Below are 96,061 nucleotides of genomic sequence, written 5' to 3'. Positions count from 1 at the left end.
GTCCGGTGATGCTTTCATAGCCGTTGGTTACCGTACTGCCTCCTTTTGTGAGCTGGATGCTTTCAATCCACCTTCTGGGAATGAAATTGAGCCCGTAAGCCGAAGCCAATCCCCGGATTTCAGGCAGAAGTTCCTTTGTCAGGCTGGTGTATTTCTGATCCAGGCCCAGCATTTTCAGCTGTTTGGTTCCCGTTACGGCATTGCTGAAGGAGACGTCTACCGTGGCGTTGGTTTCAAAGCTTTCGGATAAGTTGCAGCAGGCGGCTTTCAACAATTCTTTTTTATCGATGTTAAAAACCAGTCCGGCCTCTTTTTTCTGTAATGAGGTAGCCGCTTTGGATCCTGTTACCGTAACGCCTTCAATAGCTTTACCGTTATGGTCTTCATTATCTGAAACCTGATGTCCTGAATGCTCCTGAGATTCCCCTTCTTCTGAGTGTACTTTCGGATTGGCTTCCCCGAAAGGAACCGTTCTGTCATACAGACAACAGGAAGGAAGGTTCTTATACGTAGTATCGCTGGATTTGTACTTTTCATTATCGTGGCCTACCTCCGCTATTTTCTTTAAGATCTTATCGGATGAGGTTTTAGCCGAATCAAAATGTAAAGTGACGGTCTGGGTTTCCGCGTTCCATTCTGCTGCATCGGCACCGGCCTCTTTAGCGGCTTTTTCAATCCGGGTTTTGCAGGATTCGCAATTGCCTTTTACATAGAATTCATTTTCCTTTTTTAAAGGGTGATCATGATTTTCTGTAGTGGCCGTCTGCAGATTCCGCTCGTAATGGCAGCAATCGGGTAGGGCCTGATAGCTGCTTTCAGGAGCTTTGAACTTTTCATTGTCATGGCCGGCATCGGCCACTTTTTTCAGGATTTCGTCTGTTGAAACGGTATTATCTGTTTCTAGAGTCAGTGTTTGAAGGTCTACGGAATAGACTGCCGTTTTTGCGCCTGCCTTTCTGGCGGTAGTTTCAATTCTTTCTTTGCACATATTGCAGTTCCCTTTTACGGTAAAACTGTGTTTGGAAAGATTTTGAGCGGTTATCAACGGAGCATATACTAAGAATATACCAAGAATAATCCTGGAAATATATAATTTCATGGGTTTAAAAATTTAGATTAATTAAATACAGCAAAGTAATCATCTGATAATCACTGATGAATTGCTAAACTGATACATTGTTAAGTTTATTTAATTAACCTATTTTAGGCGGTTGCCAGATTTCCTTCAAACGGTCTGAAAGATAAGGATCCGAGTATTGGAACTGTAAGTTTTTATTGGATTGGTAGTAGGATAATTCCAGTCCCGGGTTTCCGGAAAAAGGGGTTTCGATAAAGGTGTAGCACAGCACGCAGGAAGAACAGCAGCTGTCATCACAGGAAGAAGATTTTTTTTCTTTATTCTGATGAGAGGAATGTTTGATAGGATTGTCTTTTTTACAGCAATCCATTCCCTCCATTGAAGAATCCTGACGGCAACAGGTTTCCTGCCTGTTTTCCAGATACAGGCTGTCTTTGGGGATAAGAAAAATCCCCAGGCAGAAAACAACAGCTATGATCTGAAACAGTTTCACTTCTGCAAAAATACAAAAATTATGGCAAAGCTTCACCTACCTTCACGGCACAATTATGCCATGGTTTGCCATGCGGAGGATTAAGTGCCGGTTTTTCTCCGATCTGAGGTGCAGGCCGGTTTGCTGAAGGATCACTCTGAAGATTCATCTGGGCAGGCTGTGCAGCAGGAGTTGCAGCAGAGGCTACAGGCTTACTGTTCAACGGCTGTCCTACAGGAATGTCACACCGGTGCCCCGGTTCACCATGCGGCGGATTCATCCCTTTGGCGGTAACTGTGGTTTTCGCTTTTCCGTTGGCGTCCACGGTAAATTTTCCGGGCTGTACAGAATTGGGGTCAATCTGTATGGTCTGTGCCTGATTGGTATTCACTGCGACATTCTGTGTTCCCTGTGCCGGTGCGGAGTTCAATGGCTGTCCCACAGGAATATCACACCGGTGCCCCGGCTGTCCGTGCGGCGGATTCATGCCTGCTGAGGTAACGGTAGACATTCCGGATCCGGAAGTGGACCGGATGCCCGCCTGGTCCAGAATAGAAGTTTTGGGAGCCGGTTTCATAGCCATCGCCGATGGCTGAACGGATGCTTCTTCTTTCAGGTAAGTGGGGCTTTCGTCTTTTTTACAGGAAACGGTAACTATAGATAGGGCTAATGTACCCAGTATAATATTCTTCATATCTTCTGATGAAAAACAAAATTAGCAAAACATTTTGGATTGTTTTGCTAATTTAACAGTATTATTAAAAACAGGCTTCATTTATTCAAAAAAACAAAAACCTGCCCGGTTTTAATTTTTCACCAGTAACCTGAAGCCTTCCCCGTGAACATTGATGATTTCCAGGCCTTCGTCATCTTTCAGCAGCTTCCGCAGTTTGGCAATATAAACGTCCATACTTCTTGCCGTAAAATAGTTTTCCTTTTTCCAGATTTTTCTCAGGGCAAGATCCCGCGGCATGAAGTCGTTCCTGTGGATGCAGAGCAGCTTCAGCAATTCGTTTTCTTTTGGTGAAAGCTTATATTCATTATCGCCCACCCGTAGCTGCCGCAGCATTGAATCAAAAAAGATATTGCTGATTTTAAACTGTTCCTGTTCTTCATTTTCCAAAGTGGAGCTTCTCTGCAGGATCGCTTTGATTTTGTATAAAAGCAATTCCGTGTCAAAAGGTTTGGTGATATAATCGTCAGCTCCCAGCTGGTATCCCTTCAGGATGTCCTCACGCATATTTCTTGCAGTAAGGAAAATGATCGGGGTGTTTTTATCTATTTTTTTTACGTCTTCGGCCAATGAAAATCCGTCTTTTTTAGGCATCATGACATCGAAGATACAGATGTCGAATTCGTTTTCCGTAAATTCTTTCAGTCCCATTTCTCCATCCGTAGCCAGCGTTACTTCAAAATTATTGATGGATAGGTAATCCTTCAGTACTGCGCCGAAACTCTGGTCGTCTTCTACTAATAATATTCTGTTGCTCATAATGGTAATCATTAAACATTAATACTAAGAATGAACAAGTCACTCTTCCTCGTCTTTATTTATTATTTGGTTTGCTTATATTGTATTGTCAGCTCATCGGCAGCTTGATGGTAAAGGTGCTGCCTTTCCCTTTGTGTGAGTCTACAATGATGAGGCCTTTATGCAGTTCCACGATCTTCTTAACGTAAGACAGTCCAAGTCCCTGACCTTTCACATTATGGATATTTCCGGTTTCTTCCCTGAAAAACTTTTCAAAGATTTTGGTTTTGTTCTGGGTTTCCATCCCCATTCCTTTATCGGAAACCTCAATCACGTACCAATTACCTTCATTACTGGTCTTGATGCTGATTTCCGGTGCTTCCGGCGAGTACTTGTTTGCATTATCCAGCAGATTGACCAGCATATTGCTGATGTGGAACTCGTCAATCCTGAAATTATAATCCGTTGCAGTGAATTCCTGTTTAAGGCTCCCGTTTCTCTGCTGTATAATCAGATTGAAAGACTCGGTGGTTCTTCTGATCAGCTCACGCACGTTGGTTTCCTTCAGGAAAAGATTGACCTCATTTCTTTCCAGTTTGGACATGTTCAGTACATTTTCCACCTGTTTTTTCATTCTCAGGTTTTCCTGTTTGATGAGTTCGGAATAATATTTTACTTTATCCGGATTGGTGGCAATTTTATCATTGGCCAGGGAGTCCGTAGCTACAGAGATGGTCGCCAGCGGCGTTTTGAACTCATGGGACATGTTATTGATGAAGTCGGTCTTTACTTCAGCCAGCTTTTTCTGCCGCATCATATAATTGATGGAAATAATATAGATTCCCAGGATGGTAAGCAGGGAGAGAAAAGTCCCCAACAGCATGGGCCAGTTGTTCATGGCCAGGGAATATTCCTTTTTAGGGAATACCAGTGCGAGTGTATACAAGGTCCTTTCCTTGGAATCTGTAAAAAGAGGATAGCTATAGGTGTTGTTATCTTTTTTCTCTTTGTACAGTTTGTTGGCCACGCTGGTAAGTACATTGGCCTTATCGATAACGCCATAGCCGAAAGCGGCAGAAATTCCCCGGATTCTCAGTTCTTTGGTGATAACGGAATCCAGTACCTTATCATTCACCCGCTTGGTAATCGGAAGGTTGTTGCCGTTTACCTTTACAAATTCCTTCATGGCATAATCGCCGTTCTCAATATCCCTGTTGAGATCTGCTGTGAGGAGTTCGCGGCTGGTGGTATCCCGTTTTATCTTATACGCTGCCTCATCGGAATACAGCGTCGTCAGTTTCAGGGAATCGCCTTTCTTGGAAATGGGAAGCTGGTTCTTTTCGATAATGTTCTTGGAATAAATAATCTGCCGCTGCGTTCCGGAATCCTTGATCTGCTGAATGGCCGTAAGCGAAGGCTGGCTGCTGTTGGCAAGAATATTGTTCCTGAAATTTTTGGCATCTACGTTCAGGTATTTATCCACTTCCGCTTCACCCACGATTTTTGAGGTATTCTCCAGCGCGGAATATACCTTAGAAGAAAAATCCTGATCCAGGGCGCCATAATAACGTTTCAGCCAATAAAACTGGAGCGTCACAAAGACAATCAGTGAGATCGTCATGAACACTGAGATTATCGGAATGAATTTATTATTCATGAGTTTATTTTATAATTTTTTAACAATGATAATGTTAAAATTAATCATTTTATAAGTCAATGAACAAAAAACAAACCATAAAATTGTGTAATTTTTCTTAAAAGGAGCTTTTTTAACAATTTTTTATTAAATTTTTAGTTATCTTTAATAGAAAGCAAAGACTAAAGGGGCAGTCCTGCAATCATCAAATACATTGCATATATGAAAACGGATATTATTTTTAACGAAGATGCTGACGCAAGCCATGTGTATGTAATGGCTGTTTACAAAACAGATGTTTCCAGTGTCTGGAACCATTTTACGCAGTCAGCGCTGCTGGATCTGTGGTGGGCACCTAAGCCCTGGATCTGTGAAACCGTAAGCCAGGATTTCCGGGAGGAAGGCATCTGGCGATATGCCATGTTGGGACCCGGAGGGGAAAGACATGATGCGCAGGTAAAATATGGCGAAATTACAGACCACAGAAGCTTTGACGCTACTGATGCGTTCTGTGACGAAAACGGAAATGTCAACATTGATTTTCCGCAGGTAAAATGGCTTTTCGGATTTACCGGAGTGGAAGAAGGGACCAAAGTCACGATCAATATTCATTTTAAAACGCAGGAAGAGATGCGTAAGATCCTTGAAATGGGCTTTAAAGAAGGCTTCATGGCAGGTCTTACACAATTGGATGGAATTCTCAGCAATTTGAAAATGATATAATTTGAAAATTAAAAAAGGATCTGACTCGTGACTCGATGACGTTGTCGGGAATCGAAAATATAAACATTATACTTTGACAGAAGACCGGGAAAAATCATAAAAAAGTCCGTTTTCACTGGTTGCGAGACGGACTCTTTTCATGTAAATAATCTGAAATCTAATTTTCAAACTGGCCAATTCTCCTGTTTTTAAATTAATTCTTCATCCTGAAAATACTGGATGATGGCTTTTTTCATCAGAAGCTGCTGCTCGTTCGGCTTCAGTTCCGGAAGTTCCTCCACTATTTCGAAATGAGGATAACCATCGTCGTCATAGTGTGAAAATTTATAGTATCCGAAAGGTTCCAGTAACCTGCATACGGCAATATGGATCAGGTTTACTTTGTCGTCCTTCGTATATTTCTGCTGGCCGCTCCCTAATTCCTGAAGGCCAATCAGAAACAGGTAAGTTTCAATCGGTGCATTCTTTTCTGTATCAAAAGTTTCAATGAAAAACTGTTCTACTTTCTGCCAGTATTCTGCTTCATTCATGAGTGGTAAATTGATAGGTTAGGTTTATTTTGTTGGTTCATGGGGTTTTTGATCCACCATCAGAAGAAATGCAAATTCCAGCGCGTCCTCTTTCAGGGATTCGAATCTTCCGCTGGCTCCGCCATGTCCTGCGCTCATATCCGTTTTGAACACCAAAATGTTTTGATCGGTTTTCAGTTCCCTCAGCCTGGCAGTCCATTTGGCAGGTTCCCAGTACTGGACCTGGGAATCGTGCAGCCCGGTGGTGATGAGGACATTCGGGTAATCCTTGGCTTCCACGTTATCATACGGTGAATATTCTTTCATATAATGATAATATTCTTCATCGTTCGGATTTCCCCATTCGTCGTATTCTCCGGTAGTCAGGGGAATGGTTTCGTCCAGCATGGTCGTCACCACATCTACAAAAGGCACCTGTGCCACGATCCCGTTGAATAAAGCCGGTTCATAATTCATCACGGCTCCTACCAGCAGGCCGCCGGCGCTTCCGCCCATAGCGTACAGATGTTTCGGAGAGGTGTAGTTTTCCTGAACCAGGTATTTCCCGGCATCAATAAAATCGAAGAACGTGTTTTTCTTATACAGCATCTTGCCGTCTTCGTACCATTCCCGTCCCAGGTATTCACCGCCGCGGATGTGGGCAATGGCGTAGATAAAGCCTCTGTCCAGAATGGAAAGCCTTACATTGGAAAAGCTTGCATCCACAGTGTGTCCGTAGCTTCCGTAACCGTATAAGAGCAGGGGCGTATCCGCAGACTTTTGCGTGTCTTTATGATAGACCAGGGAAACGGGGATTTTGGTTTCTCCGTCTCTGGAATCTGCCCAAATCCTTTCGGAAATATAGTTTTCAGGGAAAAATTTTCCGCCCAGGACTTCCTGCTGTTTCAGGAGGACGGTGGTTTTTTCCTTCATATTGTATTCGTAGGTAGAACTTGGCTGGGTCAGCGAGGTATAGCCGTACCGTACAATTTCCGTATCAAACTCCAGGTTTACCCCGATGTACGCAGTGTAAGTGGGATCTGAGAAAGGCAGATAATGCGATTCCTGTGTTTTTTCATCAATAATCCTGATCTGGAGGAGTCCTTCCTCACGCTCTTCAAGCACAAGGTAATTTCTGAAGATTTCAAAACCTTCGAGCAGGATTTCCGGGCGGTGAGGAATAACATCGGTCCAGTTCTCCATGCCGCAGTTACTGATCTTCGTTTTTACGATCTTGAAATTAAAAGCGTCATCTGCATTGGTGATGATATAGAATTCGTCTTCGTAATGTTCTACGGAATACTCAAGGTCATCAATTCTCGGCTGAATAACCGTCCAGTCCGCGAAAACGTTATCCGAAGGGATAAACCGGTGTTCGTCCGAGATGGTGCTTGAGCTGGCAATGAAAATATATTCCAGTGATTTTGTTTTGAACACATTCACATCAAAGGTGTCATCCTTCTCGTGGAAAATCAGAAGGTCTTCGGAAGTATCGGTTCCCAGCTTGTGCCTGTATACCTGGAAGGCACGCAGGCTTTCGTCTTTACGGATGTAGAAGACATGTTCATTATCATTGGCCCATACGGCCTTACCGGTTGTATTTTCGATCTTGTCCGGAAGGATTTCTCCCGTTTTGAGGTTTTTGAAATTGATGGTGTAGATCCTGCGGCTCACATTATCCGAAGAAAATGAGACCAGCTTGTTATCAGGGGATACGGCCACGCTTCCGACTTCAAAATAGCTTTCGCCTTCAGCCAGTATATTGACATCAATGAGGATTTCTTCCTCATGATCCAGGCTTTGGTATTTGCGGCAGAAAATAGGATATTCCTTTCCTTCTTCATATCTTACGATATACCAGTAGCCATTGAAGAAATAGGGCAGCGATTCGTCGTCTTTCTTGTAGCGGGCCTTCATTTCTTCAAAGAGTTCTTCCTGTAGAGATTCCGTCTCTTTCATGATGAAATCGGCATAGGCGTTTTCTTCTTCAAGGTAACGGATCACTTCAGGATTTTCCCTTTCATTGAGCCAGAAATAAGGGTCTGTTCTTCTGTCGCCGTGTATTTCCAGTATCTTTTCTATTTTTTTTGCCTTTGGAGCTTCCATTCAATAGTAATTGTTTTTTCAAATGTAATTAAAAAAAAACCATCTTTCCGGTAGAAAAGACGGTTAAGGTATATTTTACGGTAAAACCTTACTTATGCAGGGCTTTAATATATTTTTCCAGGGCCATTGTCATGGATGGTGTTTCTTTGGTAGGGGCCATAAGGTCTACTTTCAGCCCTGCTTCTTCGGCAGCGGCCAGTGTGGTGGATCCGAAAACCCCGATTCTGGTTTCTTCCTGTTTAAAATCCGGGAAGTTCTGCTGCAATGATTTGATTCCCTGCGGACTGAAGAAAATCAGCATATCGTAATCCTTGATGGTAATGTCGGTAAGGTCGCTGCATACCGTTCTGTACATAATGGCTCTCTTCCAGTCTACGTTAGAAGCTTCCATGGTCCTTACGATATCCGGGCTCAGGACATCGGAAGAAGGCAGAAGGTATTTCTCCGTGGGAAACTTCTTGAAAAGCGGCGCGAGGTCCGAGAAATTCTTTTCCCCGAAGCTGATTTTCCTTTTTCTGTAGACAATGTGTTTCTGCAGATAATTGGCAATGGCTTCGGACTGGCAGATGTAACGCATGGTATCCGGTACCGAAAAGCGCATTTCTTCAGCGAGCCTGAAGTAATGGTCTATTGCATTCTTACTCGTGAAAATAATCCCGGTATACTGCGTAAGATCGATCTTTTGTGTTCTCAGTTCTTTATTGTCAACTCCTTCGACATGGATAAAAGGACGGAAATCTATCTTTATCTTTTCCTTTTTCGCAATATCCAGGTACGGAGACGACTCGCTAGGGGCTGGCTGTGATACCAATATAGACTTTATTCTCATCATTGACTTTTATTAAAAAAATAATAATCTCCAAAGCAGCAGAAGAGGTGCTATTTGGAGGGTGCAAATATACAAAAATTTATAATACCATTTCGCGGGTAAAACCCTGTTCTTGTGAAATAAATAGAAAAAAACCTTGAAAATGAAGACAAAAGAAAAGAACAGCAGGTAATAAAGAAATAATTTATTTCTGTCTACCGGGAAGTAATATTGCATGATGCATAAAATAATCAGCAGAAAAGAAAGGATGAAATAGAATTTCGTAGCCGTAAAATAAAAGACGGTCCATCTTTTTCCGTCCCCGATACTCTGGAAAAATAAATAGCCCAGGCTGGTCTTTACCAGGTAAAACAGCACCACGCAAAGCAGGCAGAACCCGAATTTGTTCATCTGGTACCCTAAAACCTGAAGGTTGGCAGCGTATTCCGGAACGGTAGGAACGTACTGGGAAACAAGCGCGGATAAGGTAAGTGCCGTAACAGCTGAAGTCATCACCCAGCTCGGCAGGTTGTTACTGGCATCAAAATATTTCTGAAGCAGGAAATCTTTCAGGCTGGCTTCCCTTTCCACGATGTTCATCATAAAAAGATATAAAAAAATGCAGCCCAGCAATATAAAGAGTACCCAATCGTTGTTTTCAGGTATTCTTGTTTGGTTTATAAAATGTTGTGATAACGGCAACGGAACTATTTTTTTGCAAAATTATAGATTATTTTGTATAAAATAAAAAGGTTAAATAAACTATCTTTGCAAACTGAAATGAAAAAACTGGTTATCATTCCTACGTACAACGAAAAGGAAAATATTGAAAATATTATTTCCGCGGTTTTTGCATTGGAAGATGACTTTCATATTTTGGTGGTGGACGATTCATCTCCCGATGGAACGGCAGAACGGGTAAAGGAGATGCAGAAGGAATTCCCGCATCATCTGCATCTTTCGGTACGGAAAATAAAAGACGGACTCGGGAAAGCTTACATCCACGGATTCAGATGGGCCATTGAAAACAAATATGATTACATTTTTGAGATGGATGCCGATTTTTCCCACAACCCGCAGGATCTTCCGAAACTTTACAAGGCCTGCCTTCAGGCGGATATGGCCGTAGGATCAAGGTATTCCAAAGGCGTAAATGTAGTGAACTGGCCGATGGGAAGGGTGCTGCTGTCTTATTTTGCATCAAAATACGTACGGTTCGTACTGGGTATCCCGGTACATGATACCACTGCCGGTTTCGTTTGCTTTTCCAGAAAAGTGCTGGAGGACATCGGACTGGATAATGTAAGGCTGAAGGGTTATGGCTTTCAGATCGAAATGAAATTCCGGGCCTTCAAAAAAGGGTTCAGGATTGTGGAAGTTCCCATCATCTTTACCAATAGGATCCTCGGAGAGAGCAAAATGAACGGCGGGATCATTCATGAAGCGGTATTCGGGGTACTGAATTTAAAATGGAAATCAATCATCAACAGGTTATGAAAAAACTGACCGGCATATTTATCCTTTTTCTCCTGGTTTCCTGTGGCGGAGACTATATCGATAAGCCTGAACATCTGATCTCCCGGGACCAGATGGCGGAAATCCTTGCCGATCTTTCCATTAATGACCAGGCGACTTTCATGTATCCGAGTTCCAACCTCGAAGCCGGAACGCGTTATGTGCTGAAGGCCCATAAGGTAAGCTCAGCAGATTTCGTGGAAAGCTACCGGTATTATGTAGTAAAGGAAAAAATGGGCGGGATTGCTGAAGATGCCCAGAAAATCCTTCTGGAGAAAGATCCGAAGGCAGAGAAATATGTAAAAGACAAAACAGGTACGGCAGGGAATCTTCAGAACATTCCGGGACTGTCGAGATAAATATAAAAAGCAGGCTCCCGGCAGGCTGCAGAACAGAAGCTGCCGCAGGCAGCAAAAGAAATAAACAGAATGAAATTTTTTACCATTAATAAAACCACAGAAGGAAAAGCGAGAGCCGGAGAAATAGTGACCGCTCACGGGACGGTACAGACTCCGATTTTCATGCCGGTAGGAACTGTGGCCAGCGTAAAAACAGTTCATCAGAGAGAACTGAAAGAAGACATCAAAGCCCAGATTATTCTGGGGAATACCTATCACCTGTATCTTCGTCCCGGAATGGATACGATGGAAAAAGCCGGCGGGCTGCACCGGTTCATGAACTGGGATCTTCCCATCCTTACCGATTCAGGAGGTTTCCAGGTATTCTCGCTTTCGGGTACAAGAAAGATGTCTGAAGAAGGGGTGAAATTCAAATCTCATATAGACGGAAGCGTTCATTTGTTTACGCCGGAAAAATCAATGGAAATCCAGCGGCAGATCGGGGCTGATATTTTCATGGCTTTTGATGAATGTGTGGCGTATCCCTGTGATTACAATCAGGTAAAATCCTCTATGGAAATGACCCACCGGTGGCTGAAGCGATGTATGGATTGGAACGAAAAGAATCCCGAACTGTATGGTCATAAGCAGACCTTCTTCCCGATCGTACAGGGATCCACCTATTCAGATTTAAGAAAAATTTCTGCAGAAGTAATTGCCGAAGCAGGAGCGGAAGGAAATGCCATCGGCGGCCTTTCGGTAGGAGAGCCGGAAGAAGAAATGTACAGGATTACCGATGAGGTTACGGATATTCTGCCAAAAGAAAAACCGAGATACCTGATGGGAGTGGGGACGCCATGGAATATCCTGGAATCCATCGGCCTGGGAATTGATATGATGGACTGTGTCATGCCGACCCGGAATGCAAGAAATGCCATGCTTTTCACCTGGAAAGGCGTCATGAATATGAAAAACGAAAAATGGAAACAGGATTTCTCACCGCTGGACGAGATGGGAACCAGTTTTGTTGACCGGGAGTATTCCAAAGCATACCTGAGGCACCTTTTCGTATCCAAGGAATACCTGGCCAAGCAGATTGCTTCCATTCATAACCTGGCATTTTACCTGGATCTGGTAAGGACGGCAAGGGAACATATCCTGGCAGGCGACTTTTACCAATGGAAAAATTCAGTGGTGCCGGTGCTGAGGCAAAGGCTATAAAAAAGATCAGAAAACAACCTAAAGATCAGAAACAGCGATGTTAAAAATTGTAGACAGGTATATTGTCAGAAAGTATCTCGGGACCTTCAGCTTCATGCTGGTCCTGCTGTCTATTGTGGTGCTGGTAATTGATGTCCAGCAAAAGATTCCGAGGATTGAAAATGCCATGGCACTTGATCAGAAACTGAACCTTACCTATTTCCTGATCCACTTTTATCCTTTCTGGATCATCAACCTGGTGATGACCTTTCTGTCCATTCTCGTATTTATTTCCGTGATTTATTTTACGTCCCGGATGGCCAATAATACCGAGATCGTTGCTATCATCAGCAGCGGGGCGAGTTTCCACCGTTTTGCACGGCCTTACCTGCTCACTTCACTTTTCATTGCGTTGCTGTCTCTGGGGATCAACCATTTTATCCTGCCATGGGCAAATATCCAGAAAAACCAGCTGGAAGCTTATACCTACAATGCAACAAAAAAGGAAAAAGTAATGGGAATCGCTCCCGTTTCAGCACAGCTGAGCAAAACGGAGTATATCTTTATCAACTCATGGAACAAAAGGGAGTACCGCGGATCCGGTTTCGTTTATCAGAAATTCGATAAGAACCGTAAGCTGGCCTATGAGCTGAAGGCTGCCGATGTATCATGGGATAAAGAGAAAAAAATATTCGTGCTGAACTCATACACGGAAAAGACCGTTAATCCGGACGATACTGAAAGACTGGCCAATGGCTTTGACCTTAAAAAGAAATTCGGGCAGGGTCCTGATGAACTTTTCCCGAATAACCTTCTGGGACAGAATAAGACAACACCCGAACTGCTAAAATTTATCGCCCGGGAATCGGAAAAAGGGAACAGTAACCTGAATGCCCACCTGAATGAGCTTCACCAGCGGACCTCCATGCCGGTTTCTATTGTCATTCTTACCTTTCTGGCACTTTCCCTTTCTTCACAGAAAAAAAGGGGCGGCCTGGGAATCAATCTTGCCTTGGGAATCTCGCTGGCCTTCGTCTTTGTATTCTCCTTTGAAGCCCTTAAAATCGTTTCCGAAAATAAGGTGTTGCCTCCGGCCGTTGCCATGTGGCTTCCGAATATGGTCTTTATGCCGCTGGCCCTGGTGCTGTATCTCAGAAGGGCAAATCAGTAAAGAAGCTTCACTTCTTTATGGTAGAAGGATTTCAAGCCGTCATTTTCAAGGTCAATCCAGAGTTCTCCTTTTTCGTCAGCATGCCGGATGATGCCATTTTGTCTCTTTCCGTCAACCTCAAAAACGGAAATTTTATCCCTGCGGAACAGGCAATTGTTGAAACGGGTGATGATATCGGCCGGGGAAGGGGTTTGTTTCAATCCGTCAACAATAAGGTTATGTAGTTTTAGTGTAAGTTCTTCAAGGTCAAAGGTTTTACTGGTCTGGGAAAAAAGGGAGCCCGCATTGGGGATCTGATCAAATACTTCCTGAAGCACATTGATCCCGGCTCCGATGATGTAATAGTTGATGTCACGGATCTTTTTCTTTTCAATCAGCATTCCTGCAATCTTCTTTTTCCTGAGAATGATATCATTGGGCCATTTGATTTCTGCAGGGCAGTCAGCCACATTGGCAAGAAAATCGCTGATGAGAATTGCGGTATAATAATTGAACAGACTATCGGGAATGATAAAGTTCTCAGTTTTCACCGCAAGCGTATACGCTATATTTTTTTCAGCATTTGACATCCACGTATTCCCGTACTGACCCCGGCCTCTGGTCTGGCAGAAAGTATGGAGGGCAATAAAATCTGAATCCCCGTAAGGTAAAAACCCGGCAATTTCGTCATTAGTAGAAGAACATGCTTTTATATAAAACAGTTGGCTCATTTAAGAAAACTTTAAGACTTTCGGGAGCTAAAAGTAAGGCTAAAGTAAAAGAAAAACAATAAATTTGCAGATTATAGATATTTTAATGAACAAAACAGCAGAAAAGCAGGCGCTAATAGATAAAATTGTAGAAGCTATCCAGGATGTGAAAGGTGAAGATATCATGATTTTCGATCTTTCAAAAATTGAAAATTCCGTGGCAGAAACCTTCGTTATCTGTAGTGGTAACTCCAATACACAGGTATCTGCATTGGCAGGAAGCGTAGAAAAGAAAGTAAGAAACGATTTAAAAGACAGGCCTTGGCATGTGGAAGGTACCGAAAATTCAATGTGGGTACTGGTAGATTATGTGTCGGTAGTGGTTCATATCTTCCAGAAGGAAGTGAGGGCATACTATGATATAGAAGAACTTTGGGGGGATGCAGACATCACCAGAATTGAAAATGAAATATAAATTTTAAAAAGTATAAATGAACAATAAAGGATTTAACTGGTTTTTTCCGATTGCCATTATCGCCCTTATTTTACTTTTTGTTCCCAATCTTATGGGAGAAAGTAATGCAAAGACGATTGATGAAGACGGTTTCTTCAAAGAAATGCAGGCAGGAAAAGTCCAGAGAGTTGTCATTGACAAACAGGCCCAGAAGGCCGACGTGTTTTTAACACAGGCTGCCAAGTCAGCTACCGTAAAAAAAGAGGACAAGTCCAGCCCTTTTTCAGGCCTTTCCATGGCTCCGAAAGCTGATTTTACCCTGAAATACGGGGATCTCAGGCTTTTCCTGGAGAAGTTTGATGCCTTAAAACAGCAGAATCCTGCGCTGCAGACGTCAAAAGACTATGCAGAAGGGGAAAGTCCTTTAATGGGCTTCCTGCTTCAGGCTATTGTGTGGATTGCCATCTTGGGATTATTTTATTTCTTCCTTTTCCGGAAAATGGGAAGCGGCGGAGGTCCTGGAGGACAGATTTTCTCTATTGGGAAATCCAAAGCGAAACTGTTTGACGAAAAAGAGAGAATTCAGGTAACCTTTAAAGATGTTGCCGGACTTGAAGGTGCTAAGGAAGAAGTACAGGAAGTTGTTGACTTTCTGAAAAATTCAGAAAAATATACCAAACTGGGAGGGAAAATCCCGAAAGGAGTCCTTTTGGTAGGGCCTCCGGGAACCGGTAAAACCTTATTGGCAAAAGCCGTAGCAGGAGAGGCCAAAGTACCTTTCTTCTCTCTTTCCGGTTCAGATTTCGTAGAAATGTTTGTCGGCGTGGGAGCGTCAAGGGTACGTGACCTTTTTGCACAGGCGAAAGCCAAATCACCTGCCATTATCTTTATTGATGAGATTGATGCCATCGGGCGTGCCAGGGGAAAAAACAACTTCTCCGGCGGAAATGACGAAAGAGAGAACACGCTGAACCAGTTGCTGACGGAAATGGATGGTTTCGGAACGGATACCAACGTTATTGTAATGGCGGCTACCAACAGGGCAGATATCCTGGATAAAGCGTTGATGAGAGCCGGACGGTTTGACCGTTCGATCTATGTGGACCTTCCGGAACTTCATGAAAGAAGACAGATCTTTGATGTCCACCTGAAGAAAATCAAACTGGATGATAATGTAGACCGGGAATTCCTGGCCAAGCAGACCCCGGGATTCAGCGGAGCAGATATTGCCAATGTATGTAATGAAGCGGCACTGATTGCTGCAAGAAACGACCACTCTTCCGTAAGCAAACAGGATTTCCTTGACGCTGTTGACAGGATCATCGGTGGTCTTGAAAAGAAAAACAAAGCCATCAAACCTTCCGAAAAGAAAAGAGTGGCTTACCATGAAGCCGGTCATGCTACCATCTCATGGCTGGTGGAACATGCTTCACCACTCTTAAAAGTAACCATCGTACCGAGAGGGCGTTCCCTGGGAGCTGCCTGGTACCTGCCTGAAGAAAGACAGCTGACCACCACAGAACAGATGCTGGACGAAATGTGTGCGACGCTGGGCGGAAGAGCGGCTGAGCAGGTGATTTTCAACAATATTTCTACAGGAGCCCTATCGGATCTGGAGAGTGTGACGAAAAGAGCACAGGCAATGGTAACCATTTACGGTCTGAGCCCGAACATCGGAAATATTTCCTATTATGACAGCTCAGGACAGTCTGAATATAATTTCGGGAAACCGTACTCTGAGGAAACCGCCAAGAAAATTGATGTGGAAATCAGAGGGCTTATTGAAACCCAGTATGACCGTGCGGTACAGATCCTGACCGATAACAAGGACAAGCTGGATGCACTGGCCACGAAACTTCTTGAAAAAGAAGTAATTTTCAGAGAAGATCTGGAGGAAGTATTCGGGAAAAGGGCATGGGATCCGGAATTGACCGAGAAGCCGGTAACCAACACCATTCCTGTTACGAAAGAACCTCAGGAAGAAATTCTTATCAAAGATAAAGAAGGGGAAAGTGAGATCCAGGCGCCGGACAGCCCGACGCAGATTTAATCACCTACGATAAATTATTCAGGCCTGACAATGATTAATTGTCAGGCTTTTTTATACATATCAGGGGATTTTGGATTTCTATTGAATTAATTTTTATATTTTTGTATAAAGTGACTAAAAAATAAACTACGTTGAACTTATTCAAAAGGATTGTAAGCAAACTTACCAACCAGCCTGAAGAAGAAGAAAAACAGAGCCTGGAAAAACTCGGGGACTCGCTTAAAAATGCGGATCTCGACTATAAGTTTGCGCAGTTATTTACCCACTCGGGCGGATTTTTTAATTACTGTGCAGACGAGGCAGAAGCGCTCCAGACCCTGAACCAGATTCTTAAAATAGAAGGTATCAGCAATCTGTTCTGCTGGGACAAAGACCTGCAGAACTTTCTGGATGTGGTGAAGGCTTCCTACACGCCTGAGCTGCAGAGCGGCAATGATGCCAGTTTTATTACCTGTGAGTATCTTATTGCCTATGATGGAAGGATCATGTTGTCCCATAATAATATTCTCCATTACCATTCTTCGCGGCTGCCGGATAAAATAATTATCATGGCCAATGTTTCCCAGATTGTCAGCAACCTGAATGATGCCATGGGGAAAATAAAACGCAACGGAAACATCAAAAACCTTACTTCCATCAGCGGCGGGCAATCCAAGCTGGATACCTCCATGCATACCAATACCAAACTCTTTCTACTGCTGCTTGAAGATTAGGCATCAACTTATAAATTGATTATCTTGGACAAAAACCTTATTCAGAGAACCCTTTCAGGACTTGTTTACGTAGCCGTTATCGTTTTCTGTACCACACCGCTGGGCGCCCAGCTGATAAACGGGATTTCTCCGGGGCTTGTAAAACAGGAATACCTGTACTACGGCCTGATTACTTTTCTGCTGGGAGCAGGCTCCTGGGAGTGTTTTAAAATAATGAAATTTGAGAACGGATATGAAAGATGGGTGGTGCTACCGCTGGTTGTTTTCATCTTTTATATTTTCTCCAAACGCTATTTCCATTTTGATTTTTTCTTCGATTTCAGGATCAGCGAGATTCTTGCCATGCTGCTTATTGTCATTGCAGTGGTTACCCTGTTCAAATATCCGAATGAGCTTTATTATGACAGCGGGAAACTGATCTTCACGGTGATCTATGTAGCGCTTCCTTTCAGCTTTGCTTTAGGACTGCCTAAGTTTTCAAGTTTTGATGACCGTTTTTCCCTGGAGGTACTTTTCCTCTTCATCCTGATCTGGAGCAGCGATACATTTGCCTATCTCACCGGGAAATTTTTCGGTAAACACAAGATGGCTCCTAAAATATCACCTAAAAAGACCTGGGAAGGCTATATCGGCGGAGTGGTTCTTACACTGGTGCTGTCTTATTTTATCGAACAATATCAGCCGGATCTCCGGGGCAACTGGATGGTTGTAGGTTTTCTGGTGGCAGCCTTTGCTCCTGCCGGTGATCTCGTGGAGAGCCAGCTGAAAAGAAATTTCGGGGTAAAAGACAGCGGGAACATCATTCCGGGGCACGGAGGAGTTTTAGACCGGCTGGATAGTTTTTTAATCTGCGTTCCTGTCGTATATTTGTACTTTATTTTAGAAAAATTTATTTAATCTCATGAAATTACACAGAGAATCAAAAGGAACGATTACCGTTGCTACCGTTTTGTTCATCATTCTGGGAGCTTTGGCTATTTATTTTCTTGAAATGTGGTCATTGGTAGTTATTCTGCCACTGCTGATAGTATACAGCCTGGTATTCTGGTTCTTCAGGGTTCCTGACCGTGATATCCTGGAGCACCGGGAAAATGTGATTGCCCCGGTAGACGGAAAAGTGGTGATGATTAAAGAAGTGGAAGAGAACGAATTCCTGAAGGAAAAAGCTATTCAGGTTTCGATCTTTATGTCTCCGCTTAACGTCCACATCTGCCGGTTTCCGGTTTCCGGGAAAGTATTGTACAAAAAGTACCATCCCGGTAAATACCTCGTGGCATGGCACGAGAAATCGTCTACCGATAATGAGAGGACAACCGTAGCAGTGGAAAGCCTCACCGGCCATAAGGTTGTTTTCCGGCAGATCGCAGGCTATGTTGCGAGAAGAATTGTCTTTTATTGCAATGAAGGCGATGAATCCAAAGCAGGACACGAATTCGGATTTATCAAATTCGGTTCCAGAATGGATGTTTTCCTGCCGATGGATACCGAGATCGTTTGTAAGATAGGCGACATTACCAAAGGCGGACTGGACGTGATTGCAAGAATGAAGGAATAAAACAACATAACATACAAATCGAAAAAGCAGACGGTGTCTGCTTTTTTTGTCTCATGATGATTAATTAAGAATAATTATAATAATCTGCTTTTTTTAATTTAATTTATAATGTGAGGGGTTTATTTAATTAATAATTTATATATTTATCTGTTTTTTAATAAAATTGATAAATATATTCTATGAAAAAAATTCTACTTCCTTTATTAATTGCTTCTTCATTACTTAAGTCACAGACCAGCATCAATGTTTTTTCACAGATCGTATTCTATGACGGATATGCTGCCAACGTGTCCCAGCCCGTTCCGGCCAATACCTTACGTCTTGCCAATTCCAGGTATGCCCGGAAACTCACGGATACCGAACTCAACAGCTTTCAGAATAAGATCCAGATGAACGTAACCATCGGCGCGCTTTGTGATAATTATGACAGGATAGGAGGGGTTCATATCGCATTGGTCCCGAAAGGGCAGGCTTCCTACACCATGAACGATCCTCAGGTGAAGAGAATTGAAGTAGGAAGGTATATTACTCCTTTTATGAACAAAAATATTTCCCCTACGGAAGTTCCCTATACGTATGAGGTGAATAACCTTTATGCCGTTTTCAGCAATACTGCTTTGAGGGCTGTTTACGATATCTGGGTGGAACTGGATGTATTCGGGGTTCCGTATGCCGCCAATACGCAGGTAGCAGGCTGCGCAAACAGGAATGACGTATTTGCCGGTACTTTGACTTTCGTTACCTCTAATGATCCGGCAGTGACCAATACTTTCAATTCCCTTCTTCCGCTGCTGGATTCCAATACCCTGAATAACTATAACAATACCGATGTGGCCGGGCAGACTGTACGCCTTGTTAATTTCAGTCTTACGCAGACGGCCTCCAATGCTTCCTTTTTCATTGTCACCACCCCGCATGGGGCCGGTACAAACGGCGAAGAATATGTTAGAAGACAAAATTTTGTATCCCTGGACAATACCCAGATGCTTAACTTTTTTCCGGGAGGAAAATCCTGCGAGCCTTACCGCATGTACAATACCCAGGGAAATGGAATCTACGGATCTACCCCTAAAACCACACTCTGGTGGACCAGCTGGAACAACTGGTGTCCGGGAGACGCCGTGCCGATAAGATCTTTCTCCGTACCTTCTCTTTCTGCAGGAAGCCATACCCTGAAATATGAAGTGCCGGATGCCGGGTTTTACAATCAGGACGGACAGGTGGTATTGTCCATATATATGCAGGGCCATAGCCAGAATCTCTCAGTGAAGGACATCTCAACGGTGGATGTCTCCATTTTCCCGAATCCTACCGCAGACTATGTAATGATAAGAGGCCAGAAGAAAGTAAAACAGATCAGTGTGTTTACAATGGACGGCAGGAAGCTTTCGGAAACAAACGGTCCCAAGGCAGACCTTACAGCTTATCCTGCCGGAACTTACCTGTTGGATATCCTTCTGGAAGGAAACACCCGGTTTACCCATAAAGTAATGAAGAAGTAAAAATATATGGATCAATCAATCCATAAAAAAAGAGAAAGTCCATTGCGGCTTTCTCTTTTTTCTTACAAAGTTTATACTATACGAAATTAATCAAAATTCTGCAGTTCTACCAGCCGGTTGTACATTCCTTTGCTGGCAATAAGCTCATGGTGGGTTCCCTGTTCCACGATTTTACCTTTTTCCATCACGATGATCCAGTCTGCTTTCTGAATGGTGGAAAGGCGGTGGGCAATCACCAGGGAAGTCCGGTTTTCCATCATTTTTTCCAATGCATCCTGAACGAACCTTTCCGATTCCGTATCCAGTGAAGAGGTGGCTTCGTCCAGAATCATGATCGGCGGATTTTTCAGCACGGCACGGGCAATGGAAATCCGCTGTTTCTGACCGCCGGAGAGCTTCCCGCCGGCTTCGCCGATATTGGTGTCGTACTGATGGGGCAGGTCCATAATGAAATCGTGGGCATTTGCTACTTTGGCAGCCGCCTGGATCTCTTCCAGCGAAGCATCCGGTTTACCCAGCGATATGTTATTTCTGATGGAGTCGTTGAACAGGATGTTGTCCTGTGTTACCAGGCCGAACAGTTTCCTGTAACTGGAAAGTTTGATATTCTTAATGTTTTCCCCGTCCACCAGGATTTCTCCGCCGGTAACATCATAAAAGCGGGTGATAAGATTGGTTACCGTACTTTTTCCGCTCCCGCTCTGGCCTACAAGGGCAATGGTTTTACCTTTCGGAATGGAGATGGAAAAGTTTTTAAGGATCTCTTTTTCTTCATATCCGAAGGTAATATTCCTGAATTCAACCCCTTTACTGAAATTTTTTATTTCATGCGCATCTTCCACTTCTCTGATATGGAAATCGGCATCGAGTATTTCAAAGATTCTTTTTGCCGACACTTCTCCTTTCTGAAGATTGGAAACGGCGGATGATAAAGCTTTCAGCGGCTGCAGGATCGTGTAGAACAGCGCGATGTAAGTAATGAACTCACTTCCTGACAATCCCTTTCCCTGGATGGCAAGACGGCCTCCGAAATAAACGATCATCCCGATGGTAATGGCTCCCAGCAGTTCGCTTACCGGTGAGGCAAGTGCTTTTTTCTTGAAAAGGCGCAGGGAAAGGTGCCTGATTCTGTTCAATACTTCGTCAAACCTCTTTTTGATCTGAGGAGAAGCATCGAAGATTTTGATAATTTTTAATCCGACCAGTGTTTCATCCACAAAAGAATACATTTTTCCCAATTCGTTCTGGGCTTCCCCGGTGTCTTTCTTCAGGCTTTTCCCGATAATGGAAATCAGGGTACCCATGACCGGAAAGACAACTAACGTAAATACGGTCAGCTGAAAGTTGGAATATAAAAGATAACCCATGGTGATGATAATCACGATCGGTGAACGGATGATATCAATCAGGCTGTTGAGGATATTGGCTTCCACTTCGCCTACGTCCGAGGTAATTCTTGCAAAGACATCGCCTTTCCTGGAATTGGTAAAAAAGGACACCGGCAACTCCAGGATTTTATCATGCAGCCTGATCCTGAAGTCCCGTGAAACCCCGGTTCTTGAAAAAGTAAGGTAAAATTCAGATAAATAACTGAAAATATTCCTCAGGAAAAACATAGAGATGAACAGGATACAGGTGATCAGCAGAATGTATTCAGGTCCTTTCTCCATCTGCAGCTGCTGGATATAATAGTTGAAACTGTCTTTAAGAAAGCTTCCGGCACCTGAAATCCCGGTATAAACGGGTTCAGCATCAATTTTTTTGTTTTCTTTATCAAACAGGATATTCAATACCGGCATAAAAAAAAGCATGGCAATGATATTGAATAAGGCATAAAGAATGTTGAAGAAAATACCGGCTGCAATAGATTTTTTATAAGGAAGTATCTGGTCTATCGCTCGTTTATAATAACTCATTAAATTTTTGATTAATCAGACAAAAGTAAGCAAAATTAATAGATCAGACGTTTCCGATCCTGTTTTACTTTATTTCAGAAGACTGATCCTGCTGATCAGATAAAAGCAGGACCACCGGATCGGTGGCCCCGTTCGTTAAAATTTCACTTTATCGTTATACTTCGGGCTGAAGTTCGCCGGCGTCAGTGTTTCGAGGGTTTTTCCTACATTATTAATGATGCTGGTCATGTTGGGAACATTGACAATGTGCATATCGTCATCCTCGTGGTGATAATGGGTTGCCTTTGTCATGTCCACCGTGGAGAACGAGTGGGCGATGATTTTCTTTTTCACGAAGCTTACGTTGTCCGAACGGTAAAACAGCTGCTGGGCGGCATAAGGATCCGGGTGGATCTTCAGTCCGTTGGCTGCATTTTTGTTGAACAGTTCATCCAGGTCTGAAAATTCATCACCGGTCATAAACAGGGCATTTTTCCCGAAAGCAGACTCGGTAGCGACCATTTCGAAATTGAACAGGGCCGTCAGATTAGTATAGATGGGGTCAAGCTTCGGGTCTTTTGCAATGGCTCTGGAACCCAGCATTCCTTTTTCTTCACCGTTGAAAGCCATGAATACCATTGAAAATTCAGGCTTTTTGTTTTTAAAGTAATCGGCAATTCCTACAAGGGTGGCGATTCCGCTGGCATCGTCATCGGCACCATTGTAAATAGGATCCTGAGGGTTTTTGCTCATCCCGATATGGTCAAAATGCCCGGAAAATCCCAGATATCTGTCCGTTTTCCCTTTTTTGATCCCGCAGACATTGTAAACAGTTTTCCCTTTGTACTCAAAAGGGACGAGGTAAGAATTTCCGGTGCAGTACTCAAGGTTGTTTTCTTTAAACAGGGCAGCAATATAAGTTGCAGCATTATCGTTTTCCGGAGTCCCGATTTCCCGGCCTTTCATTTCGTCGGAAGCCAATGTTGAAATCAGGGTACGTACCCTTTCTTCAGGTACATTCTGTGAAAAAACACAGATGGAGAACAGTGAAAAGGCGAGGTAAGTGAGTTTTTTCATGTTGAATTGATTGTATAGATAATCTGTCGGTGTATTGAGGGAAATGTTGCAACGGAACGTAAATATTTATTGATGGCCGGAAGAAAAAGGAAAATCAACGGTGAATGGTGAATTCTGCTTTGCAGGTGAATTTTTCCGTCTGAGATTAACAATTGACCATTGACCAGCGCAGCGGATTGACTATTGACACCAGACAAATGGTGAATTCTGCTCTGCAGGTCAATTCTGCTTCACAGTTGAATTTTCCAGCTGAGATTAAAATTGACCATTGACCGGCGCATCGGATTGACTATTGACAATACGTGAATAGCGAATTCTGCTCTGCAGGTCAATTCTGCTTCACAGTTGAATTTTCCGGCTGAGATTAACAATTGACCATTGATCAATGCAGCGGATTGACTATTGACACCAGACGAATGGTGAATTCTGCTCTGCAGGTAAATTTTGCTCTGCAGGTAAATTTTCCGGCTGAGATTAAATTGACTATTGATCAATGCAGCAGATTGACCATTGACCACAGGTGGATGGTGAATTCTGCTCTGCAGGTCAATTCTGCTTTGCAGGTGAATTTTCCGGCTGAGATTAAAATTGACCATTGACCAGCGCAGCGGATTGACTATTGACACCAGACGAATGGTGAATTCTGCTCTGCAGGTCAATTCTGCTTCACAGTTGAATTTTCCAGCTGAGATTAAAATTGACCATTGACCGGCGCATCGGATTGACTATTGACAACACGTGAATGGTGAATTCCAGTATAGCCGCAAAAAAAACAGCCTCCTTCCGGAAGCTGTTCTCACTCAAAAAATCGTTGTACGGTTACCGCAGCCGGTCTACTGATTTTACGAGCCTCTCATCTTTTTTGATATACCGGTTTGCAATGAGCAAACAGATTATCGCCATCAATGGGAAAAACGGCTCAATACCCTTCTCAGGAAATTGGATTCCTCCGGATAAGTTAAGCAGCCAGTACAGCAGTACACCAATCAACAAAGCGTTTATGATCATGCTGATGGTGTTCAGCAGAATCTGTCTTTTTCTGTTGTTAAAACTGAATATGCTCAGTACGCCAATAAGGACAAGGACCACGCAGGCCGCATCAATCGCCGGAAAACTGCCGGTAAGATCAACATCCTGGCCGGTGATAAACAGGAACACGGCAGCCAGTACCGCTAGAAAAGTCCATATGGTCTGTATTCTTTGTAGCATGAAATATAAATTCCACGCAAAAGTAGCATAAATTTTGCACAATTCAAAAATAAGTGTAGATTTGCATTATACAAATGTACTTGAAAACAAAAGTCACCGGACTTACTTTTCTTACTCACAATTAATTACATTTTTTTACATAAATATGTTTAACATCGAAACGTTAAGGTCAAAATCCGTAACGGAGCTGACTAAAATCTTAAAGGATTTGGGCGTTAAAGTTGCAAGAAACAGCACGGAGAATGATAAAATCTTCGCTGTCCTTGACTTCCAGGCTTCCAATCCTAAAGTTGCCAAAGAATATTTCAATGCAACGGAAATCAGTCCCGCTACTGACGAAAAACCTGCAGAGAAGCCTGCCAAGGCCCCTGCTAAAAAAGCGGCTCCGAGAAAGACTGCCACCAGAACAAAAACGGAAACGAAAGCTCCGGCAGCAACAAAAGCGGAAACAGAAAATAAAGAAGAAGAAGCAAAGCCTTCTGCTGAAGAGCCGCAACAGCCAACCGCACCGCAACAGGAGCAGACCCCGCAGGAATCCGCATCAGAGCCTGCCGCAGCCACAGAAGAACAGCCTGCTGCCGCCAAGAAAAAAAGAAAAAGGGTTTCCACTGCCGTTACAGAAGGGCCACAGGAAAAAACGGAAACTACCGATACTCCGGATACCAAGGAACCCACTACGGCTGAAGAAAAGCCAAACAATACCCATCCTCAGGTTCAGGCACGTTCCCAGAAAGGACAGCACAATAATCCGCAACACAACAACGGAAACCAGAACCGGAATCAGAACCAAAATCCTAATCAGCACAACAGACAGCAACAGCAGCATGCTGAAAGGAACGAGGAAACCTACCATAATCAGCACCAGAACAGGCAACAACATGCCGAGCGGAACGAGGAGCATCATCACAATCAAAACCAGAATCAGCACCAGCAGGAACAGAAGAAAGAGTTCAGTTTCGACGGTATGGTAAGCATCGAAGGCGTTCTGGAAATCCTTCCTGATAATTACGGATTCCTGCGTTCATCGGATTTCAGCTATATCTCATCTCCGGATGACGTGTATGTTTCCACAGCCCAGATCAGAAATTACAGCCTTAAGACCGGAGATACGGTAAGAGGAATTGTAAGGCTTCCCAAAGAAGGGGAAAAATACTTCTCTTTGCTCAAACCTACGGAAGTAAACGGCAGAGACCTTGCCTTTATTAAAGACCGTGTGGCTTTTGAATACCTGACTCCGCTTTTCCCTGAGGAAAAGTTTAACCTGGCAGGAAACAATTCCACCATGTCTACAAGGATTGTTGATCTGATCGCACCGATCGGGAAAGGACAGCGCGCCATGATCGTGGCACAGCCGAAAACCGGGAAAACCATGCTCCTGAAAGATATTGCCAATTCCATTGCCGCCAATCACCCTGAAGTCTATATGATGGTTCTCCTCATAGACGAGCGTCCGGAAGAGGTAACCGACATGGAAAGAAGCGTAAATGCGGAAGTGATTGCTTCCACCTTCGATGAAGCTGCAGACAAACACGTAAAGGTAGCCAATCTGGTCCTGGCAAAAGCCCAGCGTATGGTAGAATGCGGGCATGATGTGGTGATCCTTCTGGATTCTATTACAAGACTCGCCAGAGCCTATAATACCGTAACGCCTGCTTCCGGAAAAGTATTGTCCGGAGGGGTGGACGCCAATGCACTGCACAAACCGAAACGGTTCTTCGGAGCCGCCAGGAAAATTGAAGGCGGAGGATCTTTAACCATTATTGCCACGGCACTGATCGATACCGGATCCAAAATGGATGAGGTGATCTTTGAAGAATTCAAAGGAACCGGTAACATGGAGCTTCAGCTTGACAGGAAAATCGCCAACAGAAGAATCTATCCGGCCATTGACCTGATTGCCTCCAGCACCCGTAGGGACGATCTGCTTCTGGATGAAGTAACCTCACAGAGAATGTGGATCCTGAGGAAATACCTTTCCGAAATGAATCCTATCGAAGCTATGGAATTTGTGAACAAGAATATCAGAGGAACCCTGAATAACGAAGAGTTCCTGATGTCAATGAATAAATAATTGATTTAATTTTGTTAAAATGAAAAGCACGGACGCTCCTGTCCGTGCTTTTTTGTAGCTATTTACAGAGACCGGATAAAAATCACGTGCGAAACCCTGAAGCCGGGACGATACGGAAAGCGCTGGTCTTGCGGACAACCTTGTCTCTTACTCTATACGCTGAAGTACGGTTAACACCAGTTTTTTTCTGAGGAGCTGATTCCTGCTATCCGCTAATACTCCTCGCACCGGGCTCTCCAATGCACGCCAACACCAAACCCCTGCACGCTTAACCCTCCGGCCGCGCTGTGGGGTAGCCGCTTCTATCAGGGCTATGGCACAAGCCATTCTCAGTAACGCAGATCTGCTAAAAGCTATCCTACAAGGAAATACGGACAGGCAGCCGCTCATATTCAGGTGTTACTAAATGCCTTTTAGTTTTAGAAGTGTGATATATTTTATCAGGACTTACTTTCCGATAGCATTTTCAGGCTTTCGGGACCTTGTATTGGTATGCCTCCTTCTCTGTCATTAGGCAATGTTAAAGATTTATTAAAATAATCCCTATTTTTTGAATCTCATGTATTTATGGTTAAATTTGATTAATAACATTAAAAAACAACATTATGTCATTTGAACTACCTACATTAGGATATGCTTATGATGCATTAGAACCTACCATTGATGCCAAAACAATGGAAATCCACCATACAAAACACCACCAGGCCTATGTTGATAATTTGAACAATGCCATCAAAGGAACAGACCTGGAAGGAAAATCCATTGAGGAAGTTTGCCAGACCGGAACTGACAAACCGGCCGTAAGAAATAACGGTGGCGGGCATTTCAACCATACTTTATTCTGGGAAATCCTGACGCCGGGCGGAAGCAGCGAGCCGGTAGGAAATGTAAAATCAGCGATCGAAAACTACGGCGGACTTGAGAAATTCAAAACCGATTTTTCCGATGCTGCCAAAACAAGGTTCGGTTCAGGATGGGCATGGCTGGTAAAGAATGCTGACGGTTCCGTATCCGTAACTTCCACTCCGAACCAGGACAATCCGCTGATGCCTGTAGCAGACGTTAAAGGTACTCCGGTATTGGGACTTGACGTTTGGGAACATGCCTATTACCTGAATTACCAGAACAGAAGACCTGATTATGTATCAGCATTCTTCGACGTGGTAAACTGGGATAAAGTGGAGGAATTATTCAACAAATAATTTTTTAACTGTTTTATAAAAGAAAAGGTTCAGCATTATGCTGAACCTTTTTAATATCTGGTGGTATCACTTCCGCTGAGCCCATTCATCCGCAGGCCGTACTTCCAGTTCACATACGCAAATACCTGGTAGAGTTTGTATTCGAATTTAAGTCCGTAATTTTCCCTCGGATCATAATCGATCGATGATTCAATAATGTTCCGGTATCTGCCGGAAGTATAATACGAATTCCATTCGCTTACCAGCAGCGTATTCCTGTTTCTCAGATTGGATTCCGAATACTGGTTCACCGGTTTTGCTATAGCGTTTAAGAAATAATCAAATTGGGTATCAATTACCGTAAGATCCCATTCTCCGTCTTCGTTCTTTGACGGTTTCATTTCAGAATTCTCTTTATCATTTTTGTTCTCGGTTTGTGCTGTATAACTGACAGGCAGGAAAGAAATCAGCAGCATTAGGATTATATTTTTCATATCTGTAAATGTAGGTATAAAGTATTCAAATACAGTACCTTTATGACTATGGTTCCCGCTGGAGGATGACAAATGCCGGAAAATGATCGCTGTAACCGCCGGTAAACCGGTCTCCGTCCCAGGACCGGAATGGGTAACCTTTATAATTTCCCTCCCTGCTGATCAGATAAGCTGGCGCAAAAATTTCAGCTTTATAGACGGAATAGGCTTTGGTAACCTGGTCTGCAATCAGGTTCTTGGAAACGATGATCTGGTCAAACAGGTTCGGGGTATCCTGGTAAGCGAGCGAAGCCACGCCCTTCTTATACAGCGGATACATCAGGTTCAGGTAGGGTGTCTTTTCACTCAGATCATTGCGGCTGCCTTTGGCCTGCAGGTAATCTTTCAGGCTTGCATCCACCGGATCATCATTGAAGTCGCCCATGGCAATGAGTTTTACAGAAGGATCAGTACTTCTTAGGCTATCCATCTGCTGCTTCAGCAAAACGGCAGCGGCATTTCTTTTAGATTGTGATAAAGCTTCACCGCCTCTTCTTGATGGCCAGTGGTTCATAAAAAAAGCTACTTTTTCATGATCCAGGAAACCGCTGACGACCAGGATATCCCGTGTGTATTCCCTTCTTCCGTTGTTATCGAAAACCGTGAGTTCTTTTTTCAGCGAACTGACAGGCGTAAATCTTTTTTTCTGATAGATCAGAGCCACATCAATTCCCCTGTGATCATACGAGTTATAATGGATAATTCCATAATCATACTTCTTCAGAGCCGGCTCGCAGATGAGGTCTTCCACAACCTTCCGGTTTTCCACTTCAATCAGCCCGACCACTGCCGGAGCAGTCCTGGTATATTGTGCTCCCAGTTCGGAAATCACCCTGGCCTCATTGGCAAGTTTGATTTTATAGATCTTGGAACCGTAGTTTTTAGCGCTTGAAGGTGTAAAATCACCCGAACCGCTCTGGTACCGGATGGCTTTTTTACCGATCAGCGCATTATCGTTCCAGGGACCGTCATATTTCTCTGCTTCCAGGAATGTAATGGAATCCACAGGGATGCTTCTGTGAAAAGCAGGATTTTCTACCTCCTTTGTACCGTCTATATAATCTGCCGAACGGATGGTGTCCCAGAGGTTTTCCACATTCAGAAAGCCTACAGCAGCCACTTTCCTGAGTTTCCCTTCCTGAGAGAAAGCAAATACGGAAAGCAGTACGGCTGATAAAATCGAAAATTTTTTCATTTTATTATTGTTGTTTTTTTAATCATAACTCTCTCCTTGTTGTATTATATGTAATTTTAATTATTTACGGATATTAGTTATTTATTTTGTTATTTATTTTAATTTTTACGATGATTATTATTTTTATTCAAAAATAACATTTATTATTTTGTGAATTTGAAAAAATATTTAAATTTACATTCTGCTTCAGTTGTTGATCAACAGCAGCAGGATAAAAACCAAATAGTCATGATTAAAAAATTATCTTTAGTGTCTTTGTTCACGCTGCTTCCTGTAGCGTATTATGATGCACAGACTACAGTGTTCGCTTATGTAAAAGACCAGAAAAGCAATCCTGTGGAAAATGCAGTGATAGGCCTTGATGGGTCCGGAAAGGATATCATTGCTGATAAAACCGGTTACTTTCAGTTTACAGACCTGAAACCAGGCCGCTACCGGATCACCGTTGTCAAGAACGATTACGAGCCGAAAGTCCTTGAATTTGATATACCTGCATTTGCAAAAGAAAAAGACCTGGGCACCATATTGCTTATTTACAATCCGGAAAGTGATACAGACCTCGTTATGCTTGACGAGTCTGCCGGTACTGCGGACGATGAAAGTGCCGGTATGCAGCCCACAGTCGGGCTGTTAAGTTCAGGAAGAGATGCGTTTCAGAGGGCTTCTGCATTTGAATTGGGCGCTTACTGGTTCCGGCCGAGAGGTACCGACACCCGGTTTGGCGAAGTGCTATTCAATGGGATTAATATGTCTAAAAGTGATGACGGCAAAGCAGATTTCAGCAACTGGGGCGGCCTCAATGATGTTATCCGATATCCTTATGAAGCCGTTTACAATAACGCACCGTCTGAGTATACTTTCGGAAACCTGGGCGGGGTAGTATACTACAATACCAGAGCATCTTCTTACCGGAAACAGACTTCGCTGGCTTATTCGTTTACCAACAGGAGCTATCTGCACCGCATCCTGGCTACCTATTCCTCCGGATTGTCCGGGAAGGGATGGGCATTCACGTTTTCCGGAAGCAGGAGATGGGGAGACCATGCGGTTATAGACGGTGTCTACCAGGATGCCTATGCCTATTTCGGAACTGCAGAAAAACAGTTCGGCAACCGGCATTCAATGAACCTGACTGCTTTTGGTTCCCCTACATACCGGGCTTCCAATGCTCCCAACACACAGGAAGTCTATGACCTTATGGGTAAAAATTATAATCCGTACTGGGGATGGCAGGACGGAGAGAAAAGAAATTCCCGGATCAGGAATGTCTTTGAACCGGTTGTTATGCTCACGGATTACCTGAAAATAGGGAAAAACTCGAATTGGATCAACACCGTATCCTATCAGACGGGAAGTGATGCCCGGAGCCGCCTGGACTGGTTCCATGCAGCAGACCCGAATCCTACCTACTACAGAAATCTTCCGGGCTACGGTCTTTTAACAGCTGATGAATTCCGAGGCCGGTCCCAGATTGACTGGAATGATCTCTACAATACCAACCGTATTAACCTTACCCATATGGACGGAACCTCAAAAGGTGCTTCCTACACATTGGTTGAGGAGGTCAGCAGGGACAGAATCTTCAGCTTTGCTTCCCATTTTGATACAAGTCCGGCCAATAACTGGAAACTGAACATCAATTTCAATTATCACAACCTTTATTCTGATAACTTCAGAAGAATCAAAGATCTGCTGGGTGCCCGGTACGCTTATAACCTCAATCCTTTTAATAATGATACACCGTATGATGCCGATCATCCGGATGCTGAGGTCCGGAAAGGAGAACGCACCCAATATTCTTATCAGTTTCATAAAAACCAGTATTCGCTGAATATCTCTGCTGAGGTTGATTTCAAAAGATGGAATATTATGGCTTCCGTTTTTTCCTCCTATTCACGGGCTTACAGGAACGGGGACTATAAAAGCGGGATCGCTCTTTTTGCTGACCATTCCAAAGGAAAAAGTGCGGTTTTCAATGCTCTGGATGCAGGGTTGAAAGGAAAAATAACCTATAAGATCAACGGAAAGAATTTTTTGGTGTATAATGGTGCATTTTTCAGCCTGGCACCTACCCTTAATGAAATCTATATTAATCCGAGGGTCGTGGATTACCTCACACCGGGAGTTAAAAATCAGATGATCAGTTCGAATGACATAAGCTACATCCTGAGAGACCGGATTGTAAAACTCAGGGTATCGGCATACTACACAACCATCAGCAATGCCACTGAGGTTGCGAGATATTATGCCGCGGTGAATACGGATTCCGGATCTTACAACACCCTGATCAATGAAGCCATGAGTGGCGCCGGTAAACAGTATATAGGCGCAGAACTGGGATTTGATCTGAAAATTTCCTCTGTTTTAAATGCTGTAGGTATGGCAAGCACCGGCAAATATACCTTTACGAACCGGCCCCAGGTCTATGCATTCGACGATCAGAATGGTTTCAGGAGCTTTGGTGCGGCTAACATCAAAAATTACAGGGTGGCAGGAACCCCGCAGAAGGCTTTTTCTTTCGGATTAAAATACAGCTCGCCGGAATACTGGTGGATAGGAACCTCAGCCAATTACCTGATGGACCAATACCTTGATTTCTCTGCTCTGAATAAAACGGCCACTTTATATACGGTACCCGGTACTACGGATATGCTGTATGACGGAGTAACCCCGGATCTTATCCGGCAACTGACAGCACAGAAGAAATTTGATGACCAGCTGATGCTGAATGCGAATGCAGGAAAGTCATTCATGATCAGAAAATACAGATTGGGAATCAGTATTTCTGTAAACAACATCCTGGACAACAGGAATTATGTCACCGGCGGTTTCGAACAGGGAAGGCTGGCCAACTTTCCGGATGCGCTGGAGGATTATCAGAGAGCAGTCCCTTATTTCGGGCCTAAGCTATGGTACGACAGAGGAAGAACTTTCTTCACCAATATTTATGTTCGCTTTTAATGTATTCTGATCCTTATGAAAAAATACAATTTTATTCAACCCTGTTTCCGTATCCTGCTTGTTGTTTTTCTGGCTATAGGCTGCGTACACGATGATAAATATGAAAACCCTGATCTCAGTGGATACCAGTGCAGGAATGCCGCTTATTATGCAGATCCGGCGCAGGCATTCGTGAAATGGACAATTCATGATCTGAAGCTGAAAACTGCCGGTGAGGTCATTACAGAAAATGCTTATATCGAAGGGTACGTCTCATCTACAGATGAATCCGGGAATATCTATAAGACCCTTTATCTGCAGGATGCACCGGAAAACCCAACGGAAGGCCTCACGGTAAGTATTGATCTGGTCAGTTCATATACCCGGTTTCCGCAAGGCTCCAAAATTTATATCGAATTGAAAGGGCTTGCTGTTACAACCTATGGAAATGTAAAGCAACTGGGCCGGATCGCCTCTTCCGGCACGCGGATTCCGGAAAAGGAAATTCCGGATCATATCTTCAGGGATTGTAACATAAGGGTGAATGTGGTACCCAAAGTACTCACGATCGCGCAGTTCGCAGGTCATGATGAACTTATCGGATGTCTTATTCAGCTGGACAACGCAGAGTTTGATGAAAGGGCTTTATGTACAAATTTTGCTCCCGACGGAGAGACGGCTAATAAGGCCATAGGGCAGGGATGGAATATGCAGACCCAGTCCTACGAAAAAAAAGCCATTGTAAGAAACAGTGGCTATGCATCTTTTGCCAACCGCATTATTCCTGCGGGACGCGGAAAATTCATAGGGATTTTAAGCAAATACAATTCTGCTTACCAGTTGTATATCAATAAACTGTCAGATCTCGATATGGAAAACACCGGCCAAAGCAGTACCGACCCTCATTTTCCGAGGCTGGACGGTAAAACATCAGATCCCTGCCGTTTCAGTGCTGATGGATTGACCGCGAAATCCGTAGCAGAACTCAAGCAGCTGGCCGGCAATCTTTCTCAGGGAGGCCTTATACAGGTAACGGGCGCATTTTACCTGAAAGTCCGGGTTTCCGCGAATGACCAGACCGGAAACTTTTTCAAATGCCTGTATGCACAGGATGCTACCGGGGGAATCAGGATCAATATCAACAGGACCGGATTGTATACGGAAGAACGGTTCAAAGTGGGAAAAGAGCTGTATATCAAACTAAAAGACCTGTATATCAGAAATGTCGGCAATGAGCTTCAGCTGGGCTCCAATGACGCTTCGGGAGCAGTATTGTACCGTATCAAGGATGAAGAGGTTTTCAGGTATTTCTTTGACAGCCATACATTACCTGAACCTGTTGTTCCGGCAGAAAGGACGATTTCACAGCTTAGCATGGCAGATGTAGGCCGGTGGGTCAGGATCAGGGATCTTCAGTTTATCAGCAACGATCTGGGCAGAACCTATGCTAACGGGCCTTATCCTTCCAATACAACACTGGAGGATTGCCTGGGAAGCAGGGTTATATTGAGGACCAACGGGCGTGCCGTTTTTGGTCTGAAGGAAGCCAGTACCATTGAAGTTGCAGGGGGAAAAGGTGATATTCAGGCAATTGTAAGTATCTTCAATGACACTTATCAACTCTGGATCCCACAACTTTCCGATATTGTATTTACCAGTCCGAGATGTGACGGAACGTTTCCTGCCGTACTTCCCGTACTTTACAGCGACGCTTTTACAGCCGGAGGCTTCCCTGCAGGCTCAGACTGGACAGCTGTAAGTGTTTCCGGCGCTCAGGGCTGGACGACCTCCAATCAGGGAAACGGGACAGATTATTATGCCGTGATGAGCGGATTTACAGGGTCAGGCAATGCCAATGAAGACTGGCTTATTTCCAGATCGGTGAGCCTTGCCGGGAAAACCAAGGCGGCAGTCAGTTTTACATCGGATGTAAGATATTCAGGGAATGCCCTGCAGGTTTATGCAACCGAGCATTATACGGGAAACCCTGCAACAACGGTATGGATGCAGCTATATCCTGTACTGGATACCAATACGGGAGCATTCGGTGACTGGGTCAATTCCGGAAACGTAAGCCTGAATGCCTTTGCCGGAAAGAATGTAAGGGTTGCCTTCAGGTATACTTCCACAGATTCAGCCTCAGCTACATGGGAAATAGATCATTTTAAAATAAAAGCGCAATGAGGTAATGTATGCAGATTCCACCATTACTAAACATATCACATGCTTTTACTGCTGGCATGGAATCGGCAGGAAAGACCGATGGGTACTCTGCAGAAATACCATCTTATTAATCGCTGCAAAAGATTGAATACTTCCTGAGTCCGGTTACTTTTTCGTTCACCCTGCACAAAGACTGCTTCTATAGAGCAGATAAGGTAATCAGCAGGGAAGTCATTTAAGAGTAAGGCCGGCTACGATTATACAGCAATTATTGTTAGACTTTATCGCCTGGTTAGTCCATTAATAAGATCAGACGGTTTTATCTATATCCTGGCTTTATTAACGATCTGCTTTTTGGATGGTCCTCAACTTTTACGTATGATTCATACATACAGTCGGCATGGCGTTGTCATAAAAAAAACCACTGCGTCTGCAGTGGTTCTATACTTGTTAAATTTTTTTAGAAAGAGATTTCATTCACTTCTTTTCCACGTTGGAAATTCATGGTCTTCTGGCTTCCTTTATAGGCTATGTTTACCAGATTGATCTGTTTGGGAAAAGCTCCCAGGAGGATCGTGTTCTTAATCTTCAGGGTACTGATATCCGAAACGCCTCCGGTTTCAAAATATACCCATACCGTTTCTCCGCTTACCTGACTCCCGGTGAAAGTAATTGTTTTCGGTGAGCCATTGACGTATACATCAAAATTATTATTTACATATCTTTTCACTTCGGCTTCAAATCCTGCAGTATTCGGATTGATTTTGATAGCATCGGAAATATGGTTCGTATTCATTTTTGTAGTAAACTTCAATGTTTTACTTCCATCAATATAATCCACCTTTGTCATCGAGGAGAAAAAGTCTACATACGTAAAACTCAGCAATACAAAAAGTGCTGAAATTCCTGTTATCCATATACTTTTTTTCATCTCAGATAATAGATTTACAATCATGATTATATAGGTTAAGCGACAAATAACATGCCATTAAAAGTTAACATTCACAGAATATTTATCGTAGAATGCCTTGATATGCGCGACAGCTTCATCTGCTGTATCTACCACGCGGTAAAGATCAAGATCGTCTGCGTTGATCATGTGTTCCCTGAGCAGGGTATCCTTGAACCAGTCCAGCAGGCCGCCCCAGAATTCCGATCCTACCATAACGATCGGGAACTTCCCGATTTTATTGGTCTGGATCAGTGTTAAAGCCTCCGTCAGCTCATCCAGTGTTCCGAATCCTCCGGGCATCACGATGAATCCTTGGGAATATTTTACGAACATCACTTTCCTGACGAAGAAATAATCGAAATTCATCGAGTACGATTTGTTGATATAAGGATTGAAATGCTGTTCAAAGGGAAGGTCGATGTTCAGCCCGATGGATTTGCCTTTTGCATTGAAAGCCCCTTTGTTTCCGGCTTCCATAATACCGGGTCCGCCGCCGGTAATAATTCCGAAACCGATTTTTGTGATCTTCTCGGCAATTTCAACAGCCATATCATAGTATTTGCTTTCCGGCTTCAGCCTGGCAGATCCGAAGATAGAGACACATGGTCCGATTTTGGCCAGCTTTTCATAGCCGTCCACAAACTCAGCCATTACCTTAAATACCATCCAACTGTCCTTCATGATGGTTTCATCCCATGTTTTCCCTCTCAGGCTTTCATGCAGCCTGGTTTCATTCGTATCCAATTGGGGGTTCACCAGACTTTCGTCCCTGCTTCCTTCTTTTTCCATTTCCAGTTATTTAAAATATTTTTCGGCCTCCGTTACGGATTCCGGTCTTCCTACATCGATCAGGATGCTGTCATGTACAAATCCATGAATCTGTTCGGTATGCATAAGGTCAAGATATTCTTCCATCACGGAAAATTTACCCTTCCTTTTGATTTTTTCAAAAATGACCGGATTGATACAGTGAACTCCGCTGAACGCCAGTGCTCTGAATCCTTTGTTGAATTCCGCAAGCCGCTGCTCACCGGTCTGTACATTCAGCCATCCCCGTAACACCAGATCGTTGTTAAAAAGCAGTTTTCTTGAACTTTCACGGTCCGAAACTGCTAATGTAGCAAAATCTTTTATCTTTTTGTGGTAATTAACCAGGTCTGTGATATTGATATCCGTTAAAATATCGGCATTCATGATCAGGAAATCTTCTCCGTGATCCAACAGCCGTCTTGCAAAAACCAGTCCGCCACCGGTTTCCAGCAGCTCCTCCGATTCATCGGAAATCTCGATTGTGCATCCGAAATCGTCATGCTGCTTCAGGAATTCCGTGATCTGCTTCCCGAAATGATGAACGTTAATGACAAAATCAGTAATGCCGAAACCTTTCAGGTACCGGATATTCCTTTCCAAAAGCGGAACTCCGTTGACCTTAGCCAGTGCCTTGGGATGGTGGTCTGTAAAAGGTCTGAGCCTTGTTCCTTTTCCTGCTGCAAAAATAAGGGCCTTCATTTTTTATGGGTAATGAGTAATGGGTAATGGGTAATGGTGATAAGTAATATAACAATAGCCGTTAATCGTAATGAATAATTAATGAATTAAAATACTGCTCATTACCTATTGCTTATTACCTATGTTAAGCTGGTGCTGTTCGTCGTGATGAAGGCTGATTTCTACCTGGTCTCCGTATTTTTCTTCAATAAAATGAGAAATTTTAATGGCAGAATAGACCGATCTGTGCTGGCCGCCTGTGCATCCGAAATTGATCTGCAGGTTTTCGAAACCTCTTTCCAGATAATTATCGATATTGATGGACACGAGGCTTTTGATCAGTTCCAGGAACTTCGGCATATCCGTTTTGGTTTCCAGGTATTCCTGGACACCTGTATCGTTTCCGGTCTGGATTTTATATTCTTCTACTCTTCCGGGATTCAGGATCCCGCGGCAATCGAAGGTGAAGCCGCCGCCGTTGCCGGTTTCGTCTTTCGGAATTCCTCCTTTTTTATATGAAAAACTGTGTATGTCGATGTGTAACATGAATCTTATATCTTTAATGGTTTAATGTAATGATGGATCACTTAAGCAGCCCTTTTTTGAAAGCCGTTACGCATTCAGTATCCTGTTTATTTTTTCTTTTGTGCCTTCGGAACCTAATTGGCGGATCAACTTTTCCAGTTCAGGGTATTCTTTCATCCCGTTCCAGCTTTCTGCCAGTTCGGAAATATTTTTAATCCCTTTCTCGAGGCTGCCTGTAAAATGAGGTTTCCTCTGGATCAGTCCCCTGAAGCCGTAGGCTCCAAGTACCTGAAGGAACCGCATCATCTGGAGCGGCTTTACCGAATTTTTTAGTTTAACTCTTGTTTCATGGCTTTCGAATTGTCCGGTATAAAAATCCAGCATTTCGTTTTTAAAATCTTCCGGGAAATCAGCTTTTGCCTGGAAAAGAAAAGATATCACATCATACATCAGCGGCCCTTCCATAGCCGACTGGTAATCGATGAAAGAAATCTTCCCTTTGGCGTCTACCATGATGTTCCTGGCCTGGAAATCGCGGATCATGATTCCTTTCGGAGCAAGGCTTTCAATCAGGGTAACGATCTTTTTAAACTCTTTCAGCAAAGCAGCCTTATGGTATTCCAGCTCCAGGACATCCGCTGTAAAATTTTTAAAGTAATAGAGGTCGTGGGTTACCGGAAGTTCATCGTATCTCTCATACTCAAAGGTTTTGCTGAAGTCTGTTTTTTCACGTGTGGATACCTGAAGCCGGTACAGTTCTTTCAGGGTCTGTCTTACCAGGGATTTTACGGTATCCGATAATCCGTCTGCAGCAATAACCTCTGAGAGGGTAGAGGTCCCTAGGAATTCCTGAATATAGCCTTTCCGGTCAGGGGAAACCTTGAAAATTGCGGGTGTGTTCAGGTCCAGTTCCTGAAAAAGCTTTGAGAAATACAGGAAGCTCTCATTTTCCTGAATGTTGCCATTGCAGGTAACGATATATTGTTTATCTCCGGCAGCTGCCAGAAAATTCACCCTGGCGGAACCGCTCCGGGCAAGCATCTTCCATTCCGAGGCCTCCTGACCGGTATATTCTTCAAAAAAGCGTTTTGCGTTTTCAGCATTCATAGATGAAACAAATATAGTAATTTACGCTCTAATTTCTATCTTTGCAATATGCTAAAGGATTTCAAACCGGTTTTGGGTATTTTGCTGCGGTTCATCATCATTTATGTGGTGATGCTTCTGGCATATCAGTATTACCTGAACCATTTTCAGCACCAGGGACTTGATCCTTTTTCCAGAGCTATCGCAGAGCAGGTCAGAAGCATCCAGAATGCAATGGGTTACCCTACTCAGCTTTATGATGATGTCAAAGGAGAACAGGTGTATTTCCAGGTGGGGAATGAATATCCCACCCGTATGGTGGAAGGCTGCAATGCCGTTTCCGTGATGATCCTGTTTGTAGCTTTCGTTTTTGCGTTTTACAAAGGGAAGAAAACGTTCCTTTTTGTTCCTGCCGGCCTGCTGCTGCTGTACGCCATGAATGTCCTCCGGATCGTGGGCCTTAATATCGTGGTCATGGAGTATAAGGCTTACAGCAAAACAGCTCATGACTATCTTTTCCCCGCGGTGATCTACGGTACGGTAGTGCTGCTATGGCTCATCTGGATTAAATTTTTTGCCCTGAAACATGAAAATTCTTAGTTGGCTTTTAGTAGCGGCCGGGATTTCCGGGCTGATCGGTGTAAGGGTACTGGAAAATGACCTTTTCTATGATCCCTTTCTCCATTATTTTCATGAAGCGGATAAACACATCCCTTTCCCTTCTTTTGAATGGGGGAGACTGATCGCCGGATATCTGTTCCGGTTCATCTTAAACCTTTTCTTTTCCTGTATCATCATTCATTTCTGGTTCAGGAACAAGGCCTGGACGATACAGGGGGCAGTACTTATCACCCTTATATTTGCCATCACATTCCCTATTTACCTGTACTGTATTTACGGAAGGTTCGAAACCGGTTATCTTTTCTCTTTCTACATGCGGCGGTTCGTCATACAGCCGCTCATCCTGCTGCTTATCATTCCGATGTTTTATTACCGGAGGCATGTGCGTTTGGGTGGCGGTAGGTAAAAGCTATATCACGGATTTTAAATCCGCGATATCATGTTTTAAACGCGATATCATGTTTTAAATTCGCGATATCATGCTGCACTATTTTTACTTTTATAAACAATAAATTCTCGAAAATAAAATTTATTACTCCACCGTATGTTTGTCCCCGCAGGTCACATTTTCCGGAGTCCAGGTGACTTTCTTTACAAAGTCCTGTTCCCGTACAGGGCAGTCGGCAATGCGGCAGACCGGGCAGGAGATGGGCTTGCAGTCATCCATATGAAAGTTGAACTCAATATTCCGCTGGATGCGGCCGGCCAGCAGGATGATCATTTTCTCCATTTCCTTGTGGGCATCCCGGAGGCTGTAGTACCAGGGCAGGGTAATGTGGGCATCTATGTGGAGCGAAGCTCCGAACTGCTGGATTTTAAGGTTGTGCACATCGATCCATTCCGTACGCCGGTTTTCTTCCAGTACTTTTATGATTTCTTCCAGCAGCTGAGGGTCCTGTTCGTCCATAATTCCGCTTAGTGATTTACGTACGATCTTATAGCCGATGTAAATGATATAGAATCCGAACAGCAATGCCACGACGGAATCCAGCCAGTAAAGCCTGGTGAAGTAAACCACAATAAGGCTGATAACGACACCAAGCGTAGTAACCGTATCGGATTGCAGGTGTTTCCCGGACGAGATCAGTACCAGGGAATTTTCCTGCTCTCCTTTTTTGATGGAAATATAGCCCAGCAAATAATTGACGACTGCGGTAGCGGCAATGATGGCAATTCCCCAATCGAGCTTGTTGAGGGTCTTGCCCACCACCAGGCTGTTGATGCCTTCATAGATGATCATGATACCGGCAATGGCAATCAGCGCGCCTTCAATGCCTGAAGTGACAAATTCTACCTTTCCGTGTCCGTAAGGATGGCCTTCATCTTTCGGCTTGGCGGCCAGGTACAGTGAATAAAGTCCCATAAAGGCACTGATAACATTCACGATGCTTTCCATGGCATCCGAAAATACGGCATCCGAGCCGGTAAGTTTCCAGGCAATGATCTTTCCGATGAAAAGGACAACGCCGAAAAAGGCAATCAGTTTCTGAAAGCCTATTTTATCTTTTGTATGAGTCTGCTGACTGTGCATAGGTTTGATAAAAAAAAGAATCTCACTGCTGAGACTCTTTTTATATTTGTTAGTTTAGACTAAGTTCTGTGCAATAAGATATTCTGCAATCTGTACAGCGTTGGTAGCGGCTCCTTTCCGGAGGTTGTCTGCCACAATCCAGAGATTGAGTGTTTTGGGTTGTGAAAGGTCCCGTCTGATCCTTCCTACAAACACCTCATCCTTGCCTTCCGAGTACAGCGGCATCGGGTATTCATTCTTTTTAACATTGTCTACCACCACAACACCCGGCGTTTCGGATAGAATCTTTCTAACCTCGTCAAGATCAAATTCATTTTCGAATTCAATATTCACACTTTCCGAATGTCCTCCCTGTACCGGAACCCTTACAGCTGTCGCGGTAAGGTTAAAGGTATCGTCACCCAGGATTTTCTTCGGCTCCTTCATCAGTTTGATTTCCTCTTTCGTGTAATCGTCATCCGCAAAAACATCGCAGTGCGGAAGGGCATTCTTGAAGATCTGGTGCGGATATACCTTGGTAACGGATGCATCACCGGAAATTTCCCCGTTCAGCTGGTCTACGGCAGCTTTTCCGGTTCCCGTTACCGACTGGTAGGTAGAAACGATTACCCTTTTCAGGTCGTATTTTTTATTCAGCGGGCCTAATACCATCACCAGCTGAATGGTGGAACAGTTTGGGTTGGCAATGATCTTGTCATCTTTGGTGAGTACACCGGCATTGATTTCCGGCACCACCAGCTTTTTATCCGGATCCATTCTCCAGGCAGAGGAATTGTCAATCACCGTCGTTCCTGCTTCGGCAAAAAGCGGGGCAAATTCCAGGGAAATGGAACCTCCGGCAGAGAAGATCGCGATATCAGGTTTGGCAGCTATAGCGTCTTTCATGCTGACAATGGTGAATTCTTCCTGTTTATACTTCACCTTCTTTCCTACGGATTTCTCGGAGGCTACCGGGATTAATTCAGTGACAGGGAAGTTTCTTTCTTCCAGAACTTTCAGCATAACCTGGCCAACCATTCCTGTTGAACCTACTACAGCTACTTTCATTGATGAATAAAAATTTATAAAGTTATTTATTATATTATGCCCCGAAGACTCTTGTCCATGGGAACGCTAATGCAAATAAACCTACGGCAATCAGTCCCATGATGACAATGCCTAAAGAAAGGGTAGGATTGGTTTTTACTTTTTTGTGAACCACGGTCATCAGGATGGCTGCAATCAGCATGGAAACCGGATGCTCTACATACTGGAACCTGGAGTACGCATCACTCATCAGGGTCCCTGAAGACATCGCTGCTTTCACGCCGGGAGAAACAAACAGCAGGGCAAGGCCGGCCAGGAACTGCACGTGGAAGAAAATCATGGTGAAGAGGGTGGTTTTCTTCAGGAAACCGTTTACCTTTCCACTGAAGCCAAACATGGTCCCCAGAAGGGCAATTACGAATAGGGTCACCAACAGAAGTTCCAGGTATCCGATTCCTTTGTGGGCATTGAGCAAAATGTTGTAAAATTCCATAATCTATTTTTTCTTTTTTCGAGTACACAAAGATAACAAAAATCCCGGCGAAAAGCCGGGATGGGTATTTATAAAATCTAATGTTGTTTATTAAAATCTATAAGAAAGTGCTGCTGACCATGTTCTACCAAATCCAAAATATACTTGGTTGGCTGTATCAATACCTTTCCAATTCTGATTGGTTGCATTTGAATCTCCATTACGGATACTTGATTTACCATCAGAAATATAAGTAGTATCAAATAAGTTATAAACATTTCCTGTCAATGTCAGACTTTGACCATTTTTGAAATCAAACTTATATGATGCTCCGAGATCAAAAAGGTGAAAATGAGGATATTTCAGTGCTCCATTCTTTGCCGCATCTTTCACAACACCATTTTCAATCAGATAATCTCTGTTAAAATTGATCAAACCAAAATAATTATTAGCATAATTCCATGTTCCAAAAATACTCAAAGGTTTAACAGGCTTTAAAGTAAATCCTAAAGATGCTGTAGTTTGTGCTGCATCAGAAACCTTCACTTTATCTAAAGCAAAAACAACATCTGTGCTGCCATTGAAGCTGATTGGAGTTCCGTTCTCGTCGAATAGGTTTCCTGTTGGATTACCTTTATAATGCCAGTCTCCTACAGAGAACATACCATTAAATGTTAAATAATCCGTAGCTTTCAAGCTTCCTTCAAATTCTATTCCCATATGAATTTCCTGAATACCAGTCATATTTGCATATGGTCTGTTATAAAGGTTAGTTCCGGTTGCTGGTAATGATGGGTTGATAGCAATACCTGGTAAATTCGAAAATCTTTGGTATCTATCTTTCCATGAAGTATAATAAAGGTTTACATTGGCATTAAAAATTCCACTTCTAAATCCATATCCAACTTCAGCAGAAGCAATTTTTTCATTAGTTAATAAAGGGTTTACAATCTGTTGGTTACCTGTTGCTCTACCGTCTCTTGTGTTAATAAGAGGATTTACACTGTTGTTGTCTGGTGCAAGCGGTGAATTGTAAACAGCAAAGAAGTTCGGTTGCTTAGAATAATATCCTAAGTTAACAAAGACATTATTCTGTCCATCGATGTTGTAATTTACACCTCCTTTTGCATTAAACCCAAAAAGGAATTTCATTGGAGTTTTTGTATTTACAACCTGACCTTGCTGAACTGTAACTCCATCAATAATCCAGTTATCAATTCTGCTATATCCTTGTTCTGAAGCAGATCCCTGAATGAATGCTGAAATTTTGTCATTGGTATATTCTAACTGTCCAAAAATACCACCCCATAAAACTTCACCGTTGTAATTTCTATAAACGATCTGAGACTCATCTTTAACAGCTTTTACAAACGGATTTGCAGAAGGTGTCGGGTCCTGTACTAGAGTAACATCATATCCGGCAGGAATGTTTTTATTGTCTTTTTCAATATATTTTGTATTACCCCAAAGTTCTGTTAATACTCCTGGGTGATATCCATAATAATATCTTCCATCAAATCCTGCTGAAAAATTCCAGTTCTCATTAATTTTATGCTGGAAGTTTGTAAGGATACCATACCAGTCATGAGAATTTATGCTTGCTCTTCTTGTTAATCCATTTGATCTTGTTGCAATACCTGGTGTAGCATTTATTTTGTTGATTCCTGTGTTGTTTCCTACGGTAGGATCCCAGATCACATTTTGTCCTTGGTTCCATCTAACAATATCATCAAATCGAATAAGGCCTTCTGAGCTTTTAGGTAAGTTATTGATATTGGATCCATTAATGCTTCCCATCACACCAGTTCCTCCACCTCTACCCCAAGATGCGTATCCTACTGTAGATAACTTTGATTTTTCAGAGATGTTCCAATCCCAGTTAATAGAAGCTACCGGTTTGCTATAGAAGTTTACAGATTGAGACATTACCTCACCATTCAGCATTCCCCAGTTAGAATTATATCTTCTGTTAGGTTCGTCAACACCATTTCCATATTGAATGAATTTATCAATTCTGCTCTGGAAATTTTGCATGTGCCATTGTGGTGCTCCAGTAAAAGTAAACTGAAAATCATGTTTTTTATTTGGTTGGAAACCTAATGCAAAATAATAGTTATATGCTTCAAATTCACTCGCATCAATATATGTACTACCTGCAGTTCTGCTCATTAAGAAAGATGTAGACCATCCTTTATCATTTTTACCCGTGTTGTAGGAAAATAAAGTTTTTAAATATCCATTATTACCTAATCCTACAGTTACATTACCTTCTCTCTTCTTATCAGCAGCTCTCGTAATGATATTAATAGTACCACCAACAGATGCGATAGCTAATTTCGAAGAACCCAAACCTCTCTGGATTTGCATTGCAGAAGTAACGTCAGACAGACCGGCCCAGTTTGACCAATATACGGTACCACCTTCCATATCATTAACGGGTACACCATTAATCATTACAGCAGTGTTATTTGTATCAAATCCTCTAATATTCAAACGGCCATCTCCAAATCCACCACCACCTTTAGCAGAGTAAATAGAAGGTGTTGTTTTTAGGATCTCAGGGAATTCCTGGTTTCCTAATCTTTCGACAATCTGAGCTTCCTTGATCGTTGAAACTGCTACAGGCGTCTTTCTGTCTTTGGCAATGTCAGCAACCCCTGTTAGTACAACCTGTTCAATGTCCTTGGATCTTGTATCATTTACAGTATCCTGAACCTGTTGTGCATAATAAACACTAGCCGTAGATAAGGTGATTATCGCAGTTAGCATTGATTTGTTGATTAATTTCATAATCGTTAGTAATAGTTGGATTTAAATTTTCTGCAAAATTGAGGAAATAAAATTTAACTAATATTAACTTTATGTTAATTTTTACTGAATCTTAATAAGATTTAAGAAATTGATTTACAATGTATTGAATAATAATTGAGAATTCATATGAAAAAAATCACATTATTGATTTTTTAACAAAATATAATTATTACTGTTGAAAATTCAACTTTATTTCACTGCTTTAAGGCTCAAATCCATATTAGCTGCAGAATGGGTGAGAGCGCCTGCAGAAATATAGGTAACGCCGGTAGACGCGATTTCCTTCAGCTGATCCCGGGTGATTCCGCCGGAAGCTTCTGTTTCGCAAGATCCGTTCACCATCTGTACGGCCTTTGCCATGGTAGGTATATCCATATTATCAAGCATGATCCTGTCAACTTTTGCCCTGATGGCTTCTTTCACTTCTTCAAGGTTGCGGGTTTCTACTTCGATCTTCAGCTTTTTCTTATTTTTTTTGATGTATTCCTTGGCCATTTTTACGGCATTGGTAATGCTTCCATTATAGTCGATATGGTTATCTTTCAGCATGATCATATCATAGAGCCCATAGCGGTGATTGGTTCCGCCGCCGATGGCCACGGCCCATTTTTCACAAATCCTGAAATTGGGCGTGGTTTTCCGGGTATCTAAGAGCTTGGTCCTGGTTCCGACCAATCTGGAATCCCAGTCGTGGGTAAGGGTAGCAATACCGCTCATTCGCTGCATACAGTTCAAGACCAGTCTTTCTGTAGAAAGAATCGACCTTGCGCTTCCTGTTACAATAAAAGCAATGTCCCCCTCTTTTACGGCATCCCCGTCTTTCACGAAGGTTTCTATCTTCAGATCCTTATCGAAGGTCTTAAAAATAATTTCAGCAAGCTCTACCCCTGCGAGGATGCAGTGCTGTTTTACCAGAAGTTTTGCGCTTTGTTCCAAATCCTTGGGTATGGTGGAAAGCGTAGAATGATCGCCTTCCTGAATATCTTCTTCCAGTGCATTTTTAATGAACTGCTTTAATGCTTTATCAGTAGCGTATGCCGGTCTTTTCATATCCTGTAATGCTTTTTAAGCTAAATCTTTATTGTAAAATGCGCCTTTATTCTCTTTCATCTCCATCGACTGGGTGATGATGAGGTGGGCTACGGTGGTTAGGTTTCTTAATTCGGAAAGCTGGGGCGAAAGAATGGAATAGTGGTAAATTTCATCTACGGCTGCTGCAATCTCCTGGTGTTTCTGCAGGGCCATGTTCAGACGGCGGTTGCTCCGTACAATTCCTACCAGATCGCTCATCATTTCCTGAAGCTGTTTCCTGAGGTATGAAACAATTACCATTTCATCCATGATCTTCATGCCTTCTTCATTCCATTCCGGAACCGCTTTCAGGTCATCAAAGTTAAAATGGTTTTCATTGAGCAGTTCGACGGTTTTCATAGCAGCATTGTGTCCGAATACCAAACCTTCCAACAAGGAATTCGAAGCCAGCCGGTTGGCGCCATGAAGGCCGGAATTCGTACATTCGCCAACGGCAAAAAGGTTTCTTATGGAAGACTGCCCGTCACGGTCTACTTCGATACCGCCCATCAGGTAATGGCAGGCCGGAACTACAGGAATGAGCTGGGTAAAAGGGTCAATCCCTTCTTTCCTGCACTTTTTATAAATGTTCGGAAAGTGTTCCAGGAATTTCTGCTGATTCATATCGCGGCAGTCGAGTCCTACATATTCATCACCGGTAATTTTCATTTCCGCATCAATGGCCCGTGCTACGATATCCCTGGAGGCCAGTTCCTCGCGCCCGTCATATTTATGCATGAATTTTTCACCTCTTTTGGTTCTCAGCTTCGCACCGTCTCCGCGTACGGCCTCCGAAATCAGGAACAGCATGCCGTCGATCTTACTGTAGAGCGCGGTGGGATGAAACTGGTAATACTGCATATTGGATACCTTACCCCTGGCGCGGGCCACAAATGCAATACCGTCTCCGGTAGCAATCGTTGGGTTGGTGGTGTTTTTATAGACATGTCCGGCCCCTCCGGTAGCGGCCAGCGTTATCTTAGAGGTGATTTTCTTGATTTTTTTTGATTTCTCATCCAGGATGTAGGCACCATAGCAGTGAATGTCCCCCTCATTAAGCTCTTTTCCCGGAACGTGGTGCTGGGTAATGATATCGATCACATAATGATGATCCAGAATTTCTATGTTTTCACTTTTATTGGCGGTTTCCAGCAAGGCTCGTTCAATTTCGAATCCGGTGATGTCTTTGTGGTGGACAATCCTGTTTTCGGTATGGCCGCCTTCCCTGCCTAAAGCAAATTCGCCGTTTTTCATATCGAAGTTGGCGCCCCATTCCACGATTTCGTTGAATCTGGCCGGCGCTTCCTTCACGACCATTTCCACCACATCCCTTTTGTTTTCGCCGTCTCCGGCACGCATGGTATCTTCTATATGTTTGTCGAAATTATCATTTTTGGAGTCGGTGACTACAGCAAGGCCGCCCTGGGCATATTTGGTATTGCTTTCGTCTTCGTCGGACTTGGTAACAATGATGATTTTTGCATCAGGAAGCTGTTCCGAAATTTTAATGGCATAGGAAAGTCCCGAAATTCCGGAACCGATTACTAATACATCCGCTTTTATCATTAGGCTTAGTTTAGGTACAATCTCAATATTTAAATAAATTTAAACAATTTTTCGTTTGGTTTTCTTACTTTTTTCAGATATTGGAAATGATCTTCTTCCGAACGGTATCCCAAAGCAAGGGTAACGGTGACTTTCTCGGTTTCGGGATCGGTTTCCAACAGTTCTTCGATGGTGTCCTGGCGAAACCCTTCCATAGGGCAGGTGTCTACATTTTCAAGAGCGGCAGCATACATCAGATTGGCCAGCACAATATAGGATTGTTTTTCTGCCCAGTGAAAAAGTTCATCCCGGCTTTTCTGATCGATATGCTGGCTGATGCTTTTCCGGAAAGGATCCAATGATTCAGCCGGCATACCCCTTACTTCGGAGATATGCCTGAAATATCCGTCGACATAGTTTTCTTCGAGCATCTTTTTTGAAACCAGTACAATCAAATGGGAGCAGGTGGAGATCTGAGACGGATTATAGAAAGCAGGAATCAGCTTCTGTTTCATCATTTCACTTTCTACCACCAGTATCTTATAGGGCTGGAGGCCCAGGGAACTTGCCGAGAGTTTTCCTGATTCCAGAATAGGGTAGAGGACCTCCTGAGGAATAATTTCCCCGTTAAATTTCTTTACAGAATATCTTCTGCCCAAAGCCTCCAAATAATTCATATCACAAATGTAAGAATAGAATACGAATTAACCGGGCCGAAAGGGACAAAATTAGGGCGGGATGATCATACTTCCTGTTGTCCGGTCCAAAAAAAGATCACTCCAAAATACATTGAAGTGATCCCTTTTAAAAATATGTGGAATGGTTATTTGCGTTAATCCCTGTTTTTTACCAGAATCCAGCCGGAATATTTTACCGGTGTGCTGTTTCTGTCATTTTCATTCCATGAAACGGAGAACCAGTAACTTCCGGTAGGAACTTTTCTTCCGCCTACCGTTCCGTCCCATTTGTAGCGGTTCAGTTTGCTGGCGCTGTGCATCTGTGTCCCATAACGATCGAATACACTGAATACCAGGTTTTGTTTTGAGGCCAGCGCAGAATAATCGATGCCGTCATTGACACCGTCGCCATTCGGTGTGATAACGTTGATGAGGTTAGGAACTACTACCGTAACGGTAATCGGCTCGCAGTTATAGGCATCTCTTACATACACTTTAACATCTCCTCTCGGTACATTTTTAAATTCACTGGAATCCTGCCAGTTGATCCCGTCAATAGAATATTTATAAGGCGCTGTTCCACCATTAACATTAACCGTAACGGTGGTGCTGGAAATATCTACACTGGAGATCACAGGCTGTTGGGCAGCATACACTTTAACAGATTGGGTAACCGTACACTGTCCGCTCTTCAGTTTCACCCAATAGGTTCCTACGCCTACATTGGTGATCGTCTGCGAGGTAGCACCGGTGCTCCATTCGTAGCTTGTAAATCCGGGACCTGCGTCCAGGGTAGCTTTGTTCTCCATACAGATGATCCTGTCTTCCAGCACCGTGGAAAAGACAGGAGGAATGACTTCCAGGGTAACCTTGGCAATACTGAAACATCCGGCACTGTTCGTTACCCTGATGTAAACAACACCGGTAGGAGCCGTATAGGTCCCGGGCATCATAATTTCGTTAGTCTGGTTCTGGGCATCCGTTAAAGAAGGGTAGTATTTTTTTGTAATTCCCGTGGAGGTACCTATTACCGGAGCCGTGGTCAGATCAAAAATACCTTTTGACGGGGTGGCCTCTAGGAAGCAGGTTCTCAGCAGTGCATCCGTTGTCGTAACGACAGGAGCAACTTTAAGGGCAATGGTAGCGTCATTATTATCGCATAATACCGAAGTAGGGTCTTTGATGACTACCGAGATATTGGTATCCGCACTATACTGGAAATTTGCAGGATTGGCAATCGGGGTACCGCTTCCGGTAATATAATAGGTGAAATTATAACTGGAAGGGCTTGCTGTGAGCTGTGAGTTGAGCTGGGTAAGGTCAATAGTCGCCATTCCGGTAGGCTCAGGACAGATGTTTTTTGTAATGGCAGTCGTCAGCAAAGGGACTTTGTCAACATAGACCTTAACATTTTTGATAGAATGCCTGGACCGGTTTCCTCCTGTAGAGGCCGAAAACCCAAAGTATCCTACGGTCATTGCAGCGGCAGCTCCTGCGGGTGCAAAAGACTGGTTGCAGATCAGGGTACCGTTGATGGTGATCCTGATGATCCAGTTGGCCGGAGCGGCGGGGTCTACCTGGGCATTTACTTCCACATGTTTATAGTTGGTTCCCTGAAAAGGAAGGGAAGTATTCATATCGGGGGAATGGAAAGAGCTTCCGGGCGTATTGAAAAATTCCACATTGTTGGTGTCGGTTGTATTTACTATCTGTCCGTAACCAACGTGTACCTTACTCATTACTGCGGTCGTCGTATTGTTGTATGTATCGAATCCTACCACAAGGCCAATGGCATTTTGTGAAACCCCAAGCCCTGAACCCAATACGCTGGCAACCGGTGGATTGGCCAGATACCAGAAAGCAAGGCCATCACCGTTGGCAGTCTGATTGGAATCCATTCTGAAGTCGAATTCCACCCTCCATTTATCGCAGTATTTCAGGTTGATGGGATCGTTCAGGCGTATTGATCCGGACTGGTTATTGGTATCCGGGGTAAGCTGGACAAAATCCGTATTTACAATGGTGGGTGAAACCATTGTCCATCCTGTAGTATTGACCGGGTTTCCGGCAAGCTGATAGGTTTGTGCTGAAACAGGATTGGAAATAACGCAAAGAAGAATGAAAAGTAATAATAGGTAGTTTTTTTTCATTTGATAACGTTTACAGGTTGTTTTCAAAATTTAACAGGTTTTACAGTTGATATAGTTTTAAAAAAGATGTCCGGTGTTATACATTGATTGTAAAAGGTAGCGGTTTTTGGGTAAAGACCATCTCCCGCGTATGAAATAAAAAGACCATCCGGAAGCCGGATGATCTTTTACTGTATTTATTGTATATTCTTAACCAGTATCCAGCCATTGTATTTTGTTGGAGTACCGTTCTTGTCATTTTCATTCCAGGTGATGGTGTACCAATACGTTCCGGTAGCTACTTTTTTCCCTCCGGTGGTAGCGTCCCACTTAAAGTTTCTGAGCTTATCCGCTTCATATAACTTATTTCCGTACCGGTCATATATGGTGAACACCAGATTCTTCTTATAGGCAAGAGCGGAATAATCGATAACATCATTCTTGTTGTCTCCGTTCGGAGTAATGACGTTGATTAAATTCGGCACGGTAACCTGTACATGAATTGCGGTACAGTTGTAAGCATCTTTTACGTATACCACTGCTTCTCCTCTCGGAAGCCCGGTAAATACATTGGAATTCTGCCAGTTTACGCCATCCAGTGAATACTGGTAAGGGGCTTTTCCTCCTGTAACGTTTATCGTTAATGTTGTATTATTGATATCAATGCTGGCGATAACAGGCTGAGGGGCAGGATTTACTTTTACGGTCTGTGTCGTAGTACAGGTTCCGGTTTTCAACTGTACCCAGTATAGACCTGGCGAAACATTGGTGATCGATTGGGTTGTCGCGCCCGTATTCCAAAGGTAAGCATTGAATCCCGGCCCTGCGTCAAGGGTGGTTTTCTCATCGATACAGATGGTTTTATCTTTAAGGACGGAAGAATAAACGGGAGGAAGCACTTTCAGCGTGATTTTAGCAATTACAAAACATCCTGCTGTGTTGGTAATCCTCACATAAACTGTTGAAGAAGTTGAAATATAAGCGGTGAAAAACTGAATTAAGTTATTGCCTGTCATGGCATCTGCCATGGTGGTGTGGTATGTTTTTACAATCCCTGTTGCAGTGGTTACGTTGGCTGATGAGAGGTTGAATGAAGCTGTGGTCGGAGCCGTATCTATAAAGCACGATTCGAGGGATGCATCAGTGGCCGGAATTGTAGGATAGAAGGCAAGCGTAATCGGAGCCGAGCCTACGCATCCCTGTGGCGTTGTTACTTTCACGTATACGGTGCCCGCAGCTGAAACATATGCATTTGGGTTGGTAATCGGATTGCTTCCTGCATTAAGCTGGGCCATTGTTGCATAATATACTTTGGTAGATCCTGCCGGCTCATTCACATTGGCAAGCGAGAGGTTATAGGTGGCAGTGCCTGCATTGTTGTTGTTGCAGGCTGTAAGGGTAGCAGGAGTAGCGGTAAAAGGTGAGAGCGACAGGATGATTTTCGCATCCGGGTTATCGCATAATACACCGGCATTGTCTTTCACCAGGACGGAAACGGTAGTGTTTCCGCTGAACTGGAAGTTTGCAGGATTGGTAACTGGGATTCCGCCAACGCTGTAAGTAAAGGTATAATTGGCCGGATTGGTTACAAACTGGCTCTGGTAAGACGTGAGGTTAACCGTACCCTGGCCTGTTCCCGGATTCGGACATACGCTTGCCGAAACGGAATTCTGGTTAATGGCTACTTTATCCGTATAGATTTTTGCATTCTTAATAGAGTGTCTCGCACTCGCTGCTCCGGTAGATGCTGAAAAGCCGAAATATCCTTGCGTCATTCCGGCAGCTGCTCCGGAAGGAGCAAAAGACTGGTTTACTACAGTAGTGCCGTCAATCTTGATGGTAATGATCCAGCTGGTAGGTGCTGCAGGATTCACCTGTCCAAGTACTTCAACGTGTTTGTAGGTAGCTCCCACAAAGGGCTGGGTAGGATTGAGATCTGCCGTGTGGAAGGTACTTCCGGGCGTATTGTTGTATTCAATATTGGAGCCGGCAGTATTGTTGGTTCCGTAGAGCACATGCACTTTACTCATCTGGCCTTCAGTGCTGTTGTTGAAAATATCAAAACCCACCATCAGACCGGTAGAATTGGCCGGGATCCCCAGGCCGCCGCCCTGGGTATAGGAAGCCGGAGGATTGGCGAGGTACCAGAAAGCGAAACCGTCACCCCGGCCATAGCTGGTCGTACCGTTTCCGTCAATCCTGAAATCAAATTCCACCCGCCATTTATCACAGAATTTAAGGTTGATAGGGGCATTCAGCTTAATCCCGCCTACCTGTGAAGTCTGATCTGCAGTCAATTGTATAAAGTCACCGTTAACTGCGGCTGAAGGTACAACGTCCCATCCTGCCGTATTTACCGGATTTCCCGTCAGCTGATAGGTCTGAGCTGAAATTTTTCCTGAAAAAAGGGATAATAGCAGAATAAAACAAGCAAGTAGTTTTTTATCCATGTATTGCGGTTTTAGAATTTAAACCCCAAAGATATTAATTCCTAATCAAAAAACAGGTATTCCATATTAATTTTACCGGATATGATGTTTATTTTATTATAAATGATAAATGAAAAGGGAAAATGCTGAAAGATTTTAATCGGGATGGTAGTGTACCGTACTGATCAATCAGAATAAGCTGTTGTTCTCCTGGTTTTCAAAGTAAGTGTCGGTTTCAAGGCTGGGTGAGGCAGCAGCGGTAACGGCCAGCTTATCACATAATTCATTCTCAAAATGTCCGGCATGGCCTTTGATCCAGTGCATTTTAGGCTGATGGACGACATACAGCTTTGCAAACCGCTGCCAGAGATCGGGATTTTTTACGTTTTTCCATCCTCTTCTGATCCAGCCGGCCAGCCAGTTCTGGTTGATGGCATCCGATACGTATTTGCTGTCGGTATAAATATGGATATCGTTATCCGGGGATTTCAGTTTTTCGAGTGCCGTAATTACAGCGAGGAGCTCCATTCTGTTGTTGGTTGTTTTGCGGAAACCTTTTGAAAATGTTTTCTGATAGTTTTTCTCAGGTACGCGCATCAGAATTCCGTACCCGCCTTTTCCGGGGTTTCCGCTGCAGGCTCCGTCTGTATATATTTCTATTCTCAACTTTCTTCTTATTAACCGGGGGCGGCCTGAATTATACGTTAAAAAGGAAAGTCGTCATCGTCATCGAAATCATTCATGGAAGATCCTGATACCTGGGAACTGCCCGGAAGATCAAAGGCAGCACCGGGTTGTATGGTTGTTTTGATTTTATCAAAGCCACTCGGCTCACCGGATCCGAAGCCGGAAGGGTAACCCCCCGAACCCCCGTCGAAAGCTGCTTCAATGTCTGCGAATTTGGCAAAATGTTTAAGGAATGAGAGGCGGACATCTGCCGTGGCGCCATTCCTGTGTTTTGCAATAATAAGTTCAGCCTGATTCTCAGTAGAGGTTTCCTGCCCTTCATCGTCATTATCCCACACCGTAATTTTATAATACTCGGGTCTGAAAATGAAAGATACAATATCCGCATCCTGCTCAATGGCCCCGGATTCCCTCAGGTCGGAAAGCTGCGGTCTTTTTCCGGGACGGGTTTCCACACTACGGGAAAGCTGGGAGAGGGCAATTACCGGAACGTTAAGTTCTTTGGCAATCGCTTTTAAGGACCGGGAAATCATCGAAATTTCCTGTTCCCTGTTTCCGCCGCCTTTCCCGCCGCTTCCGGCAGTCATCAGCTGAAGGTAATCCACCATGATGATTCTTACGCCATGCTGCATAACCAGCCTCCGGCATTTGGCCCGGAAATCAAAGATGGAAAGGGACGGTGTCTCGTCGATATACAATGGCGCATTTTCCAGTTCTGATACATTGGAGAACAGCCGTTGCCACTCTTCGTCATCCAGGGTTCCTTTTCTCAGTTTTTCAGAAGAAATCCTTGTTTCAGAGGCAATCATCCTGGTGATAAGCTGTACTGAAGCCATCTCGAGCGAGAATAGGGCCATCGGGATTTTATGTCCTACAGCGATGTTTCTTGCCATGGAAAGCAGGAAAGCCGTTTTCCCCATCGCCGGACGTGCCGCGATGATGATAAGGTCTGAATTCTGCCAGCCACCGGTTTCTTTATCAACATCCCGGAATCCGGAAGGCACCCCGGAGAGCCCTTCTTTGTCTTTAAGGGATTTGATGGTCTCAATAGCCTGCTTGACCAGGGAGTTGGCTGTATCAAAACCTTTTTTTATGGTTCCGTTGGTGATTTCGAAAAAGGATTGTTCCGCTTTATCCAGCAGTTCAAAAACATCGGTGGATTCTTTATAGGAAGCATCGATCACATTTGCTGAAACATTGATGAGGCTTCTTAAAATGTATTTTTCAAGGATTACCCGTACATGGTATTCTATGTGGGCAGATGAGCTGACCCCCATTGTAAGATCAATGATATAATGGTCTCCCCCGGCCAGGTTCAGCCGGCCTTCTTTTTTCAGGTCCTGGATGATGGTCATCAGATCGACGGGTTGGTTGCCTTCGTATAATTTCAGGATGGTGGAGAAAATGACCTGGTGCCGGGGATCGTAAAATACCTCGGGAGTCAGCAGGTCTATGGAATGGTCGAGCCCTTTTTTATCAATTAAAAAAGTACCGATCACCAGTCTCTCGAATTCCAGGGCATTGGGCGGCATTTTACCGTCCGCAATAGAGAGCTCTTTTGCAAAGTTTCCGTTCGTCAATGAAGATAAAGTTTCTTTCTGCGCCATAATAATGCAAAGATAGTTTTTTTGGAAAGTAAATTCAGCGGAGACGCCAAATTGTTAGTAAGTTATAAAATGCCAGTATTGAAAGGCTTTAGAATGGTGCATAAAAAAATCACCCCGGTTCCGGAGTGATTTTTTTTGATCTGAAAAAGCGTTTATTTTATATTTTTTACCAGAATCCAGCCGCTGTATTGGGTTGGCGTGCTGTTTTTGTCATTCTCGTTCCAAGTAATGGTATACCAGTAGGTTCCGGTAAGGATTTTTTTACCGCCGGAAGTTCCGTCCCATTTATAATCCCTTACTTTGTCTGCCGTATACAGCTTGTTTCCGTACCGGTCATAGATATTCAGGACCAGGTTTTTCTTGTAAGCCAGCGCTGAATAATCTACATAATCATTAACGTTATCTCCGTTCGGGGTAATCGCATTGATAAGGTTCGGTACCGTTACCTGTACATCGATCGGGTTACAATCGTAGGCATCTTTCACATAGACTTTGTTTTCTCCTCTCGGAAGCCCTGTGAAAGTATTCGAGTCCTGCCAATTGATTCCGTCCAGTGAATACTGATAAGGAGCTTTCCCTCCGCTTACGGTTACCGTAAATGAATCATTGGTGATCTCAATATTGGTAATAACGGGCTGTGCAGAAGCAAATACTTTTACTTCCTGCAGGGTCCAGCAGTTTCCTGTTTTCAGTTTCACCCAGTAGGCACCGGCGGTCACATTGGAAATCGACTGGGTGGTTGCGCCTGTGCTCCACTCATATCCGTCAAATCCGGGCCCGGCATCCATGATGGTAGTGTCTTCAATACAAATGATTTTGTCTGTCAGGACATTGGATTTTACCGGAGGCAATACCTTAAGATTGACTTTGGCAATAGCGAAGCAGTTGTTTCCGTCGGTTACTTTTATATATCCTGCTCCGGTTGTGGTGATATAGGCTAATGGATTGGCAATCGGATTAGTTCCTGCCAGCGCATCTGCCTGGGTAGCAAAATAGGTCTTTACCACTCCCGTCTGTGAAGTTACGTTAGCCTGGGTAAGATTAAAAGAAGCGGTGGTAACAGCCGTATCAATAAAACATGATTCCAGTGTGGCTTCCGTAACCGTAACTACCGGGTAATACTGCAGTGAAATTTCCGACTGCCCGGTACATCCCTGTGGAGTAACCACCTGCACGTAAATCGTTTTCGGGGCCGCAGATGTATAAGCGGCAGGGTTTGCAATGGCATTGCTGCCGGTACTCAGATCTGCCAGGGAAGTATAGTATTTTTTAGTAACACCGCCCGGAGGGTAAACATCAGCTGCAGTCAGGTCAAAAACACCTGTTCCTGCATTGTTGTTGTTACATGACTTTATGGTTACATTCACGGCCGGTAGCGGAGCAAAAAACTGCAGTGAGATTTCAGCCTCTCCATAACATCCCTGATCGGTATTGATTTTCACATAGATGGTCTTCGGGGCAGTAGATGAATAAGTTGCCGGATTGGAAATTTCATTTGTCCCCGCATTCATATCCGCCAGGGTAGGATAGTATTTTTTGGTGACTCCGGTTGTCGGCGTATAGACACTTGCCGATGTAAGGTTAAAAATACCCAGTCCGGAGTTGTTGTAGTTGCAGACCGTAAGCGTAGCATTATTGGGAACTATATTTCCGGGCACAAACTTGATAGAACCGGTCTGTGTACAATTGTTGATCGGGTTATTGGGATTGGCAGGATCCTGATAATGGATGCTGTAATAATAAATGTCGGTACCATTTACGGTAACAGGTGCCGTAATGGAATTGGCGATTGTAAGGGCGTCATTTGAGGTGTAGTGATAAGTTACCACAAAATTAGGGTTCCCGTTAACAATTCCCGTGGTCAGTGTGCTGAAATCAAAAGTCGTTGGAAGCTGGCACTGTACGATTTCACGGGGTCCTCCCGGCGTCGCACTTGGATTTCCTGGCGCAACAAACGGATTTGGTGTTAAAACGGGATCATTGTAAGGTGATGCCAGTTCAGCAGTCCCTCCCCATTCCAGTGTAAACCCTGTGGTATTCGATGAGAAATTGTCCACAATAAGATAATAGGTTTCACCGGGTAATACGTCTAAGTACTTCACGAAACGATCTGCAGGATCTCCTAGATTATCCATGGCGGCATCTTCTGAGGTGTCAAGGGAAGTCATATTGAGTCCTGTAGGTCCTCCGGAACCTGCATACGAACATCTGATAGGCGTCCCCAAGCTTCCGCACTGTACATTGGGCCCGAAGACCGCCCAGTCGTAATCTGTACTGCTGTTATTAGGATTGATGACAAAAGTTAATGTCCCTCCCGTCGCAATGGTAAATTTATACCATACGGAATAATGTTCAGAATTCAGGCATCCGCCCAGAGGAGCTTCCTGTACTGCTCCGTGTCCGCTGGGAGTATAGGACTGGCCTGCGTTTCCGCAGACAGATAATGCGGTAGCACAATCCGATTGCGAAAAAAGAAATTGAGATAAAAATAATATACTCAACAGTAATAGCTTCTTCATTATATAACTATTTTAATATTGTTTGATGTAAAATGGCAAAAAAAACCGCTTGAAAAGCGGTTTCCTATAGATTGGGATTACTCCCTGTTTTTAACCAGTACCCATCCTGAGAATTTAATCGGTGTATTTTTTTTGTCATTCTCATTCCAGGTTACGGAATACCAGTAGGTTCCGGTAGGTATTTTTTTACCTAAAGTGGTTCCGTCCCATTTGTATCCGTTGGTCTTATCGGCCTGTCCTACTTTTACGCCATACCGGTCATAAATGCTCAGGATCAGGTTTTGCTTGCTTGCCAGGCCGGAATAGTCGATCACGTCGTTCACTCCATCGCCGTTTGGTGTAATCACGTTTACCAGATGCGGTACGACCACGGTAATGGTAATCGGTTCGCAATCATAAGCGTCTTTCACATAAATCATGTGATCGCCCCGTGCTACGTTCTGGAAGATGTTTGAGTCCTGCCAGTTGATTCCGTCAATGGAATATTTGTAAGGTGCGGTTCCGCCTATAACATTTACGGTAATGCTGGTGCTGGTGATGTCAACATCAGAAATTACAGGCTGCTCGGAAGCATACACTTTTACGCCCTGTCTGGTCACGCAGGTTCCTGTAGTAAGCTCTACCCAATAGGTCCCTACCGTAACATTGCTGATGGTCTGTGCCGTTGCTCCCGTGCTCCATTTGTAGGCGGTAAATCCGGGACCTGCATCCAACGTAGTCGTGTCTTCCATACAGATGATCTTGTCTTCAAGGATCGTGGAATATACAGGCGGCAATACAATCAGCGTCACTTTAGCAACCCGGTAGCACTGGTTGGAATTCGTAACCTTCACATACGCAACCCCGTTAGGAGAGACATAATTCTGAGGATCGGGAATAGGGTTGGTTCCTGCTACGGCATCTGCCATGGATGGATAATAGGACTTTGTTATTCCCGTATCGTTGGTTACCAAAGCGTTGGTGAGATTAAACATAGCCGTTGTAGGATTTGCCTCAAGGTAACATGACCTTAAAGTGGCATCTATAGTGGTTACCAGCGGATGGAAGTTAAGTTTGATCTCTGTAATATCCGTACATCCGTATTGGTTGGTTGCCTTTACAAAAGCAGATCCTGCAGCAGCCACATACTGATAAGGGTTGGTAATTTCATTCACTCCTGCGTTCAATGCCGGAAGGGAAGGATAGTATTTCAGCGTAAGATTCGGTGTAGCGCCAATGGTCGCCGTGGTCAGGTCATACATTGCTGTTCCTGAGTTGTTGTTGCTACAGGAGGTGAGCGAAGCCGGCGTAAGCTTAAATGACCGGTCAACGAATTTGATCGTTCCGAACTGTTTACACTGATTCAGGAAGCTGGCAGGGCTTACAGGATCGGAGTAGGAGATCGAATAATGATAAGTGGTGGTGGTGTTCACCGCCACCGGAGTGGTAATTGGATTGATATTATCCAGGGCATTTGCTGCTGAGGTATAGTATCTTACAATAAAATTGGGATTGCCGTTGATGATTCCTGCGCTCAGTGTGGAGAAATCAAAATTCACAGGATTTCCGCAAATGTCTATATTTCCGTCGTGGTTAGGTCCGGGTACAATAAAAGGAAAAGGCTGTAGTACAGGATCGTCAAAAGGCGTTAACAAGCCTGCTGTTCCTCCGAAGGTCAGTGAAAACTGGGATACCGTCGGCGAAAAATTATCTACCAGCAGATAATATACTTCTCCCGGAAGCACATCGATATATTTCACCATTCCATCAGAAATGTTTCCCAGGTTATCGGTTCCGGCGCCTTCAGAAGTATCCAATGAGGTCATGTTAAGGCCGGTAGGATAGGGCGGCGGCGCATCGTAGGAGCATCTCAAAGGAGGTGCCGTCTGGATCTGCGAACAGTTCTGGTTAGGACCGTAAAGTGCCCAGTCATAATCCACGGTACCTACAGGAGTGATCACAAACGTCAGCGTACCTGCTGACAGTGTACTGAAAGTAAACCAGATGGAATTGTGTTCTTTTCCGCCCATACAGCCCGTACCTTCCAGTACGTTTCCTGTACCGCTGGGCGTCAGTGTAATATTAGCATTGCTGCAGACAGGCATTGCTGTAACGCAGTCACTATACTGGGCATAGAGGATATGGGATAATAAAAAAATGACAAAGAGTAGTGTTTTCTTCATGTTTCGAATTGTTTTAAAGATAAAGATCTGCTTACTTCAGGCTGTTCTGCTCTGTTATCAGCTGCATCAGTTCGTTGTTATCCTTATCGTCAGGCATGGCAGACAGGCTGCCCATTACATATTTTTTAGCGAGTCCGTTAAAATAGGAAATATCACTTTTCTTATTGGAGGCCAACAGAAATTCCGACTTTTTATACAATACCAGGGCGGTATAGTAGTAAGCCTTCCAGCGGTAAGCATCCGGATTTCTTGTAAGGTCTGAAAAATCGTTGAAAAGTTTATCGTAATCTGCTATGGATTTCGCAGAAGAAATTTTCTCTGCCTTCGAATCCAGTGTTTTCCGGTAGCTGCTCTGCGCATAGGTGAACATGCTGAACATCACAACTATTAAAGTGAGTAAAGTTTTTTTCATAAGGGAAAATTTAATCTTACAAATATAACAATATATTAATTTTAAACTAAAGTTTTTAAGATTAATTTAATAAAAGGGTATTTCTTCTTTTAATACTGCATTTTTCTCAGTTTGGGATTGGTACTTCCTACAATCAATGCAATCAGTACCGTCATGGTTCCTCCGATTACCACGGAACGTACAACCCCTAATAGTTTGGCGCTAAGGCCGCTTTCAAATTGTCCCATTTCGTTGCTGGACATAATGAATATGGAGTTGACGCTCAGTACCCTGCCCCTGATATGATCCGGGGTTTTCAGCTGTACAATCGTGCCTCTGATAACCACAGATATCCCATCCAGCATTCCGCTCATCATCAGGAACATAAAAGAAAGCCAGTACAGATGCGAAAGCCCGAAACCGATAATGCACAAACCGAATCCTGCCACTGCCACCAGTAAGATTTTTCCCTGATTTTTTTTCAGAGGAATTACTGATAACAATGCAATGATGCACATTGATCCGATATCGGAAGCGGCATTCAGCAGTCCAAAACCTTCTGCTCCTACTTTCAGAATATCTGTAGCATACACCGGGATCATGGCAACGGCACCTCCGAAAAGGACCGCAAACATATCCAGGCACAGTGCTCCCAGGATCTCCTTGGTCCTGAAAATATAGGAAATTCCTTCCCGCATACTGTCTATAACGCTAATATTCTCTTTTTTGTATCCGGACTGCTGTTTATTTAACTGAAAAAAGAAGAGGGAAGCCAGGAATATCAGGGAAATGATGACTACCAGTGTCCATTGAACCCCAAAGTAACCGATAAGAAAACCGCCAGTTGCATGTCCGCATACAGAGGAAATCAGGAATGTTGCCTGATTCAGTGTTACGGCATTCGGCAGATTTTCCTTTTTGACTATGGAAGGAATCATAGCCGGAACGATAGGGCCGATAAAAGCCCGTGCAATTCCGGTAAAAAAGATAACCCCGTAAATAAAATAGGTAATCTGATGCCCTGTAAAATGCATCTCAACATTAAGAAATGCCGGGATAAGAAGCAGGCCGATCAGGAAAATATAAGCATAACTGCAGAGGAGCAGCAGTCTTTTCTTTTCGTTCATGTCAATCACATGGCCTGCATACAATGCACAGCTCACTGCAGGAATAACTTCGGATAGCCCGATAAGCCCGATTGAAAAAGGATCCTTGGTAAGCTGGTATACCCACCATCCCAGCAATGTGGCCAGCATCCTGAAAGCCAAAACCATAAAAAACCTTCCGGTAAGAAGATTTCTGAATTCGACAATTTTCAGGGTCTGTAACGGAGTAAATGGAATCATCAGACAAAAATAGCCTCAAATATTGATTTGAGGCTATACTTATCATGATTTTTTTTGACCGATATGTTGAAATAGAAACTAAAAGATGAAAATCTGCTTAGTCATCCACTCTGGTTGCGCTTAGAACCAGGGCCGCCACTCCTGCCGCTCCGATAACTACAGCACCCGTGGTAATCCCTGCTTTACGGCTGTCTTTTACAGCGGCCACATTGGATTTAGGAATGGTAACCACCGTACTGTCCTTCTTTCCGGCAGTGCCTATGAGGTTGTCACCATCTACATTCCGGAACAGCATCTTCTGTTTTTTCGAGCCGTCTTTCATCGTTACCGTATACATCTTTCCTGCCTCCAGATTCGAATAATCATTTTTTGCAATATCTTCAGAATATTTTGTCGTGGCACATGAGGAAATTACAAATAAGGATGTCAATAAAGATGATTTTAGAAGTACAGATGCTTTCATTATTATTTTTTAGGTTTTTCAAATTTATAATTTTTTTCGAATATATGTTTCCGGAATTGAAAAAATATGTCTAAAGTTTATATATTTCCAATATATCGGCAATCATCCTGTCATTGGCAAGTCTCGGGATTTTGTTCTGGCCCCCGAGTTTTCCCTGGGATCTGGCATATTCCTGAAAAGCATTCTTTCTGAGCAGCGTAACCTGCAGTTTCCGGAGAATATTTCCGGAAATCAGATCATCGTAATAGGTATTCCGCTTTCTCATCTGCTCATCCAGCTCATTTCTGAAAGCTGCAAGGTCTTCAGGGGTTTTTTCGAACTCAATAAACCATTCGTGGTAAGGCAGTCCGTCTGCGGGATTTACCTGCGGTGCCAGATGGAATTCCGTAATATGGGCAGGGTGTTTTTCCAGCGCCGCCTTCATTGCCTCTTCCACTTCAAAGGCAATTACATGTTCCCCGAAAGCTGAAGTGAAATGTTTTGTCCTGCCGCTGACCAGGATCCGGTAAGGGTCTTTATCAATAAATCGCACTACATCACCGATGGAATAGGCCCAAAGCCCGGAATTTGTGGTTATAATCAGGGCATAATCCTTATGGAGTTCCACTTCTTCCAGCGTTAATCTTTTTGCATCAGGCTTTCCGTAACGTTCCAGCGGAATAAATTCATAAAAAATCCCGTGATTCGTGAGCAGCAGCAATCCTTCTTTCGTATAATCATCCTGAAATGCAAAGAAACCTTCCGAAGCCGGAAAAGTCTGTACGATATCTGTCGCTCCGCCCAGCAGTTCCTCCATCTTATCCCGGTAAGGCTCGTAGTTGACACCACCGGTAACGATCAGCTGAAGGTTCGGGAAGAGCTGCCTGATTTTCTTGCCGTGCTTTTCCGTTAATTTTTCGAAATACATGATCAGCCATGGCGGAATCCCTGATATCAGCGTCATGTTTTCTTTTTCTGTTTCCTCAACAATCTTATCCACCTTCGCCTCCCAGTCTTCCATCATATTGGTTTCCCAGCTTGGAAGCCTGTTTTTCTGAAGGTAATCCGGGATATGGTGGGCTACAATGCCGGAGAGGCGGCCGGTCTTGATCCCGAAGATTTCCTCAAGCTCAGGGCTCCCCTGCAGAAAGATCATTTTTCCGCTGACAAAATCTGCATTGTCTTTCCGGGCAATATAATGGAACAGGGCGCTCTGTGCCCCTTTCACCTGAAAAGGCATTCCTTCGGCAGAAATCGGAATGTATTTTGAACCGGAAGTCGTGCCGGAGGTTTTCGCAAAATATTCAGGGACACCGGTCCAGAGGATGTTGGCCTGGCCTCTCTTGACCCTTTCGATATAGGGTTTCAGGTTCTCGTAATCGGCAACACTCACCCTGTCCTGAAAGTCTTTTACAGAATGGATGTTTTCAAATTCATGTTCCCTTCCGAAGAGGGTTTTCCGGGCTGTATCAACCAGGGAGAGCAGCAGCTTTTCCTGGTCTGAAGGAGCATTCTTTTTGAATTTTTCAGCATCCCTTACATGTTTTCGGGCCCACAGAAGGGCTATCTTTTTCTTGAGGAAGTGTAACATGCATCAAATTTATAAATAACCGCACAATCTCCTGCATGTTTCAGGGAATTAGACATAAAAAAAACCGATGAGTCTGTCATCGGTTCTACGAAATTTGATTATGAAAATAACAACTAATAGGTTGAGTTGAGTCTACTTGTATCTTTTATCCGGCGTGCCGTCTTTTTTCAGCTTTTTATTTTCCTTATACCGTTTATCCGGTGTACCGTCTTTTTTCAATTTAGCGGCTGCGGGAGTAGCGGCAGGCTGCCGGGCTTTTACCGTCTTTACAGTCTGGGAAGAAGCAGCTTTTTTAACAGGTGCAGTTTGCTGGGCAGTGGCAAGTCCGAGTCCTAAAACAAAGGCCATTGCAGTGAATAATTTTTTCATGAGAAATTTATTTTTTGTTTTTTGCTTGATTCAAAGGTAGACAAAAAATACACCGGAAAAATGATTTTCAGAAACTTAACTAAAGTTTATCACAGCTTAAAAAAAGATTAAACAAATGAGTTCATAAGCCGTAATTTCTGCTTACTGATGCTGTAAAGAGTGAAGCCTGACTGATTGATTTGCTGTTATCCTAATAAAAAAACCTGCTTCCCTCACGAGTAGGGAAGCAGGTCTAACATATGTATGAAAGTTGGTTATCTTTTACAGTTGGCGGTCCACGTTTTTCCGTCAGCCGTATAAAACATTTTCAGATCATTGTTGTCAATACGTACATATACGGTTTGGTTTGAACCTACCATTACCAGCGAATTATCTCCGGTTTTCTGAAATTCAAGACCGTTAAGATCAGGGATGCCGTTAGAGAACCTGAAGTTATACTTGGTTCCGCTGGCGATTTTGGTTACAAATACGCTTCCGTCGTTGGTGCTGGTGTTGGTACTTCCTCCGTCATTATAGGAAATACTCCCTCTGTATGTTCCTGCGAAGAAGTCATTGTCTGCCGGATCGTCGTCATCTTTACACGCGACGCTCGTGATGACAAAGAAGGTGAGCAGGAACAGGCCTAAAATTCTGATTGCTTTTTTCATAATACTATTTCTTTACATGTTTAAGTAAATGAACGTTTTCAAACAGTGTGCCATTTAGGGGAAATGCCGTATTCTGCAGGCCGCATACACTATGCACAGGATAATCTGTAAGAATATTTGAAGATGCCGGGAAAGGCTGGGATTTCCTTAATGAGAAAATTAGCATTATATTTGTTACAGTCAAAAACGGTTCCGGAATATCCCGGAATCGCTTTTGCCGTTTATAACGCCAACACGTATGCAGTTAAAAACCATCAACGAAAAATTTCTTCCGCACCTGCTTCAGAAGGAATTCGGAAAAGAAATTCTTACCCTTCTGGAAAGCCGCCGGCACATTGCCGTCAAAGGAAGTGCCGGATCCTCGGCTTCGATTCTTGCCGCAGAGCTTTTCCTTACCCGGAAAAAACATCTCCTGTATATATTGGATGATAAGGAAGAAGCCCTGTATGCCAATACGGAAATGGAAGATCTGTTGGGGAAAGACAATGTCCTGTATTTTCCGGCCACCCATCTCGAGCCCTACCAGGTAGAGAAGACACAGAATGCAAACCTGGTGCTGAGAACGGAGGCGATCAACAAGATCACTTCCGGAAAGTCGCCGAAGGTTATTGTTGCTTATGCCGGTGCCCTGTCTGAAAAAGTGCTGAAGAAAGAAGATTTTAAGGCGATTTCCCACCATATAAAAGTGGGCGACCAGCTCGATTTTGATTTTGTTGACGAACTGCTGAACCATTATCATTTCCAGCAGGCCGATTTTGTCTCAGAGCCCGGGGAATTTTCGGTGAGGGGAGGCATTGTGGATGTTTTTTCGTTTTCCAATGAACAGCCTTACCGGATTACTTTTTTCGGCAACGAGGTGGAAAGCATCAAGACATTTGATATTGAAACACAGCTGTCGCTGGAAAAAATAAAAGGGTTTCAGCTGGTATCCAATATGAATTTTACCGTAACCGGAAGCCGGGTTTCCCTTCTTCAGCTGTTGCCTGAAGAAAGCATCGTGATTTCAAAGAACGGGATCATCGGGATGCAGAAACTAAAGGCATTTTATGAAAAATCAATAGAGAAATATGATTCTTTAAGCAAAGACATTGCTCACCGTTCCCCTCAGGAACTTTTTATATCGGATCAGGAATTCCTATTCGATTATAAAAAATTCAGAACCCTGGATTTCGGAAGTGTCCCGATTGAAGGGTTGCCGGACTTGGCGGAAGTTAAGACGGATCAGGTTCCGCAGCCTTCTTTCAACAAGAATTTCGAGATGCTGGCAGAAGATCTTGAGGAAAAACATAAAGAAGGTTATGACATATGGATCTCCTTTTCATCGGAGAAACAAAAAGAGAGGCTTGAAATGATTTTTGAAGAGCTGGAGCGTGAACTCCCTTTCAAAAGCTTCAGATCCGAGCTTCACGAGGGCTTTGTAGATCACGGACAGAAACTCATTCTGTACACGGATCATCAGATTTTCGACAGGTACCAGCGGTACAAGGCTAAAAATACTTTTGCCAAATCCGAACAGCTTACGCTGAAAGACCTGATGTCATTGAAAATAGGGGATTACATCGCCCATATCGACCATGGGATCGGAAAGTTCATGGGCCTGGTGAAAGTAAATAACGACGGCAGAATACAGGAATGCTTCAAGCTGACGTATAAAAACGGTGATCTGTTGTACGTAAGCATCCATTCCCTGCACAAAATTTCAAAATATAACGGTCCGGAAGGTAAGGAAATTACGTTGAGCAAACTCGGGTCTCCTACCTGGAAGTCCCTGAAACAGAAAACGAAAGCCAAAGTAAAACAGATTGCTTTCGATCTGATTCAATTATATGCCCAGCGGAAGACTGCCAAAGGATTTGCCTACACCCCCGATTCTTATCTGCAAAACGAACTGGAAGCCAGCTTCCTGTATGAAGATACACCGGATCAGGAAAAAGCGACGATTGATGTAAAGAAAGACATGGAGGCAGACACGGTAATGGACAGGCTGGTCTGCGGCGATGTAGGTTTCGGAAAAACGGAAGTCGCGGTACGGGCTGCCTTCAAAGCGGCAACCGACGGAAAGCAGGTTGCAGTACTTGTTCCTACTACCATTCTGGCCTTTCAGCATTACCGGAGCTTTAAAGACCGGCTGAAAGATTTCCCTGTAAATGTAGCCTATGTCAACCGTTTCAGGACAGCAAAACAGAAGGCTGAAACCATGGAAGACCTGAAAAACGGAAAGGTGGATATTATTATCGGAACCCATCAGCTGGCAGGAACTTCCGTTAAATTCAAGGATCTTGGGTTATTGATTATCGATGAGGAACATAAATTCGGCGTTTCGGTAAAGGACAAGCTGAAAACGCTGAAAAGCAATGTGGATACACTCACCCTTACTGCCACACCGATCCCAAGAACGCTGCAGTTTTCCCTCATGGCGGCAAGGGACCTTTCGGTCATCAAGACGCCGCCGCCTAACCGCCAGCCGGTGGATACCCAGATTATCGGATTCAATGAAGAAACCATCCGTGATGCGGTCTCGTATGAAATCCAGCGTGACGGCCAGGTCTATTTCATCAATAACCGCATTGAAAACCTGAAAGATATCGCAGGGCTGATCCAAAGACTGGTTCCGGATGCACGGGTAATTACCGGGCACGGGCAGATGGAAGGGAAGCAGCTGGAAAAAAACGTCCTGGATTTTATGGAAGGCAAATACGACGTACTGGTTTCCACTACCATTATAGAAAGCGGCGTGGACGTTCCCAATGCCAACACCATATTCATCAACGATGCCCACCGGTTCGGGATGGCCGACCTGCACCAGATGAGGGGAAGGGTAGGACGGAGCAACAGGAAAGCATTTTGTTACCTCATCACACCGCCGTATGATATGATGTCCTCCGATGCCAGAAAGCGCCTGGAAGCCATTGAACAGTTTTCAGACCTGGGAAGCGGTTTCCAGATTGCCATGAAAGACCTGGAGATCCGGGGCGCCGGTGACCTGCTGGGTGCTGAACAGAGCGGATTCATCAATGAAATGGGTTTTGAGACCTACCAGAAACTGATGCAGGAGGCGCTGGAGGAACTGAAAGACGACCAGGAGTTTGAAAACCTGTTTGAAAATGAGGAAGAAAGGAATAAGTTATTCAAAACCACTAAAGATGTCAACATCGATACGGATCTGGAACTGATGCTTCCGGACGAATACATCTCCAATACCGAAGAAAGGCTGCTGCTGTATCAGAAGCTTGCCGATATCGACAATGAGAAAGATCTTGAAAAGTTTGAAGCCGAACTTACCGACCGTTTCGGGCCATTACCTGAAGAAGCGAAGAATCTGCTGAAAAGCGTTAGCCTGAAATGGCTTGCTGCAGAAATAGGCTTTGAAAAGATCGTGATGAAAAACGGGGTGTTTCTGGGATATTTTCCGGCAAACCCGCAGGATAAGTTTTATCAGACGAATAAATTCAGGCATATCATCACCTATCTTACCCAGAACCCTTCGGAAGCACAGCTTAAAGAAAAGTCAGGCAAAGACGGCAATCAGCTCATGATGAGAAAAGACCATGTGAATAACGTAAAAGAAGTAAACCATCTGCTGAAATCCATCCTGAAGACAGAAACGGCGTAATGCCGGAGATGATCTTTCTGACATTTGATTTACAGAAAAGTATTTATCATGATTTAATGTAATTTCAATATTTTAATCTGATCAGTACATATTATATAATCCGGAAGCCTGAGTTTCCGGATTTTTTTATGGTTTTAGTTGTTATCGCTGGATTTTAATAATAAGATTAATAAAAATTAATTTATATTTGACACCAATAAATTAACAATATGATTAAAAAGTATTTTCTTTCCTCATTTGCTGCATTGGCACTTGGTTTTGTAGTATCGTGTGATAACTCTACGGAAGATCCGCCCAACCAGAATACGAACGGCTCATCAGGAGCTACCATTACGGGGCCGAGGATATTAAGTAAAATTACTGACGGTACCAAGGATTACGAAGAATACATAACGAATGCCGGAATTCTTTCTCAGGCATTTGTCAGGGATGCAGGGTCCGGCAATACGCTTACTGCTACCGTAACCTACTCCGGGAATAAGATTGCTACTATCAAATACCAGGATAATACCAGTCCCCATGTTATCGATTATTTTTATACATTAACCTATACGGCTGGTAAGCTTTCCGGATTCACGATGGACCATACGATGACAATGGGAGCCAGCCACAGCGATTTTACAGTATTTTATGATGCTGCCGGACAGCTGTACAGAATTGTCGAGAAGAAGAAAATGGGCGGAAGCACGGCCTATACGCACTATATAGAATCCAAGTTTACATTTTCGGGTAACAATGTGGTAAAAGCAGACCATACCACCATGCTGATGAGCGGCGCCAGTCCGGATCCGTCTACCGCTTCTGTAACCTCTTATGCCTATGAGAATTATGATAATAAGATCAATCCTTACCTTACCCTGCCGAAAGAGTATTTTATGGTAACGGGTACTGCGATGAAGATTAATTTTTATACCCTGTCTGCCAATAACTACGGAAAGATGACCATCCAGAGCCCTGCTGCTCCGGCTATTGTCGTACCAAAAGGATATGTGTACGATTCGCAGAATTATCCGGTTTCCGATCAGGCATCCCTTAAATACATATACAAACCATTACAATAATAAGTTTTTTTTGATATTTATTCTCTAAAACCAATCGGTAAATGCCTATTATTTAAAAAAAAATTATAATTTTGAAAAAATAAATAATCCCCTACCGGAAATGAAAAGACTTTTTTATTTTATGTTGCTGTTTGCAGGAATCACCGCTGTGCATTCCTGTAATGATTTGCTGGATGAAAACGGAGATCCGTTATTGGATACCAATACAAATACCGGCCTGAATGGTCCCAGAGCATTATACAGAGAGATTACGGATTCCGATACCCTGGCTACCTATTATTACAACGGGACACAGGTATCGAGAGTGGTAAAGAAGAAGGCTTCCGTGGAAGATATTTCATGGAGTGGAGATAAAATAAGCAGGATCGACTTCCGGGGATTCCTGGATCTTGACCTGGATAATGACAATGTTATCGATAAGGACAGTATCCTGTTTACCCGCCAGTTTACCTATGGAGCCAACGGAAGACTGGAGATGATTACCGAAAGCCGGTCATACTATAAAAAGACCATCGTTCCTCCTGCCACCACTCCCGGTCCGCAGACTTTATATAAGAGAACGGCATCTATCTATAGACTGAGGTATTCTGCAACTACGGCAAAACTTGATTCCATCAATATGGAAAGCGGTGATGTAGTGTCTGGTACCCCTATGACATTTACCCGCTATTCGAAGACCAAATTCGAATACAACGGGGACAACGTTTCCAAAGTAACGAGATTTAATGGTCCTAAAACCGGCAGTGGCCTCGGAGCTCCGGTTACAAAGCTCGGATATGATTACGCCAATTATGATGCACAGATCAATCCGTATACTTTGCTGCCTTTTGCCTATAAAGTTTCCAGGATCCTGTCTATTGACACCGCAGATGGTACGGACTGGAACAGCTGGATGATGTCCCCGAACAGCCCGAAACGGAAGTCGGTGACCGATCTTACGGTTCCGGTTCCGAATCCCATAGTGCAGACAACCGATCTTTCGTACGATCCACAGACGTATGTCACCAAAGGATATGGAATCAACTATATTTACAAGCCTTTATAAACAACCTTATTATCATACAGACCCAATCTTTGAACAGATTGGGTTTTTTATTTTTAATGGTTTAATTTTGCAAAAAATTTCCTGATGAAATATCTGATCGTAGGGCTGGGGAACAAAGGCCCTGAATATGAGAATACACGCCATAATATAGGATTTAAGGTAGCGGATAAAATAGCGCAAACCCTGGAAGTCCCTTTTCATACAACCCATTTCGGATGGATGGCCGACGGGAAGTATAAAGGGCGGCGGGTTATGGTACTGAAGCCGGATACCTATATGAATCTTTCCGGGAATGCCGTGCGCTACTGGATGCAGAAAGAAAATATTCCGCTGGAAAATGTCCTGATTGTTACCGATGACCTGGTTTTGCCTTTCGGAACGCTGCGCATGAAAGGAAAGGGCTCCGATGCCGGCCACAACGGCCTGAAAAACATCAATGAAGTGTTGCAGACCCAGAATTATGCCCGTCTGCGCTTCGGGATTTCCGCGGATTTTTCCGAAGGGAAACAGGTAGACTATGTTCTGGGCACCTGGAATGAGGAAGAAACGGAAAAACTGCCTGAACGGATCGATACATTTTCCAAGGCGTGCCTGTCTTTCGTTTTTGCAGGGATCAACAATACGATGTCTTCCTTTAACGGTAAGTAGCGGTAAGTAGCAGGAACGGCATTCTCTTCGGAGGGTTTTATTGTTTTACCATAAGGTCCCGGATAACTTTTTTCTCAAAAAAATTCCGTTCGCTTACGGTAAACCGGTATTGATGGTCCTGCTCAAGAAATTCAATCGGAGTTACCGGTGCATCGTCTGCTTTCCACCGGATGACAAGTGCCGGCTGCGAAGAATCAATATTCTGGTCTGAAAACAGAAAGCGGGTCGTCAGCAATGTATTGGCAGCATCTTCACTGATCTCCGATTTGGCTTTCCTGATCTGTAGTAAAGCCATATCCTTAAGGAGCAGTGAAAAAGGTTTGCCGATGTATTTCTCCCTGTTGGTTTCAAATTTTTTAAGATAGGCTGCCGTATCTTTTATGCTTTTCTGAGCTGTTAACTTTCCTGTGGCCAAAACCATTATTCCTGATAACGCTAATGCGGATATTATTTTCATATATTTTTCCGGATCTTTTCAGCAGCTAAGATAAGAATATTAAAAACAGGAAGGCCACCGTCGCCGGTAGCCTTCTGATGCAATAAGAATGCATGTCTTTATTTTAACCGTGCCGATTTTCTTTCAGCCGGTCTTTTACCGGCATAGAAAATAGGAAGACTTCAGGCCGGCTGGCTTTCAGTATTCTGATCCGGTTTTTCCTGCACAGGAAAAATAAAATCTATGCTGGCTTACATGGCCTTTGTGTGGGTTACCAGGATATGGGAATTTTCATCCTGTTCATAATCCCTGTATGAGGTTTTGAAGCCCAGAAGCTCTACCCGGATGTCCTCTTCTTTTGCCCGGATGTTGGCAAAATCCTGGATCATCTCCAGCACATCGGTGGCAATATAAGAAGTTTCCCGTGCATCGATGGTCACACTGGAATTAGGCTGAATATTTTTCAGTGTTTTCTTTATGGCTGCTTTATTCAGAAAAGAGACCTCTTCTGCAAGCCTGATGATAATTCCGTCCGCCTCGTTCAGTTTTTCTTTACTCAGATAATAGGCCCTTTTCATATTTCCCTGCAAAATATAGAAAACAGAAATAGCCAGGCCGATGCCTACGCCTTTCAGCAAGTCCGTAGCCACCACAGCGACCACGGTAGCAATAAAAGGGATGAACTGGAATTTCCCAAGTTGCCAGAAATGGCTGAAGGTTGCCGGTTTAGCCAGTTTATAACCTACCAGGATAAGTACTGAGGCCAATGTAGCCAGCGGAATCAGATTCAGCACTACCGGGATAGAAAGCACACAGATCAGCAAGAGCATCCCATGGATAATGGTAGAAGTCTTTGAAGTTGCTCCTGCGTTGGCATTGGCTGAACTTCTCACCACTACGGAAGTCATGGGCAGGCCACCGATAAAAGAGCTGATCAGGTTCCCGATACCCTGGGCTTTCAGTTCCCGGTTGGTATCGGTAATCCTCCGCTGCATATCCAGCCTGTCGGATGCCTCTATACACAGCAGGGTTTCGATAGAGGCCACAATGGCAATGGTAGCACCGGCAATCCATACTTTCGGGTTCATAAATCCGTTGAAGTCGGGTAAGGTTACCAGATGGCTGAAATCTTCAAAGGATTGCGGAACCGGCAGGGAAACGAGATGCTGTGGCTGTATGGCCAGTGAGCTTCCCGTTATTCTGAAAATCTGGTTCAGTACAATTCCTGCCACTACGGCAATCAATGCGCCGGGAAGTATCTTTATTCTTCTCAAAAAATAGATCCGGTCCCAGGCAATGAGAATGGCAACAGAAACGGCCGTTACCAGGATGGCTCCGGGATGGACAGCTCCGGACAGTTCCGTAAAATACCCGAAGTTCAGTCCATTGTCAAATATTGATTCGTGTCCTTCATAGTCTCTGTCAAATCCCAGGGCATGGGGGATCTGCTTTAAAATAATGATGATCCCGATAGCGGCCAGCATCCCTTCGATCACATTATTGGGGAAATAACTGGAAATGCTTCCTGCCCTGATAAATCCCAGAATCAGCTGGATGCTGCCGGCAACCATCCCTGCACAGAGAAAGATGTTAAAAGCCCCCAGTTCCGTAATGGCTGTCAGCACAATGGCTGTTAATCCTGCCGCGGGTCCGGAAACCGAGATGTTTGAATTACTGATGGAACCGGTCACCAGGCCTCCTACAATACCGGCAATGATGCCGGAAAGAGGCGGAGCACCGGAAGCCAGTGCAATTCCCAGGCATAAGGGAAGTGCAACGAGAAATACAACGAGCCCTGAAGGGAAATTCTCTTTGATTCCTCCGATGAATGATGTTTTTTTCATGATAAACTTGCTGTGAATGGTACAGGCAACCGCTGACGGTCCCTGTACAAAATTGGAAATAGGATAGGGGACACCCATTCGTTACTACCGGAAAAACCGGCAGGAATGTGTGCGAAAAAGAGTGTAAACAAGTAAATTAAGCTTCCGGAGGCGGTGAAAACAGGGTAAGCAAAGGGGAAAGATGAAAAGAATCATCGATCAGTACAAAAGGATGAACTTCAAAAGAAGGTTCAAAAAATTTCAGGTAGTCATAGACATCCATTGTCTTTGGAAGCGTCTTTTCATACAGGATAAGAGAAGCTGAGTGGGAATGAGGCTCTTCTTCGTTAACGACCACATTGGTCCTGGTAAGATCCCAACCGAAAACAGCGGCCATACCCGGTAAAGCCGTAAAGTTAAGGAAAAGCAGTAATGTGATAATGCTCCAGAATTTCATGCACTCATGGTTTGGAAGAATCAGTTTTTTCTTCTGCTCATCACCCAGGTATCTTCACTGAGGTTGTAGATTTTCTGAATATCCTTTAAAACTTTTTCGAAATCAATCTCAAGATCGATAATTTTACCGGTTCTCAGGTCGAAAACCCAACCATGGACGATAGGATACTCTTCAAGGATGTATCTTTCCTGTACACAGGCCATTTTGATAACATTGATGCATTGCTCCAGGACATTCAGTTCTACCAGCCTGTCATAACGTTTGCTCTCATCTTCAATAGCGTCCAGTTCGGTCTGGTGGATTCTGTAGACATCGCGGATGTTTCTCAGCCATGGATTCAGAATGCCCAGATCCTGAGGCGTCATCGCAGCTTTCACACCGCCGCAGTTATAATGTCCGCATACAATGATGTGTTTCACCTTAAGATGCTGTACCGCATACTCTATAACGGCTGTTGCGCTCATGTCCAGAGAATTGACTACGTTGGCGATGTTCCTGTGAACGAATACTTCTCCGGGTTTCGCTCCCATCAGTTCTTCTGCGGTAGCCCTGCTGTCTGAACATCCGATATAAAGATATTCAGGGGTCTGGGTTTTTGCAAGTTCTTCAAAGAAGCTTGGGTTATCACCGATTTTGGACTCTACCCATCTTTTGTTGTTTTCGAAAATAACTTCGTACGATTGTGACATAAATTAAATTTAAAAGGTTTATATTATTTGTTTCGCTTAAATTATTTTAAAAATCAATAGATTAAATCAATAATGATACAAAAATATACATTTTGCAGGCAAGGCCGTTACTTTTAACACATTTTAAGAGGCGGCAATCAATTGCTGTTGATTGCAGGCTGTACCTTTACTAAATATAAGATAAAATTATAAACAAATAGATAAAATATTCAGGTATCTGCATTTAATCCGGATACATCCTGAAAAAGTGCCTATACTTTATTGTTGATATAGCCCTCTGTAGCCTCTTCATTGGGATAGATCCTTGCCGGGTTTCCCATCACCACGGAATTTCCCGGAACATCGAAGTTTACATAGGCATTGGGTGCGATAAGGACATTGTCTCCTACAGTGATGCCTCCTACGATAACCGCATTGGTACCGATCCAGACCTGATTCCCGATTACCGGGAAACCTGCATTTTTCCCGCGGTTCTGCTGACCGATGGTTACGCCCTGGGCCATGTTGCAGTTTCTGCCGATCTTCACCTTCGGGTTGATCACCAGGCTGCCCCAATGCCCCAGATAAAAACCTTCACCGATTTCAGTTTCCGGATAAATTTGGAATCCATACCGGATCTGGTAATGCCTGAGGACAAGTTTCCAGAATATGTTCAGAACGGGAGTTTTCAGGTGCTGCTGTGATTTTCTCAGAATGTAAATAAAATGCAGATTCGGGTTTATGCACTTTTTCCATATTCCGGTGAAGGAGAGCCATTGCCCGCTTTCCCGGTAAAAATCTTTCTGGATCAGTGAGTGGTTTGACATATGTACGGATTTTTAAGCTTCGTCAATGATAGCCTGAAGTGTCTGTACTGATTTTTCCAGCACAAAAGGCATTTCGGTATTTTGTATCTGTCTTCCGTAATATTCCGGCAGGGTTTTATCGGTAAGAAATTTCTTCATCCCGTCATAAATGCCATCTTCAGAATTAGAAGTTACGATTCCTAATTTCCCATCCTGCAACAGATCCCTGATTCCGGAAATATCAGTCGCCGTAACAGGTTTGCCCAGAATGAGGGTTTCTGCGATAATGGTAGGAAAACCTTCATGCCTTGAAGACATGACATAGAAATCTGCTTTCTTCACATAAGGATAAGGATTGCTTCTGAAGCCCAGCATCTTTGCAGTCTCTTCCACTCCCAGTTTTTTCAGTTGCAACTGAATATTATCAAGGTCGTAGCCATCACCGATGATGATAAGCTGGTGGCGTAAGCCCTCATCCAGCAGTCTTTTGTGTACATTCAGCAGCCGGTCGTAGCCTTTCTGGGGATATACCGTTCCTACACTTATAAAGGTGGGAAGTTTATCGGTAAAAGGATAATCGTCAATAACCGCATCTGCTTTTCTCAGCGTATCTGTTTTATCGATCGGGTTGAAAATTTTAATCACTGACCGTCTTTCCTTTTCATTTACTGCAAGCTTCTGCATCTCCTCCTGCAGCTTATTGGAGATTACCAGGATTTTATCAAACTTAAAAAATTCCCGGATCACTTCCCGGGTATATTCTTTCACATTAAAGACGTCATTCTGTACCCAGATTATTTTCTTTGAATCCTTGTACGGGCTCGAAAGGATTTCCCGGTACATGCCATGGATGGCGGCCAGCTCAATATCATACTTTTTATTTTTTAAGACCAACCTGTACAGAAGGGAAGGAAACCAGAGAAACATCTTCTGATACAATACCCTGCAGGCCTTTACCGGAATATCCTGCGGTCTGTTGGTCGTAATCATTTCACCTTTCAGCAAATAGTATACATTCACCCAGTCAGGAATCTCGCTGATGTAAATTCCTGAGTACAGGTTTATCAGCAGGTCGACTTCATATTTATCTGCCGGAATATTTTTGAGGAAAGTAACAAGTACCTTCTCTGCACCGCCGTGGCGGAGGGATCCGATCCGGATCAGCATTTTCTTTTTTGCCGGCATTATTTTCGTATGGGTTTGTAGGTGTGAGGAAGGTTTTTGATCAGATACTGTTCCAGTGCAGACCGGTCATCTTCCAGTTCCAGGGGATATACTGTATTATTGGCCAGCAGCTTGTCACCATACTGTTCTATGGTACAGATCTGCTTTGCAGGAATGCCGGCGTACACCGTATTGTCAGGAACCGAACTGCTTACTACGCTTAGCGATCCGATAATACAGTTGCTGCCTATGGAAACCCCCGGCAAAAGAATGGCACCTTTCCCTATAAAGGTATTGTCACCGATCTTTATCCTACCGAAAGTCCTACCGTCTTTGTATTTTTCAATTCTTTTGGTTACCCTTCCGTCACCGCCGTGATTGATGAATGAAACGCCTTCTGCAATGGTTACGTTATTTCCCATTTCAATCAGGAAACTTTCTGAGCCAAAGTTCGGTATTCCCTGCACATACAGGTTTTCACCTGCTTTCATTCCTTTATGAATGGCTACTTTAATGGCGGCGTGCTTTATCATGTCTTCATACAGAGATCGGATCTTCAGTATGATTCTGTAGAGTAGGATCATAATGTTGGTTTTGAGAGTTTAATGATGATATTTTCAACAGCATCGAAGATTTTCCGGTTGTCGAATTGTTCATCAATATTTTCAAGGTTTTTCGTAAGGTGGGATACAAGTTCAGGTTCCGTCAGGAATTTCTTCATGGCATGATACATCTCATCGGTGTCATATTTGATGAGGTAGCCGTTTTTGCCATGGACGATCATTTCAGGTACGCCGCCTACATGGGTGGCAATAATAGGCTTCTGAAGAATCAGTGTGTCTGCAATAATCAGAGGCCAGCCTTCCGATTCCGAAGGGAGAATATAAAAGTCGGAATTTTTTACATAGGGATAAGGATTAATAAGAGATCCTAAGAATTCAAAACTTTTCGTTACGCCCAGTTTTTCAGCCTGAATTTTAAGATTGGCTTTTTCTTCGCCATCACCGATAACAACGATATGATGGTCAAAACCTTCTTTAAGCAGTCTGGCGTGGGCGTCCATCAGTTTATGGAAGCCTTTCCGGCTATGAAGTCTCGCTACGGAAACAAACACCGGCTTATCCGGGAATTCCGGATTGAATTCACCTGCTTTATGCCTTATCTCTTCAATAGGAATAGCGTTCAGAATGACCTGGTTTTCCGGTAACGGAAGATCGGGATAGGTTTTAACAAGAATATCTTTGGTTTGCTGCGAACCGAAAATGAAATAATCGAACTGCGGAATCTGCTTCAGGACGGCAGGGATGAGCGGCCTGAATTTGGGTACTGTAATGTCCGAATGGAACCAGCCGATTTTTTTGGAGTTTTTATTTCCGGAATTTAAAACGGAGGCAAAGACAGAATAGGTTGGGGCGATTTCCACATCATACGTATCCTTTAATACTTTATCTGAGATCTCAGGGTGTGTTTCGGAGCGCTTCAGTTTCATTCTCCTTTTGATCAGCTGAATATTTCTGATGATTTTATTTGCTGACAGGTCTTCTTTTCCTTTCGAAAGATACACTTTCCGGATGTGCGAAGGAACTTCGTTACGCAGTTCGCCCTGATTCATATTGAGGCAGAGGGTAATATCGAATTTATCACGGTCGAGATGGTGGAGCATGCTGAGCACCACTTTTTCCACACCGCCCATTTCCATGGAGCGGTGCCTGAAGAGGACTTTAATTTTTTTATTATCGGACATTACCTGAAAATATTTTGCAATATAGTGATGATTTTCTTTTTTATACGGAAAGGTATTTTGTTCTGGTATTGCAGGAGATCAAAAATTTCTGAAGGGTCCGTATAGCTTTCCGGGATTTTTTTTCCGTTGATTGTTTTAAGCCCTCTCCGCTGCATGGCTTCCCAGATGGAACGTGCATAATAGCTATTGGATTTAGGCTTATTCTCATTCTGGGAAATCCCTCCGGGATGAGCTCTGTACAGGTAATCTGTCTGATTGATAAAATGCACCTTTCCTACTTCGTACATTTTAAAATACAGATCCTGATCTTCGGCAATCCTCAGTTCAGGATTTATTTTTTTTCCTTTCAGATACACATCTCTCCGGAAGGCGACAAAAGGCGCAATCTGGACAGGGAAGTTGAAAAATGTTTTCTGTCCGTTCGGTACCTGCATGGCAGCCCTGAATTCTTTCAGGATGTTCATGTGCTCGTCACATTTCGCCAGCCGGGAATAGGTAAGGACAACATCTTTTTTCTTTTCCAGTACCTCTACCGCGCTTTTCAGCGCTTTCGATGTTATGGTATCATCGGGATCGAGGTAGCCACAGATCATTCCTGAGGCTTTTTCTATCAAGTCAGCTTTGGTAACACCCACACCATAATTGGCACTGTTCTCATAAAGTCTGAATCTTTTATCATCAGCCGTTATTTTTTTTATGATTTCCACAGAATCATCGGTTGAGCAGTCATCAATAATTACGACTTCCCAGTTTGTGTATTCCTGGGCGAGAATAGAATCATAACAATCTTTAAAAAACTTTCCGTTATTATAGTTGGCAATTAAAATAGAGAACTTCATCCTATTTGTGTTAATAAATTTTTACAAAGATAATTATATCCTGAAAATATGCGAAAAATCTTTATTTTTGTGTCCTAAATTTAACATCATAACGGAAGAGGGTATGGATCATACGTATCTTACACTTTGTCAGTAAGAAAAATTATTTTACGTTCGTGAAAATTCCTCAGATTACCTTTACACGCTTTCTTGCTGCCATGGCCATTGTGGTTTCCCATTTCAATAAAGATGTATTCATTTATAAAATCCCCTGGCTGGCTGATATTTTTCTGCGTGCCAATATCGGAGTAAGTTATTTCTTCATTCTTTCAGGCTTTATCATGATTGTAGCCTACCATACTAAGGAAAAGATAGCCTATTCTGATTTTTACAGGAACCGGGTGGCCCGGATCTATCCTTTGTATATTACCGGCCTGCTGCTTTACCTCGTCATGAAATACAGCGGCTTCAGCTTCCTGAATATGATGCTCTACCTGTCTGGCCTTCAAAGCTGGTTTCCGGGATATGCCCTGGTGCTGAATTTTCCGGGATGGTCTGTTTCGGTAGAATTTCTTTTTTATCTTGTTTTCCCGTTCCTGTATAATTATTTTTATTCAAAAGGCAATAAAAGCATCTGGATTATTACGGTCCTGCTATGGCTGGGAACACAGGTTTTTTCGAATCTTTACATTGGTTCTCCGTCTTACAAAGGGCCTCATACGGTGAGTCACGAATTCAGCCATTATTTCCCGCTCTGGCATATCAGTGAGTTTCTGATCGGAAATCTGGCCGGGCTCTTTTTTATAAAGAATTTCAGGAAGAAAAACCATGACGTTTTATTACTCCTTCTGTTTGCAGCGGTATTGCTTTCCCTGATCTTTATTCCGCTGAATTTCCATAACGGGCTGATGGCAGTCCTTTTCATCCCGCTGATTTATCTGCTATCCTGCAACAAGGGTGCTGTAACAAAACTTTTTGCCCTGAAGGTTCCGGAATATCTTGGTGAAATCAGCTACGCTGTTTACATTGTTCATATTCCGGTATTGTACATTATCAGAAAAATTCTCTGGGATTATTTTCATGTGTATAAAAGCAATGTGGTATTCTTGATTTATCTTCCATGTCTGCTCGTGGTATCCATCATTTTATATGAATGGATTGAAAAACCCATGAGAGGATATGTAAAGATGCTGAAAATTAGATAAAAATCTTTATTTTTGTGCCGAAATAAACACCCAACGGATGAAAATAGTTTTTCATACTTCTATCATTATTATGCTTCTAATAGAAAGTACGGTATTTTCACACAACGTGGTCAGTACGAAAAAAACAGTATTTTAATAATCGAAACTATGTATCCTTCCTTTACCCAATTAAAGAGAGAATCACGTTCAATCACTAAAAACAGTAAAAAACTAAAAGTAGCCCTTCTGGGGGATACAGCAACTCAATTTCTTAATGTTGCGTTGCGGGGAACTGCCAGCAGGGAGGGGTTCAGCTTGGATATCTTTGAGGCGGACTTCGGACAGATTTCCAGGCAGATTCTGGATCCTTCGTCGGAATTTTATGAGTTTAATGCTGATTATACTATTATTTTCGAATCTTCACATAAACTGCTGAATCAGTATTACAAATCTTTTGACTCCCAACTAAATTTCGCAGACCATAAGATACAGTTTATAGAAGAAATGTACCGGACTATTCAGAGCCGTTCTGGGAGCAGGGTTATTTACTGTAATTTTCCGGTAATCAATAATCAGATTTTCGGTAATTTTTCCCATAAAACAGAATCTTCTTTTGTTTTTCAGCAAAAGAAATTAAACTATTTCCTTTCTTCTGAACTCGCTATAAAGAAGGATAATTTTTTTATTGCCGACCTTTGTTCGATACAGAATAAATGGGGGCGGGATTTTATGTTTGCCCCAAACATTTACATAAATACAGAAATGGTACTTTCGATGGATGCCCTACCGGTTGTAGCCCATCAGATTTTCAGTATTATCGCTTCTTTAGAAGGGAAATTTAAAAAGTGCGTGATTCTGGATCTTGATAACACCATGTGGGGAGGTGTCATAGGGGATGACGGCCTTGAAAAAATTCAGATCGGAAGCTTGGGGATCGGAAAAGCCTTTACGGAGTTTCAGTACTGGATAAAAGCTCTCCAGAAAAGAGGGGTTATCCTGGCAGTTTGCAGCAAGAATGATGAAGATAAAGCAAGAGAGCCTTTTGAAAAACACCCTGATATGGTATTGAGGCTGGATGATATTGCTGTTTTTATGGCCAACTGGGACAATAAAGCGGATAATATCAGAAGAATACAGAATATACTGAATATTGGTTTCGATTCTATGGTATTCCTGGATGATAATCCTTTCGAAAGAAATATTGTCCGTGAAAATCTTCCTGAAGTTTGTGTCCCTGAACTGCCGGAAGATCCTGCAGAATACCTCGAATACCTTTACAGCCTGAATCTTTTTGAAGTCTCCGGTTTTTCTGAAAATGATGCCGAAAGGACAAAGCAGTATCAGGTTGAGGCAAAGCGTGTTATAGATCTTGACCGTTTTACCAATGTTGATGATTTCCTGAAAAGCTTGAGGATGGTTTCGGAAGTCCAGCCGTTTAATACTTTCTCAAAACCAAGAGTTTCTCAGCTGACCCAGCGCTCAAATCAGTTTAATCTCAGAACCATAAGATATACTGAAAAAGAGATTGATAGCCTGATACAGTCAGAAAATCATCATACCCTTTCTTTTACTTTAACAGATAAATACGGTGACAACGGCTTGATCTGCGTCATTGTACTGGAAAAAAAGGATACTGAAACTCTTTTCATAGATACATGGCTGATGAGTTGCCGGGTCCTTAAAAGAGGAATGGAAGACTTTACTTTGAATGCCATTGTGCAAACCGCAAAAGAAAATGGTTTTAAATATCTTGTAGGAGAATATATTCCGTCAGCAAAAAACCAGATGGTCAAAAATCACTATGAAAGGCTGGGCTTTGAGCCCTATGAAGATAAATGGATAATCCGTTTAGATAAATATAAGCAGAGAGAAGTTTACATAAATACATTGCATTGATGAACGAGATGATGACATGGATACAGAAGAAACGTATTTTAGAAATTACCCTGTTGGTTCTTTTCTCAGTGTATGTATGGTTCTTTTTTTATTTGTCCAGAGATACCTATGATTATATAAACCTTGCCAATAGCATCAAAGAAGGCCGGCTTTATTATACTCGAAACGGATACAGTACGGTCTGGCCATTGGGATATCCTGTCATCATAGCATTAGTTTCACTTATAGGGCTGCCTCTGAAAGTTACACTATACATTATTAATCTGGCTGTTTTCATAGTATCATACAAACTGCTGGCAAAAATAATCGATGAAAACGGTGATAATGACTCCGCAGCAATTCTTATCCTCTGTATTTTCAGCGGAATTTATATAACAGGGATTTCTGAACCGCTATTTATAGGAGTTATTATAACAATCCTCTATATTGTTAAGAATTTTGATTATTCTTTTAGACATTATTCAGTGCTGGCTTTTCTCTTTTGGTTCTTAATTGAAACAAAACATGCTGGAATATTCCTGCTTCCATGCAGTTTATTGTATCTTAACGGGTTAAAACTGAACAAGAGAACGTTTTACTTATTGTTAACTATTAGCTTGGTAGCCATTACCTATATTGCCCGGTGGTATTTTTTAGGAACCATCACGGGTAGTAACCGGTCAGAGAATAAAGACAGCCTTTTTACTGTATTAGAAGGTTCATTTACAATCAGTCATTATCATGAATTTAAAAGAAAGTATCATGTGTATTTTTTCTTACTTCTTTTCTTTCTTATGTTTGCTTTGGGAAAATATATAAAAACATACAAAAAGAAATCTTCAAAATATATACTTTTCATTTTTGGTTCTGCCGTCTTTTACTATTGCTTCATCGTAGCTCTTCGTTACAGCACTTTTTTTTCGGGCCTGGAACCACGGTTTATGGCGCCATATATTCTGTTCAGTATGATCTTTGTCCTATCGATCATACATTCAGCAAAGAATTCTTTCATCATATTATCAGTGATCCTATTCGGACTGACGGTTTATTTAAATCTCAGGGATAAATATGACCTCATTTACAAGAATGATGCTTTTACAATGGCTTCATTTAAAGGGAAGAATAAAATAAATCATTTGATACTGGACAGCAGGTCTTCTTTAATGATTGCCAATACAATGTTTGACTATAAAGATATAAGTATAGATGACAGGCTAAGATCTATCAAAATAATAAACAATAACAAAGATTCTGTCTTATACAGAAAGGGAGCTGTTTTTCTGATAAAAAGGAAGGACACTGTAAAAATAGTAGATTTAACATTAAATAATAATATAAAAAAGTAATACAATACACATGGACAACAATGAAATTTTAGCAAAGCTTACAGAAGTATTCCGTCAGGAACTGGACAATGAAGAAATTAACCTGACTCCTGAAACTACCGCAGATGATATCGAAGAGTGGGATTCACTTTCTCATATACAGTTGATTGTAGCGGTAGAGAAGGCTTTTAAAATCCGTTTTACTTCTTCTGAAATCCAGACTTGGAATAATATAGGGGAAATGATGGATTCTATAGCATCTAAATAATGATGACCTTTCATCACATCGGTGTTGCTTGCAGCAATATTCGTGAAGAACTTGAGAAAATAAGGAAGCTGCACACCATAATTGAAGAAACAGATATTATTTTTGATGAGAATCAACAGGCAGAACTATGCATGGTGACTATAGAAGATGGTGTCAGAATTGAATTTGTAGCGGGAAAACCAGTGGAGAACTTATTGAAGAAGAGGATTTCATATTATCATATCTGTTATGAAGTGGATGATATTCATACATCTATCGAAAGCCTCACAGAAAATGGAGGGATCCTGATCTCGCCACCGAAAGAAGCTATCCTGTTCAACAACAGGAAAGTGGCTTTTCTTATGCTTTCCTACGGAATTGTTGAACTCTTAAATGGTAATTGATGCAGTTTACTTCCATCACATTCATCTTTTTCTTTACGCTTGTTTTTGCAGGATATTGGGCTTTAAGTAAGAAACTTAAGGCCCAGAATATATTCCTGCTTTTGGCAAGTTATATTTTCTATGCCTTTTGGGATTGGAGGTTCCTGCTTTTATTGATAGGAAGTTCTGCAGTTTCTTACTATATCGGGCTTAATATTGCAGCAAATCAAGAGGGTGGAAAGAAAAAAATATGGTTGAATCTTGGGCTTGTTTTTTCTATCGGAATATTATTTTATTTTAAATATTTTAATTTCTTTATTGGTTCTTTTGCCGAATTATTCAAGATCGGAAACCCATTGGTTTTAAGCATTATTCTTCCGCTGGGTATCAGTTTCTATACTTTCAGAATGATCAGTTATATGATTGATATAAAAAATAATAAACTGAAAGCGGAAACAGATTATATTGCCTTCTTTAATTACATAGCTTTTTTTCCGAGTATGACTTCCGGGCCTATTGATAAAGCCGGTCTTCTGCTTCCTCAACTGAAAAAAGAAAGGATTTTTACTCTGGAAAGCGGTTCTGATGCTGCACGGCAGATTCTTTTGGGTCTCTTCAAAAAGTTAGTAGTTGCAAACAGCATTACTCCTGTTACCCAGGAGATTTTTCAGAATTACGATCATTTTTCGGGAAGCACGGTCTCTTTGGGTATTATTCTTTTCCTTTTTGAGATGTACGCGGACTTCTCAGGATACTCGGACATGGCAATTGGATTTGCCCGGTTATTGGGATTTAAAATAACCAAAAACTTTGCCTTTCCTCTTTTCGCTCAGAATATTGCAGAGTACTGGCGGAAATGGCATATTTCTCTTACTTCTTGGCTTACGGAATATGTTTTTACGCCTTTGGTAATCCGGTTCAGAGATTATGAAAAGAAAGGCCTTATAGCAGCTATTATACTGAATTTTATTTTAATCGGTGCATGGCACGGTCCGAGGGTAACCTTTGTCTTATTTGGGCTGTTACATGGATTGTACTACATTCCGCTGATTGTTAATAATAAGATGAATAAAAAGCAGAAAATTTCAGGAACTTTCCCTACAGCCAAAGAGCTGGGCAATATTCTCCTCACCATGCTTATGGTCTGCTTTGCGCTGGTGCTGTTTGTTGCCCCGGATCTGTCTGCTGCATTAGGAATGTATATGAAAATTTTTAGTACATCCTTGTTTTCAGTACCACAGTTTGTTAAAATCAAAATTTTGGGCCTGATTAGTATCCTGGTCATTATAGACTGGATCAATAAGGATAAGGAACATGGGCTCGAAATCAGCAGATTCAGGCCGCTGATCCGCAGGACCATTTATATCTTTCTTGTTTTTATGATTATGTATTTCGGAATTTTCGGTGCTGGAAATTTCATTTATGAACAGTTTTAGTTATGAAAAAATTTTTATTTAAAATTTCTTTGTACGGTATCGGTATTCTGGGTGTGCTATTATTTCTGGGAAGTTATGCAGACGGTAATACGGATGATAACTACCGGCATTTCACCGGGCCGCCGCCGGATAATATGATATTAGGCGATTCACGTGGTGTACAGGCTGTTGTTCCGGATGTTCTTGACCGGAAGTTCAAAGACAGGCAATTCATTAATTTTGCATTCAATATCGGTGATTCGCCTTATGGTAAAGTTTATCTTGAAGCCATCAAAAAGAAGATTGCTCCTGATACAAAAAACGGTATTTTTATTCTTACAGTAGACCCTTGGTGTCTTTCCGTTGATGAGGAATGGGACAGCGAAAACGGAGATCCCGATAAAAATTCTCCTTTGGCAGATATGCATTTCTTTAATATGACGCCTAATTATGAATATCTCATAAAGCACTATCCCAGAAGCTGGTTTAATATAGTTAAGGAAAGGGAGTCTGTCGTAAGGTCAAATACGTTTCTGCATAAAAACGGTTGGATGGAAGTCACAGTTGACATTAATCAGGACAGTATCAGGAAACGTGAAATAAAAAAAGTTGAGGGTTACAGGGCGATGATTGACAAGCAGAAAATTTCCCCATTCAGACTGAATGCTTTACAGGAAATAATTGAATATCTCAATCAGAGAGGCAAAGTATATATTGTACGTATTCCGGCATTTAAAGGAATGATGGCTATTGAGAATCAATATTCTCCGGAATTCAGCATTCTGATTCGTGATATTGCCCGCCAACACAATGCTGTATTTTTCGATTTTTCTTCAAAACAAGAGGATTATATTTATACAGACGGTAACCATATGTATAAAGAATCCGGAAAGATTTTTACGGCACAGATTGCGGACTCAATTCTTTCCAAAAAAGGGAAGTCAAAATAGATATTCCCTGAAATTAATATTATACAACCCTGATCTGATGCTCGGATAATCGGTAACCAGGTATTTTGCAATCATCTGCCATCTTTTCACCGGAGTAGCAAGGGCGATTTCATAACTGCGGAGCATGCGATGGATGTGGAGTTTTACTTCTGCCGGCAGGGTATTTTCATTTTGTGCCCACTGATGGATTTCCCTCCAGAGGAGAACCCGGGTGGTGGCGGGCTTTACTTTTTTTGAATCGATTGCTGTAATCCTGTTGTTTTCATGGACGCCTCTCATGGCAACCGCCTGGTCAAGAATTCCGGGATAGAGATCAAGATAATAAGACAGCCTGAACAGGAACTCCGTATCCTGATGGAGCCTCAGATGGGTTTTGAAAAAGGGATTCAGTTTTTCAGTCATGGACGATCTTCTGATCGTCAGGCAGTCTATACTGAAAAGTCCGAAACTTCCCCGCATGCTGATCTGTCCCGGAAATACCTCTTTCGGATCATGTTTTTTGTATACGGTTGTCAGCCGGTCTCCGAAAATAGGGTAATACTGTTCTTTAGCCTTATCCGAATAATAATGAACGCCCAAGGCTCCGTAAACCCCTTCCACATCCGGATTTTTAAAGAGTTCCTTCTCCGCATCGAAGCGGTTCGGAAGATAATAATCATCCGCATCCAGGAAGGCAATGAAATCTCCCGTGGCTTTTTCAAGACCTAAATTCCTGGTAGGGCCTGCGCCATGGTTGCCTTGGTCAGGATGCTGAAACAGCTTCACCCTTTCATGCCGGATTTCAAGCTGGCGGCAGACCTCCAGTGCATTGTCGGGGGATTTGTCTTCAATAAGGATTACTTCACTGACTTCATTAAACTGCAGGGCAGATTCTACGGCCTGGGTTACATATTTTTCAGCGTTATAAACAGGAATGATAACGGAAATATTCATGGGTTTTTATTAGGATTGAGGTGAGTTACTGAAGGTGAAGCGGTATCTTGTTTTTAAAATGTCCGGATGGCTTAAGAAAGTCTTTATCAGATGGACCGCTTTTGTTATTCCGGACTGTCCGGCCAGTTCAAAGGCTTTATTTTGCAGGAATACATGTTTTTTAACATCATGATCTACCTTTACCGTTTCAGACCAGAGATAAAGTGAATTCCATAATCTGTACTGGCGTTCATTGTATTTTCTGGAATACCGGACGATCTTGGTAATCCGGTTATTATCATGTACGCCTCTTACTGCAACAGCTTTATCAATAATACCCGATTTCAGGTGACAGTGATAGGCCAGCCTGATGATAAAATCGGAATCCTGGTGAACCCTGAGATCCGGGTTGAAGCGGAGCTGATGCCTGTCCATAGCAGATTTACGGACGGTAAGCGTATTCAGATGAAAGAAAGTCCCGAATGTTTTGGGAGTCAGGCCCAACAGTCCTCTGAAAATTTCTTTGCCTTCGGCAGCATACTGTACCGTAGTGAGCGCAGAACTGTTGAACTTGGCGTTATATTCTTCTTTTCCTTTTTCCGACAGGTATTCTACGCCAAGTGCCCCGAATACTCCTTCGATAGCAGGGTTTTTAAATGCTTCTTCTTCAGTTTCGAATCGGTTGGGCAGATAATGGTCGTCGGCATCCAGAAAGGCGATGAATCCGGAAGCTGCTTTTTCCAGTCCCAGGTTCCTGGTGGCCCCGGCCCCGTGGTTTCCTTTGTCCGGATGTTGATAAAGCTTCACCCTGGAATCCAGAGAAACCAGCTGCCTGCAGATTTCCAGGGAGTGGTCCGTTGAAGAGTCCTCGGCAAGCACCACTTCCTTTACTTCATCAAACTGCAGGGCAGACTGTACTGCCTTTTCCAGGAATTCAGCAGCATTATACACAGGAATAATTACAGATATTTCCAGCATTATAATACGGATTGGTTATTATGTGCCCATAAAGACAGCTGCAGAAGATTCCAGTGCTTATGGTCCTTGGTAAGGAATTTCTGGGTCTTCGCAAAATCGATATAATCAAAGATCTTCTGGCTTTTATCTTTAAGAAGATCATCGGACAGCTTCATCAGGTTTTCCTCTTCAAACCAGCTTTCCACGCTCATTCCGAAGCCCTGCTTGTGGCGGTTCCTGATGGTATCGGTCCAGTAGGACTGCATGGAATCACGGAGGATGATTTTATCCCGGTTATCGTCCAGTTTCAGCTGTTCGGGAAGCCGGATGCAGAACTCGGCGAAATCAACATCCAGAAACGGTGTTCGCACTTCCAGGGAATTGGCCATCGCCATCCTGTCGGACTTTACCATCATGTTTCCGGGTACAAACTTTTCCAGGTCAATCCTCATGATATCGTTCAGGGAATCGGAATCCGGAGTAAAACTGTATGGCTGCTGGTAATCTTCAGTTATGCCCAGGCTTTTTTTCTCTTCTTTACTGAAGGTATTCCGCACAAAGTTCTGATGGAAATCCAGGATGTTTTCATGTGCTATATTTTTTTGGGTAATGAAAGAGGTCTGTCTCAGCTTCTGGTACATTTTCAGCCCGAATTGGGCAATGATATTTTTATAGCTGAAATGGTTCCTCAGCTGGTTTTCGATCTGGTAGAAATTGTAGCCACCGAAAAGTTCATCTCCTGCGTCGCCTGAGAGGACAACGGTCAGATTTTGTGCGGCAGCCCTGCAGATTTCGTAATGGGGAATAAAGGACCGGTCGGCAAAAGGTTCATCGAGGAACGGTGTTACCTGAAGCAGGGAAGCGGAAAGATCTTTTTTATGCTCATGGATTTCGATATGATTTGTTTTGTACTTGTCTGCGATCTCTTTTGCATATTTCAGCTCGCTTTCTTTATGGTCGTAGCCGAAGCTGATGGTGGTCTGATGGGGAAGGAAATCCGCCACCAGTGCTACGATGGATGAGGAATCGAGGCCGCCGCTCAGGAAGCTTCCTACTTCTACATCGGCAACCAACTGCTTCTGCACTGCTTTTTTCAGCAGGTGCGTAAACTCTTCTTTGGCATCGGAAAGGCTGATGACTTGGTCTTTGGCAGGCAGGCTGTAATATCTTGAGACAGAGAAATGCCCATCTTTCCAGATCAGCTGATGAGCCGGCGGAAGGGTATGAATGTTTTTGTAGATGCTCTGATAAGTGCTTACATATCCGTACTGCAGATAATGGGAGAGGGCTTCCTGATTGACTTCCGGACGGATGAGGCCTGAAGCCAGTATGGCTTTTATTTCAGATGCAAAAATAAATTCGTTGTTGCGGCCGGTTGCATAGAAGAACGGCTTCTCCCCGAAGCGGTCCCGGGCGCAGAACAGTTCCTGTTTTTCCTCGTCCCAGATAGCGAAAGCAAACATCCCCGGAAGATCGTGGATCAGGTTTTTCTTCTTCTGCTGGTACATGGCGAGGATGACCTCTGTATCAGAACCTCCTTGGTACGGATAATCGGTATACTTTTCCTTGATGGCCTGATATCCATAAATTTCCCCGTTCAGAACGATGCATTCGTTCCGGGTGGATGAGTACATGGGCTGTTTCCCGTTTTCCGAGAGGTCGATGATGGAGAGGCGCCGGTGTCCCAGTGCTGCCTTTCCATAGAATTCCGCGTGGGCACCGTCCGGCCCGCGGTGCGCCAGTGCATCAGTCATTCTTTTCAGCGCCTGCTGATAATGTTCTGCGTTATTTGCTATAATTCCTGCTATTCCGCACATATTTTTTCATCATTTATTTACAATACAAGAAATTTCAATGGGTTACGATAACATATTCTGCGACAAACAGATTGGAAAATGCATCTTTCCATTATTTTCCCCGAAGGTATTATATTTTTATTATTATACAATATTTTTAAGTTTAAAGTACAAAAAATAGAATAGTTTTTTCAGAAAAAGGTCAATCACGGGAAAGCTGACAAAACCGAGATGCAGCACCATAGTACTCCATAAGGAATTGAATATGATAATCAGAATGGCAACGGCATCTTTACTCCAGGTATCTTCTGCTGTTTTTTCACTGCCGGCAATGATCGTTAATACAGTAAAAAGGATGTTGAGCCATCTGCCCCAGTCATAGGCGAGATAAAATAACGGCAACAGGCAAAGCAACTGAAATACGAGAAATATGCTGCTGATACGGAGTTTATTCAGCCGGTAATAGATCAGAAAAGTAAATGAACTGATCAGGATGCTTATGCTATAGAGTTCATATCCGTAAAGATGTTTTTTGTAAAAGCTGATGACGTCAAAGGCCGGATCATATTCATAAATGCCCAGCTGACCGAGCACAAGGCCATGGTTTTTAAGGAATACCAGTGAATCTGGGGTGCGTATGCTGAAGCCGTACCGGTACAGTAAAAAAAGCGTAAACAGTGCCGGCAGGATCTGGAAGAATGCGATTCTCTTTATTTTATGAGAGACGGAACCTTTAGCGTATATAAAAAAGATATAAGAAACGGAAGGGAGATAGAAAAAAGCAGCTTCATGATTCAGGATGCAGACAATAATCAATACGGAAACCACCATATCATTAATTATTATTCTGGCCCGGAGCGCCATAAAATACATCAGGAAAAGCACAAGGAAAAAGATGTCTTTTTTGGCTGCAACCGTAGGATCTTTCAACAGCATTCCCAAGCCCGACGGAAGCAACAGCAGGCTGAGCGTCAACAGACTGTTTTTCTTCTTCCAAAACAAGGTAAATAGCAGGTAAAAAAACGTAGTATAGATAAGGAACACAAACGCAAATACGATATATTCCAATAGGATTGCAGTCATCTCATTGACGAAAATGAAAAGGCTGCCGAATAATCCTCTTCTTTTAAAGCCGCCGTCCTGATAATTGATAATCCATTCCCCCAGATACCATCCGTTTTTGAAGGTGACGATCTGAAGATAGCTGTTCCGGATACAAATGAGGTAATAGGCTATGAGAAGGAGGCCGACCAGATAATTGATAATCTTTGATTTTGTCATTTTTGACCGATGCATACAGTTAAAAACAGTTGTTCAGAAATATAGTTTTACATCTTTCATATCCTGTTTTATTTATGAGGCGCATTGTTTTTTAATCGGATTTTATCTCTGAGTTTCATAGTCGGAATCTCAAAGTATTTGTAGATAAGCAGAGCTCCGAGCAATGAAGCGCACCAGTAAAACAGATTTTTTATAATGATCGAGAATAGGTCCTCACCTTCAAAAAATGAATAAAAGATATGATCTATAAACAATTTTTTCACCAATGAATAATGGATCAGGTATAATGAATAAGAGATCAGGCTGATGTAGGATACGGCTTTTGCCCAGTATCCGTAGTTCTTTAATGTATAACGGCTGAGAACAGGCAAGAGACATAAAATAGCTGTACAAAAGAGCGGATAAAAGATGTTAATATAATAAAAGGATTCTATTGACGGATATTGATAAATGAAATATTTCCATATAAGAACCAGAGCAATTCCCATAATCATGGCCCGATGCCTGATGACCGCCCAGAAATTTTGATGATAATAAGCGATATAGGCTCCGATTACCCCGTACATCAGATTATCCATTCTCATGATGACCACACGCCGGTAATCTCCCATTTCCAGAAAAGTATGATGGGCATATACATGATACCGGAGATAAGTAGACAGTAATAACAAAACAACTGATACCATGAGCAGAGCCCTGCTGAATTTTATATTGAATAAGCGTACAAGAAGAAAAAGAAACAACGGAATGCTGAAATAGAACCACTCTTCCACACTGAGACTCCAGGATTCTCCGAAAAACGAATCGTTTGAAGTGAAAATATTCTGGCAGAAAAATAAAAAAGGGGTAATTGTCCTTAAAGGGAAACCGGCAATAAAAATTTTACTCAGTACCGCCAGGATAATAACAAACAGATAATAGTTCGGAAGGGTGCGGAACCATCTTCTTATCCAGAAAACGAAAAGCTCAGATCTGCTGAAACCGTTTTTTTCTACAGAACGTATGATGATGCTGCCAATAAGAAATCCGCTAAGCACAAAAAAAATGCATACGCCATCAAAATAAAACAGATCAAAGAATGAGTAGATCCCCGAGGGTAAAATAGCAGCACTGTGGGAGAATACCACAAATAAAATAGCCAGCATTCTCAATAGATCAAGTCCGAAGATACGGTTTTGACCGATATCCAGATGTAAAATTTTTTTCATTCGGATGTGTGTTATTAATCGATAAAAACCTTTTTAAAGATATCCATCACAGGATGCGGCAGGAATTTTTTATACAGTTCTTCTGCTGATCTGCTGAGGTCCGAATCCAGAATAATATCTTTCAGTTCCCTGCTGTTGCTGTAATAATAGGCCTGGTTCTGCAGGTGATCAATATGCGCCCTTTCGGGAGGGTCTGAAAAAGTAATGACCGGCTTGCCTTTGATGGCAAATTCCGCAACGGTAATTCCAAAGGTTTCCCCTCTTTCCCTGGCATGGAGAAGCGCGTTACAGGTATTGATGAATTTCAGCTTCATCATGACGTCAGAGCTTGGAGGGAGGAAAATAATATTGGCCGGCAGGGATTTCCACCATTTCTTTTTAAGGAAAGGATGGACACCCATGAAAAGGAAATAGATATCCTTATATTGGGATGCTATCTTCTCTATGGTCTGCTGGGCAAAAGCAATATTGAAGCTTGCATGACCTCCGTAATAGCCGAAGACTTTAGCATTTGCCGGAATATTCAGCTCCGGTCTGAGGTCCAGATCGGTTTCTGTTTCAAAATTGACCATATGCGGTACAAACGGAGCAGTTCCGCCGGTCATTTCCCTGCTCAGCCATTCGGATACATAGGCATACACGTCACCGTGTGGCTCAAAATGAGTGAATACGCTGTGGATTGCGCTTTTGCATTCCTGGGTATCGATGTTGTCGCGGTCGCCGTTTTTGATGGCGTAAAAAAGGTCAATATTATTTTGGGTAATGAAACGGTCTACCTCGCTGAAGTCTGAATAACCGATGACCTGGAACCGTTTTTCAAATTTTTCAATTCCCAGCGGATGGTTGGTGGCGCAATTTCTGTCATAGATAATAACGGATTCATTTCCCAGGTATTTCTCATTGAAATCGGCATAATCGTATAAGGCAATGGAGGTTCCCCTGTAATTAAGCTCATTTTCGTGGAAAAGGATTTTCATATCGGGTTGTGTTTATTTAAATATATTTTTCAGTCTGTTGATGATTTTCCGGGACAGGGTTTTTTTAGCATATTTAATGAGGTCATTGTGCTTGAAAAGTCCTTCACCCTGGGCAATCCTGAAGTCCTGTTTTACCCACCAGGAAGCAATATTCCGTTCCAGCGATACGGATTCTCCTGCGAATGGGAGAATGGTGTTCAGCAGAAAATCTTTCCGGATCAGGAAAGGATTATTTGTCCAGTTTGCCCACCTTGCAGTAGTGATAAAGTATTCTCCCTTTTTCTGTATTTTATCCGGGAATGCCGACGCCGGATCAAGCCAGTGTACGGATTCCAGGAGGTGAGGGGAGGTACATTCGTGCCAGTCGTCATAATAACCGAGCTCATTGCCTTTATGGACGAGTGAAAACAGCGGGTGCCCCGGATGGTTCCTGCTTCTGTAACGGATGATATCAAAACCTTCTCCCAGCAGATCCAGACCGCTCTGCAGACGCTGTAGTGTTGTATTGCGGTCTTCAATAAGTTCCCAGTCATGTTCCAGGAAAAGTATTTTTTCGCAGGCTGCCTTTTCAGCCAGTTTTGCAATTGCTTTGCCGATGCCGATATTTTCATTAAGGCCGATGATGCTGATCTTATATTTTTTGGCAATTTTTCTGTCTTCATCGCTTACTTCCTGAAATAATATGGTAATGTCTTCCACCATTTCCAGCAAGCCGTTTTTATGATAGGAGGACAGTGAATTTTTCAGGTTTTTGCCGCTTTTCCATGAAAGGATGCAGATGCTGATCGGGAGTTTTTTCATCATAAACGGGAAACAAGATATTACAGGTTCAGGAAAGGGTGGTTTCCGGTCATGGATGTTTTCCTGGCCGCTTCAATTTCCTTGAATTTTTTTGAAAAATATTTATACTGATCTACATAAAACCGGTACTCGCTCCGGTTGCCTTTAACGCCCATTTTGGCAATAGAGGACACAAATGCGGCTTTTTCTCTTTTAATATTATAATCGTAGCCCGGGTTCAGGTATTTTGTTTCCCGCTGCATCATCATGGAAAGCCTTTTCTGCTTCAGGAGCTCTTCATGGTTTTCAGGCTGTTTTTTATGGAATGCCTGTACTGCATCATGCACCACTTTGCTCTCCGGGCAGACAAGAATCCTAAGACCGAAGTAGGACGTCCTGTTGATGTATTCATAGTCCTCGGCACCGTAGAAGAAATATGGGTTGAATCCCCCTACTTTCTCCACCGTTTTTTTCGGCAGGAACCAATGGGCAGCGTTCACGAAGCGGATTTCATAAGAAGGCCGGGTTTCCCCAAAATAAAGATCGGAGAGAAACCTGTTGTTTCGTGCATCCTGAGCCACGTAATTTTCAAAATGGAGATCCATTTTCTTCTCGCTCCCATCCAGATGCATCGGGCTCATGATGCCGATGGTGTGCTGCTCAGGGTCATTCTGATACACCTCAATAAGCTGCCGGACGCTGTCTTCAAAGATCCATGCATCCTGGTTCATCAGGTAAAAGAAATCGGCACCTTCCCGGTATGCTTTTTCTATTCCTAAATTATTGGCTTTCCCAAAACCCAGATTCTGCTCAGACTGTATGAAATCCACCTCCGGGAAATGGGTTCTGATGTATTCCTGAGTACCGTCTCCTGAACCATTATCGATGACGATGCAGTGAATGGGAACAGAAGACTGCCTCAGGCTGGTGAAACATCTTTCCGCCCATTTCATGGCATTGTAAGTGACGATGATAAAATAAACTTTAGGCATGTGTTTTTTATTAAATATATTTTTCCGCTAACGTCTTCAGGTATTTTTCGGGGGAATTCTCCCTGAAGAACATGTTAGCTGTCTCACCGAATTCCACCTGATAAAAATCCCCTTCATTCGATTCCCGGTAATCCGCTTCTTTACGGATCTGTTCCTGGATGGCATTGATAATTTCCTTAAGATCATAATAATAAGGAAATGCAAAGTTAATGGTTTCATTTTTTATATGGAGGCAGCTGGTATTCAGGAAGGCCGGAATGTCATCAATATCCAGCAGCAGTCTCCGGGCTTTGCTGTGGACCGTAAACTGCTTGTCATTCAGAATCTGATTTTTCAGGAAGTTGAACAGGGTGTTCGGATTTCCGCCCTTTCCTACAATATTTCCTATTCTTAAAATCAGGTGGCTGGAAGCATGGTTACGGATATATTCTTCCAGTTTCAGCTTATGCAGCACATAGTGGCTATCCTGTTTCGACTGGTCGTTAACACTGAGGGTGGAGAAATACACCAGTTTACTGCCGGGGTTTTTTCCAATACTGTCTTGAAGGAGAGAAAACTCTCTTTCAAACTCTGAACTTCTGGTTTCGAGAGAGTTTGAAACGCCTGAAGCAAAGAAGAGGTGCTCTTCCGAGTCTATATTTTTTAATGAGCTGGCAATAAGTCCGTTTCCTATGATCATTGTTGGGGGGATTTATTTATCTGATAATTTTCAGCAGATGCATTTAATTTTTTATTGAAATCTGACGAATATCGAATATAGTTTATATATATATATATAATTTTTAAATGGTTTTTAAAATTAAGTTTTTCAGGATAAAATCTGAATGTGCTGAGAATATTTTTTAGGTTTACCGGATAATAGGTGAAAAATCGATTTAAAAATCCAGAGAATGCTTCTTTTTCAGTTTCCTGGTCTCTTTCCTTTTGAAAAAGAGCAGGTGTATTTCTTCTTATCTTTATATTGGCATCAAGCCAGGTTTTATCCAGATTTCCTCCTGAAAAATGTTGAATGAGTATATCGTCAACTACGTAATTCCTGAACTTTCCGGACATCCGCAGGCTGAAATCAAGATCATATCCATGAAATCCGGAAAGCAGCTTCTCATTAAAGTGAAACT

The 96,061-nt window shown here is 43.0% G+C and carries 86 protein-coding genes (1 of these 86 running past the window's edge); 28 read left to right on the top strand and 58 right to left on the bottom strand.

What is annotated here, in order from left to right:
* The 5 genes from QZ735_RS17405 to QZ735_RS17385 all read right to left on the bottom strand — a co-directional run.
* The coding region (locus QZ735_RS17405) for a heavy-metal-associated domain-containing protein (RefSeq protein WP_294251162.1) at positions 1-1,099 on the bottom strand (1,099 nt) is incomplete at its 3' end.
* 94 nt (positions 1,100-1,193) lie between these two features.
* Positions 1,194-1,571, bottom strand: a complete 378-nt coding sequence (locus QZ735_RS17400) for a hypothetical protein (RefSeq protein WP_294251161.1) — start codon at positions 1,569-1,571, stop codon at positions 1,194-1,196.
* A gap of 19 nt (positions 1,572-1,590) precedes the next feature.
* A complete protein-coding gene (locus QZ735_RS17395; protein WP_294251158.1) occupies positions 1,591-2,244 on the bottom strand; it encodes a hypothetical protein in 654 nt (217 codons plus the stop codon).
* A gap of 111 nt (positions 2,245-2,355) precedes the next feature.
* Entirely contained in the window at positions 2,356-3,042 is a 687-nt protein-coding gene (locus tag QZ735_RS17390; protein WP_294251154.1) for a response regulator transcription factor, read from the bottom strand.
* Between the two features lie 88 nt (positions 3,043-3,130).
* Complete coding sequence (locus QZ735_RS17385; protein WP_294251152.1) at positions 3,131-4,678, bottom strand: HAMP domain-containing sensor histidine kinase; 1,548 nt, start codon at positions 4,676-4,678, stop codon at positions 3,131-3,133.
* A gap of 201 nt (positions 4,679-4,879) precedes the next feature.
* On the opposite strand from QZ735_RS17385, the gene QZ735_RS17380 reads away from it, so the two are divergent.
* Complete coding sequence (locus tag QZ735_RS17380; protein WP_294251149.1) at positions 4,880-5,380, top strand: SRPBCC domain-containing protein; 501 nt, start codon at positions 4,880-4,882, stop codon at positions 5,378-5,380.
* Positions 5,381-5,568: 188 nt separating this feature from the next.
* On the opposite strand, the gene QZ735_RS17375 is transcribed toward QZ735_RS17380, so the two are convergent.
* From QZ735_RS17375 to QZ735_RS17360, 4 genes are all read right to left on the bottom strand, one after another.
* Positions 5,569-5,910 carry a hypothetical protein gene (locus QZ735_RS17375; protein ID WP_294251147.1) on the bottom strand — a complete coding sequence of 114 codons (342 nt, stop codon included), beginning with the start codon at positions 5,908-5,910 and terminating at the stop codon, positions 5,569-5,571.
* A 24-nt stretch (positions 5,911-5,934) separates the two neighbouring features.
* Positions 5,935-7,995, bottom strand: a complete 2,061-nt coding sequence (locus tag QZ735_RS17370; protein WP_294251145.1) for a S9 family peptidase — start codon at positions 7,993-7,995, stop codon at positions 5,935-5,937.
* Positions 7,996-8,083: 88 nt separating this feature from the next.
* Positions 8,084-8,824: a uroporphyrinogen-III synthase gene (locus QZ735_RS17365; RefSeq protein ID WP_294251164.1), complete on the bottom strand. Its 741-nt coding sequence runs from the start codon at positions 8,822-8,824 to the stop codon at positions 8,084-8,086.
* A 12-nt stretch (positions 8,825-8,836) separates the two neighbouring features.
* Positions 8,837-9,406 (bottom strand): DUF4271 domain-containing protein, encoded by a 570-nt coding sequence (locus QZ735_RS17360; RefSeq protein ID WP_294251143.1) that lies wholly within the window; start codon positions 9,404-9,406, stop codon positions 8,837-8,839.
* A gap of 177 nt (positions 9,407-9,583) precedes the next feature.
* Here QZ735_RS17360 and QZ735_RS17355 point away from each other — a divergent pair, with 177 nt between their 5' ends.
* The 4 genes from QZ735_RS17355 (at position 9,584) to QZ735_RS17340 (ending at position 13,027) form a co-directional block, all read left to right on the top strand.
* Positions 9,584-10,300: a polyprenol monophosphomannose synthase gene (locus QZ735_RS17355; RefSeq protein ID WP_294251142.1), complete on the top strand. Its 717-nt coding sequence runs from the start codon at positions 9,584-9,586 to the stop codon at positions 10,298-10,300.
* Complete coding sequence (locus QZ735_RS17350) at positions 10,297-10,677, top strand: DUF4296 domain-containing protein (RefSeq protein ID WP_294251140.1); 381 nt, start codon at positions 10,297-10,299, stop codon at positions 10,675-10,677. Before QZ735_RS17355 ends, QZ735_RS17350 begins: the two co-directional genes overlap by 4 nt.
* Positions 10,678-10,746: 69 nt before the next feature.
* Positions 10,747-11,877: a tRNA guanosine(34) transglycosylase Tgt gene (tgt, locus tag QZ735_RS17345; protein ID WP_294251138.1), complete on the top strand. Its 1,131-nt coding sequence runs from the start codon at positions 10,747-10,749 to the stop codon at positions 11,875-11,877.
* Between the two features lie 37 nt (positions 11,878-11,914).
* Positions 11,915-13,027: an LptF/LptG family permease gene (locus QZ735_RS17340; protein WP_294251137.1), complete on the top strand. Its 1,113-nt coding sequence runs from the start codon at positions 11,915-11,917 to the stop codon at positions 13,025-13,027.
* On the opposite strand, the gene QZ735_RS17335 is transcribed toward QZ735_RS17340, so the two are convergent.
* Positions 13,021-13,737, bottom strand: a complete 717-nt coding sequence (locus QZ735_RS17335) for a biotin--[acetyl-CoA-carboxylase] ligase (protein ID WP_294251135.1) — start codon at positions 13,735-13,737, stop codon at positions 13,021-13,023. The genes QZ735_RS17340 and QZ735_RS17335 overlap by 7 nt on opposite strands.
* A gap of 85 nt (positions 13,738-13,822) precedes the next feature.
* Here QZ735_RS17335 and rsfS point away from each other — a divergent pair, with 85 nt between their 5' ends.
* The 6 genes from rsfS to QZ735_RS17305 all read left to right on the top strand — a co-directional run bounded on the left by rsfS (position 13,823) and on the right by QZ735_RS17305 (position 19,990).
* Positions 13,823-14,191, top strand: coding sequence for a ribosome silencing factor (rsfS, locus tag QZ735_RS17330; RefSeq protein WP_294251133.1), 369 nt, complete (start codon positions 13,823-13,825; stop codon positions 14,189-14,191).
* Between the two features lie 16 nt (positions 14,192-14,207).
* Positions 14,208-16,220: an ATP-dependent zinc metalloprotease FtsH gene (gene ftsH, locus QZ735_RS17325; RefSeq protein WP_294251131.1), complete on the top strand. Its 2,013-nt coding sequence runs from the start codon at positions 14,208-14,210 to the stop codon at positions 16,218-16,220.
* 131 nt (positions 16,221-16,351) lie between these two features.
* Positions 16,352-16,933: an LUD domain-containing protein gene (locus tag QZ735_RS17320; RefSeq protein WP_294251129.1), complete on the top strand. Its 582-nt coding sequence runs from the start codon at positions 16,352-16,354 to the stop codon at positions 16,931-16,933.
* Between the two features lie 24 nt (positions 16,934-16,957).
* Positions 16,958-17,830 carry a phosphatidate cytidylyltransferase gene (locus tag QZ735_RS17315; protein ID WP_294251127.1) on the top strand — a complete coding sequence of 291 codons (873 nt, stop codon included), beginning with the start codon at positions 16,958-16,960 and terminating at the stop codon, positions 17,828-17,830.
* Between the two features lie 4 nt (positions 17,831-17,834).
* Positions 17,835-18,488 carry a phosphatidylserine decarboxylase family protein gene (locus tag QZ735_RS17310; RefSeq protein WP_294251125.1) on the top strand — a complete coding sequence of 218 codons (654 nt, stop codon included), beginning with the start codon at positions 17,835-17,837 and terminating at the stop codon, positions 18,486-18,488.
* A gap of 179 nt (positions 18,489-18,667) precedes the next feature.
* Entirely contained in the window at positions 18,668-19,990 is a 1,323-nt protein-coding gene (locus tag QZ735_RS17305; protein ID WP_294251123.1) for a peptide-N-glycosidase F-related protein, read from the top strand.
* Between the two features lie 86 nt (positions 19,991-20,076).
* Here QZ735_RS17305 and QZ735_RS17300 read toward each other — a convergent pair whose 3' ends face one another.
* From QZ735_RS17300 to QZ735_RS17290, 3 genes are all read right to left on the bottom strand, one after another.
* Positions 20,077-21,906: an ABC transporter transmembrane domain-containing protein gene (locus QZ735_RS17300; protein WP_294251121.1), complete on the bottom strand. Its 1,830-nt coding sequence runs from the start codon at positions 21,904-21,906 to the stop codon at positions 20,077-20,079.
* A 135-nt stretch (positions 21,907-22,041) separates the two neighbouring features.
* Entirely contained in the window at positions 22,042-22,962 is a 921-nt protein-coding gene (locus QZ735_RS17295) for a M28 family peptidase (RefSeq protein WP_294251119.1), read from the bottom strand.
* 819 nt (positions 22,963-23,781) lie between these two features.
* A complete protein-coding gene (locus tag QZ735_RS17290; RefSeq protein ID WP_294251117.1) occupies positions 23,782-24,171 on the bottom strand; it encodes a DUF4293 domain-containing protein in 390 nt (129 codons plus the stop codon).
* 145 nt (positions 24,172-24,316) lie between these two features.
* On the opposite strand from QZ735_RS17290, the gene rho reads away from it, so the two are divergent.
* Together rho and QZ735_RS17280 are read left to right on the top strand one after the other, a co-directional pair.
* Positions 24,317-26,242, top strand: coding sequence for a transcription termination factor Rho (gene rho / locus QZ735_RS17285; protein ID WP_294251115.1), 1,926 nt, complete (start codon positions 24,317-24,319; stop codon positions 26,240-26,242).
* A 605-nt stretch (positions 26,243-26,847) separates the two neighbouring features.
* Positions 26,848-27,444, top strand: a complete 597-nt coding sequence (locus tag QZ735_RS17280; RefSeq protein WP_294251113.1) for a superoxide dismutase — start codon at positions 26,848-26,850, stop codon at positions 27,442-27,444.
* Positions 27,445-27,494: 50 nt separating this feature from the next.
* Here the strand turns inward: QZ735_RS17280 and QZ735_RS17275 are convergent, their stop codons facing one another.
* Together QZ735_RS17275 and QZ735_RS17270 are read right to left on the bottom strand one after the other, a co-directional pair.
* Complete coding sequence (locus QZ735_RS17275) at positions 27,495-27,917, bottom strand: DUF6146 family protein (protein WP_294251111.1); 423 nt, start codon at positions 27,915-27,917, stop codon at positions 27,495-27,497.
* 46 nt (positions 27,918-27,963) lie between these two features.
* Positions 27,964-29,151: an endonuclease gene (locus tag QZ735_RS17270; RefSeq protein WP_294251109.1), complete on the bottom strand. Its 1,188-nt coding sequence runs from the start codon at positions 29,149-29,151 to the stop codon at positions 27,964-27,966.
* Between the two features lie 228 nt (positions 29,152-29,379).
* On the opposite strand from QZ735_RS17270, the gene QZ735_RS17265 reads away from it, so the two are divergent.
* Complete coding sequence (locus QZ735_RS17265) at positions 29,380-32,112, top strand: carboxypeptidase-like regulatory domain-containing protein (protein WP_294251107.1); 2,733 nt, start codon at positions 29,380-29,382, stop codon at positions 32,110-32,112.
* A 15-nt stretch (positions 32,113-32,127) separates the two neighbouring features.
* A complete protein-coding gene (locus QZ735_RS17260; RefSeq protein WP_294251105.1) occupies positions 32,128-34,275 on the top strand; it encodes a DUF5689 domain-containing protein in 2,148 nt (715 codons plus the stop codon).
* Between the two features lie 439 nt (positions 34,276-34,714).
* On the opposite strand, the gene QZ735_RS17255 is transcribed toward QZ735_RS17260, so the two are convergent.
* From QZ735_RS17255 to QZ735_RS17235, 5 genes are all read right to left on the bottom strand, one after another.
* Entirely contained in the window at positions 34,715-35,185 is a 471-nt protein-coding gene (locus tag QZ735_RS17255) for a DUF6702 family protein (RefSeq protein ID WP_294251103.1), read from the bottom strand.
* A 57-nt stretch (positions 35,186-35,242) separates the two neighbouring features.
* The gene (locus QZ735_RS17250; protein ID WP_294251100.1) at positions 35,243-35,995 is read right to left on the bottom strand and encodes a TIGR00730 family Rossman fold protein; all 753 of its coding nucleotides are present in this window, start codon (positions 35,993-35,995) and stop codon (positions 35,243-35,245) included.
* A gap of 6 nt (positions 35,996-36,001) precedes the next feature.
* A complete protein-coding gene (locus QZ735_RS17245) occupies positions 36,002-36,715 on the bottom strand; it encodes a nucleotidyltransferase family protein (protein ID WP_294251097.1) in 714 nt (237 codons plus the stop codon).
* A 105-nt stretch (positions 36,716-36,820) separates the two neighbouring features.
* Positions 36,821-37,240: an RNase adapter RapZ gene (locus tag QZ735_RS17240; protein WP_294251094.1), complete on the bottom strand. Its 420-nt coding sequence runs from the start codon at positions 37,238-37,240 to the stop codon at positions 36,821-36,823.
* Positions 37,241-37,306: 66 nt separating this feature from the next.
* Complete coding sequence (locus QZ735_RS17235; protein WP_294251090.1) at positions 37,307-38,326, bottom strand: phosphotransferase; 1,020 nt, start codon at positions 38,324-38,326, stop codon at positions 37,307-37,309.
* A gap of 48 nt (positions 38,327-38,374) precedes the next feature.
* Between QZ735_RS17235 and xrtF the strand changes: the two genes are divergently transcribed.
* Together xrtF and QZ735_RS17225 are read left to right on the top strand one after the other, a co-directional pair.
* Complete coding sequence (gene xrtF / locus QZ735_RS17230) at positions 38,375-38,905, top strand: exosortase family protein XrtF (protein ID WP_294251088.1); 531 nt, start codon at positions 38,375-38,377, stop codon at positions 38,903-38,905.
* Positions 38,892-39,332 carry an exosortase F system-associated protein gene (locus QZ735_RS17225; protein ID WP_294251086.1) on the top strand — a complete coding sequence of 147 codons (441 nt, stop codon included), beginning with the start codon at positions 38,892-38,894 and terminating at the stop codon, positions 39,330-39,332. The genes xrtF and QZ735_RS17225 overlap by 14 nt, the downstream gene beginning before the upstream one ends.
* A 126-nt stretch (positions 39,333-39,458) precedes the next feature.
* On the opposite strand, the gene QZ735_RS17220 is transcribed toward QZ735_RS17225, so the two are convergent.
* The 19 genes from QZ735_RS17220 to QZ735_RS17130 form a co-directional block, all read right to left on the bottom strand.
* Positions 39,459-40,457, bottom strand: coding sequence for a cation diffusion facilitator family transporter (locus QZ735_RS17220; protein ID WP_294251083.1), 999 nt, complete (start codon positions 40,455-40,457; stop codon positions 39,459-39,461).
* Between the two features lie 54 nt (positions 40,458-40,511).
* Positions 40,512-41,504: an aspartate-semialdehyde dehydrogenase gene (locus QZ735_RS17215; RefSeq protein ID WP_294251081.1), complete on the bottom strand. Its 993-nt coding sequence runs from the start codon at positions 41,502-41,504 to the stop codon at positions 40,512-40,514.
* A gap of 34 nt (positions 41,505-41,538) precedes the next feature.
* Positions 41,539-41,976, bottom strand: a complete 438-nt coding sequence (locus QZ735_RS17210) for a hypothetical protein (protein ID WP_294251078.1) — start codon at positions 41,974-41,976, stop codon at positions 41,539-41,541.
* Between the two features lie 90 nt (positions 41,977-42,066).
* Positions 42,067-44,745 carry a TonB-dependent receptor gene (locus QZ735_RS17205; RefSeq protein ID WP_294251076.1) on the bottom strand — a complete coding sequence of 893 codons (2,679 nt, stop codon included), beginning with the start codon at positions 44,743-44,745 and terminating at the stop codon, positions 42,067-42,069.
* Positions 44,746-44,955: 210 nt separating this feature from the next.
* On the bottom strand, positions 44,956-45,816 hold the full coding sequence (gene nadC, locus QZ735_RS17200) for a carboxylating nicotinate-nucleotide diphosphorylase (RefSeq protein ID WP_294251073.1): 861 nt from the start codon (positions 45,814-45,816) through the stop codon (positions 44,956-44,958).
* Positions 45,817-45,831: 15 nt separating this feature from the next.
* Positions 45,832-47,403 carry an L-aspartate oxidase gene (gene nadB / locus QZ735_RS17195; protein WP_294251071.1) on the bottom strand — a complete coding sequence of 524 codons (1,572 nt, stop codon included), beginning with the start codon at positions 47,401-47,403 and terminating at the stop codon, positions 45,832-45,834.
* A gap of 29 nt (positions 47,404-47,432) precedes the next feature.
* On the bottom strand, positions 47,433-48,059 hold the full coding sequence (locus tag QZ735_RS17190) for an NAD(P)H-dependent oxidoreductase (protein WP_294251069.1): 627 nt from the start codon (positions 48,057-48,059) through the stop codon (positions 47,433-47,435).
* A 155-nt stretch (positions 48,060-48,214) separates the two neighbouring features.
* On the bottom strand, positions 48,215-50,209 hold the full coding sequence (locus QZ735_RS17185; RefSeq protein WP_294251067.1) for a T9SS type B sorting domain-containing protein: 1,995 nt from the start codon (positions 50,207-50,209) through the stop codon (positions 48,215-48,217).
* A gap of 176 nt (positions 50,210-50,385) precedes the next feature.
* Positions 50,386-52,638 (bottom strand): T9SS type B sorting domain-containing protein, encoded by a 2,253-nt coding sequence (locus QZ735_RS17180; RefSeq protein ID WP_294251065.1) that lies wholly within the window; start codon positions 52,636-52,638, stop codon positions 50,386-50,388.
* A gap of 168 nt (positions 52,639-52,806) precedes the next feature.
* Positions 52,807-53,283: a ribonuclease HI gene (gene rnhA / locus QZ735_RS17175; protein WP_294251062.1), complete on the bottom strand. Its 477-nt coding sequence runs from the start codon at positions 53,281-53,283 to the stop codon at positions 52,807-52,809.
* A 38-nt stretch (positions 53,284-53,321) separates the two neighbouring features.
* The gene (gene dnaB / locus QZ735_RS17170) at positions 53,322-54,911 is read right to left on the bottom strand and encodes a replicative DNA helicase (protein WP_294251059.1); all 1,590 of its coding nucleotides are present in this window, start codon (positions 54,909-54,911) and stop codon (positions 53,322-53,324) included.
* 152 nt (positions 54,912-55,063) lie between these two features.
* Positions 55,064-57,430: a T9SS type B sorting domain-containing protein gene (locus tag QZ735_RS17165; protein ID WP_294251057.1), complete on the bottom strand. Its 2,367-nt coding sequence runs from the start codon at positions 57,428-57,430 to the stop codon at positions 55,064-55,066.
* Positions 57,431-57,507: 77 nt separating this feature from the next.
* The gene (locus QZ735_RS17160; protein WP_294251054.1) at positions 57,508-59,592 is read right to left on the bottom strand and encodes a T9SS type B sorting domain-containing protein; all 2,085 of its coding nucleotides are present in this window, start codon (positions 59,590-59,592) and stop codon (positions 57,508-57,510) included.
* A gap of 31 nt (positions 59,593-59,623) precedes the next feature.
* Positions 59,624-60,004, bottom strand: a complete 381-nt coding sequence (locus QZ735_RS17155) for a hypothetical protein (RefSeq protein ID WP_294251051.1) — start codon at positions 60,002-60,004, stop codon at positions 59,624-59,626.
* Between the two features lie 89 nt (positions 60,005-60,093).
* Complete coding sequence (locus QZ735_RS17150; protein WP_294251048.1) at positions 60,094-61,329, bottom strand: MFS transporter; 1,236 nt, start codon at positions 61,327-61,329, stop codon at positions 60,094-60,096.
* A 97-nt stretch (positions 61,330-61,426) separates the two neighbouring features.
* Positions 61,427-61,759: a hypothetical protein gene (locus QZ735_RS17145; protein WP_294251045.1), complete on the bottom strand. Its 333-nt coding sequence runs from the start codon at positions 61,757-61,759 to the stop codon at positions 61,427-61,429.
* 103 nt (positions 61,760-61,862) lie between these two features.
* Positions 61,863-63,362 (bottom strand): GH3 auxin-responsive promoter family protein, encoded by a 1,500-nt coding sequence (locus QZ735_RS17140; RefSeq protein ID WP_294251042.1) that lies wholly within the window; start codon positions 63,360-63,362, stop codon positions 61,863-61,865.
* Positions 63,363-63,494: 132 nt separating this feature from the next.
* Complete coding sequence (locus QZ735_RS17135; protein ID WP_294251039.1) at positions 63,495-63,731, bottom strand: hypothetical protein; 237 nt, start codon at positions 63,729-63,731, stop codon at positions 63,495-63,497.
* A gap of 254 nt (positions 63,732-63,985) precedes the next feature.
* Complete coding sequence (locus QZ735_RS17130; protein WP_294251036.1) at positions 63,986-64,378, bottom strand: hypothetical protein; 393 nt, start codon at positions 64,376-64,378, stop codon at positions 63,986-63,988.
* 238 nt (positions 64,379-64,616) lie between these two features.
* Between QZ735_RS17130 and mfd the strand changes: the two genes are divergently transcribed.
* From mfd to pth, 4 genes are all read left to right on the top strand, one after another.
* Entirely contained in the window at positions 64,617-67,991 is a 3,375-nt protein-coding gene (gene mfd, locus QZ735_RS17125; RefSeq protein WP_294251034.1) for a transcription-repair coupling factor, read from the top strand.
* A gap of 209 nt (positions 67,992-68,200) precedes the next feature.
* A complete protein-coding gene (locus QZ735_RS17120) occupies positions 68,201-69,052 on the top strand; it encodes a hypothetical protein (protein ID WP_294251030.1) in 852 nt (283 codons plus the stop codon).
* Between the two features lie 100 nt (positions 69,053-69,152).
* On the top strand, positions 69,153-70,097 hold the full coding sequence (locus QZ735_RS17115) for a hypothetical protein (protein ID WP_294251027.1): 945 nt from the start codon (positions 69,153-69,155) through the stop codon (positions 70,095-70,097).
* 84 nt (positions 70,098-70,181) lie between these two features.
* Complete coding sequence (gene pth, locus QZ735_RS17110) at positions 70,182-70,745, top strand: aminoacyl-tRNA hydrolase (protein ID WP_294251024.1); 564 nt, start codon at positions 70,182-70,184, stop codon at positions 70,743-70,745.
* A 37-nt stretch (positions 70,746-70,782) separates the two neighbouring features.
* On the opposite strand, the gene QZ735_RS17105 is transcribed toward pth, so the two are convergent.
* The 9 genes from QZ735_RS17105 to QZ735_RS17065 all read right to left on the bottom strand — a co-directional run bounded on the left by QZ735_RS17105 (position 70,783) and on the right by QZ735_RS17065 (position 78,682).
* Entirely contained in the window at positions 70,783-71,202 is a 420-nt protein-coding gene (locus QZ735_RS17105) for a hypothetical protein (RefSeq protein ID WP_294251020.1), read from the bottom strand.
* 230 nt (positions 71,203-71,432) lie between these two features.
* On the bottom strand, positions 71,433-73,025 hold the full coding sequence (locus QZ735_RS17100; RefSeq protein WP_294251016.1) for a SulP family inorganic anion transporter: 1,593 nt from the start codon (positions 73,023-73,025) through the stop codon (positions 71,433-71,435).
* A gap of 136 nt (positions 73,026-73,161) precedes the next feature.
* Positions 73,162-73,461, bottom strand: a complete 300-nt coding sequence (locus tag QZ735_RS17095) for a hypothetical protein (protein ID WP_294251013.1) — start codon at positions 73,459-73,461, stop codon at positions 73,162-73,164.
* 20 nt (positions 73,462-73,481) lie between these two features.
* Positions 73,482-74,150 (bottom strand): carbonic anhydrase, encoded by a 669-nt coding sequence (locus QZ735_RS17090; protein WP_294251010.1) that lies wholly within the window; start codon positions 74,148-74,150, stop codon positions 73,482-73,484.
* Between the two features lie 251 nt (positions 74,151-74,401).
* Positions 74,402-74,956, bottom strand: coding sequence for a serine acetyltransferase (locus QZ735_RS17085; RefSeq protein ID WP_294251008.1), 555 nt, complete (start codon positions 74,954-74,956; stop codon positions 74,402-74,404).
* A gap of 12 nt (positions 74,957-74,968) precedes the next feature.
* Positions 74,969-76,120, bottom strand: coding sequence for a glycosyltransferase (locus tag QZ735_RS17080; RefSeq protein WP_294251005.1), 1,152 nt, complete (start codon positions 76,118-76,120; stop codon positions 74,969-74,971).
* Positions 76,120-76,683 (bottom strand): DapH/DapD/GlmU-related protein, encoded by a 564-nt coding sequence (locus tag QZ735_RS17075; RefSeq protein WP_294251002.1) that lies wholly within the window; start codon positions 76,681-76,683, stop codon positions 76,120-76,122. The genes QZ735_RS17080 and QZ735_RS17075 overlap by 1 nt, the downstream gene beginning before the upstream one ends.
* Entirely contained in the window at positions 76,680-77,843 is a 1,164-nt protein-coding gene (locus QZ735_RS17070) for a glycosyltransferase (RefSeq protein ID WP_294250999.1), read from the bottom strand. Before QZ735_RS17070 ends, QZ735_RS17075 begins: the two co-directional genes overlap by 4 nt.
* Positions 77,843-78,682 (bottom strand): glycosyltransferase, encoded by an 840-nt coding sequence (locus tag QZ735_RS17065; RefSeq protein ID WP_294250996.1) that lies wholly within the window; start codon positions 78,680-78,682, stop codon positions 77,843-77,845. The genes QZ735_RS17070 and QZ735_RS17065 overlap by 1 nt, the downstream gene beginning before the upstream one ends.
* Before the next feature lie 155 nt (positions 78,683-78,837).
* On the opposite strand from QZ735_RS17065, the gene QZ735_RS17060 reads away from it, so the two are divergent.
* The 7 genes from QZ735_RS17060 to QZ735_RS17030 all read left to right on the top strand — a co-directional run bounded on the left by QZ735_RS17060 (position 78,838) and on the right by QZ735_RS17030 (position 86,040).
* Entirely contained in the window at positions 78,838-79,866 is a 1,029-nt protein-coding gene (locus tag QZ735_RS17060; RefSeq protein WP_294250993.1) for an acyltransferase, read from the top strand.
* 147 nt (positions 79,867-80,013) lie between these two features.
* The gene (locus tag QZ735_RS17055) at positions 80,014-81,741 is read left to right on the top strand and encodes an HAD family hydrolase (protein WP_294250989.1); all 1,728 of its coding nucleotides are present in this window, start codon (positions 80,014-80,016) and stop codon (positions 81,739-81,741) included.
* Positions 81,741-83,066 carry a hypothetical protein gene (locus tag QZ735_RS17050; RefSeq protein ID WP_294250987.1) on the top strand — a complete coding sequence of 442 codons (1,326 nt, stop codon included), beginning with the start codon at positions 81,741-81,743 and terminating at the stop codon, positions 83,064-83,066. Before QZ735_RS17055 ends, QZ735_RS17050 begins: the two co-directional genes overlap by 1 nt.
* 10 nt (positions 83,067-83,076) lie before the next feature.
* Positions 83,077-83,313: an acyl carrier protein gene (locus QZ735_RS17045; protein ID WP_294250985.1), complete on the top strand. Its 237-nt coding sequence runs from the start codon at positions 83,077-83,079 to the stop codon at positions 83,311-83,313.
* On the top strand, positions 83,313-83,696 hold the full coding sequence (locus tag QZ735_RS17040; RefSeq protein ID WP_294250983.1) for a VOC family protein: 384 nt from the start codon (positions 83,313-83,315) through the stop codon (positions 83,694-83,696). Before QZ735_RS17045 ends, QZ735_RS17040 begins: the two co-directional genes overlap by 1 nt.
* Positions 83,696-85,111, top strand: coding sequence for an MBOAT family O-acyltransferase (locus QZ735_RS17035; RefSeq protein ID WP_294250981.1), 1,416 nt, complete (start codon positions 83,696-83,698; stop codon positions 85,109-85,111). Before QZ735_RS17040 ends, QZ735_RS17035 begins: the two co-directional genes overlap by 1 nt.
* A gap of 2 nt (positions 85,112-85,113) precedes the next feature.
* Positions 85,114-86,040, top strand: a complete 927-nt coding sequence (locus QZ735_RS17030) for a hypothetical protein (RefSeq protein ID WP_294250980.1) — start codon at positions 85,114-85,116, stop codon at positions 86,038-86,040.
* Here QZ735_RS17030 and QZ735_RS17025 read toward each other — a convergent pair.
* From QZ735_RS17025 to QZ735_RS16980, 10 genes are all read right to left on the bottom strand, one after another.
* Positions 86,032-86,973 carry a glycosyltransferase family 2 protein gene (locus tag QZ735_RS17025; RefSeq protein WP_294250977.1) on the bottom strand — a complete coding sequence of 314 codons (942 nt, stop codon included), beginning with the start codon at positions 86,971-86,973 and terminating at the stop codon, positions 86,032-86,034. The two genes, QZ735_RS17030 and QZ735_RS17025, sit on opposite strands and share 9 nt — an antisense overlap.
* Before the next feature lie 9 nt (positions 86,974-86,982).
* Complete coding sequence (locus QZ735_RS17020; RefSeq protein WP_294250974.1) at positions 86,983-87,930, bottom strand: glycosyltransferase family 2 protein; 948 nt, start codon at positions 87,928-87,930, stop codon at positions 86,983-86,985.
* Positions 87,930-89,726, bottom strand: a complete 1,797-nt coding sequence (gene asnB, locus QZ735_RS17015; RefSeq protein ID WP_294250971.1) for an asparagine synthase (glutamine-hydrolyzing) — start codon at positions 89,724-89,726, stop codon at positions 87,930-87,932. The genes QZ735_RS17020 and asnB overlap by 1 nt, the downstream gene beginning before the upstream one ends.
* Positions 89,727-89,849: 123 nt before the next feature.
* Positions 89,850-90,986: a hypothetical protein gene (locus tag QZ735_RS17010; RefSeq protein ID WP_294250968.1), complete on the bottom strand. Its 1,137-nt coding sequence runs from the start codon at positions 90,984-90,986 to the stop codon at positions 89,850-89,852.
* 68 nt (positions 90,987-91,054) lie between these two features.
* The gene (locus tag QZ735_RS17005) at positions 91,055-92,194 is read right to left on the bottom strand and encodes an acyltransferase (protein WP_294250965.1); all 1,140 of its coding nucleotides are present in this window, start codon (positions 92,192-92,194) and stop codon (positions 91,055-91,057) included.
* 14 nt (positions 92,195-92,208) lie between these two features.
* Complete coding sequence (locus QZ735_RS17000; protein ID WP_294250962.1) at positions 92,209-93,171, bottom strand: hypothetical protein; 963 nt, start codon at positions 93,169-93,171, stop codon at positions 92,209-92,211.
* A 12-nt stretch (positions 93,172-93,183) separates the two neighbouring features.
* The gene (locus QZ735_RS16995) at positions 93,184-93,975 is read right to left on the bottom strand and encodes a hypothetical protein (RefSeq protein WP_294250959.1); all 792 of its coding nucleotides are present in this window, start codon (positions 93,973-93,975) and stop codon (positions 93,184-93,186) included.
* A 17-nt stretch (positions 93,976-93,992) separates the two neighbouring features.
* Positions 93,993-94,943, bottom strand: a complete 951-nt coding sequence (locus tag QZ735_RS16990; protein ID WP_294250957.1) for a glycosyltransferase family 2 protein — start codon at positions 94,941-94,943, stop codon at positions 93,993-93,995.
* A 10-nt stretch (positions 94,944-94,953) separates the two neighbouring features.
* The gene (locus QZ735_RS16985) at positions 94,954-95,622 is read right to left on the bottom strand and encodes a hypothetical protein (RefSeq protein ID WP_294250955.1); all 669 of its coding nucleotides are present in this window, start codon (positions 95,620-95,622) and stop codon (positions 94,954-94,956) included.
* On the bottom strand, positions 95,619-96,061 hold the final stretch of the coding sequence (locus tag QZ735_RS16980; RefSeq protein WP_294250954.1) for a glycosyltransferase. 463 nt of this gene lie beyond the right edge of the window; the window shows 443 of its 906 coding nt (coding positions 464-906); its start codon lies beyond the right edge, outside the window — the gene reads right to left on this strand; its stop codon occupies positions 95,619-95,621. Before QZ735_RS16980 ends, QZ735_RS16985 begins: the two co-directional genes overlap by 4 nt.

It is taken from the genome of uncultured Chryseobacterium sp., from assembly GCF_913776365.1.
Classification (GTDB): domain Bacteria; phylum Bacteroidota; class Bacteroidia; order Flavobacteriales; family Weeksellaceae; genus Chryseobacterium.
This window is presented reverse-complemented; position numbering and strand designations above follow the sequence as displayed.

Coding starts and splice junctions, on each gene's coding strand:
- QZ735_RS17180 (WP_294251065.1), bottom strand. CDS start 52,638: ATGGATAAAAAACTACTTGCTTGTTTTATTCTGCTATTATCCCTTTTT.
- QZ735_RS17390 (WP_294251154.1), bottom strand. CDS start 3,042: ATGAGCAACAGAATATTATTAGTAGAAGACGACCAGAGTTTCGGCGCA.
- pth (WP_294251024.1), top strand. CDS start 70,182: ATGAAATATCTGATCGTAGGGCTGGGGAACAAAGGCCCTGAATATGAG.
- QZ735_RS17335 (WP_294251135.1), bottom strand. CDS start 13,737: ATGAGCCAACTGTTTTATATAAAAGCATGTTCTTCTACTAATGACGAA.
- QZ735_RS17210 (WP_294251078.1), bottom strand. CDS start 41,976: ATGGAATTTTACAACATTTTGCTCAATGCCCACAAAGGAATCGGATAC.
- QZ735_RS17045 (WP_294250985.1), top strand. CDS start 83,077: ATGGACAACAATGAAATTTTAGCAAAGCTTACAGAAGTATTCCGTCAG.
- QZ735_RS17215 (WP_294251081.1), bottom strand. CDS start 41,504: ATGAAAGTAGCTGTAGTAGGTTCAACAGGAATGGTTGGCCAGGTTATG.
- QZ735_RS17075 (WP_294251002.1), bottom strand. CDS start 76,683: ATGATCCTACTCTACAGAATCATACTGAAGATCCGATCTCTGTATGAA.
- QZ735_RS17150 (WP_294251048.1), bottom strand. CDS start 61,329: ATGATTCCATTTACTCCGTTACAGACCCTGAAAATTGTCGAATTCAGA.
- QZ735_RS17300 (WP_294251121.1), bottom strand. CDS start 21,906: ATGAGTTATTATAAACGAGCGATAGACCAGATACTTCCTTATAAAAAA.
- QZ735_RS17135 (WP_294251039.1), bottom strand. CDS start 63,731: ATGAAAAAATTATTCACTGCAATGGCCTTTGTTTTAGGACTCGGACTT.
- QZ735_RS17190 (WP_294251069.1), bottom strand. CDS start 48,059: ATGAATTATTTGGAGGCTTTGGGCAGAAGATATTCTGTAAAGAAATTT.
- QZ735_RS17365 (WP_294251164.1), bottom strand. CDS start 8,824: ATGAGAATAAAGTCTATATTGGTATCACAGCCAGCCCCTAGCGAGTCG.
- QZ735_RS16990 (WP_294250957.1), bottom strand. CDS start 94,943: ATGCCTAAAGTTTATTTTATCATCGTCACTTACAATGCCATGAAATGG.
- QZ735_RS17355 (WP_294251142.1), top strand. CDS start 9,584: ATGAAAAAACTGGTTATCATTCCTACGTACAACGAAAAGGAAAATATT.
- QZ735_RS17090 (WP_294251010.1), bottom strand. CDS start 74,150: ATGTCACAATCGTACGAAGTTATTTTCGAAAACAACAAAAGATGGGTA.
- QZ735_RS17080 (WP_294251005.1), bottom strand. CDS start 76,120: ATGCCGGCAAAAAAGAAAATGCTGATCCGGATCGGATCCCTCCGCCAC.
- QZ735_RS17395 (WP_294251158.1), bottom strand. CDS start 2,244: ATGAAGAATATTATACTGGGTACATTAGCCCTATCTATAGTTACCGTT.
- QZ735_RS17010 (WP_294250968.1), bottom strand. CDS start 90,986: ATGACAAAATCAAAGATTATCAATTATCTGGTCGGCCTCCTTCTCATA.
- QZ735_RS17030 (WP_294250980.1), top strand. CDS start 85,114: ATGAAAAAATTTTTATTTAAAATTTCTTTGTACGGTATCGGTATTCTG.
- QZ735_RS17105 (WP_294251020.1), bottom strand. CDS start 71,202: ATGAAAATAATATCCGCATTAGCGTTATCAGGAATAATGGTTTTGGCC.
- nadC (WP_294251073.1), bottom strand. CDS start 45,816: ATGAAAAGACCGGCATACGCTACTGATAAAGCATTAAAGCAGTTCATT.
- QZ735_RS17160 (WP_294251054.1), bottom strand. CDS start 59,592: ATGAAGAAAACACTACTCTTTGTCATTTTTTTATTATCCCATATCCTC.
- QZ735_RS17095 (WP_294251013.1), bottom strand. CDS start 73,461: ATGAAATTCTGGAGCATTATCACATTACTGCTTTTCCTTAACTTTACG.
- QZ735_RS17155 (WP_294251051.1), bottom strand. CDS start 60,004: ATGAAAAAAACTTTACTCACTTTAATAGTTGTGATGTTCAGCATGTTC.
- QZ735_RS17360 (WP_294251143.1), bottom strand. CDS start 9,406: ATGATGAACATCGTGGAAAGGGAAGCCAGCCTGAAAGATTTCCTGCTT.
- QZ735_RS17085 (WP_294251008.1), bottom strand. CDS start 74,956: ATGTCAAACCACTCACTGATCCAGAAAGATTTTTACCGGGAAAGCGGG.
- QZ735_RS17225 (WP_294251086.1), top strand. CDS start 38,892: ATGAAAATTCTTAGTTGGCTTTTAGTAGCGGCCGGGATTTCCGGGCTG.
- QZ735_RS17220 (WP_294251083.1), bottom strand. CDS start 40,457: ATGCACAGTCAGCAGACTCATACAAAAGATAAAATAGGCTTTCAGAAA.
- QZ735_RS17035 (WP_294250981.1), top strand. CDS start 83,696: ATGCAGTTTACTTCCATCACATTCATCTTTTTCTTTACGCTTGTTTTT.
- QZ735_RS17140 (WP_294251042.1), bottom strand. CDS start 63,362: ATGTTACACTTCCTCAAGAAAAAGATAGCCCTTCTGTGGGCCCGAAAA.
- mfd (WP_294251034.1), top strand. CDS start 64,617: ATGCAGTTAAAAACCATCAACGAAAAATTTCTTCCGCACCTGCTTCAG.
- QZ735_RS17305 (WP_294251123.1), top strand. CDS start 18,668: ATGAAAAAAATTCTACTTCCTTTATTAATTGCTTCTTCATTACTTAAG.
- QZ735_RS17265 (WP_294251107.1), top strand. CDS start 29,380: ATGATTAAAAAATTATCTTTAGTGTCTTTGTTCACGCTGCTTCCTGTA.
- QZ735_RS17275 (WP_294251111.1), bottom strand. CDS start 27,917: ATGAAAAATATAATCCTAATGCTGCTGATTTCTTTCCTGCCTGTCAGT.
- QZ735_RS17185 (WP_294251067.1), bottom strand. CDS start 50,209: ATGAAAAAAAACTACCTATTATTACTTTTCATTCTTCTTTGCGTTATT.
- ftsH (WP_294251131.1), top strand. CDS start 14,208: ATGAACAATAAAGGATTTAACTGGTTTTTTCCGATTGCCATTATCGCC.
- QZ735_RS17055 (WP_294250989.1), top strand. CDS start 80,014: ATGTATCCTTCCTTTACCCAATTAAAGAGAGAATCACGTTCAATCACT.
- QZ735_RS17100 (WP_294251016.1), bottom strand. CDS start 73,025: ATGAAAAAAACATCATTCATCGGAGGAATCAAAGAGAATTTCCCTTCA.
- QZ735_RS17120 (WP_294251030.1), top strand. CDS start 68,201: ATGATTAAAAAGTATTTTCTTTCCTCATTTGCTGCATTGGCACTTGGT.
- QZ735_RS17245 (WP_294251097.1), bottom strand. CDS start 36,715: ATGAAGGCCCTTATTTTTGCAGCAGGAAAAGGAACAAGGCTCAGACCT.
- QZ735_RS17040 (WP_294250983.1), top strand. CDS start 83,313: ATGATGACCTTTCATCACATCGGTGTTGCTTGCAGCAATATTCGTGAA.
- tgt (WP_294251138.1), top strand. CDS start 10,747: ATGAAATTTTTTACCATTAATAAAACCACAGAAGGAAAAGCGAGAGCC.
- QZ735_RS17005 (WP_294250965.1), bottom strand. CDS start 92,194: ATGAAAAAAATTTTACATCTGGATATCGGTCAAAACCGTATCTTCGGA.
- QZ735_RS17240 (WP_294251094.1), bottom strand. CDS start 37,240: ATGTTACACATCGACATACACAGTTTTTCATATAAAAAAGGAGGAATT.
- QZ735_RS17270 (WP_294251109.1), bottom strand. CDS start 29,151: ATGAAAAAATTTTCGATTTTATCAGCCGTACTGCTTTCCGTATTTGCT.
- QZ735_RS17375 (WP_294251147.1), bottom strand. CDS start 5,910: ATGAATGAAGCAGAATACTGGCAGAAAGTAGAACAGTTTTTCATTGAA.
- QZ735_RS17370 (WP_294251145.1), bottom strand. CDS start 7,995: ATGGAAGCTCCAAAGGCAAAAAAAATAGAAAAGATACTGGAAATACAC.
- QZ735_RS17260 (WP_294251105.1), top strand. CDS start 32,128: ATGAAAAAATACAATTTTATTCAACCCTGTTTCCGTATCCTGCTTGTT.
- QZ735_RS17340 (WP_294251137.1), top strand. CDS start 11,915: ATGTTAAAAATTGTAGACAGGTATATTGTCAGAAAGTATCTCGGGACC.
- QZ735_RS17250 (WP_294251100.1), bottom strand. CDS start 35,995: ATGGAAAAAGAAGGAAGCAGGGACGAAAGTCTGGTGAACCCCCAATTG.
- QZ735_RS17025 (WP_294250977.1), bottom strand. CDS start 86,973: ATGAATATTTCCGTTATCATTCCTGTTTATAACGCTGAAAAATATGTA.
- QZ735_RS17255 (WP_294251103.1), bottom strand. CDS start 35,185: ATGAAAAAAAGTATATGGATAACAGGAATTTCAGCACTTTTTGTATTG.
- QZ735_RS17130 (WP_294251036.1), bottom strand. CDS start 64,378: ATGAAAAAAGCAATCAGAATTTTAGGCCTGTTCCTGCTCACCTTCTTT.
- dnaB (WP_294251059.1), bottom strand. CDS start 54,911: ATGGCGCAGAAAGAAACTTTATCTTCATTGACGAACGGAAACTTTGCA.
- QZ735_RS17380 (WP_294251149.1), top strand. CDS start 4,880: ATGAAAACGGATATTATTTTTAACGAAGATGCTGACGCAAGCCATGTG.
- QZ735_RS17385 (WP_294251152.1), bottom strand. CDS start 4,678: ATGAATAATAAATTCATTCCGATAATCTCAGTGTTCATGACGATCTCA.
- QZ735_RS17020 (WP_294250974.1), bottom strand. CDS start 87,930: ATGCTGGAAATATCTGTAATTATTCCTGTGTATAATGCTGCTGAATTC.
- QZ735_RS16985 (WP_294250955.1), bottom strand. CDS start 95,622: ATGATCATAGGAAACGGACTTATTGCCAGCTCATTAAAAAATATAGAC.
- QZ735_RS17165 (WP_294251057.1), bottom strand. CDS start 57,430: ATGAAGAAGCTATTACTGTTGAGTATATTATTTTTATCTCAATTTCTT.
- rsfS (WP_294251133.1), top strand. CDS start 13,823: ATGAACAAAACAGCAGAAAAGCAGGCGCTAATAGATAAAATTGTAGAA.
- QZ735_RS17205 (WP_294251076.1), bottom strand. CDS start 44,745: ATGAAATTAATCAACAAATCAATGCTAACTGCGATAATCACCTTATCT.
- QZ735_RS17290 (WP_294251117.1), bottom strand. CDS start 24,171: ATGCTACAAAGAATACAGACCATATGGACTTTTCTAGCGGTACTGGCT.
- asnB (WP_294250971.1), bottom strand. CDS start 89,726: ATGTGCGGAATAGCAGGAATTATAGCAAATAACGCAGAACATTATCAG.
- rho (WP_294251115.1), top strand. CDS start 24,317: ATGTTTAACATCGAAACGTTAAGGTCAAAATCCGTAACGGAGCTGACT.
- xrtF (WP_294251088.1), top strand. CDS start 38,375: ATGCTAAAGGATTTCAAACCGGTTTTGGGTATTTTGCTGCGGTTCATC.
- nadB (WP_294251071.1), bottom strand. CDS start 47,403: ATGATAAAAGCGGATGTATTAGTAATCGGTTCCGGAATTTCGGGACTT.
- QZ735_RS17000 (WP_294250962.1), bottom strand. CDS start 93,171: ATGAAAATCCTTTTCCACGAAAATGAGCTTAATTACAGGGGAACCTCC.
- QZ735_RS17310 (WP_294251125.1), top strand. CDS start 17,835: ATGAAATTACACAGAGAATCAAAAGGAACGATTACCGTTGCTACCGTT.
- QZ735_RS17295 (WP_294251119.1), bottom strand. CDS start 22,962: ATGAAAAAACTCACTTACCTCGCCTTTTCACTGTTCTCCATCTGTGTT.
- QZ735_RS17115 (WP_294251027.1), top strand. CDS start 69,153: ATGAAAAGACTTTTTTATTTTATGTTGCTGTTTGCAGGAATCACCGCT.
- QZ735_RS16995 (WP_294250959.1), bottom strand. CDS start 93,975: ATGATGAAAAAACTCCCGATCAGCATCTGCATCCTTTCATGGAAAAGC.
- QZ735_RS17050 (WP_294250987.1), top strand. CDS start 81,741: ATGAACGAGATGATGACATGGATACAGAAGAAACGTATTTTAGAAATT.
- QZ735_RS17065 (WP_294250996.1), bottom strand. CDS start 78,682: ATGAAGTTCTCTATTTTAATTGCCAACTATAATAACGGAAAGTTTTTT.
- QZ735_RS17070 (WP_294250999.1), bottom strand. CDS start 77,843: ATGTCCGATAATAAAAAAATTAAAGTCCTCTTCAGGCACCGCTCCATG.
- QZ735_RS17350 (WP_294251140.1), top strand. CDS start 10,297: ATGAAAAAACTGACCGGCATATTTATCCTTTTTCTCCTGGTTTCCTGT.
- QZ735_RS17280 (WP_294251113.1), top strand. CDS start 26,848: ATGTCATTTGAACTACCTACATTAGGATATGCTTATGATGCATTAGAA.
- QZ735_RS17235 (WP_294251090.1), bottom strand. CDS start 38,326: ATGAATGCTGAAAACGCAAAACGCTTTTTTGAAGAATATACCGGTCAG.